This window comes from Sutcliffiella deserti (assembly GCF_020037475.1).
GTDB lineage: Bacteria > Bacillota > Bacilli > Bacillales > Bacillaceae_I > Sutcliffiella_A > Sutcliffiella_A deserti.
Genome location: NZ_JAIQDB010000001.1, coordinates 1 through 115,343, shown reverse-complemented (window position 1 = coordinate 115,343; position 115,343 = coordinate 1). Strand labels below are relative to the sequence as shown.

The following is a 115,343-nucleotide window of genomic DNA, read 5'->3' as shown; positions in this document are numbered from 1 at the left end:
TTGTACTTCTGGATCTTTACCATAAGTCACAATACCGCCTTCAAGCTGTGCGACATCCTCAAAACCTTCTTCTAATAACCAGCCGGAGAATTTTTCACAACGGACCCCGCCTGTACAATATGTTAGGATTTTTTTGCCCTCAAAGTTTTGTTTGTTTTCTTTGATCCATTGAGGCAATTCTTTAAAAGTATTGATATCAGGACGTACGGAGCCTCTAAAATGTCCAAGGTCGTATTCATAATCATTCCTTGCATCAATGACAACCGTATCTTCCTTTTTCATTGCTTCATAGAATTCTTTAGGTTTTAAGTGCTTACCCGTTGTTTTATTTGGGTCTATATCATTTTCAAGACGCAGAGTTACCAGTTCGGGTCTAAATCGGACTTTCATTTTCTTGAATGTATGATCATCGGCCACATCTATTTTATAGATCATATCCTCAAATAGTGGATTGGCTTTCATATGCTCCATGTATGCATCTGTCTGTTCCACAGTGCCTGAGACGGTTCCATTAATGCCTTCAGCTGCTATTAAGATACGCCCCTTTAAGCCTAATTCTTTACAAAATTCAAGGTGAGCCTGTGTAAATTCTTCCGGGTTTGGAATTTCAACATATTTATAATACAGTAACACTCTATATTCTTGAGTCATTTTTATCACCAATATCCTTTTATGAGTATGTGTGGTTAATGTGTATATTGTAAATAGAATATACAACATAATACTATATCAAAAAAGGTTTGTTTGTTGCAACATTAATCATGAATATTTGTCCGTTTTTTGCCGTAAAAAGGAGAGGTACGAGACCTCCCCTCCCCCTTTATACATCCGATTCAAAATCTGTAGAAGGCGCACTATTATATACTTCCTTGTCAAGATTATTCGTCACTTTACCTGTCAATACTCCTGCGGTCATACTACCACTCACATTCACTGCTGTACGTCCCATATCAATTAAAGGTTCTACCGAAATTAACAAACCTGCAAGCGCGATCGGCAGGTCCATTGCTGATAAGACCAAGATCGCTGCGAACGTTGCACCTCCACCAACACCAGCTACCCCGAAAGAGCTTATTGCAACAATTAGGATCAGCATAAATAAGAAGGACGGATCTAACGGATTTATTCCAACTGTCGGAGCAATCATAACAGCAAGCATCGCAGGATAAACACCGGCACATCCATTTTGTCCAATGGATAATCCAAATGATCCTGCAAAATTGGCAACTCCATCTGAAACTCCCAATTCCTTTGTTTGAGTTTTGATATTTAATGGTAAGGCTCCTGCACTTGTTCTAGAAGTAAATGCAAAGGATAACACCGGAAATGCTTTTTTCATGTACGTTATAGGGTTTAGCCCAGCAAACGTTAAAAGCAATAAGTGAATGCCGAATACAATGAGTAGGGCTACATAGGAAGCAGCTACAAATTCCCCCAGTTTCGCTATGGCTCCATAATCACTAGTCGCTGTAACCCTTGTCATAATGGCCAATATTCCGTATGGAGTTAATCGAAGTATTAAAGTGACGACACGCATAATGATGGTATAAAAAGTGTCTACGAGTTTTGCAAAAGATTCTGCATGCTCTGAATTTCTTCTACGAACACCAAGATAAGCTATACCAATGAATGCAGCAAATATTACAACGGCGATGGTGGATGTAGAACGTGCACCCGTAAAGTCTAAAAAGACATTGGAAGGCAGCAAGTCAAGCATTTGTTGAGGAAAGGATTTGGAGGCAAGATCACCGGCCCGTGCTTCCATTTGCTCCCCACGTGCAGTCTCGGCATCACCCTGTTCAATTTGAATCGCTTCTAAATCAAAAACAAGCGTGGTTCCGATGCCTACTGCCGCTGCAATAGCTGTGGTTCCTAATAGTATTCCGATAATTAATGCACTAATTTTGCCGATATTACTTTTTAAGGTTAAACGAGTAAATGCGGCAATAATACTAATGAAAACTAATGGCATGACAATCATTTGGAGGAACTTGATATAGCCATATCCAACAATATTAAACCATTCAATGGAACTAGCAAGAACCTCAGAGTCAGAGCCATAAGCATACTGTAAGCCGAGCCCAAAAATAATCCCAATGCCTAAACCTGCAAATACCCGTTTAGCAAATGACACTCCCTTTTTTTGTAGAATGTAAATCCCATAACAAAGTAAAAGTAATAAAATAATATTAAGGACAATGAAAAATGTGTTCATGCAGACACTCCTCCTTGTACCAAGAATTTTAAGAAGAGTTTCCTCTTCTCTACATCTTATGGAAAGGAACCATGAACATTCTAATTTCTTTATTTTATTGCTGGGGCTTATCGCTATTGTCTTGTCTTTCTCTTCAACTACTGCTGTTTGTACTCCCTTTGTTCAGCTTAAGAGTGTGTTAGGATTTAGTTCCGATACATCATTCTTCATCTATCTCGAACTTCGTGTACCTGCTATGCTACTGTTAGTACATTATACTTCGTTAACCTTGCTTTTCGTGTACTTTGTTCGATCTTGAAGGTATATCATTCTCCCTCAACCTTGCTTTTCATGTACTTTGTTCGCTCGTGAATGTACATCATTCTCTGTAAATATTGCTTTTCATGTACTTTGTTCACTCGTGAATGTACATCATTCTCTGTTAATATTGCTTTTCATGTACTTTGTTCGCTCTTGAATGTACATCATTCTCTGTTAAAATTGCTTTTCATGTACTTTGTTCGCTCCTGAAGGTACATCATTCTTCGTTAACCTTGCTTTTCATTTACTTTGTTCGCTCCAGAAGGTACATCATTCTCCGTTAACCTTGCTATTCATGTACTTTATTCGCTCCTGAAGGTCCATCATTCTCTGTTAATATTGCTTTTCCTGTACTTTGTTCGCTCTTGAATGTACATCATTCTCTGTTTAAATTGCTTTTCATGTACTTTGTTCGCTGCTGAAGGTACATCATTCTCCGTTAACCATGCTTTTCATGTACTTTATTCGCTCCTGAAGGTACATCATTCTTCGTTAACCTTGCTTTTCATGTACTTTGTTCGCTCCTGAAGGTACATCATTCTCCGTTAACCTTGCTTTTCATGTACTTTGTTCGCTTCAGCTCCAAAACAAGGACGTATACGAAGCCTGCTTTACAATTGAAGAACTAGCCAGAAGCGAGGAAAGTTTGATAGTCTTTACCACCTGCAGCTATACGTTGCTTATTTTTAATTAAGTTATCACCAACGGGAAGTTTTTATAATTTCCTGGTTTACCACAAAAAAAATACAGCAATCCCATTTAAGGAATTACCGTATCTTAATAAAAAAGAATTATTCTTGATTTTCTTCAAGTTCTCCAAAAGCAGATGAAACCTTTTCGAACTCTTCATCAGACTCAATTTCTAAGAGCCCGCCATCTTCCTCCACCTTTAAGAAGAAAATATCGATGTCCCCTGTTTCTTCCTGCTTTTCAATTTCCTCTACAAACCCTACAGCAATATAGCTCGAACCCTCTACTTCCATTGTCCCAAGGACTTCTAGTTCTTGTTCTTGATCATTTTCATCCTGAACGTAAAATACTGATCCTACTTCGAAATGTTCCATATGTAAATCTCCTTTCGATTTCATTATAGTTACTATCCTATCTTCCCGTTGAGAATAATTTATATTCCTTTTTTAAAAGAAAAATAGCCCTGTCTATCTTACCATAATGTGCTAATCTTATTAAGAGAACCTTGAAAAATCTTCAAAATACCATTGGGGGTTATAAAATATGCAGGACATACGTGATTATGATGCAGTTGGTCTGGCAGAATTGGTGAAAAATAAAGAAGTTACGCCACTTGAGCTTGTTGACACTGCCATCTCAACAATTAAAGAAATGAATCCTACTATCAACGCGGTGATTACTGAGATGTTTGAAGAAGCTAGAACAATAGCAACTTCCGGGGATATTACTGGTCCTTTCGCAGGAGTGCCATTTTTAATGAAAGATTTGGAGTCTTTCGCTGAGGCACCTTACACAGCAGGTTCCAAATTTCTAAAAGAATTTATTTGTCCAACCGATTCTGTATTATCCTCCCGTATTCGTAAGGCAGGGTTGATAACGATTGGAAAAACGAACACCTGTGAATTGGGGATCCAACCAATAACGGAGCCGGAACTCTTTGGCCCTACACGAAACCCTTGGAATACCGCTTATACAGCTGGCGGGTCTAGTGGAGGTTCTGCTGCTGCGGTTGCCTCAGGTTTTGTCCCAATGGCGCATGCTTCAGATGGAGGAGGTTCTATACGGATTCCAGCATCTTGTTGTGGTATTTTTGGAATGAAAATTAGCAGGGGAAGAAATCCTCGTAATCCTGATACATTAGGTCTAGGAGTAAGTCATTGTGTTTCACGGAGTGTAAGAGATAGTGCTGCACTACTAGACGCTACCCATGGCAAAGGTTTGGGAGACCCTTACATTGCTCCTGTTCCCGCTCGTTCTTTTCTAAGCGAAGTTACAACTAATCCTGGGAAATTACGAATTGCTTTTTTATCTTCAACGTTCGACGGGAAGCCGATTCATCCGGATTGTCAAGACGCTGTTCTTGATGCAGCTACACTCTGTGAAACCCTTGGTCACCATGTGGAAGAAGCAACACCAAAAATTGATGTTCAGCGCTTCACAGAAGCTTTTACGGTACTATGGTATCAAATGGTCTCTCAAGGTATCACTTCACTTCCTAATCTTGTTGGACGAAAAGCTAACCAGGAAGACTTTGAAAGACTCACATGGGAAATTGGACAAGTCGGAGCAAGTTATACAGGAATAGAAACCCTTTCTGCAATATCGTATATGCAACACGTAGCACAAACGTTAGCAGTGTTTTTTCAAGACTACGATATATTACTTACACCGACCCTTTCTAAGCCGCCAGTAAAAGTTGGAGAGCTTGTCTATCAGAGTGATCTTGAAGAATATTCTAAACTCGCAAATGGCTGGGTACCATTTACACCTGTAGCCAATGCAACTGGTGTTCCAGCCATGTCTGTTCCACTTTATTGGAATAAAGAGAACCTACCTATAGGTGTACAGTTTTTTGCTCCTTATGGTGACGAAGCGACTCTGTTTCGGCTAGCAGGTCAGCTTGAGCAGGCAAGGCCATGGTCAGCTAAAAGACCGGAAATGGCTCTATAGAGGTCATATTGTTTCTGCGACTTCAACGAATGTAATGGTTTGTACCAAAACTTTTAATGTAAATTTGACAACCGTTGTTTATAAAACTTAAGATTGTTCCCTCGCTAAGTTAAAAGTCTTTTCCCATGTTTCGCGAATAAATTGATGGTATGGTGTATGTGGTAAATCTGCTACAGCGAGCTTTGCTTTTTCTGCATGAACCAAAGCGGTTTTAATATCTTCCCTTTTGATAAGGCAGAGCGCCATGTATGCATCTGCTGTTGAAAGCATGGCGCGGTCAAAGGGGTGATGGGCATATTCGGGAAAGACAAATCTCTCTAATTCCTCATACGCGAGATCAATCTTTCCAAGCCCATAATATGCTCTTGCCAACTCTAAGTTCCAGTGTCCATTTTCTTCTATTGCTCCGAAATTTTTATCACATCTTATGCTTTCAATCATTTCCAGTGCTTTATCGTGATTGTTTAAGTATACATTCTCATAATGAACTTCTAGATACATACAGCTCTCTAGCCCATCTGCACGTTCAGTAAACTCGGCAAACTGACGTGATTTCATTAATGTATAGCGCCTTTTCTCATCATCACCATTCAATAAAGCACTAAAAGAAGCGATTCGGTAAATATCATCCATCAGATAATAAATATTATTTCTCTTTGAAAATGCTATCACTTGCTCAAGCATACTTGATCCTTCCTCATATCTTCCAACTGAAAAGAGCAACAAGGCCTCTAAATAATCAGACTCGATTTGCACGAGTGGATCACTCAGCAGCTCGCGTGATTTGTATTCCTGTTTAAAACTTAAAAGTTCTTCTAACGCCATTTGATAGTTGTGCGTAACAAATGTGTTCAATACAGTTCGAAGCTGCGCTTTGTACACACTATGAAATAGTGAAAGCGACTCATAGTAAGCAATCGCCTTTTCTAAATAAGTGCTTCCTATTTCATATTCTTTATCACCATAATGTATTCTTCCGGCAATTTCATAAAAGCGGCCGGTTTCATATGTTTTTGGTAGATCTTCATTGAATACGGTGATTAGTTTTTCCTTGATCAGCGAAGAGATTCTCTTATATTCCTTCATTGAACTGGAATTGTGCAGCTTTTGCAAATCATCTTCTAGCTCAATGAGGCTTCTTTTCATCGCTTCACTAGATTCTTCAGCGAGAAGCACTTGAACATTTACACCTAGCTGCTTTGCAATATGTTGAAGACTTTCCATGGAGGGATTGGACCTGCCGTTTTCAATCAGGCTCAACATCCCTTTAGACATTTCATTCCCTGCAACATCAACTAGGGTCATTTTCTTTTCTTTTCGTAATTTACGAACCCGTTCTCCCAATTTACTCATCTTCTTCATCCTTTATCGCCTATTTTGTTTAATTATATTAAACTTTTTATAGATTGCAAACAAAAAGCATGTTATGATTAGTTTAATTAAATTAAACTTTTATGAAGTGAGGGGTATTTATGAATGATCAGCAGCGTTTACTAAAAGCCACCCGCAATATGTTCTTTTTCACGGGTGGCGAGTTTATTGGTACAATCGGCGCTCACATTTATATGTTTGGTATTAGTTTTTTTGTCCTGACATTAACAGGATCTGCTTCAAGTTTTGCACTGACAATACTGTGCTCAATGGTTCCAAGAATTATTCTTTCACCTATTGCCGGTCATGTTGTTGATCGACTGCCAAGGAAACATGTGGTCATTGTTTCCCATGCCATGATGACAGTAACCATGTTGCTCGTCTTTCTCTATACGCTATCTTTTGGATTAAATTTGCCGGTTATTTATATAACGGCTGTCATCTTAGCAATCTTTTCTACCTTTGCAGGCATAGGGTTAACGGCTGCGATACCTAACTTTGTCGATGATGCACGTATTCAACGCGCAGTTTCACTTACTCAGTCCTCCACTTCTCTTGCAGGCATTTTAGGTCCTGTACTTGGTGGTGTTATGTACGGTTTTTTCTCGATTGAGGCTTTCCTTCTTATTCATGCCATCGCATACGCGACAGCATTACTATGTGAAATTAATATTGATTTTACGCTATATAAAAAAGAGGAACCTGCCACGGAAAATCATAAAGACGAGCCGCTTATCGACAGTCTAAAAGCAGGTGCTTCTTATGTTAAAGGTCATCGTGTGCTGCTCCCTATCATGCTTGTTGCCCTTTGGATTAACTTCTTTTTCATGGCTGCAATTGTTGGCCTGCCTTATATAATCATCGAGCTTCTTGAGGGCACCTCGAAACAGCTTGGTTTAATTGAAGCGATGATCGGATTAGGTACACTCGTACTGTCTGTTTATATTTCGACTCGAAAAGAATTTCAGAAACCGATTCGCATGATGCGTTATGGCATGATTAGCATCGGATTGCTTTTTGCATTCTTGGCGCTGCCACTTCTCATTCCAATGGGCTCACCAGGCTTTGTTTTCTATTATATGGCGCTTAACTTTTTATTCGGCGCTTCCATGATTATTATCAATACACCTATCATGGTTCTTATGCAGAAAACAACTCCCGAACATTTTCGGGGAAGAGTGTTTGGGTTACTTGAAATGGTAGCCTCAGGTATTTCTCCGATTGGTCTTGTATTATTCGGGTTTCTCTATGATTTCGTTTCCCCTTCAGTCATAATCCTGATTTCAGCAGGGCTTCTGATCATGGTGACAATTATTGGATTACGACCTTCAAAGGTTGATGATGAAATTGTGACGGCTGAAGTGGTTGAAGAAGAAAATGTTAGCGTAGCAAAAGCTTAATAGAAGCGCGGTTCCTTTTAAGGGACTGCCCTTGTGATATTTCATAGGCTGACTTAGGTAATCCATTTTAGCATAATCACCAGACTTATACTTTGAACAAATAATATACTAGACCATTCCAAATGCAAAAAACGGCATCCCATTAAGGGTGCCGTTTTTAAAATAATAGGTTATGTAGCAAGCCACAGTTGCCGTAACTTAATATAAGAAAGTTTTAAACCACCACTCCTTAAAGTGGGTGTTCGCAAAAACCATCCTGTCGTCCTCTATCGCGGAGGCTTGACATTCCTGTTTCTATATAAAACTCCCTATTACAGCTTAAAGGTTAAAACTTTGTTATGGTTACGCACATCGTAGCTTGTTTTCTTATAATACAAGAGAACGAGGAAAAAAGCAACTGCCAAATCTAATACTTCACATAATGGCAGTAAGAAAATGTGTTTTGTCATTCGAATTATTCGAAAAGAGCCTAATTGAATTTCCTGAAAACCAATGTAGCATTATGACCGCCAAAGCCGAGAGAGTTAGACATTGCCACTTCAACAGAAGTTTCTTTACAGCTGTTTGGAATGTAATTTAAATCCAGCTCTTCATCAGCTGTTGAGTAATTAATGGTTGGAGGAATCATACCTTCTTTAATAGCCAGTATAGCAAAAATTGCTTCAACTGCTCCTGCAGCACCTAGCATATGACCAGTCATCGATTTTGTTGAACTAACTGCGAGTCTATAGGCGTGGTCTCCGAACACTTTTTTAATTGCTTGTGTTTCATATAAATCATTGTAATACGTAGAAGTTCCATGGGCATTAATATAGTCCACTTGCTGTGTTGTGATGTTTGCATCCTGTAGAGCCAGTTTCATTGCACGTTGGCCACCTTCCCCATTAGGTGCAGGTGTTGTTATATGGTATGCATCTCCTGTTGCACCATATCCCACTATCTCGCCATAAATTCGGGCTCCACGGCTTCTGGCATGCTCTAGTTCCTCTAAAATCATAATTCCTGCACCTTCAGCTATAACGAATCCATCTCTATTTTTATCAAAAGGTCGACTTGCTTTAGTAGGATCTGGATTAGTGGAAAGCGCAGTCATATTAGTAAAACCAGCAATGGTCATTTCTGTTATGGATGCTTCTGTTCCCCCTGCTATCATGACATCTGTAATTCCATTTTGGACTACCCGAAACGCGTCACCAATTGAATTTGCTCCAGACGCACAAGCCGTAACGGAGCAGTTATTCATCCCCTTGGCACCAAGCTCAATGGATACTCTTCCAGATGCCATGTCTGGTATAAACATTGGAATGGTGAACGGGCTAACTCGTTTTGGGCCTTTTGCTAGGAAACGTTTATGCTGTTCTTCAAATTCATCCAGTCCTCCAATACCTGAACCGATCCAAACTCCTGTACGTTCGCCATCTAGATTATCACCCACTTTTAAACCAGCATCGTTCATTGCCATTTTACTTGCAGCGATTGCAAAATGGGTAAAGCGTGCCATTCTCCTTGCTTCCTTGCTATCTATGTAATCGGCAGGATTAAAATTTTTCACCTCGCCTGCAACCTTTACCTGAAAGTTTTCACTATCAATTCTAGTAAGAGGAGCTATTCCTGAATTTCCTTTCACTACATTATTCCACGTTGTTTCCATAGTGTTTCCTAAAGGAGTTACTGCCCCTATACCAGTAATCACCACTCTTTTTTTCATATAATTTCTCCCCTTCAATAATTTTATGACCTAGTATTAATATCTGATATCTACTACCAATTTTATCATAAAATTTATAAAAGGGAAGAAATTAAAAAAGCCAACAAAAGATGATTATCTTTGTTGGCTTTTTTCAAAAAATTATAAAGAAGCTAATTGCTTTGTGCAATACTCTTTTATTGCTGCAATTTCTTCATCCTCTAATTCGAAATCCATAGGAGTATTTGTATTTCCCTCAAATAGATAATATTGTGCGATTCTGGCTGAATTCTCATCAACGGCTAAAATTACCTTCAAGTATACCCCGTTCTCGTTATACAATTCATCGTCTTCCGGCAAATCTATATCCAATATGAACTCATAGCGCTCCCCTACCAAAATTCCCGTTGGATCATTTATCTTATCTACTTCATGTCTTGTAATATTCATCTATTATATTCCTTCTTTCTATCGATATTTTTTTCTTTCTTCGTTTTTGTGTCTAATTTTGGACCCACCAGCGGGTTTTCCTGCATCTCGTTTAGCTGCTGCTCTACGTGCTTTTGCTATATTTTCAGTGCGTTCCTTGTCATAGTCATCACGATCTGGAATACTGACCCCTCTAATTACTATTTTTTCTAATGATTGGTTTATACCCTTTTCAATCATTTGTAAAAAGTCGACATCACGAGGTGCGTATAAAGTATAAGCCTCACCCTCACCACTTGCTCGTCCTGTTCTTCCTATTCTATGTATATAGGTTTCTACATCCTGTGGAACATCATAGTTATAAATGTGGGTAATTCCTTCTACATCAAGCCCTCTGGCTGCAACATCTGTAGCAACTAAAAATTGCAGCTTAGCATCTCGAAAGTTTCTCATTGCTCTTTGCCTCTTGGATTGTGGAATATCTCCATGAAGTTCATCAGAATTAAATCCATTCTGCTTTAAAGTTTCTTGCAGCTTTTGAACTCTTGCTTTGGTTCGACAAAATATAATTGCTAAGTAAGGACGGTGTTCATTGAGTAAATGAAGCAGCGTCCCTTCTTTCCGGCGGTCTGTCGTTTCCACTGCAAATTGCTTTATTTTCTTAACAGTAATTTGCTTTTCTTTTATTTCAATGTTTTCTGGTTCTCTCATGTACTTTTTAGAAAGAGAATGAATTTCTTTTGGTATGGTAGCAGAAAATAGCATGGTTTGACGGGAGCTAAACATTTCTCCGATTATATTGTCTACATCAGGAAGAAATCCCATTAAAAGCATTTGGTCAGCTTCATCCAATACAAACATACTTATGGTGGAAAGATCAATGGTTCTTCTTCTGACATGATCTAATAATCGCCCAGGGGTAGCAACAATAATATGTTGAGCGCCTCTTAATTTCTTTAATTGATGCTCCACATCCTGGCCGCCAAATATAGCCAGTACATTTAACCCATCCACATTTTCTTTCACTCTTTTAATTTCTTTCGTTATTTGAAGAGCAAGTTCGCGTGTAGGTGCTAAAATAAGGGCTTGAGTCTCAGGATTGTTTATATTTATTTTCTCAAGAATTGGTAATACAAACGCTAAAGTCTTCCCGGTTCCAGTTTGTGCTTGTGCGATGATGTCTTTTCCTTCTAATATGAAAGGTATTGTTTTTTCTTGAATTGGAGTAGGAGTTACTAAACCAAGGGATTTTAACGTGTGGTTGATTTCTTTTCGTATTCCTAGTTGTAAAAAATCAGGCAAATCGATCACTTCTCTTTTCTTTGATATACATTTAGGCACTTTTCACGTATTTAACATGTCGGCTGTATGACAGTTTTACATGACTCTTTTCATGAAAGCAAAGAAAAAGAGTATGACAACAAACTATCAACACTAACGGATAAAGGTTTAGGTACTTACTTACTATAACATAACCAAGTTTAACAAAAAATAAAAAAGGACACTTTAAGACATCAACTGAATCAATCAACAACTATTACTTAAACCATCCCTTCTCTTTAGACTGTGTAATTGCTTCAATTCGGTTTTTCACTTCTAACTTATCAAGGATGGTGGAAATATAATTTCTTACGGTTCCGCTTTTTAAACTAAGTTCTTCAGCAATTTCCTGCGTGTTCTTTCCGTCTGCCACAAGCTCCAAAACCGCTTTTTCTCTTTCTGTTAAAGGATTCTCTTCGCCATAGACATCATCCATTAACTCTGGTGCGTAAACTCTTCTGCCCAACATGATGCTTCGGATGGAATTGGCAAGCTCTTCACTTGGACTATCCTTTAATAGATATCCGCTAACGCCTGCTTTTAATGCACGCTGAAAGTATCCTGAACGAGCAAACGTAGTTAAAATGATTACTTTACATCCTTTTCCTTTCAATTCTTCTGCAACCTCTAACCCTGTTTTTTCTGGCATTTCAATATCCATCACACAAGCATCCGGTTTATATTGCTCATACAGGTCTATTGCTTCTTTGCCATTCGCAGCCATTCCAACCACTTCCATATCTTCCTCTAAGTCAAGTAACGACCCTAATGCACCTAACATCATTCGCTGATCCTCAGCTATGACAATACGTATCATTTATTGCTCCTCCTTGTCGCGATGAATAACCACATTCGGGACTGTAATGACTAATGATGTACCATCGTCTTCTATTATATCTAGTCTTCCATTTACAAATTCCAATCTTTCCTTCATTCCTTCTAAACCACTTCCCTTTCCTGGGTCTTGAATTACGTCCATTCCCACTCCATTGTCCTTTACAGTAAGTCGCAACTCATCCACCAACTGCTCAATATTTATAGAACAGGTAGTTGCTTTACTATGCTTTACAATATTGGTCACAGCTTCTTTAAGACACATACTAAGCACATTTTCCATAAAAAGAGAGCTGTTTTTTAATGGGAGGTCTGTCTCGAGTGTGAAACCTATTTCTGCTGCATCTAAAATTTGTTTTACACGTACTAATTCCTCCGATACACGAATCCCCCGCATTTGCGAGACCATTTTCCTTACTTCGTTAAGTGCCGTCCGGGCTGTTTGCTGAACATCCTTCAGTTCACTTTTCGCTTGCTCTGGATTTTTATAAATCAACTTCCTTGCAAGATCGCTTTTTAACCCGATTAATGAAAGTTTTTGTCCTAGTGTATCATGAAGGTCTCGTGCAATTCTTTGTCTTTCCTCTTGCTTAACCAATTCTGATATTCGTTTATTTGCTACATCGAGCTTTTCTTCTAATATGTCCTGTTTTCCCTTATTAAAGAGATTCCAAGGTAGTAAAATAACACTTATCCAAATAATGATTACAAAAGGGAGTTGACTAATAAACATTTCATCTCTTAATGCCACATTAATATTTATTGCAATTGTTGTTGCTACTAGGTGAATAATATATATGACAATAAAGGCAATTCTATTTTTTATTTTCCCGTTATAATAAGCAATATAAAATGCAAAATATATAAATTGAAATACAATCGTCATTGATATGGAAATACCAATAAGAATACTTGACCAAAGATACACTGGCCACTTTTTCGATATAAAGGCTAATCTGTAAGAAATGAAAAATAGGACCGTTAGAGTAATTCCGATAATCACTTCAAGTGTTGAAGAAGATTGGAAAATGAAGTAGAACGGTAAAATGCTGAAAACACTCCATATATAAGGGGCTATCCCCGACCCCTTTTGGAAAATCAAAAATCTTTTTTGCATCGCTAACCCTCTTTACTTTCATTCTAGTATGCCATTCTATGAGATATATTGTATCTGAAAAAATTGAGAGAATAAAGTCTAGTCCCCCATTTTTTAAGAAGGCTCATTTCTTAACTGTTGGAGGTTTACTTTACTTAATCAACATAGGCACCAACTTTAAAGGTTGGTGCCTGGTGAGATGAAATTAGCTAGCATCGCTCAGTTAATACACAGCTCCAGCTATCCCTTTTTGCACTTGTAAACTCATTTGGTAATAGGTGCTTGCATTTTGGTAATTTTCTTTTTTTGAATGGTAATCAGCTAGAGTTTCGGCATATTGAGCTACCTTTCCTTTGTTGCCGGCGCTGGTGAAATAAGGTAAAACATAGTTAGAGATATAGGTTTCTAACTTTGGATTATTTTCTAACAGATAAATAAATACAGTAAAATGGATGATATAATCCTCTATTTTACTTCTTTTTGCTAATACTAATCCTTCGTCCGCCCAACCTCTAGCAAATTCAAATAAATCCAGTTTATAGTATTCTTTGGCAAGTGTATAATAAGTGTACAAGCATCGATCCTCTTGCTTTTTCATTTTTAATGACTCTAAAAAATAAAAAATAGCATCCTCAGAATTTCCGAGACAGGACTGATTAAATCCTAAATTATGTAAGGCCATTGATTGTAAATAGATATCTTGAAGATTGCCCCCTATTATCTTAGCACTTTTATAGTTGGCTTCTGCTAATTGGTATTGATATATTTTCTGATAATTTAGTCCTAGAATAATATGACATTCTGCAGCGCGTCGACAGGAAACCAGTTCTTCATAAATTTTGAGCGCTTTCTCTGCATAGTGGATAGAATCGTAAATTTCCGAGGTTTTATGACTTGTTAATGCTATTTGATAATACAAACCTGCGCAATCTTCCTTACATACTGGATGACTTACTACCATGGTAAGAGCTTCTTTGAGTAATTGAGTTGATTTCAAATTGTTATTTTTTCGATAATAGTAAATACCCAAGGTCCTTTTTCTAACATATTCAATTTGTGAATTTAAGCTCTTAGGGAGTCCGGAGATTTCTTCATACAAAGAATCAATCACTTTTTTATCCTGAATTAATAAAAAATAATTCAATTTAATTATTAGATAAAGCAAGAAGGTATTTACATATGTGGTTGTTAGACCTATTTGATGTTCTTCATTGAAAAGGGTCAACTTCTTCCAAGCTTCTTTTTGATTGTGGGAAATAGTACTTTTATAACAAGAAAATAACTTTTCTTCTAGTATGGGACAGGACGTTTGAGAAAAAAGGGATTTATTTAATTCCAATTTTTCAGCGATAACTTCAAGTTGATGAGTTGAGGGCTCAGTTTCATTCAATTCAAAACTGGTTAGTTGAGATGTAGTGAAACAATTCTGAGAAAGTCTTTCTCGAGAAAAGCCTTTCTTTTCTCGATAATATTTAATAATATTTCCTAGCCTCAATACCATCACCCTTTGTGTGAATTATAAGAATATTCTACCACTAATTTCTATTTTTTTATACTTTATCCTCATAATTTCAACAATAATTTTATCCTTATTAGACTTTTATCGTTTTTTGTATTGTTTTTCACTGTCACAATTTTGCCCTTAGCTCGCCACTAGATTGTCATATTAATAGCCTTAAACGGGTTTTGCTCAATCAAAAAAGGGAATATAATTATTGGAGATAAAACTTCTGAAACTTATATTGTGAATTAGTGAGCAAACTGTAGTATCATGTTGAGTAGATGTAGTTCTTACTGGAATTAAAGGAGTGAATGAAATGTTTGGGATTGAGTACGATGCTGTCTTATATAGCAGAATATTAACTGGAGTTACTCTTGCGGTACACGTAATATTTGCTACGATCGGAGTAGGTATTCCCCTAATGATTGCACTTGCTGAGTGGATGGGGATTAAAAGAAATGATGAGCATTATCGACTTCTGGCAAGGCGTTGGGCACGTGGCTTCGTTATTACGGTTGCTGTAGGTGTTGTAACCGGGACAGCCATAGGCTTACAGTTAAGTCTTTTATGGCCTAATTTTATGCAGCTTGCAGGTCATGTAATAAGTTTACCGCTGTTTTTAGAAACATTTGCTTTTTTCTTTGAAGCAATATTTCTAGGTATCTATCTTTATACATGGGATCGATTTAAAAAGAAAATCTATCATTTTTTCCTACTAATACCCGTTGCTATTGGAGCTACTGCTTCTGGTTTCTTTATATCCACTGTCAATAGCTTTATGAATACACCACGAGGTTTTGATATAGAGAATGGTGTTCTAACGAATATAAGTCCTTTGGAGGCAATGTTTAATCCTGCAACACCTACAAAGGTGGCGCATGTATTATCATCTGCATACTTAACTTCCGCTTTCATTTTGGCTGGTATTGCAGCGTTTGCGATACTTCGTGGAAAAGATCATGTTTACCATAAGAAGGCATTGAAATTAACGATGACTGCTGCGACAGTCTTTGCTATATCTACCGCTATTATCGGAGATTTATCAGGTAAATTTCTAGCAGAATATCAACCTGAAAAACTAGCTGCTGCTGAATGGCATTTTGAAACTTCAACACAAGCGCCTCTTATTCTTGGCGGATACCTGACAGATGACAATGAAGTTAAATACGCCCTTGAAATACCCTATGCACTAAGTATTCTTGCACATGGGGATCCTAATTCTGAAGTAATTGGTCTCGAAGAATTTCCAGAGGACGAGCTTCCTCCATTAATTGTTCATTACTTTTTTGATCTTATGGTTGGGATAGGAATGTTATTAGCTTTCGTTTCCATTTTGTATACAGTCTTCTCCAGGGTAAAAAAATGGAATGAATGGAATAGACCTCTTTTATGGGCCATCGTTGTTTCTGCTCCCCTATCGATGTTAGCGATTGAAATGGGCTGGTTTTTTGCAGAGCTTGGCAGGCAGCCATGGTTGCTTGTAGGACATATGACCGTATCAGAAGGAGCTACTACCTCCAATCATGTGGACCTTATGCTCATACTTTTCATTCTGTTGTATATTGTTCTTCTGACAACCTGTTTTACAGTGTTAAGGAAAATATTCAAAAACAACCCTGTGGAAAAAGAGCTTCGTGAAAAAGGACTTGAGTAAAGGAGGGGAATTTTATGATTAGTTATGAAATAATCGGTATTACCGTTTTATGGACATTTTTATATGGATATTTAATTGTGGCATCCATTGATTTTGGAGCTGGTTTTTTCAGCTACTATTCTACCATTACAAAAAAAGATCATCTTATTGATAAAGTCATTGTGCGTTACCTTTCCCCTGTATGGGAAGTTACCAATGTATTTCTAGTATTTTTCTTTATCGGTATTGTGGGTTTCTTCCCTTCTACTGCATACTATTACGGCACCGCTTTACTTATACCAGGAAGCATTGCCATCATACTTTTGGCAATACGCGGCAGTTATTACGCTTTCCACCATTACGGTGCAAAAGGGAATCTATTTTATCAGCTTTTGTATGGAGCGACCGGTCTATTAATACCAGCTTCTCTTTCAGTAGTGCTAACAATTTCTGAAGGGGGCTTTATCAGTTTAGCTGGGGATGTCGTCACTTTGGATTATAAAGCCTTGTTTTCTAGCTTCTATTCATGGTCTGTCGTCATTTTAGCATTAGTAAGCGTGCTCTATATTTCAGCTTATTTCCTTGCTTTTTATGCTAATTCTGCAAAAGATGAGAAAGCATTTGAAGTGTTGCGAAAATATGCTTTAAATTGGAGTCTTCCTACCATATTTGCTAGTGTGCTTGTATTCTTTGCTTTAAGTGATCATAACCCGACTCATTTTGATAAAATGTTAGACCTTTCGTGGATGTTTAGCTTATCGTTTCTCTTCTTTTTGGGGGCAGTTTTCCTTATGTGGAAAAAACAGCGTTTAGGTCTTGCCTTTATATTCGTTATGCTACAATTTGCAACAGCCTTTTATGGATATGGAGCATCTCACTTACCTTATCTGCTGTATCCATTTTTGACTATATATGATGGATTTACGAATGAAGCCATGGCTATTTCATTAATTATCGCATTTATAGCTGGTTTGTGTTTGCTGATTCCTTCACTTTATCTTTTGATGAGGCTATTCTTATTTGATAATCAATATGTTCAAGGTAAAAAGTAAGGAGGAAAATGAAATGGATTATTTTCTAATTATGATTGCTCCCGTGTTAGTTATCGTCTTAGCGGTATTTCTTTTATTCCTATGGGGTGCTATCGGAAAAGAAGAATATTAATTGCTTAAAAGCCTGCTTCCTTTTTTTATTAAACGGAGGCTGGCTTTATTAGTTGCATAAAGAGAACCAATGTATGTGTGTATCGCTTTTCTTCTAAATATTAGTATTATTTCTTTCTATTGCAGCAGCTATAGCCGAAATTGTTTTCTTATAAAACTGATCATCATGAGGGACAAAGTCACTTTTTGTAACTATTCTTTCAGAACTTGCCTTTAGACCGTCTTGATTAAATTGGTAACCAATCAATTTCAAGCTCTCTCTTTTGTTATTAACAAGCTCCGTAAAGTGCTTTAATTTTGCTTTGAAAATTCCAGCTACCTCTTCTTTTTGCAGACAAAACTCATCAAAATGGATGTTTTTATTTAAAAGAAAAACGTGTGCGAATTCATTATCCTTTACTTCTTTTTGCGTATTGGAATATGGGATAACCCCTAACTCCTCAAGTTCGTCCATCTTAATGTCAATTCCTATCTCTTCTTTAACTTCCCTTACCCCATCTGCAACCGATTCAGTTGCCAGTAGATGTCCCGCAGCAGTAATATCTAATAAGTTGGGGTAATCTTTTTTTATCATACTACGAAGTTGAAAATAGAGATAATATTGATCCTCTTCCTGGCTAATTAGCCAAAAATGAAAGGTCTCATGCCAATAGCCTAAGCGATGAACTTCTTCTCTTGTAGATTCTCCAATATAATTTTGTTTTTCATCAAAAATCTTGAGTATTTCCTCTTCCATCCTTGATACCCTCTTTCAAGCGAGTTTTCATTCATTGCTAGAGCTTTTGCTTTAAAGTAAATTAGGACTCCCCCCGTTACAATCGTTGCTGGCTTGCAACACCATTCGTTACGGTATGAGCAGAGTTAAAGAAAAAACACTTCGGCAGAAAAAAGTGTGTTAAACGCATAATAACTTTAAAGGATAAATATTCTAAATTCAATGAAATCTTGCTTTCTAAGGTGTTATTATAATGCGTTAAATATCAATAAAACTTCGCTCATTTAATCTATGTATCTTTAATTCGATTAAACTATCGAATTCAGCGATAAGTTGATTATATAGTCGAATCGAGTTAAAATATTAGGATATACTAAGTCGGTTACATATAACTTTGGGTTTCTGCTATTAAGTGTCAAACCTTAATAATTACCAATTGATTGCCGCTTCACATTGTTTTTCAAAGCCAACTGTTTAGAGAGGAAGAATTAACCTATGGAAAAGCCTGTATCTGTTTTTATAATGGATGTAACTAATTCAAGTAAAAACTGGAAAAAAATAACATCATATCTTGAGAAAATAGAAGAATTAATTAAAAACTGGACAGTAGGTTTACCAAACGTGCAAGTCAAACATCGTTTAGGGGATGAAATAGTTTGCATCTTTGATCATTATGCTACAGCTTATACAGTAGCCTTTTTCATCAGTCAAATTTGGAAACTAGAAGAACAACCACCCTATTTCGGGATCTCATTTGGTAATGTGGAAGAAGATCTAACCAGAATCGATATTGATAAATGGAATCATCCCCTAATGAGTCAAGCTAGAATGGCTAATGAAAAAATTAAAAGATCTACTAATCGAACACCTATCCTTTTGGTTCCTGAAACAGAAATGACAGATCAGCCTACCATGGATATGGTGAATTTGTTATTAGAATATCAAGGAAAAATGATGCAAGAACAAACAACGCTGCAACACTTAATATCAGGACTTTATACCGTGATGGAAGAACAAAAAACTATCGCAAAACTATTAGGAAAGTCCCCTTCTACCATATCTAGTCACTATAAGAAAGGTAATTGTGAGATAATACATAGAACTTTACAAACCATTCAGCGCACATTAATTTCTTTAGAAAAAAACCATGCTGCAACGTCTTCAGCTAATATAACAAAAGAAATAAATAATACAATAAAAAATAATCTAAAACAAAATTTAGACTTTATCATGTTATAGATGTTAGGAGCGTATTTATGATAGTTCTTAGCCTAATACTTGGCCATCTGATTGCTGATTTTTACCTTCAAACTGAAAAAATGGTAAATGATAAAAAGAAATATTTGAAGATCCACTTATTGCATCATGGTCTAATAGCTTTCGTTACTTTAGTGATTATTTCCTTTTACCTGGGATACTCGAATTATCTTCTGTATGTTGTTTTACCTGCTATTTTATTAACTTTATTTCACGGGTTAATAGATATGACCAAAATATATTCGCAAAAAAAGATTCAAAACCTTCAACAGAAGAATGGATGGAGCCTTGGACTGTTTTTAGCAGATCAAGTTTTACACGTTCTTACCATTTTAGTTGTTTGCTATTATTTTTACGAAGTAAACTTAGGGGAACTATTACAATCTGTATTACTCTCCCTTCATATTCTTGAGGGACCAAGTCCAACTTTAACATTGCTTAATAGTACCCTGTTCATCTTGATCGTATTTATTTTAATAACGTCTGTAACAGGTCATTTTATAAAGATCATGTTAGGTTCATTAACAAAATACCTCTCCTTATTTGAAGGTAAATATACTTTAAGGGACCATACTGTAAGTTCAACAAGTCATAAGCATTTATCGGAAGAGTACATTTACATGGTAATGAAGCATCAAGACCTCTCCCGCGGAAAAATAATAGGATACCTTGAAAGGTTGCTGGTTGTCGCTCTTATATTAATGGGATCATTTTCAGCAGTAGGTTTTATCGTAGCGGCCAAATCTTTAACTCGATTTAAGCAAATGGACGACCGGGACTGGGCTGAGTATTTCCTACTTGGCACTTTAACTTCTTTTCTTTTTGCTATAGTATATGGAATTATTCTGAAGGTTGTATTCTTTGTTTAAGGCTGTTTTCGCATTGATTGTTGCTTTTACGTATGTTGGTACAACACGTTACCACCGTTGCTTTCGTGCTCTTTTCCTTTTCACCACTAAAAGTTACTCTTAATTTGGTGAGAAAAAGGCAGTAATAAATCCAATTGCCAATTTTTTACGGGCTTACAGCAACAATCTTTACGAAAAGAGCTTTGTTTTATCACAAACAATGGAACTCTACCATCTCTACCATTTTTTAATAAATGGGTACCTTAAGCAGACAAATATCCAGTCCTCTTCTAAATATTTTCATATGATACTAGAAGAAAGGGGGGAATGAAATGCAGAGGATTCATGATCTTTTGGAAAACATCGGAGAAGATTACCAAGAAGAATTAGAAATGTACGAAGCTTTAAGAAATCGCGTAGCAGCTAGAATAATCAAAAGAATCAGAAAGGGTTTAGATTGTTTAGAAGACAAGTTATAACCATAGTGACAGAATAGCCTGACCATAACCATATTACCGATTTTGCCTTTGAGTATCCCCCTCCCTAATATATAGCACCACAAGTAGCATTGTGCATAATGGCACAATGCTATTTTAGTGTGTTCAGTAGTGGCAACTGCTTTCCAAAGTTACCAGAAAGAGATAATCCTCCATCTGTTTATTCTTTAACAAACTTTATGGTACTTCTAATTGTATCAAATTGACGAACAGATTTTTCTATTTGCTCTCTTTTTGATTCAAGGAAAGGTGGTAAAGACAATTTTTCTCCAAGTGTTTCATAAGGTTCATCTCCCATAAAACCAGGACCATCTGTTGCAAATTCGAACAAGATTTGTGGAGCAACTCTTGCATATAAGGATTCGAAAAAATAACGGTCGACGTGTCCAGAAGTTTGAAAACCAAAGCCTTGCAGCCTTCTATTCCAATCATCTATATCCGTGCGATCTTCGACTCGAAAAGCCGCATGGTGAACGGTACCGTAACCTTGAATGGCTTGAGGCAACTTTGCATTATGTTCTACAATAATCTGAGCACCATTGCCTCCTTCCCCTACTTCAAATAAATAAGTTGATTCTTCGCTAGCTATCTCTTTAAATAGAAGTACTTTTTCCAGAACTTCTTTAAAATATTCAAAATTGGCGATACGGACAAAAAGTGGTCCAAGACCCGTGATAGCAAACTCTAATGGAATAGGTCCGTTCTGCCAGGGAGTACCTGATGCCACACCGTGATTAGCTTCATCAGATATTAATTGGTATTGTTGATCATCAAAATCTACAAAAGAAAGAACTTTTTTTCCAAACTGCTCCTTAATTTCAGTATGTTTGATTTCGAGTCTTTCAAACCTGTTAGCCCAGTACTTCAAAGCTTTATCAGATGGTACTCGGAGCCCTGTTTGAAAAATTTCATTTGTCCCATGGGTACCTTTATGGATTCCCGGAAAATCAAAAAAGGTTATATCCGTCCCGGGACTTCCTACATCGTCTGCAAAAAATAAATGATAGGTTTGGATGTCGTCTTGGTTAACCGTTTTCTTAACAAGTCTCATACCTAAAACATTCGTGAAAAAATCATAGTTCTTTTCAGCACTACTCGTTATCGCTGTTACGTGGTGAACGCCTTTTAAATCTCTCATTCAAAATCCTCCTAGTTAGCTTTATACTTTATCAGCAAATTATCTCGAATTCGAGATAAATATAACACTCTCCAACGAACGTGTCAAATAATCAACTGTACCCTTTTTCAAGTTTTTAAAATTTGTTTAGGTGTTCTCTGCAATATGTGTTATGATTGTCCTAACCATTTTATTACCTGTAACATGTTTTTTCCGAGACCGGCTACTATTTCAGTAGTCGGTCTTTTTTTTTGGTTATGTTAACGCCGCTCTTGATTTCCGCAAAAGCCTACACGTTCCACTGGGGGTACTGGAGCCTCCCCCTTTAGAGTCTCCGCCTTTCGCTCCAAAGCAGGTATTCCCAAAGAACTTTAACACCGCTCACTAATACAATCACTCATATGTTGTCACTTATAAACACAAAAAAAAGGACTCTTATAAAAGAGTCCCTCCGTTATTACGCTTTGTTAACGTTAGTAGCTTGAAGTCCACGTTGACCTTGCTCAGTGTCAAATGTAACTTTTTGGCCTTCGTCTAAAGATTTAAAGCCTTCGCCTTGGATAGCTGAGAAATGTACGAATACATCTTCTCCACCTTCGATTTCGATGAAGCCAAATCCTTTTTCTGCGTTAAACCATTTTACTGTACCTTGTTGCATAATTGTTTCCTCCTGTGTGGATTTTATCCACGTTTTATTACTATAGTTGCTCATTTAGATATCCAAGGCGAAAAGTTTAAACACTTATTCATAACCTAGAGGACCGAACAAAAATAATTCTTCTTTAGAATAACAGATAAATCTTTAAAAAGCAAATGAATTTTAAAATAAATTTTAAAAAAGAATTCGCTGAACAATAATCTGTGCGAAGAATATGTAACCTAACCATTCTTTGTCCTTATAAATTATCTTTCGCCTGCAATATCCACTAAACCACTAAAGCATTACAATTTTATATTACCACAAAATTCTAGAGTTTAAACCTAAATTTCAAACTCCCATTCCTCTTTTAATATTAAATAAAGGACAAGCAAGTTATTTTCAAGTTCTCGATAGCCCTTTTCACTTATATCCCAACCCAGTTTTGGACCGATGATTTCTGCTACTTTGCGTGTTAACATAATTCTGTCATCTAGGGAAAGTTCCATAAAACGATTAATATAGGTTCGTAAAAGTTCCCAATCCTTCTGAGAAACGCGACTGATGTCCCACTCTCCTAATTGCAGTTGATCCTTTGAAAGTCCACGAATATAAATTTCCTGTTCTAACTTGGTCTGCTTTTTTTTCTTCCGCTTCTTTCTTCTTTCGTGGACAACAATGGTCCCAGCCACCAAGTCCCCTAACCGCTTATGCTTAGGGTGAAAGAATATCATAAGCATCCCTATTAGATAATTTATAGGAAGGCTATCAATGATTCGCAAAAGGTTTCTTATTAAGCTCGAAAGTAATGTAATACTGTGTCCGTTTTCTTGTATTACTCGAATTCCAACCATTTTTTTACCGATTGTGCTTCCTCCTGAAAAATATTCAAACGCAAAAAAATAACCCCACCGCACAACAAAGATTAATAATATGGCTCCAGCTACTAAATAAGAAGGCATATCCAAAAGTAGAAAATCCATCATAGATGCATTTAACATTAGTAAAAGACCGATAACAATCAGGATGTTCACAATCATAAGAATCAATTGATCAACAATAAATGCGGCTGCTCGACTTCCGAGACCAGCAGATTGGAATTGCAAGGAAACATATTCTGGCGTTTTTATGTCCACCTGTTCTGCGTTCAAAAGATAACCTCATTTCATGGATAAATTTTACTATAAGTGTTTCTATTTTTCTATAATATTACTATAATAAGAGAGATTGTTGAATAATAACAAGAGGGTGTACACTTAAATGAATGTGAAACAGTTCGTGAAATTACATCGAAACGAATGGAAAGAGTTAGAAGAAACAGTTTCCCTTTTACATAAAAAGAATAGGTTGACTGGCTTGCAGATTAGCAGGTTTCATCGGCTTTATCGTAAAGCAGCCCAACATCTTTCTTACTCACAAACCTATTTCCCCAAGGAGGAAATTACCTCCTACTTAAATGGTCTTGTTTCTAAATCTCATAATTTACTTTATAAAGATCAAATGTCCAGTTGGAAGCAGGCTAAGAATTTTTTTGGGACTAGGTTTGTTGGTTTGCTTGCTGACCAATGGAAAACTGTTCTAATCGCAATGATGCTATTTATTCTTGGTGGTTTAGGAAGCTTTGCAGCGGTTGCGAGTGACGAACTTCTTCTATACTTTGTCCTTCCAGCAGAGATGGCTAACAACTTTGATCCAGAGCGCTTGGGAGATAATGATGGTCAGGTAGATGCTCCGTTTATGTCAGCAGCAATAATGACGAACAATATCCAGGTCGCGTTTCTGGCTTTTGCTGGCGGTCTGACCTTTGGTATCCTGACTGTTTATGTACTAATTTACAATGGAATAATAGTGGGGGCTATAGCCGCTCTCTTTTGGCATTATGGCAAAACATATGAATTCTGGGCTTACATCGTTCCTCATGGGATGATTGAGTTAACTGCTATTTTTATTGCAGGTGGAGCAGGTCTCCTAATGGGTTACAAACTTTTTGTACCTGGACCGTACTCTCGAGGCTACCAACTAAAGGAACAAGGTAAACGTTCTGTACAACTATTGCTTGGTACCATTCCACTATTTATTATTGCAGGTGTAATCGAAGGTTTTATTACACCTGCTGCTATTTCCCTTGAAGCAAAATATGCTGTTGCAATTTTAACTGTATTCGGACTAATATTCTACATCGTAATTGGCAAACTACGTGTTCAAAAAAGTCAATTACAGTAAGCCTCTGTTAATCATGTCAATATAATAGGAAACCGCTGCCGTTGCGAGTTTCTCTTCACGGGCCTCCACCATTAGGAGGCCTTGCTTTTCCCATTTTGCTTTTTCGTGTCTTTTTATCATAATCTGCTGCTGTGCCATGCTTTTAACCATTGCCTGTTGATATGTCAAAGGAGCTTCCTTTCCTCTTTTTCTTAGTATTTCATCTTCTACACCAATCATAAGGAACAGATGTCTCTGTCTTAAGCGTTTTAAATACAATAGCGCACTTTCCTCATGAAGAAACGACTGAATATCACTAAATAAAAGCAAGAGGCTGCGTTTCTTTTGAACAAGCTGTAAATAATGCAATACTTCTCCATAATTAGATTCAACCGCATCTACTTCAAGATGATAGATTGCTTGCAGAATGGTTTGAAGATGCGACATCCCTTTACCAGGGGGAATATACACCTTTACTTTTTTAGAAAATGCAAGTACTGCAACATAGTCTCCTTTTTGCAATGCAGCAGCTGTTACGGTTAAAGCAGCTTCTAAGGCTTTCTCCAGCCTGTTGCCTTGTCTTAATTCCGCTCCCATCATTCTACCGCAATCAATCAGAATCGTAATATATTTCCCATGCTCTGGTTCATATTCATTTGTCATAACTTCCTGAAGTTTTGCTGTTTGTCTCCAATTAATTTTACGTGGATCATCTCCTACTACATACGAGCGAATTTTAGAAAATTCCCCTACTCCACTTTTATGCTTTCTTACCTTAATTCCTTCATAACTTAGAAATTTCTGGGCATCTTCTAAATATTGCTTGGTTTCTGTCATATCAGGGATCACTTTTATAGAATCTTCTAATGGCACTGATAATTGTTTCTCCCATAAACCAAGGGTACTCCGATAACGAACATGTAAATTCCCCACCTTGTAAAGTCCCCGAACAGGAGCATAAGTTTCATATTCCATCCTAATGCTGGAATTCGCTTGGACTCTTCCTGAGGTTGGAAACGGTCTGAAGAAAGATTGATGTAAACCATCTACAAGCCTGTATTTAATATCGTGTGAGGAGGCATTCTCCACATCAATGACTATTTTATACGAAATACCCCTCTCCATCTCATGGGGCACCAATCGTTCAAACGAGAGCTCACGCTTGCTAGGTGAGAGCACTATGTCTAACAAACTAACGAAAAAAATGACTATATTAGTTAAAATAACAAAGCTCCAAGGTATTCCAAAGATACCCAAGCAGACGAGAGCTAAAGATAAAACAATAAATATTACCAGTAAGCGGCCAGTAGGCAGGATCCCCCTATCTCGGAACAGGAATCGACCCCACAAGTTCTTCAATAATCTGGTCAACTGTCGCACCCTCCAATTCTGTGTGTGGAGATAATTGAATGCGGTGTCTTAATGCCGGTTTCGTCACTACTTTAATATCATCAGGTGTAACATAGTTACGGCCGTTCAAATATGCCCAGCTTTGCGCGGCTTTTCCAATTGAAATCCCGGCACGTGTACTTGCTCCATACCGAATCGAATCCGAGTCCCTTGTTTTCCTTACTATTTGCATTATATATTCCAGAACACTCTCACTAACGGTTACCTGCTCCAAGTCTTTTCTTATTGTTAAAAAAGTTTCGATGTCTAATACAGGTTGAACTTTGCTAGCATCGTGGCTTTTTTCAATAACCTGTTTTAACACTTCTGTTTCCTCTTTAAGCGTTGGGAAATGAATGTGTAATTTAAATAAAAAACGGTCCTGTTGCGCCTCAGGTAAAGGATAGGTTCCTTCAAATTCAATCGGATTTTGTGTTGCTACAACAAAAAAGGCATCAGATAATGGGTATGTTTCCCCTTGTATTGTTACTTGGTTCTCTTCCATTGCTTCAAGTAAAGCCGCCTGTGTTTTTGCTGGGGTTCGATTTATTTCATCGGCTAACAAAATATTAGTAAAAATAGGTCCCTTTAACGTTTGGAAGGTTCCTTCTTTCATGTTATAAATTGTACTTCCTGTGATATCACTTGGAAGCAAATCTGGAGTGAACTGTATGCGATTGTAATCGCCACCAAGCAAGCTAGCAAGAGTACGAACCATTTGTGTTTTTCCTGTACCGGGGACACCTTCTAATAAAACATGTCCCCCTGCAAGTATAGCTGAAAGTAATAGTTTTATATTGGTGTTCTGCCCTAAAATTCTTTGTTCGTATTTTTCAAGTAAAGATGCTAATTCTGGTTTCATCCTTCTTCCACCTCTTTCCTTAATTCATCTAACCGGTTTGACCACAATAAATATTCGTGTCTATTCATTTTCTCCTTTTTTAAAGCGCTAGTTAACTGTAGTAAAAATGTTTGCAATTCTTTAAGATCTCGATTGTGTAATTTTCGAGCTAACAGAGGAGCTCTGTCCACCCAATCCATACTCGAAGATATCCCCCACCGTTCCTGAAGGTCATATTTTACATAATCTGCTTGAATTGCTAGCGAATCTTGATAACGTTTACCCCGTATATGCCATGCAGCCAAAGCTCGTAAACTTTCATCGCTAAAACGAACCGATTCTGTTCTAGGTATAAGGATTGGCCCAAACCTTTTCCCACGCTTCCAAAGGAGAAGGAATGTACATAATGCTCCTTGCACCATCACTAATAGAAACCACTGCGGATAAGTGGTAAATAAAGTAGAACCGCTCTGTTCTCCATGAATGTATTCATCGAATAATACAGACTCCAAAGCAAAAGTAGACTCGTTTCCGATAAACGATAAGACAAGCGGCAGGTGACTTTCCTGTAAAATCATTTCATTAGTCAACCAGTCCGGTGTGTTAGAAACTATTAAGGAGCCCTTACCGAAAGGACGTTTTAAAGCGATTATACCGCTTGAGTCATATAACAGAACTTCATCATCCTCTTCTGCTTTCAAACGAATAGGAGAAGTAACATGAGCACGATACTCATTACTATCTTGTTGAGTCTTCACTACTGTTATCTGCCCTATAGAAGAACGATCAATAGTTTCAGTTTCCACATCAAACATTGAATTTGGATTTTGCATCATAAGCAGGATGGTGTTGCCTTTGTCCATAAATGATTCATAATCTTTCATAGTCTCGTTATTAGGTACGGAATACGGCTCTGCCATGATAAGTAAACTATGTTCTGCTTCAGGAAGTAGGCTAGGCTTTTCTTCCCACCTGTCTACTTCCTCAATTTTATCTGTTAAATATGTATAAAAGGCTTTTAACCCTGTTGGTGAAGGAGAGTGAGTATCGTAGGGAAGATAGGCATTTTGTTCTTTTGATAAAATGAAAAAACTACCAAGCAAAAACATCACTAAAAAGATAGAAAGCCATATCCAGCCACGATTTTTAATCTTGTGTATCAAATTACTCATCTTCCTCCTTCCCATCAAGCTCACTTGAGTCATTAAACCATTGCAATGCTTCCTTTCGATAAGGAATGTATTCTTCTCTTTTTATCTGTTGCTTTCCATAGGCGGCACGATCAAATAATAGTGCAAAGTTAAAAAAAGATTCCGCACGGCTCTTTTTCACCTTCCGTAGCTCTTCATAGTACTCCCAGTTCGTTTTCCATATTCTAGCTTCTAACCATTTTTTGCGATGGAAAAACAGAAGCAAAGCTAAGAACATATGACGAGTTGATTTTGTATAATCTTCTAAGCCTTCTTGTTTTTTTGCTTCTTCTAGATGCTGATGGTAAGTCCAATCTAGTTCACTTTCTGATTGGAACGGCTGTTGCTTACCAATGGAACGGTTTCGTTTAAACTGACTTGCCATAATAATAAGTATCACTACTAAGGCTACTACAACGATGCAAATAATTAAAAAAAGTATATTTCCAGCAGCACCGCCGGCATTATCCATGGCCGGAAAGAACCTTGCCAGTATATCTGCAAACCATGCTTTAATATCATCCCAGAGAATTTGGATACTGTTTCTATTATCAATATAGAAATTTTGATACTCTTTACCATTCAGTATTTCTTCCAGTTCTTTTCGTGCTTGATCTTCCTTATGCAATTACATCACCTAACTTTCACATCGAAAAAGGAATTATTTAGCATTGTATTGGTTAATCATATCTTTCAAATCGTCTGCGTCATGCCGAATTTTCAAATCAAGATACATAACGGAGTAGCCCACAGTCATAATTAACATGGTAAAGAGTGTAGTAATATTTACAATTAAGCCTAAAAGAACGCTCCCCCCTAGGATAAGCCCAAACGATAACTCCATAGCAGCACTAATTGAGCTAATAATCAAAAAGAAAATGATATATAAGCCCAATGAAAACCATGCGCGTCCTTTTGTTAAGGTCCAGCTTCTAGCAATTCCCGGTGTATCTTTTTCAATAACAACAGAGCCAAAATAAAAGCCCCATCTTGTTAAAAGGTATAACACAGTTACAGTAGCGACCAATACTAGTAAAATAGTAAAAATGATGCCTATTACCGGCTCAAACGCAATGGTAAGAAATCCTGAAAACACTACAAAAAAGGTAGCTGCTAGTATAAGGAGAATCATAATGATAACAAATAGAATATTGCAACCAAGGATAGCCCAGAAGCGACTAAAGCCTTTTCTAATGAGAGAACCTACCGTAAATTCTTCCTGTTTTCTCAAGTGATTTACACCAAATAGTATGGCAGCAATTGCGATGGGATAAGTAACAAAACTAATTAAACTTACAGCTGCAATCCCGAGATCTGCTGCAACATTCGAACTGAAAGTAGGTTCCGCACCTTCAAAGCTGGATAACATTTGTTCGAACCACCCATCGCCAGTTCCTACTTCTCTCAAAAAGCTTGTCCCAGTAGCTAATTGTATGAAAGCTTGTAGCAAATACACGGGGCCTACCAAAATCAACAAAATCGTGAAAAATTCTTTAAATCTGCTTTTACTTATTCGAAATGTTATGTCTAAAATTTCTCCAAACCCTTTTGGTTTGTTTAATTGATCATTCATCGTTCTACCCCCATATTTTTTCTATACCAAATGTTGTGTCATATCGAATATTTTACCATTAAACTCAAATTTTGAGAGTTTATTTTCTAATTTTACAGAAATTAATTAGCAACAATATACAGAATTTCATCGCATCTCTTCATCTATTCTAGTTTTAAATTTCTCCCACTAAAAAAGACAAGAAAAGGGAAGTCTTTTCTTGTCTTTGCTATATGCAACCTTTGTTATCATCTTTTCTTATATAAAAAGCCTGTTCTTGTATTGATTGATGCATTTCCGAATGGTGGTACAACCCGCTATAATCGTTGCTGTCGTATCTGTACTACTAATTATAAAGATTCATTTTCTCGCTTATAGCATCAATCTTTACGATAAGAGCCTTAGCAAAACGAAAAAATTATTTGTTTAAATGACGTAAAGCCTGTTTTAAATTAGACATGGTAGTTAGAGTGGTAATACCTGTGCAAGTATTGACTGCTTTTCGGGCAAATTCAGGTCTTAGCCCTGTATAGATGGTATTTACCCCTAATAGCTTCATAATGGAATTTATATTATACAGAAACTCAATAACAACTTCATTTACATTAAATGTTCCAGACACATCAATAATTAAGTGATGTAAATTATGTCCTTGAATTTTTTGAGGGATAATATCTAATAGGTGGCTTGCCCTTTCTTCGTCCATAGAACCGACCAATGGAAAAACAGATACTCCTTCAGAAACAGGAACGATGGTAGTCGCAACTTCATTCATAAGCGTCGCTAGTTTTCTTTCCGCTTCTTTACGACTAGATATGTCTCTTATAATAGATTGAATGGCTTTTTGATTGCCAAATTGAACAGGATGGCAGAATAATTCTACATCCACAACTGAACCGTCAAGTTTAACCACTTCAATCTCAATTAGTTCTCCGATAATATTATCTTCATATGCTTTACGAATACGTTCTATAATATATCCCTGATATTCAGTTGGAAAAATTTCAACCGGGTTACCGCCAATTATGTTTTCTTTGTCTCCTCCAAAAAAGCCTGCACCAGATTGATTGATATATAATACCTTATGATTCGCATGTATAATAGTGGTTTCATAGGAGTATTCAACAATTTGCCGATACATATCTTCTTTTTCTAGTATAGTAAGACTTGTATCATGTTTTTTTGTAGTTTGTTCCATTTTCCCATCTCCTTGTGAAAATAATGAGTGATTGCGGCGTAAAGGGTAATGAAACACCTCTCGAAGCACATTCAAACTTGCTTCATCTATAAAATTTAAATAAAATATTTAGTTTGGAAGATACAATACATTCTAAACTTATTCAATTGACCTGTCAAAAGAACACTAGATAATCTTTGTATCTAATCCTTCATTTCAATATTAAACAGCCCCTCTTTCAAAATTTCTTTTATTTCATTGATTGTTTCACAGTCTCTTTCAAGAACATTTACAACTTCACCGTAACTTGTTGTAAGCAATTCACCACCCCCTGCAATTACAGGCAAGCGATATTTAGCTGCAATTTCCACCAGCTTAGGTAGTCCATAATCTTTAAAGTTCCTCTCATCTATCACACAACAGTGAAATGTTTTGACCAACTCTTCGCTTTTTTCATCTATTAATAAATTCTTTTTCAAAGGATGTTCACAAATCATTATGAAATTTAAAGTTTTACTTATTTTATCCAACTCTAGTAAAGGGACTTTCTCACCTTCTTGCTGGTATTCCCGAAAAAAATAATTAAACGTCTTCAGGTCATATCGGCTTCCAACCATTAACACTTTTCCAATTTCATTCGTGATTACCTCGATGGCAGAAAATACTTTTATTCCTTCAATGAAATAATAATCATCAAAATACTGCTCTGTAGTATCTAAATAATCAAAGAAATTATCTATGTTTTGTGATATAAATTCTTTCGCAAGCACCAATGCAGTTAGTTGGTTTTCTTTTGCTCTTTTGACTGCTGCTATTATCTGATCTTTGTTGCTTATTGTTTCGTTTGAGATTAGCGTATAAAAATCGATTATCATGATAACACCCTTTCTTATCAGTTTTGATATAGACTTGTACTAACTATATGGACAAGTTCTTTCAAAAATGCAAAATCCTTTAATGATTCTGTCGCTGGCACTAAAAAGAAGAAGAGTTACCTCCTCTTCTTCTTAGTTAACTTATATAAAGCCTTAATAAAATCCTATCTATTCTGTCGCTTAACCCCTAAATACTGAGTCATACGGTCTAATATAATTGCCAAAATTACAATGCTTATTCCAGCCTCAAAACCTATTCCTACCTCCAGACGAGAAACTGCGCGGAATACATCTACTCCTAGTCCAGGTGCACCAACCAAAGAAGCAATAACAACCATTGATAACGCAAGCATAATGCTTTGATTGATCCCTGCAAGCATTGTTTTCGTTGCTAAGGGCAATTGTACTTTATATAATTTCTGCTTAGTTGTAGATCCAAAAGCATTCGCTGCTTCCACAAGATCTTCAGGAACCTGGCGTATGCCAAGATTAGTTAGACGGATCGTAGGCGGCATTGCAAAAATAACAGAAGAAATAACTCCTGGCACAACTCCAATTCCAAAGAAAAAGATAGCCGGTATTAAATAGACGAATGCAGGCATTGTTTGCATAAAGTCTAATATTGGCGTAATAACCCTTGAAACCTTATCACTTTGGGATGACCATATTCCAAGAGGTACGCCAATGATCACCGAAATAAAAACAGATGTTAAAACAAGTGCCAGCGTGTCTATCGTTTGATCCCAATATCCTATATTATAAATAAACAATAATCCCACAAGACTTAGTATTGCAAAAGACCATTTTCTACTTACAAGCCATGCTAAACCAGCAATTATTACGATAACTCCTAGAGGTGGAAGGATTGTTAGGAGGGTTACAATAAAATTTACAATACCGTCTATAATTAATGACATAAAATTAAATAGCCCGCCTAGGGTATCATTTAAATAAGAAACAAAGTTGTCAACCCATTCCCCTAAAGGGATTTTTGGAATGTTATTCATTTATAATCACCTCTTTTTGCTCCACACCTGCAAGAGCTTGTATTACTCTCTCCCGTTTGACAATTCCTTTTAGTCGGTTGTTTTCATCTACAACTGGTAAGGGGAAACGACTATTCGCCATTTTATCGTACAAATTCTCCAAAGTTGTTTCTGTCGTTGTCGTAGGAATACCCGTAAGAGTGATATCGGAAATAGGTTTGTCTTCTTTAATTGCTTTGGTAACATCTTCTGCTGTTATGACACCAATAAATGTTTTTTTCTTATCGACTACATAAACGCTGGAGTATCCTGCATCCTGCATAAGCTTTAATGCTACGCGAGGTCCACGATCGATCGTGATGGACTCTGCGCGTATCATAACACTTTCTGCAGTAATTACTTTTGACATATTTACATCTTCTACAAACCGTTCCACATATTCATTCGCTGGATTAGTCATAATCTCTTCAGGTGTTCCAATTTGTACAATACTTCCATCCTTCATAAGAGCGATACGGTCTCCTATTCGAAGAGCTTCGTCTAGGTCATGGGTAATAAATATAATCGTTTTTTCCATTTTCGACTGTAGTTCAAGCAATTCATCCTGCATATCTTTACGGATCAACGGATCTAAAGCACTAAATGCCTCATCCATCAAAAGAATATCAGGGTCATTTGCAAGGGCTCTCGCAAGACCTACTCGTTGCTGCATTCCACCACTTAATTCACCTGGATAACTGTTTTCGTACCCTTTTAACCCGACAAGTTCAAGAGATGTTTTTGCTTTTTTGTGTCGCTCATCCTTGCCTATATCCTGGATTTCCAACCCATATTCTGCATTTTCTTGGACTGTTCGATGTGGAAATAAAGCAAAGCGTTGAAATACCATACTCATTTTCTGCCGTCTCACGTTGCGTAATTTTTCGCTATTCATCTTCATGATGTCTTCTCCATCAAGATAAATATGGCCGCCTGATGGCTCAATAAGTCGATTTAACAGCCTGACAAGAGTGGATTTCCCACTACCGGACAACCCCATTATCACAAATATTTCACCTTGTTTTACTTCAAAACTTGCTTGGTTCACCCCGATAGTCATATTTGTTTCTTTAAGGATTTGTGACTTTGTTTTTCCTTCCCGTAAAAGATCAATAGCCTTTTGAGGGTTTTTCCCAAATACTTTTGTTACATTCTCAACCTTAATCTTCAGAGTATCCACCTAAACACCTCTCCATATAATTAAAGATTTATGTAAGCATTTTTAATTGTTGACTAGCTTCTGCATAAAGTTATTCTTCCTTAACCGGAGTACTTTAAACCATCTTTTCAAGATTAGCTTGCTTTATTTTCCTAATAAATATTTTTATATTAAATGGACAAATTAGCTTTATAAGCTTGCTCTCAAAAATATTAATTTTGGAGCTCTTACAAATGGAAGAGAGGGATGAAAATGAAAAAGAATACCATTATGATGGTAATAATATTATCTTCTGCAATTCTTTTAAGTGCTTGTGGCGGTGGCGGAAATGAAAAAGATGGGGAAGGAGAGAAAGGCACTCTGAAGTTCGGTATCAACAACTGGGCAGAAAACATCGCTGTCTCAAACATGTGGAAAGTACTGCTTGAAGAGAAAGGATACTCTGTAGAACTAAAGGAATTAGAAAAAGCGGCAGTCTGGACAGGTATTGCTCAAAATGACCTGGATGTTGCTCCCGAAATTTGGTTACCCAAAACAGACGAACCATTATATGAGCGATATAAAGATGACATTGTAAAAAGAGAAAGCTGGTATGAAGGAACTGGGCTTGGATTTGCTGTACCAACATATTTGGAGAATATAAACAGCATCGAAGATTTGAACGCCAATAATGATACACTCGGAGGACGGATCATTGGTATAGAATCCGGTACGAGCTTGATGGAACTTGCAAATGAAGCCATTAACGAATATGACATTGAGTTAGATCTTGTGCAGTCCTCTGAACCTGCTATGTTAAGTGAATTGAAAAAGGCACATGACTTAAATGAACCGATTGTTGTAACGCTTTGGAACCCCCATTGGGTGTTTGCAGAATATGAGTTAAAATATCTCGAAGACCCAAAAAAGACATTTGGGGAACAAGATGATATTTTCTACATGACAAGAAAAGATTTTGAAAAAGATCACGAAGAAGTCGTTAAATGGATGGATAAATGGAAAATGAACGATGATGAACTTGGTGATTTGATGAGCATGATTAACGAAACCTCACCAGAAGAAGGCGCTAAGAAGTGGATTGAACAAAATAGGGAACTGGTCGATAATTGGTTAAGTAAATAGCTCTGTTAAAGTTGAGTGTTGATAATAACGCTATTCTAATGATGATTGGAGTAAAAGGCGGAGACTCCAGCACCGCCCCGTGACGCGTAGCCTTTTGCGGAAATCAACAGCGGCGTTTAACACAGCCAAGTAAATAAAAAGAAATGCCGTCACATTGTGTGGCGGCATTTCTTGTATTATTATCTCTTAATTTCAATATTTATGAACGGAACCTATTTAAAAAACACCTTATCTACATTATACTTCGCTTGTAGCTTGTTGATGATATAGGTTTCATAAATTTCCCGCTCCATCGGATCTTCTATTAAACAGATATCAATACGATATACTTCATCTCTGTGATTTTTGATTGGTGAAACATTGTCTTCAAAATGCTTTTTAACTCTTTGTCTTAGTTTTCTTGCTTTTCCCACGAACAAAAGCTCATCATTGATATTGAAGAAAAGAAAAATTCCACCTTGATCCCGGGGTATTTGATGTAAATCAATGAACCCATTGATAGGGGTGATGGTTGGCTCATTCTCTCTTTTAATTTGTTGTCTCTCAGTAATAGAGATATTCGGATTTGGGATTTCAATTTTTATCATATTTAGTCACGTCCTCTTTTTCTGTAAAGGTAAATGTTATCATAAGTATCGCTGAAATGCTATTAAGATTCTGTAAAGTGTCTCTTTTCTTCTATTCTCTGATAGATAATTGACTATTTCTAACACCAGCCAATAAAAGGTTACGCGTTCCACGGTGCGGTGCTGGAGGTTCATCAATACTTGTCTTTAGAATAAGTATTCCCCAAAAAGCATTATTCTTCAATCGCTCCAGATATATTATACTCCTCTAAATTTAAATCACATGTTTCATCTAGAGCCAATTGGGCAAGCATCATACCAAGATAAGGGCCACTAGTCAAACCTGATGCACCAAGGCCGTTAGCTAAAAGCAAACCTTCAAATTCGGGTATTGGGCCTATAACAGGCAAGAATCCAGGGGTGAAAGGTCGGAAACCTACTCTTGTTTCCAAAATGGTGCTTACTGATAAACCTGGCGCAACTTCCATTGCTTTAGCAAGAATATCTGAAATGCCTCCTGCAGTAACACGGTAATCAAATCCTGATTCGTCCTCATGTGTAGCCCCTACTATCACGCGACCTTTTTCAAGGCAAAGAATGTATTGATTGTTAGGAGGCATCACAACAGGCCAGTTTGATGTATCGGTGTGGGGTAGTTCCAAATGTACGATCTGTGCTTTCTGAGGCGTAACAGAAAAACGAACTCCTAGCGGTTCTAAAAGTTTTCTTGCCCAGGCACCTCCTGTAACAGCAACTTTATCAGCGTATAGTATCTGATCTTTCAACTTCACACCAGTCACCTTTGTATCTTTATGTATCAATTCTGCATCGCCTTCTAGAAATATTGCACCATGCTTTTTAGCAGCATTAATGAGTGCTACTCGCAACGCCCTTCCATTTACGCGTGCAGCGCCACTTATGTATACAGACCCAAATTCTTCGGATAATGGCGGAAATCGCTTTTTAGTTTCCTCTGGTGATAGAATGGATATTTCCCCAATTTCAGGTGCTTCATCTTTTCGCTTTTGCGCGCGCTCTGCAATTTTCAGAAGCTTTTCAGCGTCTGTATGTAAACTTAAAGCCCCCACTTTGCTATAGCCTGTCTCTGTTTCACCATCCGCCTTTAATTGGTCTATTAAAGACGGATAGTAGCTTGCTCCCCTCTTCACTAACTGATACCATGCTTTATTACGTCTTTGGGAGATCCAAGGACAAATAATGCCTGCAGCTGCATCTGTTGCTTGTCCTGTATCGAACCGATCAATTAAGGTGACATCAGCTCCAGACTTGGCTAAATGAAACGCAGTGGAGGCTCCTAGTATACCTGCTCCTACGACAATTATCTTTTTCACATTAAACACCTATTCTGATATATATTCTTTAAAATTCTGATATATTTTTTACACTACTGTATATTATGCCTGATACTTGACGGAAATAAAAGACTGCTCTCTATATCGCAGAAAGGTAAGTAGTTAGGAAAGTTGAAAAACCCCCTTTAAGCTAACAAGAGAGTTTTTCTGGTCTGTATACAATTATTTATTTTCTTTGTGACCGAAATTTATATTCTTTCCATAAAAAATCTCGTCCATTTCGTTTGTTAGCTTTTCCGTAATTTCATACCGCTCTTCCACATCTAGGGAATCTTTTGTATGGCCAAACAAGTAATTGTTTAAGTCAAATCCCTTAAGTTTGCATTTTGTATGAAAAATATTTTCCTGATAAATATTAACGTCAATCATATCGTACATATTTTTTACATCATCAGGTATGTAGTTTTGAATAGAATTAATATCATGGTCGATAAAAAGCTTTTTCCCTTGAATATCACGGGTAAAGCCACGAACACGATAATCCATCGTCATAATATCGGTCTCAAAGGAATGAATAAGATAATTTAATGCCTTAAGTGGTGATATTTCTCCACAAGTTGATACATCTATATCTGCACGAAATGTGCTGATCCCTTCTACAGGATGATACTCAGGATAAGTATGTACAGTGATATGACTTTTATCAAGCTGGCAAACAACCGAATCAGGCAATGGACCTGGTGACTCTTCATAGGACTCAGTTGGCACCTCAACAACAGGTCCTTCCGAAACGAGCACAGTAACACTTGCTCCCTGTGGGACATAGTCTTGCTTTGCAACATTTAAAACATGTGCTCCAATCAGGTCCGCCACATTTGTAAGGATTTTCGTTAATCTGTCTGCATTATATTGCTCATCAATATAATCAATATAGGCCTCGCGTTCTTGTCTTGTCTTTGTATAACAAATATCATACATATTAAAGCTCAGCGACTTCGTTAGGTTATTAAATTCGTGCAGCGTTATGCGCCGTTCTGTGGAACGATCCATGGTATATCCCCCTTAACTTATTTAGCCCCCTATTAACGGAGCATTCTAAATTTATATATATATTACCCTTTCATTAAGGTAAAAAAACAATTAAATTTTTCTTTACTTTGTTATGAAGTCTTTTATCACTGCTTTTTGCTCCTCGTATGACTGCTTTCCCAAATGAATTAACTTATCCATTGAAGAAACTTCATCAAAAGGAACTTCTGCGTTAAGCTCTTTATTTACCCGAAGATACTGTCTACCGAGAAGGTGTTCACATTGATATGAAACGGACTCAGATGATAACTGTAGAGCTAAATCCAACAGCTTTGGTGTCACCTTCATCGATGGCAAACGAAAAGGAAGCCATTGTTTTACTCCCCAATATTTATTTTCATTAATCGTAAAGTCAATGGTTTGAAGACCTGTACCGATAGATAAGATATTAATATCACTTAAACCTATTTTAAAGTAATCTAATGCCTCCGTAATGCAAACCATTGATGGGTTATTTGCCCAAAGTCCTCCATCAATAGATAAATAGTGGTTGTCTATATTATTTGGAGGAAAATAGACAGGGGCAGAACAAGATGATAAAACAGCATCCCACAGTTTGACTGATAGGTCCTTGGTATCTTTGTTTCCATAGTTTGAACGATGTACATATGGTCTTCCTTTAGTTACATTTACCGCTGGAATTAATAAAGGACTACTAATATCACCAAGGGTTCGCTCTCCAAATGCCTGATAGAAAAACTTGCGCAGATATTTATCACTGTAGATGCTCTTGAATAGACCGAATTTTGCTTGCCGCACAAAAATTTTCTCTCCAAATTTTTTATAACTATTTAAAACTTTAGACATGTCCATTTTTATACTTATAGATGCAGCGATAATCGACCCTGTACTTGTGCCAGCTATAAGGTCGAAAAGTTCACTAATGGGTTGATTATATTCTTCTTCCATAGCTTGTAAAATGGCTACAGCATACACCCCCCGAATGCCGCCTCCATCTATACAAAGTATTTTCATTTTCATCACCAATTCTTCCTGTATTCTTATATCTTAATAAGTGCTTCGCCTCTTTTTAACCTTACTAATCCCCCTAAAGAACACACCGTTAATCGCTGCGATGAAAATATAAAATAAAAAGGAATAATACAATGCCCAACCTCTGTATTGAAATAAATTAAAAAAGAGGGAGATCCATTCTAGAAAAGTTAAGATACATGCGGTTCCAAGGATGAATACCACTAAATTCGGCTTCCATTTTTTATAAAAATGAATGATAATCACCAACGAGGCCGGGTATGTAAAGGACTGTAGGATAAGATCGAAAATCTCTGCATGAGCAAAGTCCATCGTATCGTACATATCCAGGGGATGCTCAGCAAATAAAGACTCCAATGTGGTTGCAAGAAATATATTAAACAAATAAACACTGAACAATTCGATAGTTGTCAATTTTCTATAATGCTTATGAAGTACGAATAAAACAGTTATTACTAGGACAGTTACAACGATTGTATAAATTTCGTTTTCATCAAATTTTTTCGGCAAGATTGGGTTTAAAATTTTCATGATTATTAACTTCATGCTAGGACGGGCTTCCTTTTTAGAAGTGTACGAATCTTTTTCGTTACATAGTGGGATATCAATAAAATAACGAGAGCGAAAAACACATCAATGATTGGATACTTTTTTCGTTTCAAGGATCCCAATTGCCAAGAATATTTTTTCGCAAAGTACAATAAAACTGACCCACATAATCGCGCTAATATAGAAGGAGATACTTTTCTTCGATTTAGCTAAATAAAGCACTCCAATTAATAAAACTGGTACTATAACTCCGTAAAATAATTTAACATTAATTTTTGCCCAACCACTATCTGCAATAATTAATCTTTCATAGGGTGAAAACAATTTATAGTACGTATTTTGGCACAGATAGGAAGTAGTGAAGAAAGTTAAGAGTAATTCTAATGGCACATAAGCTCTTTTAATCTTACGAAGAGAGTATAAAAGCAGAATGGAGATTGTGAAAATAAGTAAGAAGGCAAAAATCATGTCATGGTGGACTCCCTTCTCCTAGAATATATTCCTAGTATTACTAAGGAAGGAGTTTTCATTCAATGACTATATAAACTCTCTGTATTCATATACTAATATTTCTAAAAAAGTCTGGGACAAAACTAATAAAGCACAATTTAAAAACGAATAACCCCAGTGTTTTGCTCGCATTTTCGAGTAGTCATCCTCTTGCACTCCAATCAACCCCTAGTAATTAAAAAAAACAATAAAAAACCCGGACTAAAGTCAAAACAATAGCTCGGGTTTTCACAGAATAAAATACTTTAAGCTCACCGGTGTATGTGGAATTATGGAAGGTGGCTAATTGACAATAAAATTCTCCATTAACGTATTAAACTTTCCTTTTTCGTTCTTCCAAAATTCTTTCAACAGAGGAACGATTTCATAACAGATAATATGCTCAAACCATTTTTCTTCATCTAAGATTCGATCAACAGAAGGACAAAAGTAACTGTGCCCTATTCCAAAGCCGCTCTCTGCTTTATCATAAGCCTTTATCTCTTTATTTAATTTTTCCATCAAACAGACTAGTTCTACAACGAACTCCTCACTTATCCCTTTTTTGATCAAGAGATTTTGGAAATTTGGAGAGTGAAATGCCGGATTAATACTCACAAGCGCAAAACGCCTTAAAACAGCCAAATCAATATTATAAGAAGCTACTGTATTATTGAGCGTACAAATGAAGTATAAATTAGAAGGTATATAAAATGAGTCTTGTTTTTCAGATTTGGTAAGATAGATGGAATGCTCTGGGTCTCTTTTATCTGTCTCAATAATTGAAAGAAGTTCTCCAAAAACATCTTGAATCACTACCCGGTGAATGTCATCCAAAATGACATAATAATTTTTATTAGGATCCTTTTTAGCTATTTGACAAAAACGATAGAATATTCCTTCTTGGTGGGTAAAGTCCCCGTAGGTAAGAGAAGGATGTAAACTAAACCATGCAATCCGACTATTATCCATTATTTTCATATGGGAATAGGCCAATCTTTTAGCTAGGTAAGTTTTGCCTACACCTGGTGGGCCTTGTAATATTATATTTTTTTTGTAGTCAAGCGCCGTCAATAATCGAGATGCTTTATGATTACTAAGGAAAGCCTCAGAAGTAAAGTCTTCAAATGAATAGACAGAAAGAACTTTTTCATGTTCTTTTTTTTCGTTGGAAATATTGAGCGGTGAAGCATGCTCCTCCATTTTGACCAGCCTGCCTTCTTCTCCCTTTTGTGCGTTTTCTTCTTTCATCCTATTTGAGGGATCTAAATGCTCTTCCGGTGACAAATATTCTGCTGCTATAAGATCAAGTAAATAGGTGATGGTGTTCTCATGGGTTGTCAGTTTTGTTAATGTATTTGAAAAAAAGATGTTGCCTTTTATTTTCCAACTTCCAGTGGCTATCCAGGCTACCTTCCTAATAGATTGATACTTATTTTGATGTTTTTTTAATATATATTCTGATATTACTTTACCGAACGCCACGATTATATTGGGAGCTTTTTTTATAAAAACAAAATCTCCTACTTTCATCTCATGGGCAAACTGATATTTAATCGTAGCTTCATTATAAGATGAGTCATTAAATTTATGTTCTTTTTGCAAAGCTTCTGCTATTTCCTTTTTATTCCGCAATTGTTTAAGGTTTGTTAATACTTCTTTTCCGATGGATATGCAATTGTCGCGAACTGAAATTTCCAATTGGTGTTCATTTTCAATCGACAAAACCCAATAGCCTTGAGATATATTTTTCTGAACATTTTCTTGTTTCTTAACCTTATCAACATTTGTATGATGAAGATAATCAAGAAACCTGCTTATTTCATAAAATAACGGAAGTTCCGATTGTTTCCCTATCAAGTCTTCATATTTCCCCACTAAATTACTTTCCACCAAGCAATGTTGAAATTTAAGAAATCTTATCGCAAAACCATCTTCTTTTTCATAAGCAACATCTAGCTTTAACACATTCTCTAAAACAGTTACACCTTGCTCTGAAAATAGGCAAAAAGAGTTTGGAAATATTTTTGCAACCATTTCACATATTACTTTTTCTCCAAAACCAAAAAGCTTATATTTTTCCGAAAATACGAGATTTTCCATTCGTTCCGTTAAAGAGGCGTTTCCAAATATAAGATAGAGAAAGCTATTCCGATACCTCGAGATCGGTGCGAATTGTCCGCCCAGTGCTCGTTCTTTATGCTCAGTCAAAGCAAATGTATGAAGATGTTCCCCTAATTGTTGGATATCCTCCCACTCCAACGTTTCAAGAAACTCTCTTTTATTAAATTGTGCTAAGTATCGGAAGCTGCAGGCTTTTTCATCCACATCATCAAACCACTGTTTCTTCTGTTTATTAAATAAATACAAGTGAGTATCAATATGAGCGTTCTTTGTTTTTCGCTTTAGACAGTCTGGTGACACCCAAAAAGAATGAAGTATTTTATATTCTTGGACCGATATTTTATAGTTTATTTTCTCCTTCAGTTTAAAAAGTTCAAGGTTTCTAAGGTCTGGTACCTTTTGAAGGTCAGTAAGTAAGAGTGCTTGGTGTTCTTGTTTCGTTCTTTTCTCCTCTATATCTATTCTAATTCTTAGTTCTCCATTTTTTAAAAAAGGAGATGAACAAATCTTGCCGAATGCCGTTAGAGAATCTCTGCCTCCATCTTCATGTGAGCAGCTCCAAATGAAAACTGGATCTCCAATATTCAATGTATGGGTATGGTACTTCTGGGAGACAGTCCATTCAATCGTCGCCTCTTCTGTATCCAATTCTGATGGATGACCTTGAAAAATCCAGTATGCCAATGGAATGTTCCTCCTCCTTTTAGTACGCCCTTTTTATACTTTATTATAATAAAAAGAAAAAATTCGAATAAATGATTATGTTATAGTTCATCATTCTTCGTTTTATCCTCTTTTACACATAGAACCTTAACTTAATTCAGTTGTTCATTAATAAATGATTTTTCCTCCATTGCAATATTTAGCGCTTTTTACATGTTTTATTAACGTATGGTTACAATAAACCATACGGGAAGCTGTAAAAAGGAGCCGGTGATATAAGATGACGAAGGAGCAAATGGAAATTCTGAATAGGCTAAAGTCAAAACATGAACAGGTTACTTATGAATGGATTGATTACTGGTGGCAGTATTCGTCTTTTAATACATGGCAATTTTGGGTTAACGTATTGATGCTTGTTGTACCCTTAGTTATTTTATGGTTTAAACTAGATCGGTCCAAAGCGTTTCATTTAGGTTTTTATGGATTTACAGTACATATTATTTTCACTTATTTTGATAGTGGGCTCATTCGGTTTGGATTGATCAGCTACCCTTATCAAGCTATCCCTTTTATTCCTGTTAATTTCGGACTGGATGTCTCTCTAATTCCGGTTCTATTCATGTTGGTATACCAATGGACTTTAAATCAAAGGAAGAATTACTATCTTTCCTTCTTATTATTGACGGCATTTCTTGCTTTTGTTTTTAAACCAATTTTGTATTCGTTTGACCTAATACTTTGGCACAAATGGGCAAACCCTTTCTATTTGTTTCTTTTTTATATTGTTATTTTCACTCTTTCTAAATGGCTCACTAACCTCTTTCTTCACTTTGAAAGGAACAGTAAAAGAGAAAAAGTTGACTCGTAAGTTCAAGAGTCAACTTTTTCTATTATGGTCTATTTATCCTTGTACCCTTATGCTTTCGGCGTATTTTAGCAAAATGGCATGAATCACAGACCCCATACTTATAATCACTGGCTAGCTTTGTTCCACACACTCTGCATTGTTTGGACATTGTTTTTACGTCAGTTTTTAATCTTTCATGAACTTCATCACTGAAACTCTCCCGGATCTTTTCCCAATAAGAAGCCTCTGTTCTTCGATCCAGCCGATAAAGAAATAATAAATGAAGCCCGACTGCTTTATAAGAAAGCTCCACATCCTCTAAGCTCCCTTTTCGCATAAAAGGATCAGGAAGTTCTGTTTTACCGGCTATTGCAAGCATGGTTTCATACCACTGATTTACCAGCACCTGCTCCTTAGAAGAGAACGGAAGATGCAGGAATCCATAGAGGTCAATTACGGAAAGTCGAGCCTCAATGACACTATCTTGTATTATTTCGTACAGTTCCTTTTCCTCAGATAGGCTTGCTTTCTCGGTTCCTTCAGGACTTTCAAATTTGTCCCATAGTTCAAAAAATGTACCAAGTTTTCGAGAATATTTCTGAAATCGTTCAAGAACCGAGCTTGTAGGTGCGATGGCAAAGGTTTGAACTTCCAAGTCTTTTTGTTCGAGCAGCTTAGTCATGATGGAAATATCACTTATGAAAGCAACTTTGCCTATATTGTAAATCCCTTTTCTTCCAGCGCGACCTGCAATTTGCTTTACTTCTTGAGAAGTTAAACGTCGTCTTCTAGTTCCGTCAAATTTGTCTGTTTGGAGAAAAGCAATCCTTCTTATCGGCAAATTTAACCCCATCCCAATCGCATCGGTCGCAATTATGACAGTAGACTCACCATTAATAAAGCGCTGCATCTGCTTTTTTCTTGTCTCAGGTGGCATGCTTCCATAAATCATACTCACTGAGAAACCTCTATTCTGTAAAGCAGATGCTGATTCTAAAACCTTTTTTCTAGAAAAGCAAACAAGTGCATCTCCTTTTTTTGCATCTTGTAGCGTAAAGGGTCTAGATTCTACCTGTAAAGGTATTTCCCTCTTATATTCATGTACTTCTACATCTGCGTCTCCCAATAGCTGCAAAATCATGCTTTTCATGTTTAAACTGCCGATAATATGTACTTCTGTTGCATTTGCTTTTGTAATAGCTTTGTACCAAGAAAATCCTCGATCTTTGTCTGCGATCATCTGTGCCTCATCTATTACCACTACCTCATAAAAATCCTTCTCATGAAACATTTCCACTGTGCTTGAAAAGTGTTGAGCGTAAGGAAGGAGCTTTTCCTCTTCTCCGGTCTTAAGCGAACAGGGTACTCCTTCTGCGTTCATCGTATCATGCACTTCAAGCGCTAACAGTCTTAATGGCGCAAGATACAGTCCACTTTCTGCTCTTTTCATTCTATCCAACGCTTGGTATGTTTTCCCTGTATTTGTTTCTCCCACATGAAGGATATAGCGGATATCTCTATCTGCTGAAGGGATGTATTCTCTGCCAAAAATATCATCGAGCATTTTTTCTTCTTCTGCTTTTAACCTTCTTTGTTCAGCTAATTCCTCTTCTTGCTTACGCACACGATCATCTTTATCCTTTTCAAAAACTTCCTGATGTACTTTTAAATCAAAAGGTAGATGCGCCAGTTTTATTAGATCACCCACATATTCCTTCTGGATTTCATTAAAAATATCATTTATTTTTAAGTAAAAATCATTAGCCAACAGTTTTCTTATCTTCGAAGATGTTAACTGTTCTCCCATCCATTCAGCATAAATTGTAAGGAGTTCAGGGTTTAATTGGGTTAGAATGAGATCAGGTACCACTCCGAAAAAGTAATCCGTTATCCGTTTCTCATAGACGAAATAAAAAGTTTCATATTCAAAATGACGCTCACCATAGTGAAAGGTTTTATGAACAGCGCCAGTTAATTCACTAAAAAAGGTTTCTAATGTTGTATAGTCCTTAGCATCAAAAACTCCAGCTTCTATTAAGATTTCTTCTAATCGAAATGTGTCCACTTTCTCATACTTAACACGTTCTTTAAAATCAGCAGCTAGTTTTTTGGCCACAAAATGTCTGGTATACAAATAAAAATCATGATGTTTTTCATCCGTAACTTGACGTGCTTTTGCTTCTAGCTTGATGCTGATTTCATCTTTTTTAGCTTGAATACGTTTTTCTTGAACTCTTTTATGAAAAGCTAAGCGTACGTTCTTATACCTCTCTTCAAAGGAGAAAGCTTCTTCTTCTTCATCTGCTCTTTTTGCAAGCCATTGTAAAGCATTAAATGGTTTATAATCGCGCATTTCGTTACGAAATAACCGATTGATAAGTTTTCGATCAACACCTTCCACTTCAAACCCGCGTTCCTGTAAGAAAGCCTTCTTTTCTTTTCTAGCAATGTCATTTGTTACTTTATTTAACCAAACATTCGTCCAAATTTGTTGTACATAGTGCCCTCTTTCTTCCACATACTCTTTGAAAGTGGGCAGTTCTTCTTTTGTTTCTAAAAATTGATCTATATCTTCTTCAATTTTATATTTCGTTTGATCAATTGCTATGGAATATAGAATATTTAATTGATTCAATAGTGAATCTCCTTTCTCAATAAGTTAAAAGAAAAGACTATCAATTAGTCCGTTTCTAACTCTTGCATAATATACTGTATCGGTATGCCCAGCCCATGTTCATCAGTGGATGCATAAACAAGGGCAATGACCTCGCCGTTCTGATCTATTACAGGGCTTCCGCTATTCCCAGAGTGAACTGGCACATCAAGTAACAATACAGGCTTTGGAATAGTTGTATCTATCATACCTGCCGTTTTCCCCTCGTTGACGATAAATGAATGAGCAAGTGGGTTTCCAATGATATATACATGTTGTGGTTTATCCGGTAATGCTTCTTGGCTAATGGACAGAATCGGTAAGGAACTGCCGTCTATTTTAAGGATTGCTGCATCATACTCAGAACTAGAGGCAATAACCTGCGCAGAAAAAATTTTTCCGTTTGGAAAAGTGACAGCGATAGGATTCATTCCATCCACCACATGGTAATTTGTAATAATTTTACCTGAAGGATCGATGTTAAAGCCTGTTCCTTTTTTATTACTGCCTCTTATAGTAACAACCGCCTCTTTCCATTCTTGTATATCCTTATCATTTGATAGTTCTTGCGATTTTAATAAAAATTGTAAGGAGGGTAGATTGTAGAATTTTGGGAATATACCCCAGACATTTATTAGAAGAGCCAGGATGATAAGAAAGGAAATTATTTTAAATCTCTTTCTCCGTTTTTTCATATTTTGTTCTTTTTTATCTAAATCAGCGTCATCAAATAAAAAATCTTCCAACGGTGGTTCTACCGAATCTGGCTTGTTTTCTTCAAACTCGTCTTCTCGTTTCATTTCTCTCCCCTTTTCTTCTGTAAATCTGACTAAGTTAATGGAAACTTACCATATGTTTGAGTTGCTTGTCACGTCAAGTTATCTTTCAGGGTAAAATAAGGAAAAATATAGTTGACAATTTACAAAAGTCATTTTATAATTCATCTTGAAGTTAAAAATCTCGAATTAAAGATAATTTATTTTAGGGGAAAATTAGGAGGAAGAAAAAATGACAAAAACGAATTGGAATGTAGACAAGGCACATAGTACGGTGGATTTTTCTGTAAAGCATATGATGTTTGCAACAGTCAAAGGAGGATTTAATGAATATGACGCTACTATTGTGGCTGACCCTACTGACTTAACGACTGCTTCTATCGAGTTTACGGTAGATGTAGCAAGCATTGATACTCGCAGTAGTGACCGGGATGCTCACTTACGTTCTGCAGATTTCTTTGATGTAGACAATCATCCAAAGATGACATTCAAGTCAACAAATATCGAGAAAACCGATGAAAATGAATATAATGTGACTGGAGATTTAACAGTTCGAGGCACAACAAAGCCTGAAACTTTCTCCGTAACTTTTGAAGGTACCGGTTTAGATCCATGGGGAAATGAAAAAGCAGGTTTTGCTGTAGAAGGAAAAATTAAGCGCAGTGACTTTGGCTTAACTTGGAATGCTCCTCTAGAGGCAGGCGGAGTACTTGTTGGAGATCAAATTAAAATAGAATTACAGCTACAGGCTGCTAAAGGTTAATAAAGTAACAGAAGGCTGAAAGGGACTATATTTAGTTTCTTTCAGCCTTTCTTATTTAGATATTTGGCATAAACGGGTTTTTCCATTCCATTAACATTCCATAGTTCTTAGAGTCTTCATCCTCCAGGTAGTTATTAACTAGCTGCAACGGCATCCGTCCGCAGCGTAACAGGAACGTGATAATAGGGTCTTTAAGATCCCCCTTAACCACTTTTTCCACATATTGTTCTGCTGTCATCTTTTCAGAATATGTATGGTAACCTGGCATTCTTCCACCCCCTAATAATCGTTCTACACCTAACTGAACTACAACTTCATACATAGAATTCATCAGCCATTTTCCTAGACCTAACTTGCGATTGCCAGGAGTGACACTTATATCTACCACGTAAACCGTGTTTCCACGAGGGTCATGGTTTCGGATATAACCTTTGTCAGTGATCTCTTCCCAAGTATGATTTGGTTCTTTTGCATTAAATTCGACAAGCAATCCAGTCATGGAACCCACAATAATTCCATCTATCTCAATACAGAGTGCACCTTCGGGGAACAAAGTTATATGATTATGCAGCTGTTCCTTATTCCACAATAACTCCGGAGGGAAAGGTGGCGGAAAGCATTCATGTTGCACACGTATCAAATCTTCAAAGTCTTTCTCCTGATAATTCCGTATAATTGCCTTTACTGGTTTGGTCTGATCAAAAACATATATTTCTTTTCTATAAGAGTAGTTATCTTGTTCATTCAACATTCTTTCATACCTCCATACTTGGTTTTTCTGTAGTATAATGAAGTCAGTACGGTAATCATTATACCTTTTAACAGAATTAAAGAAACTTTACGGGTTGCTTCCATTTCCACAGGAGCAACAAACGATGCGAAACTGCCATTATCTAAGAACAAAAGAGGTGTTAGTTATGATGACAATAGCATTTATACTTGTTGGAGTGATTGGAGTGGCTTCAGTGATTCTCACTCTTTCATTAGCAGGCAAAAGTGATGAAAATTACACAGCATCCACTAAAGGGAATTTATCACGTTTAACATGGATATACATTGCACTTGCAGTTATTTTAGTTGGTGGTCTAGGGTTGTATTTAAAGTTTGTCTATTACTGACAACCTGGTAAATATGCAATAAAACAAGCAGGAAGAGTCTTTGCCTGCTTGTTTTTATTGGATTACAATTTATCATGAGATTAGTAGAGCGAAGTATAGTATCATTCTCTTACATCTATTTTTTCAAAAAAACTTCTAGTAAGCTCAACTACATAAGTGCTCCCCCTTGGTTTCTTTTTATCTACTCCTTCGACAAGCATGGCAGTTAAAAGGGTAGGATCCTGTTGATCATATGCAACAAATAATCCGTTTTCATCTCCAGACGGTCCTTGCTCCGTTTTCATTTCACTTGTTCCTGTTTTACCGGCCATTTCTCTTCCTTGCACATTTGCTTTTTGAGAACTTCCTTCCGTTACTATTTTCCGAAGATAATCCTTTAAAAGAATCGCCTGTTCTGACGAAACGATTTCTTCCTGCCAAACGGTCTCTTCTTCTTCCTCCAGTAAAATCGGCTGCATCATCTTTCCATTATTAACTACGCCGCCGTATATACTTGCAAGGTGAACAATATTCATTAATAATTCTCCCTGTCCATAAGCAGTATCAGCTAAAAGAACATCATCTTCAATAGTCTCTGAATTGGAGATTTGTGATTTAACTGTTGGATAGATAAATGGTAAAGCCTCCCCAACTCCAAGCCTACTTAGTCCTTCTTGAAATTTTTCAGCCCCCATGTCAAGTCCTGCTCTGGCAAAATAAATATTATCTGAGAACTTCAATCCGCTTTCCAAATTAACTATATTATCTTCCTCATAATATCTATTAACTTTGTAACCCCCCCATGAATCATCCTTCTGCCAACTTTTTTCGTTAATCTCATAGGTAGCTGCAGGGTCTATTTCTCCATTAACCAATCCAACCACAGCAGTCAAAAGTTTCATTGTTGAACCAGGTGAGTAGGTATAGGAGAAACGGTTTATCGTCGGTTTTTCCGGATTCTCTTCTAATGCTTGCCTTTGTTGTGATGATAATCCGAGTACATAATCATTAGGATCAAATGTTGGAAGGCTTACGAGACCGCGTACTTTTCCTGAAGTTGGATCCATGACAGCCGCTGTCCCTGATTCTTCTTTGAGAGTTTCGAACAGGTTTTGCTGTACCTTTCCGTTAATGGTGAGCGTTATCGTTTCACCGTTTATAGGTTCGGACGCCACTATATCTACTTGAGAACCATCTTCTTTTTCCAGATAGACCTTTTCCCCATTTTTTGCTTTAAGACGATCTTCCAGTAATTGTTCAAGCCCCCTTTTACCAACCATATCTCCGGGAGAGTACCCTTCGAGACTTTCTAGGTCCTCTGCTGTTACCTCTCCTATATAACCGATCAAATGTGCTGCTGATTGTCCTAAAGGATAGATTCGTTCTTCTACTGTCTTAACGGATATTCCTTCTATTTCCTCTGCTGCCATTACTGTTTGTTCTTCTTCTAAAAGAAATTTTTTTATTGGCATCACGTAATCCGGCTTGGCCCAGCTTAGTGTATATTGTGATTTTATATACTCCTCGTCCATATTTAAAATTTCAGAGAGACGCTGTAATGACTCTTCTTCATTAAACTTTCCCGGAACTACTCCTACTTGAAAAACTTCCCCATTTGTAGCCATTGGATTTCCCTCAGTGTCCAATATCTCTCCTCTTTCTGCATATGTAGTACTAAAGTGAACTTTATCAGTTAATTCAAGATTAGGTAAAATAAAGGATGGGTCCCATTGGATGTTCCATTTTTCTTTTTCGTCTTCTGCTATCGTCTTCTCTAATACAAAATCCTTACTATACTCTATTTTACCAACATAAGTATCAAAAGAAATCTTCCCAGGTATCGTTACGGAAGCTTCCTCTTCCCATGGTATTTCTTTATCCAGAATTTCTATAGAAAGGTTAGCCGTTTCTAGATCTTCATATAGTTTTTCGTATTTTTCTGAAAACACTTCGTTCGTATAAGCTGTTTTTGTTGTAGTAGTCAAGTAAGTATCATACATGTCGTTAAATTCAGATGCCTGCCACTTTTCAATATATTCGGCAAGAGCGGTATAGGGACTTACTTTTTCTTCTTCTTGACAGCCACTCAGTAAAACTGCAAGCAAGATCATTATTAGTAGTTTTTTCATCAATTCTTCCCCTTCCAGTCTATTCTAGGATTCTATTTGTTAAGAAATCTAGTTATTTATGGCTGTATATCCACTTAAACGAATTCCACAGTTCTGTCGGGATCGCGAAGCGGTGGCGCCTCTAACGACTAACCTGCTAGAGGTATAATTCTTCACTTAATAAGAGCCATTAGGTATAGGATACAGGATTTACCACTTTAATTAAAGTGAAAAGAGCGGGAGAAAAAAGCATATTGCTCATTTTTGTATTTGACTCATCTGAATAAGATAAGGAGGACGAACAGCTGTGTTAACAATTGGAAGTGAGCAAACTTTAGAAGGTAGGGGATTTTACTCGTCTCTGGTAGCTGAAGTTGGGCGTGGTTAAACTATTTAATAATAGTAATATTTTAGAATTGCGTTAGAACTCCGGCAAAAAAAGTTTCATTGCTCATCATGTACTTCCTTCGGTCCCTATGATACATCATCTTGTGGTATCCCACCTTTTTATGTACTTTCTTCGGCTCCAAAGGTACATCATCTCTCGTCCTCCCACCTTTTCATGTACTTTCTTCGGCTCCAAAGGTACATCATCTCATGCGAATCACCCTTTTCATGTACTTTCTTCGGCTCCAAAGGTACATCATCGAGCACCATCCATCGTTTTTATGTTCCTTCCAGCACCCTTAACCAATACATGAAAATAACCGTGCTAGCTTTAGCGAAAGAGGTGTTGGGAAATTAACAGCTATAGAACGATACTTAAGCAAAGTCCCTCCCTTCTATTAATGCAAAAAAGCCCGGAAATAATCCGAACTTCTGTTAATCTATTCTATCTAGTTCTCTATTAAATTGCCCTCTGCAGGTATTGGGTTTTCTTTGAGCATCCGGGAAAAGTGTAATAGGTTATATGCGGTAGTCTTAGCCTGCTGCATTGTAAACTCATTTCTGTGGCCTTCAGCATCTATATAAGAATCACCCGGACCTGCTTCTCCTACCCAGTAAGTATCTACATTTGGAGGAATATTAAATCCTGAGTGAGTAAGACCATAAAGTATCGATCTTGCAGCATGTTTCGCTCCGTCTTCATTTCCTGTTACGACCGTCCCAGCTACTTTGTTATAGTAGATACATTGACCTTTTTCATTCGTTAAGCTACTGGCACCATAGATGCGTTCCATAACCATGGTAGCGACACTGCTTTTTTCACCAATCCAAAGCGGTGTTCCTATTACTAGTATATCTGCTGTTTTTATTTTTTCAAAGATGATCGGCCATTCATCTCCCTCCCCTTCATCTTCGGAGATCCCGAATTTCACATGATAGTCTGCGATTCTGATTGTTTCAGACTTTACACCCTCTTTTTCGAAATGGGTAATAACTTCATTCATTAAGCTTTGAGTATTGGAAGTCTCTTCACTAGACTTCAAACTGCAGTTCAAAAATAATGCTTTAATCATCCTACTTTCCTCCATTCCATTTAATGCGTATATAGATGAATTCCCTTCTTGGTTCATAAGAAAACATTATAAAAAGACCGCTTCATGTTAGTAACCTTTAACATGAAACGGTCTTTCTATAAGGCTATTTTCTCAAATAGCCTTATAAAACTTATAATGCTTTATCATCGATTGAGTCTAAGTATAGCTCTATCTCATCTATAACCGATTTTACACAACCTTCTTCAAACGGTGAAATTAATTTCGCATCTTCCACCAACTCTGTAAAGGACTTGCTTCCTCCTTGCTTGCAAAGATGCAAATAATCTTTCCATGCTGTTTCTTGATTATCTTGGGCACGCTTCCAGAATTGAAGAGCACAAATTTGCGCTAATGTATAGTCAATATAATAGAACGGTACTTTATAGATATGACCTTGTTGCTGCCAGAAACCACCGTTTTCAAGGTAATCATTCTCGTCATAATTTAGATGTGGAAGGTATTTCTTTTCAATATTTCTCCATGCCTGTTTACGTTCCTGTGGGGTCACTTCCGGGTTTGCATAGACAAAATGTTGGAACTCATCTACCGCAACTCCATAAGGAATGAAAAGTACGGCTTCGCTTAAATGTGAGAACTTATATTTATCCGTATCATCTTCAAAGAATAGCTCCATCCATGGCCAAGCGAAGAACTCCATACTCATAGAGTGGATTTCACATGCCTCTAAAGTCGGAAAGCCATATTCAGGCACTTCAAAACCGCGACTCTCAAATACTTGGAAAGCATGACCTACTTCATGTTTTAAAACCCGGACATCGCCTTTAGTACCGTTAAAGTTAGCAAAAATGTATGGTGATTTATACTTACTGATATAGGTACAATAGCCACCGCCTGCTTTACCTGTTTTACTTAAAAGATCCATCAAATTATTTTCTACCATATAGGTGTAAAAGTCATTTGTTTCACTAGACATTTCCTTATACATTTTCTTTCCTTGCTCTACGATCCACTCTGCATCACCTTTAGGATCAGGATTTCCTGTTTTAAAGCTAAAGCTATTGTCATAATATTTTAAAGTGTCCACTCCAATACGCTCTTGTTGCTTTTGTTTTAATTTTGTTGCTAAAGGAACAATAAACTCTTTTACTTGATCACGGAATTTAGCAACCATATCAGCATCATAATCAGTGCGACCTAAGCGGGCATATGCTAATTCGGTAAACGAGGAGAATCCAAGCTTCCTTGCAATCCTTGTTCTTACCTTCACAAGCTTGTCGTATAATTCATCTAATTGATCTGCGTTATCTACGAAAAAATTGTATTTTGCCTCATTAGATTCTTTCCGTACTACTCTGTCGGTTGATTGATGATAGGGAGTAAGTTGGGAAAGATTCCTTTCTTTGCCATCATACGATATCTTTGCAGCGGCTAGTAAATTTACATAGTCGCTTACTAATTTGTTTTCTTCCTGAAGTTCTTTCATAATTTCTGGTGAAAAAGTTTTCAATTCACTGTCTGCTAATTGAAATAACTGTTTTCCCCATTTTCCTTCAAGCTGCGGACGGAATTTGGACTGTGTAAGAGCCTTGTAATAGTTGGTAATAAGCCCTTTATATGCGGGTCCTACTTCATTAAAAAAATCTTTTTCCTTCTTATAGAATTCATCCATTGTATCGATTGTATGGCGTATTTGAACAAGCTGTCTCATAGTTTCAAATTCCGAGCGGTACTCATTAATCTCTGACATCATTTTATCCTGAACTTCAAAAGTCTCGGCACACTCAAATTTCTCCAGTAATTGTGTGAATTCTGTCTCCAGTTCTTCCATACTTGGTCTGCTATATTGATAATCATCAAATCTCATCATAATTCCTCCTTTGTATACTTTTAAAAATATGTATATCCACTACTTCGACAAATGCTGCAAGGATTCCTTCCTATATTCGAAAAAAGTTTCGAAAAGCGAAATAAAAAACCTCCACTATTTTTTAGATAGTAGAGGTACACAATTACTCATTCCATAGCTTGGAAAGAATCTTAAAGGATTTTAGTCGTGCCTGGTGGTCAAAGACGCTTGTGTTTACAATAAGTTCGTCTGCTTTTGTTTCTTCAAGAATAGCTTGAAGCTTTTGTTTTACCGTTTCACTGCTTCCAGCAACAGTGTAGCGTAATTGCTGTTGGACAACTTGTTTTTCATATGGGCTCCAAATGCTATCCATATCATCAACAGGTGGTTTCATCTTACCTGGGGTTCCACGGATAAGATGAATAAATTGTTGTTGCAAGGAAGTTGCCAAGTACTCGGCTTGCTTATCGGTATCAGCAGCAATAACGTTAACTCCTATCATCGCGTAGGGCTTTTCCAGATTTTTTGAAGGTTTGAAACGGGTTCTGTAAAGCTCTAGAGCAGGCAGAGTATAATCTGGTGAAAAATGGCTTGCAAAAGCAAAAGGCAATCCAAGTTCAGCTGATAATTTTGCACTAAAGCCACTTGACCCTAGTAACCAAACCGGAATTTCCAATCCTTCTCCAGGAACGGCTCGTACTTTTGCCGTTCCATCCGCTTGAAAATACGAACGAAGCTCTTCTAGCTGCTGTGGAAAGTCTTCTCCCCCACTTCTTCTTTCCCTCCGAAGCGCAGCTGCAGTTAACTGATCGCTTCCTGGTGCTCTTCCTAATCCAAGATCAATTCTACCAGGATATAAGGTTTCCAATGTTCCAAACTGCTCAGCTATTACTAACGGCGCATGATTTGGAAGCATTATTCCACCTGAGCCAACACGGATAGTGGAAGTGGCCCCAGCAATATGGCCGATTACCAAAGACGTTGCGGAACTAGCTATTCCTTCCATGTTATGATGTTCAGCCAACCAGAATCGCTTATATCCGAGCTTTTCGGTAAGTTGAGCAAGCTCTACGCTATTTTTAAACGCCTGTCCTGGGTCGCTTCCCTCTACTACAGGGGCTAAATCCAGAACAGATAAGGGGATAGTGTTCTTTTTTTCATTAATAGTCATATTAATTGTTGTGCTCCTCTCTATTTGTATCCTTATCTATTTTGCTTTAGAAAACTCTTCTTTAATCTGCTTTAATAACTCTGCTTCTTTAAGGACTTTATAAGAGGCCAATGCCATTGCCTTAGCTCCTAAGATCATGGCATTTTTTCCTTGTTCACTAAGTGCTGCGTCCCGGAACTCTGGTGTGTGACAGGTGTACCGTTCTTCACATATTTTTATATAAGGATGAATGGAAGGAACCACCAGACTGACATTTCCCATATCTAATGAGCCAGCACCATCTCGTGATTCAGAAATTTCTTCTGCTTCTACACCTAATTCTACTAAAGAATCAGTAAAAACATTAGAAAGTGTATTATTAGTAACCATGTTATCGTAAGACAATTCGTAGTTAGACATCTTCATGGAAGCACCAGTCATTAATGCTGCTCCTTCAGCGATAGCCTTTACCTTTTGCACCACTTCATTTACATAGCTTCTTGTCTCGGCTCTTACATAAAATTGCGCCACCGCATAGTCCGGGACAACATTTGCTGCTTTCCCTCCTTCTGCAATTATTCCATGTATTCTAGCGTCAGAAGTAACATGCTGCCTTAGCGCATTGATTCCATTAAAAGTTTGCAAAACGGCATCCAAAGCATTAATCCCATCCTCTGGACTCGCGGCTGCATGTGCCGGCTTACCGAAAAATTCAAACTGTATTGCATCCATTGCAAGGGAAGAACCACTTTTCACATAAGAGTGCAGAGGATGAACCATCATCGCTACATCAAGTCCATTAAACACACCCTTTTCCGCCATGGTCACCTTTCCACCTTTTGTTTCTTCTGCAGGAGTTCCGTAAACAACAACCTTTCCACCAGTCGAAGGAAGGATTTTACTTAAGGCGATTCCTGCTGCAATTCCCATTGTACCGATAAGATTATGGCCACATGCATGTCCGATTTCCGGCAAGGCATCATATTCGCTCATTATCCCTATGACAGGTCCCGGTTTTCCACTATCAAAAATAGCCTCAAAAGCAGTAGGCAGGTCACAGATCCCCATATTGACTTGAAAATGATGCTCTTTTAATTTGCCAGCCAAGAGCTTTGAGGATTCAAATTCTTCGTGACCTAATTCCGGGTTCTCTCCGATTTTCGTACTTATTTCATAAAATTCTCCTCTTAGATCTTCTAAAGTATCTATAATTACTTGTTTCATACGATATCCCCTTCGTGTGTCATCTATGTATTTCGGTTTAGAAAATATAGTATCATGAAGTGGGAAATTAAAATAATTATTTGCCTATACATACTCTTCTAAAGAGTACTCCATTTAAATCGAATGGTAATAACAGCAACAACATTCCTTACTTTAATATTATTGAAATAAAAAAAACATGGTTAGAGGAAATCTCCAATCATGTTTTCACGTTGCAATTAGTATCTTAAAGCACCTGCTCCTGCGATAATTAAAATAATAAATAAAACAACAATTAACGCAAAACCTCCGCCGTATCCGCCACCTGACATAGAATTCCCTCCTTCATGTAGAACTACTATACACATTATGCAAGAGGCCCGTAGATGGTATAGGCTGATTCAATATTTATAGCGTGTGCCTGAAACGGAAATCAACGGGCTTTTCCTACAAGTAAGCAAAAAAAATGTAGACAACCTCGAAATACCTCGTGGTTGTCTACAGTCTAAGCAATTACCAAGATTGTAGTAGCTGTGATTTGCTATTCTTTCACCTTATGCCCAATTGCCTTTTCTAAATAGCGGAACTCTTTCTCCTTCTTTTGTAATGCCATCAATATCCATTTCACTAGTTCCTATCATGAAATCTACATGAGTAATACTTGAATTTGCTCCTGCTGCTTCCAACTCTTCGTCAGACATTTCTTTTCCACCCTCCAAGGCAAATGCGTATGCATTTCCTATTGCTAGGTGATGCGAAGCGTTTTCGTCAAATAGTGTATTATAGAAGATAAGATCTGTGTTGGAAATTGGTGAATCATGAGGTACTAGAGCTACCTCTCCAAGATAATGTGACCCTTCATCTGTTTCTACTAGCTTTTGAAGTGTTTCATATCCCTCTTCTGCTTCTACTTCAATAATCCGCCCATTTTCAAAGGTTAACGAAAAATTGTTAATCAAATTGCCTCCATAATTTAAAGGCTTAGAGCTACTAACTTTTCCATTCACTCCTGTTTTCAATGGAGTGGTGAAAACTTCCTCTGTTGGCATGTTCGCAATAAAAGCATGCCCTTTTTCATTAATGCTTTCAGGACCGATCCACACATGCTTTTCAGCAAGTTCAATGGTTAGGTCTGTTCCTTCTGCTTGGTAGTGTAATGCTTTGAATTTATGGTCATTTAAGAAATCAACCTTTTCGCTTAAGTTAGATTTATGCTCGTTCCAAGCTTTCACAGGGTCTTCCAGGTTCGCTCGAGTTGCGTGAAAAATAGCATCCCATAACTTTTCCTCTTGTTCTTTTTCCGATAATTCAGGGAAAACTTTTGCAGCCCAACCTTTAGATGGAACAGCTACAATCGACCAGCTTACCTTATCTGACATCGTATATTTTCTGGAATTTTTAGTTGCTTCACCTGTTACCTTTTGCAGGTTAGCAATTTTTTGTGGGTCGACTCCCTTTAAAAGGTCTGGGTTTAAAGAAGTGATTGCAAGCAAAGCTGATCCTTCTGCATAAGCTTTTTCCATCATTTCCGCTCTCCACAGCGGAAAATACTCAAAAGACTCATCTGGTGCGTAATCAAAGCGAGTTCTTGTAACAGTTTCGTCTGTCCACTCAATTTGTACAAGTTTAGCTCCTGCTTCATAGGCTTTTTTTGCAACAAGTCTTACATAAGGAGCAGATCCTATATCGGCATTAACAATAAGTGTCTGTCCGGGCTGTACGTTTACCCCTACTTTTACTGCAAGATCAGCGTATTTTTCCATGGTTGATTGTAACGTGCTATTCATTATGTATTCCTCCCTTTAAGTACCCATAAGTATTTATGAATGTGGTTCAGTGTATTTTAAAAAGTATCATGTTCCAGTGTTTTTGTCCAGATGGTGTAAAGATAGTAGAAACAGATGAAGAGCTATCCAGCGATTAGGATTTAAATCTAACCTCTTTTAGTGACTTCCCTTTTTACAAGCTCTGAAAATGCTTGCTGTATTTGTTTTGTCATACTTCCAGCCTTACCATCACCAACTTGTGTGCCATCAATTGATATAACTGGCACCACCTCACTGGTTGTAGAAGTAACAAATACCTCATCTGCCGCCAGCAGCTCCTGTTTAGAGAATTCTTGCTCATTGCATTTCCAGCCATTATTATCAAAAATCTCCAAAAGCTTCGATCTTGTAATTCCACTTAGTATCAAATTGTTAGCTGGGTGAGTAAATATTTCATCTCTTTTCACAATAAAAACATTCGAAGATGTCCCCTCCGTAACAATCCCATTTCTAATTAAAATCGCTTCAAACACTCCTGCTTCATTTGCCTTTTGTTTGATCATAATATTGTAAAGCAGGTTAAGGCTCTTAATGTCACAGCGAAGCCACCTAAGGTCTTCAGCTGTGATCACAGAAACACCATCATTCCGTGTATGCTTCATTTCTTTGTATGGTAATGGATATGCAATTAAAGTTGGTTCTATATCTGAAGGGTATTGATGTGCCCTTGGTGCCACTCCTCTTGAAACTTGCAGGTACAAACCGCCATTAACCATGTCATTCCTTTCTATAACACGGAGGATTTTCTGTATCAGCACTTCTGGTTCTTCCTTTATTTCTATCCCTACCTCTTTTGCACTTCGATAAAGTCTAGTTGTATGCTCCTTTAATGTGAACGGGACACCGTTATACACATTAATTACTTCATAAACTCCATCGCCAAATTGGTATCCACGATCCTCTATATCAACTCTTACTTCCTTACGCTCCACAATTTCACTATTAACTAGAACCTTCATCCTTCCACCTCCCGGAATATTCACTTTAGTTTTAATTCAATTGGACAGTGATCACTTCCAAGTATTTCAGCATGTATACCTGCACCTACAAGGCGTTCCTGAAGTGTTTCTGACACAATAAAGTAATCAATTCTCCAGCCTATATTTCGTTCACGGACTTTATTCATATAGGACCACCATGTGTATTTATCCGTATGATCAGGATAAAAGTATCGAAAAGTATCAACATAACCCGATTCCAACAAACGTGTCATCTTCCCTCGTTCTTCTTCTGTATAACCGGAATTGTTTCGATTGGATTTAGGATTCTTTAAATCAATCTCAGTGTGGGCGACGTTTAAGTCACCACAAAGAATGACCGGTTTGATTTTTTCCAAATTTTGAATATAGGCTAGAAAACGGTCCTCCCAGTCTAATCGGAAGTCAAGTCTAGCCAAATCTCTTTGTGAGTTAGGTGTATAAACATTAACCAGGATGAAGTTTTTATATTCAAGAGTGATAATTCTACCTTCGTGCTCCCTCTCTTCTTTATTCTGCATGTCTAAGCCGTAACTAACTTGTAAGGGTTTCTCTTTTGTAAAAACAGCAGTTCCTGAATAGCCCTTTTTTACGGCATAATTCCAATATTGATGATACCCGGGAAGGTCTAGCTCTATTTGCCCTTCTTGGAGTTTTGTTTCTTGAATACAGAAAATATCTGCATTCATATTATGAAAATACTCCATAAACCCTTTTTTAACACATGCCCGTATTCCATTTACATTCCAAGATATTATTTTCACGATGTTATTGTACTCCCTTAGTTTTGCCTTCTATCATTCTGGCAAACTCGTTAAGATGAGCCAATTATATCAAAAATTAGAGGCATTTCCTAAAATAAACCCCTTTCAACAGATAACTATTGATACAGGATAATTTTTATAGAACCTATACGATTCTGTTTTTCTTTTTAAACTAATTTTCTAAAAATACAAAATATTTTAAACTCTACTACATATATTAATACAACTACAATTATATATTGCAATTTTCCAGTAAGCGCTTACTAAATTCAAAAGGGAGCGATGTTTATGCGAGAAACACCTAATTTTGGAGAGTTTTACCCAAAATCTCTTGTCCCAATCAATAAAGACGATCTTTTGATTTTCCTTGAAAAAGTTACAGACATTGAATGCTGTGACAATTACAGCCATTGGTTAATAGCATTAGAGGGTAGAGAAATGAATGTGGGAGAAAATTATTATCACTGGCAGATCGTTGTCTTCCCAGCAGAAATAGATGGCGGTTTTGATTACAAGTATCCTCTTTACGTTTCCTCCTTTTTCCTATCCATTGACGAAGCTCTTGATTACATCACAGAGGTAGAAGAAATTGCTAATCAAGGTCAGTTATTTACTATTGCTGGATGACGTATAGTTTGAAAAAGCTCTTTTCGTTAAGTTTGTTGCTGTAAGTCCGTAAAAAATCGGTATTTAAATTTATTCCTTTCCTGGACACTCAAGATAAGGAGTAATTTGTTAATTTAACAGGTAGAATGTAAAGTGTTGTACTAACTTACGAAAAAGCAAGTATCTTTGCGATAACTGCTATAAAAAAGAAAAACACTCTCGTTTTTCTTTTTGCATGTGTATGTGAAAGATTATACAAAGAATACATAAGTACATTCGAGATGTAGTTGCATTAATTCAGAAAATCTTCGGCTAGGATAACCCTTTTATAACACTCCTCTTTAATAAAAACAAAATTAAAAAAGCCTATCCAAAGATAAGCTTCCTCCTACTTACGCCAATCGAAACACTATTCCGTGTCCGCCTTTTGGATATTCCCATTGAATATTTTGATGTGGACAACCTATTCTGCAGCTGCCGCACTCATGACAGCCTTCATATCCAACATGCATCCGTATTTCTTCCCATTTGTATATTTCTGCAGGACAGAAAATCGTACAAATTTTATCCGGGCATTTCGTCAAGCATATGTCTTCATCTAATACGTGGAGATGGGATTTGGTGTCGGCATTGAAACGAACGAGATACTGTTTTTCTTCGATAGACTGACCTTTCTTATGTTCACTCATTATTTCATCACCTTCCATGCTCGATATGCATCTCGAGCTAGTTTAAGTTTTTCTTTCGGTGACCCCAGGTCTTTCCATATCTTTTTCTGCTTTTCCCATTTGGACGTGCCATCAACGGTAAACATTTGACTTGCAGCGCGGTTCACCATCGGAATGTATTGATCAAAGTATTGTGGAAATTTATTAAAGTGGTGGGTAGAATCTTTATACTTTTTCATATCCTGGCCAACAAAGCTCTTCATCAGGTTGATTCGATATTGATCAAGCGTTCCTTCAGAAAAGTCCCCCTGCTCTTTTGCTGATAGGATGGTTTGTGCAGCAAGTCTTCCGGAGGTCATGGCAAGATTGGAGCCTTCACGGTGGATCGCATTGACAAGTTGGGCTGCGTCTCCTACAACAAGCACACCGTCCGCAACGATTCTTCCCATGGATTTCAGACCGCCTTCAGGTATAAGATGAGCCAAATATTCCACAGGCTCTGCGCCAGCAAGATACGGCCGAACCATTGGATGCGTTTTTACATATTCCAAAAGTTCGTATGGTTTTATTTTATGCTCAATTAATCCAGAAAGAAGTGTTCCTACCCCAATACTTAAAGTATCTTTATTCGTATAAAGAAAACCGGTCCCTAGAATCCCTTTTGTGGCGTCTCCAAAGAGCTCAATCGTACACCCTTGGTTCTTTTCAAGGTTAAAGCGCTCTTCAATCGTTTTGCTATCTAGTTTCAAAATTTCCATTGTTGCGAGGGCTACTTCATCAGGCCGGTATTCTTTATGAAAACCTAGTGATTTTCCTAAAAGAGAATTTACACCGTCTGCTAAAACTACGACATCTGCATAAACTTCTCCATTTGGACGATCTGTTCTTACTCCAACCACTTTTCCATTTTCCACGATGCATTCAAGGACAACCGTTTCATTTACTAAGAGTGCCCCTTGTTCTACCGCCTTTTTTGCAAACCATTGATCAAATTTCGCCCGCAAAACAGTGAAATTATTATAAGGCTCCTCTGCCCACTCCATCCCCTTATAACCAAAAGTCACCGCTGATTGCTTATCCATCATCATGAATCGTTGTTCAACGACTGGTCGTTCTAGCGGTGCTTCCTTGTGAAAGTCAGGAATAATATCCTCCATCATTTTTCGATACAATACCCCACCCATAACATTTTTGGAACCAGGATATTCCCCCCGTTCAAGGAGTAGCACCTTAGCCCCGCCTTTTGCTAATTCAAATGCACAGGATATTCCGGCAGGTCCTGCACCCACTACGATACAATCAAACTTCTCTGACATGATGGACCTCCTCTTTGCCCAATTCTTTCTTAATTTCTTCTACTAGTATTGGAAGAATTTCAAATGCATCGCCAACGATTCCATAATGACAGGATTGAAAAATGGCTGCATTAGGATCTTTGTTGATTGCTATAATCATGCCAGAGTTTTTCATGCCAACAATGTGCTGAATCGCCCCAGAAATTCCAATGGCAAAATAAATTTTCGGAGTCACTGTTACTCCCGTTTGTCCCACTTGATGGTGATGCTCGACCCAGCCGGCCTCCACTACATCCCTGCTGGCACCGACCACTCCACCTAATGTGTCTGCGAGCTGACCGATGAGCTTAAAACCTTCTGCACTCCCAAGCCCTTTTCCTCCAGCCACAACGATATCGGCTTCATCTATTTTTATCTTCTTCTTTGTTTCACGGACAATCTTCAATACCTTTGTTCGCATTTCTTCTTCTTTTAACTCAATGTTTTCTTGTATTAACTCGCCTGTTCTGTTCTTATCCGGACTGAGCGCTTTCATTACTTTTGGTCGAACTGTAGCCATTTGGGGACGATATTTTTTACATAAAATTGTCGCCATGATGTTTCCACCAAATGCAGGTCGGCTGGCAAGCAACAAACCGGTGTCCTCTTCTACATCAAGCTCAGTTGTATCAGCTGTCAATCCTGTCGGGAGGTCGGTTGCAACCGCGCTCGCTAAATCTTTTCCGGTGGAGGTCGCACCATAAAGAATGATTTCCGGCTTATATTTTTCACTGCAATGAAGGAGCGCTTTCATAAATGATTCGGTTCGATATAGCTTGAAAATTGGCTGATCGTAAACGTAAACCTTGTCAGCCCCATACTCAAAGAGATTGGAAGTCAATTCAGTGACATTGTGTCCAATCAGAACACCTGATAGTTCGACCCCACGTTTATCTGCAAGTGTCCTTCCTGCTCCTAAGAGTTCGAGTGAAACTGGCACAATCTCGCCTTCCTTTTCCTCTATGAAAACCCAAACTCCCCGATAATCTTCGAAGGTCATCGTAATTCCCTCTTTTCTGCAAAAAGCTCTTTTTTATCTAAAACGATGGAAAGCAGCTGTTTTACTTGTTCCTGTGGATTTCCTTCCAACAGCTTGCCACCCTCTGGCTTTGGTGGTGCCCATACTTTTGCAACGATTGTTGGTGACCCCTTCAACCCAAGTTGCTTTCGATCAATATCTTCCAGGTCATCCACAGACCAGATATGTGGTGTGTAACGTGCTGCTTTAAGCATATTTGGAAAACTTGAGTAAGGAACTTCATTGATTTCCTTTTCTACAGAAAGAAGGCAAGGTAAATTGGTTTGAACCACTTCATAGCCATCTTCTAGCTTTCGATGAACAACCATATAGGAATCTTCTTTATTGATTTCTACTATTTTATTAACAGAGGTTAATGGGGGGATATCCAAGCGTCTAGCTATGCCAGGTCCCACTTGTCCTGTATCCCCGTCAATCGTCATTTTTCCGCAAATGATAAGATCAATTGGCCTAATTTCACTTATTTTGTTTAGCGCTTTCGTAAGCGCATAGCTTGTTGCTAATGTATCGGCACCTGCAAAGGCCCTGTCCGATATCATGTATCCATCATCTGCCCCAATTTCAATACACTTTCTAATCGCTTTCACCGCTGGCGGCGGTCCCATTGTCACAACCGAAACCGTACCACCATACTTATTTTTAATCCGCACTGCTTCTTCCACTGCGTGTGCGTCATACGGATTTAAAATCGCTGGTGCACTGGCACGATCCATGGTATTCGTCTTTGGATTCATTTTGATTACTTTTGTATCCGGCACCTGCTTTATGCATGCAACAATATGAAGCAATACCTTCCCCTCCTTACCTTCATCTATTATTAGATTTGCAAAATTAAATGTAGATAATAGTCCCATTATTATTACTATATGGACAAGGAAGGAGAACATACCGGTTTTTTATGAGTTTGGTAGAGAAAGAGCGTGAAAATAAGGAGAGAAAGACTCGTTTAGTTGAATTGGTTATAAAAGTTGATAAACTTGAAGGGTCTATGGAATCTTAAACCTTCTGGAAATGTTAGATAAAATGAGAACTATTAAATAGGGGTGGATGGTGTTAGATAGATTTCGGATGATGTTAGATGAAATTCGTAAGGTGTTAGTTGAAATTCGATGGTAGTTAGTTGAATTTCGGAAGGTGTTAGATCATATCCAGTAGTTGTTAGTTGAATTTCAGAATGTGTTAGATAAAATTCAATTGTTGTTAGATGAATTTCAAAAGTTGTTAGATAAAATCCGAAAGGTGTTGGATCAAGTTCAAATTTAGTGAATTATTTTTAGAAAAACCGATAATTAGGACTCTATCAATCCAAAAAATAAGGTTTGCAAATATAACTTAATGAATTTTAAACATAATGCCAGTGAAAAGCTTCAGATTTCCTTTAAAAACGGACGTTTTGTAAGACTATACACTTAAATTCTTAAGGAAGGATGAATGAAAACTCCAAGACGTTCAATATGAATGGCTAGTCCGTCCTTGAAAACCTAAAATAGTGTGCAGCCATCAGCCATCTCCCCCTACCCCCACAACAGATATTCCAGACCCCTCGATTCCTTCACCCCTCCGCTTCTAAGCTATTGTATTAATATGAATTCTGGTTTCTTTCCGTTTGTATAAGGGTATTTTTTTAGGTATAGTATGTAGTATGTAAAGATTTGTAATAAACTGGGATAACAATGCATGGAAAGGAGCTATAAATGGATAAGTTTTATAAGATTTCCTCAGATGAAGTGTTGAAAAAACTTGATGTTACTAAAGAAGGCCTATCAGATTCAGACGTTAAAAAGAGACAGGAGCAGTACGGATTTAATGAACTAGGGGAAGAGCAGCGGAAAAGTACATTACGAGTTTTCTTGGAACAGTTTAAAGATTTTCTTGTTATTATTCTAATCGTTGCAGCGTTATTATCTGCATTTTTAGGAAAGTTCGAGAGTACGATTGTAATTCTTGTTGTTGTGCTAATCAATGCGATTCTTGGAACAGTTCAGCATGTAAAAGCTGAGCAATCATTAAGCAGCCTGAAAAGCTTATCGTCCCCTACTGCTAAAGTATTGAGAAATGGAAATAAAATAGAAATCCCCTCCAAAGAAGTGGTGGTTGGAGATATACTCTATTTGGATGCAGGCGATTATATTAGTGCAGATGGTAGAATCCTTGAAAGCCATAGCTTACAGGTAAATGAAAGTTCACTGACAGGTGAATCCATCAGTGCGCTAAAAGCACTTGATCCTATTCTAGAGGACGATGTATCTATTGGTGACAAGAAAAATATGGCGTTTTCCGGAAGTTTTGTTACATATGGAAGAGGAGTTATTGTTGTCACGGAAATTGGAAAGAAAACAGAAATCGGGAAAATCGCCAACTTAATGGAAACTGCGAAAGAAAAGAAAACACCACTCCAACTAAATCTTGATAATTTTGGAAAGAAGCTAGCCGTTGCGATCATAATCATCGCAGTACTCATCTTTGCAATAGATATTATAAGAGGGCGTACCATAATTGATTCGTTTATGTTTGCAGTTGCCCTTGCAGTTGCCGCAATTCCAGAGGCATTGAGCTCTATTGTGACAATTGTTCTAGCGTTTGGAACACAAAAGATGGCAAAGGAAAACGCTATTATTCGGAAACTGCATGCAGTGGAAAGCTTAGGAAGTATTTCTGTCATTTGTTCTGATAAAACAGGAACGCTAACTCAAAATAAAATGACAGTTCAACAAGTATTTTTAGACAATCAAATCAAAGAACATGACCAATTGCAACTAGACCAGTCCCTCCACAAGAATTTTATACTAATGCAAATTTTGTGCAATGATGCAGAAACAACGAAGCAAAAGGAAATCGGGGATCCGACAGAAATCGCGTTGGTAAACTTAGGAGAAGAAATCTACGGTTTGGATGAAATAGAAACTAGAAAAAGCTATCCTAGGTTGAATGAAGTACCCTTTGATTCCGACAGGAAGTTGATGAGTACAGTAAATACCCTTGATGGTAAGTCAATATTAATGACAAAAGGTGCCGTGGATGTACTATTAGATAGAGTGGTAAGAATTGAAACTTCTACTGGAATATCAGATTTTTCACCAGAAGATAAACAAAAAATTGAAGAAGTAAATCAAAGGTTTTCAGAAAACGGTTTGCGAGTTCTTGCGTTTGCTTATAAAGAAGTGGACGGTCATGCTAATGTCACTCCGGATGATGAAAATGATTTAATATTTATAGGATTAACCGCTATGATGGATCCCCCGAGGAAAGAGTCCCAAGAAGCGGTAGAACGTTGCATTTCTGCAGGTATAAAACCGGTGATGATTACGGGTGACCATAAAATTACTGCATCAGCCATTGCAAAACAAATTGGGATATTTAAAGATGGTGATAAAGCAATAGAAGGCCATGAACTCGAAAAGATAAATGACCAAGAACTAAAAGAAATGGTGGAACATGTTTCAGTATACGCCCGCGTGTCTCCAGAGCATAAAATCAGAATTGTTCGAGCATGGCAGGAAAAAGGAAATATTGTTGCAATGACAGGCGATGGTGTCAATGATGGACCAGCGTTAAAACAGGCGAATATAGGGATTGCAATGGGGATTACTGGAACAGAAGTTGCAAAAGATGCATCTTCAATGGTTTTAACGGATGATAATTTTTCGACAATCGTAAAAGCGATTGCTAATGGTAGAAGCATTTATGCAAACATTAAAAATGCCATTCGATTTTTATTGGCCGGTAATACTGCTGGGATTATCTCTGTTCTTTACGCTGCAATTGGTGGGTTACCTGTCCCCTTTGCTCCAGTACATTTACTATTTATTAATTTACTAACAGATAGTTTACCTGCGATTGCGATTGGGTTGGAACCTCATAACAAAAAAGTTATGGATGAAAAACCAAGAGATGTGGAGACTTCGCTATTAAATAAAGTCTTTGCAGCCCGCTTAGTTACGGAAGGCTTTCTAATTGCAGTTGCTACACTGATCGCTTTTTACATTGGATTAGCAACGAATGATACACTAACAGCAAGTACCATGGCCTTTGCCACATTGTGTCTTGCACGGTTGTTTCATGGTTTTAATGCCCGTTCTAGGCAGTCTATTTTCAAGGTAGGGATTTTCTCAAACCTTTATTTAATAGCAGCAGTCATTATAGGTATTGCCTTGTTACAACTAGTACTCCTTGTGGATCCTTTGAAAGGAGTATTCGAAGTTGCTACGCTAACTCCTGCTCAATTCGGATACGTCTATGGCCTGGCATTAATGCCATTAGTGCTTATCCAATTATATAAGCTTATATTTGTGAGAAAATAATATTAGTATGATGTAACAATTTCACCTTAGTTTATGAAGTTGATTATAAAAAAGCCTGCATTCACATTAGTTTGAATGCAGGCTTTATATATTAAGCTGTGTTGAACGCCACTGTTGATTTCCGCAAAAGGCTACGCGTTCCACAGAGCGGTGCTTGAGCTTCCTCGGCTGCCTGCTGGGTCACAAGTATTCCGCAATCACCCGTTGGATTCTCCGCCTTTTACTCCAGTCATCGCTGGAATAGTGTTATTATCAAGAAACAACTTTAAAAGATCCATCTATTATATTAACTCAACATCTCAAGCCTGAATTAATAACTCTATTTGTTTACTCACAACCATCATCTGAACAATAGGATGTGTTATCTTTGGATGTGAATTTCTGTAACTTAGGTTTTGAATTTTCTTCATCCCACACCTTATTTAGTGCATCAACGAATACCTCCACTGGTTGTGCTCCTGAAATGGCGTATTTGCTGTTCAAGACAAAGAATGGAACACCTTGTACCCCTATCTCGCGGGCTTCCAATTCATCATTGCGAACATCCTGCTCAAATTGATTTCCATTGAGGACATCTTCCACTTCCCCTCCATTTAGACCGAGGTCTGCAGCGAGTTCTATGAGATAGTTCACATCGCCAATATGTTTGGAGTCCGTGAAATAAGATTGTAGTAAGCGTTCTGTAACTTCAGGACCTTTTCCCTTCGTCTCAGCATACTTTGCTAATCGATGCGCATCAAATGTGTTGGTTGGAATATTATGATCAAAGTCGAATTTCAAGCCGACTGCAGCTGCTTGAGTAGCAACGCCTTCCCCCATTTTCTTCGCTTCTGCTACTGACATACCATATTTTTTTGCCAAAATTTCATGGATACTTAAATCCGTATTTCTTTTTGCATTAGGGTCCAATTCGAAACTCTTGAAATGGATATCTACCTTATCTTTATGGGGGAATTTTTCTAATGCTTCCTCCAGCCGTCTTTTACCTATATAACAGAATGGACAAACAAAGTCAGACCATATCTCGATTTTCATGGTTACACCTCTTTCAAAATATTGTATTTAAACATACTATCACATTGTACCGCAATCCTCTTCTATTATGCTTATCGATTAATTGCCTTATATGTGTATCCTGAAATCAATCCTGTTTCTTGTGGCTTCTGGGCAATTTCTTGTACTCTTGCCAACATAACTAAATCACTTGCAGTATTAAGATAGATTCATTTGCTTTAAAAGGTAAAAAGCAAGCACAGATGATACAACTCTAACAGAGACATGCGGAGGACGACCCCTTTTCGCACCTTCATATGGAGTACCTAACCACAGGATTTCTTCGTCAATGACGATAAAAGGAAAATTAATATCTTCTTTTCTAATGACAGTCTCAAATACTTCACCTGATTGCATAGAAGATGTAACAATTGTAAGCTTTATACGCTTGTTAAGGTTATTTAAAATATCTACCAAGTTATGGGGAAGCTTTGACAGGTCAGGAATGCCTAGAACAATAGTGGATTTTGTTTGTTCGATATCTTGGACAACTTTCTCTATTTTTAATGCGTGCATCCATTGAACTTTAGGATGCTGTTTTTTAATCCATGAACCAACATCATGGGGAAAGATTTGCTTTTGGTTATTTTCTTGATAGTCAATTAATTTACGTATCATTCTATTGTTACTGATCTTAGTTTTCATAAACTGTGTATCGCTAACATGAATGAACTTACCCTTTGCACGTGTAATTGCCACATTTAAAAGCCTTTCACTTTCTTTTCCAACCAACAGCATACCCGGCCGTTCGATCGGATAGCTGTCTACGGAGTCAAAAATAACCACATCTTTTTCGCTTCCTTGAAAACGGTGAACGGTAGCTGCAACGATGTCCGCTTTTAAATTCTCTTCCTGCAATACTTCATCAAGAAAAGATTCCATAAGCATTGCTTGAGCCCTGTAAGGAGAAATATACCCGATGGAACCCACTTCATCCACTAAGGCTTCATATAAGAGCTGAAAAGAAATTAAAAGATGCCAAAGATTCACTCTGGAACGAGTGTTCTTATCAATCATTCCGTGCTCTCCTGTATAACTTGTATGAACTAGGACTGAAGCAAAACCGGGAAAAGGCTGCTGTTTTGCAATTATATTTCTGTTTTGGAGTACACTTTCATGGTCACCGACTAGTGAATGATAAATATATTTATTTGTAAAAGCAGATATGTCTGGATGCATTCTTCGTTGCTCTTTTAATAAAAATAAATGAGGATGCAATACACTCTGTTTTACTGTTGCTGCTACTCCAGTATGATAAAAAATATCTTCTCTAAGCCACTTATCTATCAATTCATGCCTTGCCGAGGCAATAGGGGGGAGCTGTTTGAAATCACCGCAAATGATAATATGCTTACCTAAGGAAGAAGCAAAGGCTATTTGAGGAACATATGCCATACTCGCTTCATCGACAACTACTAGATCATAATTTTTTTCATATATAGCTTGATCCATCGCCGCTTTTGCTAAAGTTGCTCCGGTAATGATTGCCTCTTTTAAATAATCGACCTCTTTTTGACGTATTTTTTCTAGGACTCGGGCTATCTTTGTTTCCAACTCTAAAAGTTGATCAGAATCTCTTTTGCTGAATGAATCCGACAGATCTTGTTTTAATAAAACCCTTTCATCAAATAGGGAGCTTCTCTCTTTCGCTAGCTTCGGTTCATGGTGCTCTAAAAGCTGATTTGTTGTAAGTGGTAGTGGATTCGTCATTATATCAAAGCTTGGTGTGCCATATCTCAGGATATCCCCTTCCTGAAAACGACCTTGTTTATTTATAAAATGAGCAACCTCTTTTATTAAAACGTCTACAGATTGATTACTATGAGATAAGATTAAAACATTCTTCTTTTTAAAGTATTTATTGGCTGCGACCCTTGCTAAAGTATGGGTTTTACCTGTTCCAGGAGGTCCCCAAACAAAAGTGACAGGGTTATATTTAGACCTTAGAATTAATTCGTGAACATTACTTTTAATTTTATCTGTAGGATGTTTAGGTTCCATAATAGGTTTTAGAAGCCTTTTGACTCGTAACCGTTTTTGCTTATTTTCTTTAATATCTGTTATTCTTTCATATAGCTGATCTAATAGCTCCCAGGGGTCATGACTTACAAAGGCTTCCGATAAGGTGTCCCCTAAAGATTCCCCGAAGGAGATAATAACACTTCTCCCCTCTGAGGAGAGAATTCTTCCTTCTTTTGATAATGCTCCCCATTCTAATTGGACTAAGCTTCCGGTCGGTATGCGAACAGATTGAGTAGCTTCAAAAAAATAGACATAGCTCTTTTCTTTCGAAATCAAGTGTCCATTGGTAACCTGGTATTTATTGCTTCCATACTTTTTCAAGTGTAGTATTTCTATTTTTAGAGCTTTTTGCCACTCTCTTAAATAAACTATTGTACTTTTAATCATGATTCTCTTCCTTTTAAATGCGCTACACACGATTGGTTTTTTAGGTACTTCTATAGCCTTAACTTATATTTAGATTAAATAAAATTACTAGTCGAACCATTCAGCAACTTCCCCATCCACCATTCTTTCTAATTCGAGTAAGAAGTTCAACTGCAGCGGACCTGGCAGCTTTTCTTGAATTTCATTTACTAACTCCAATGATTCTGCCAATTCTAATTGTTCAGGTTTGGGCTTTATGTTCCTAAACCATTTTTCAAAAGCTTCAATGAAGGTATAAAAATCACGTTCGAATTTTTCTGCCCATTCGGCTCCTTCATCTCCTTCCATCTTTTGCATCATATGCCAATCTTCTAATGCGATAGATAAGCTATCCATTACTTCCTTTTCCATAGTCCTCTCCCCCGCCACTTTTTTTGTCGCCGTCCATTTATTTTGACTATAATCGTACAGAATATTTACAGTGAAAACTTCATAAAAAAATGCCAGAACCTACACGATCTGTAGGATCTGACATTTTTAATAATATGATAGCATTATTTATAAAATTTTATAACTGTTTTTTCTACTTTTTTATCTTCTTTACTTAAACTCTTAGGTTTTTTTGGGGATACAGGCTTAACTTTATCCTCCATAATTGTGGAAATCTCTAAGTAAAATGGGTTGGACTCTCGGTTTCCACCTAAGTATCCTTTTAAGATTTTCAGTTTGCTCGTGGATCCTTTAAGCAGCGCTTTGTAATCCCAATCAATTTCATTCTTATAGGTATTATCCATTCTTTCCTTTAGTGCTAAAGCCTCTGAAATCGCTTCTTTAGGTGTAGAGAAAAAAGTGTCTACTCTCTTTAGACCTCTTTTTTTCAATCCATCTCCTGCTCTTGCTTGATATAGTGTTACAGACATATTAGGTCATCCTTTCTGTATGTCGGCTTCACACCTTCAGATGGTTAATTTAAACACCAGGATACTAAAGGAATTTACCTTATACTAATAGTATACCCTTAAATGACATATAATACCACGACTTTATTCACTTATACAAGCAAAGAAATAAGTAATTGAAAAATTTTTTATGGTTTCAATGGGAAAGCTATGAAAAATATGAGATAATTGATATTGTGTGGGCAAATAGAATTGCCCCCTGCTTGTGGACCTATTGTTTATTTGGCATAGTCGAAGAAAGCACTAGACACGTAAATAATTGAATCTCACATAGAAAGAAGGAATAAATATTGAAATTAAAAAACAAATTCCAAGACAATGAAAAGGTTATTCTAAAAAGTACTGGTGAGGAAGTCACGATAAGTAAATTTAACTACGTACCAAATTTAAAGAGATATTCCTATACTTTAAAAGAATATCCTAAAAGCTTTTACTTTGAAGAAGAGATAAAGCAATTATAAAACTACCTGCGCATATAGTCTGCGCGGTCAGAAAATGATTCCTCTATATTTGTAAATAGTCCTCTATCTAATAATCATTTGGTATCCTTTAATCCAACTAAACTTACTATAAATGGTGTAGAATCAGCTAACATTAAGTTAGCTGATTTTTGTTTTTATTGGTTATTTGAGGTAGTACAATCGTTACTTTCTTCTGAAAAATTCTCAATGGCTTACAACAGTACCTTTATGTAATGTGCCTTATCTATTTCATGTTATTTCCCTTTCATTATGGGGTATACAGTAGGATAGCTAAAGGAGGCGAGAAATATGGTTTATTTACTTTATATTAGCGGTGCAATTTTACTTATCGGCATAGGATATTTAATCTACTCAACATTACAATTCCGCAAAGAAACCAAGCCGACATTTTCTTTTTTTCAAACTGTATCCAGTAGGCTGCAAGAAGAAAATGAAGCAATAAAGCAACAAACCGATCAAGTGAAGGATAAAAAGCAGATGATCAAGAATGATATTGATTGGAAAAAAGCGGTTTTTTCTCACACTATTTTTCAATTCAAGAAATTTATTAGAGTAATGTCCAAAAGTAGCTCAAAACAAAAAGTCAATGAATATTCACAGGAAATGTAAAGGAGGAAGCACAATTTGGCTTCCTCCTTTTTGTATCCTTATAGAGAAGTGAATTTCTCATTATGATATTTTTGACTAGGATCCTTATCTATCTTATGTTTCATTGCGTTAATCTCTCCTCCAATAACAAGAGCGAGTCCTGTAAGAAATAGCCAAAGCATAAGAATAATAAATCCACCAAGACTGCCATAAGTCGAAGAAAAATTACCGAAATTACTCACATAGAAAGAAAATCCTAGAGAAATTAATTGCCATATAATTGTTGCAAACAGTGCTCCAGGCATTACATCTTTAAAAGATTTGCTAATATCCGGACCTATTCTATACAAGGCAGAAAGGATTAAAAATATTACAACAAAGGCGATAACGAACCTTAGAATATTAAGTATTACCTCTGTGCCACCAGGGATATTTACAAATTCCCCAACTGTGTTTAAGATAACTCCTCCAAATATCGGAAGTAAAAAAGCTATTAGGAAAGCGAAGATTAATCCGATGGTTAAACCGATGGATAATAATCTTACTAAATAAAAAGGTCTGGTTTCCTCTGTATCAAATGCCTCATTCATTGCTCTTATAAAAGCATTAATTCCATTCGATGCTGACCATAGTGTCCCGATTATACCAAAAGTGAGCAGGCCCCCATTTGGATTGTTTATCAACCCCTGTATATTTTCTTCTAATAGCTCTGCAATCTGCGATGGAAGAACCGAATTGATAAATTCTACCGCTTTATTAGGATCAATGGATAGATAGGGCAGGATGGAAAGCGTAAGAATTAATAGTGGAAAAATAGCCAGAGTGTAATAATAGGCTTGCTCTGCTGCTAGTCCAGTTGCACGATCGTCTTTCATTTCTCCCCATAGCTTTTTTCCATATGTTAACATATTACTCAACCTTCCCACTCCTCTCATACTTAGTTATTTTGTCTTTTTACTGGCAGTGTACAACACCTGAAAGAGCCTCCTGATTTAATGATTTCAGATATATCCACTTCAATCACTTCGTATCCCCGTCTACGGAGATCATTGTTGACCTGCGCATTACAAGGCAGGCTAAATATTTTTTTATTACCAACTGAAAGGACATTTGTTCCCATAGTAAATTGTTCTTCTTTTGAAACTTCAATTAAATCATATCGACTTGCTAGTAAAGCCAATTCCTTTTGTCTAAATGCTGGAGAATGGATTAAAGCTTCATTTGGTGAAATTATATTAAAGACACAATCTAAATGAAGATACGACTTTTTAATTGGAAGTGGATACACTTGAAACTCTGGAAGTTGCTTTTCTAACGTGTGAATTACTTCACTAGATGTTCTACCACTAATTCCAACAAACAACGTATCCTGGTCGATAATTACATCTCCGCCTTCTATACTGCTATCTTGTAGTACTTCATAGGTTATCTCATGCTTCTCTAGCCACCCTTTAAATAGCTCCTCTTCCCCGTCTCGCACGCCGCTACCCATACGAGAAACAAACACCTTATCACCAAGGGTAAAACCAATATCTCTTGTAAAGACTTGTTCAGGAAATTTTTCCATAGGGTCTAAACTAATCACTTCTATTTGATGCTCTTTCATTTTTTCCACAAATTTATTATGTTGCTTTATGGCTTTATTTTCATCAATATTTTCTTCAATATAATGCTTTTGTGTTTCATTGATTACCTCACTTATGCTCATGTATGTAGGTGGACATACTAAAACCTTTTCTAACGAGGCAAATTCACTTTTACAATTCAACTGTTCTGTGCTCCGAGAAATTTCCATTTCAATCGTCACTTTCTACTCCCCCGATCTTAATTTATATTTTAAGAAATATATTCCCTGCACAACTATCATTCTAAACCTTTTTTTAGGTTTGGCTGTGTTAAATGCCGCTGTTGATTTCCGGAAAAGGCTACGCATTCCATGGGGCGGGGCTGGAGCCTCCTCGGCAAGCCTGCGGGGTCTCCCATCTCCCGCTATTTCCCGTTGTGGTCTCCCCCTTTTGCTCCAATCATTGCTGGAATAACGTTATTATCAACACTCAACTTTAAAGAGCCTTAGATTTAAAAGTAATATACTGTTAAATATGCATTTAAATTTATTCAAAAATAACTAATAAAATACCTAAAAGGGGTAAGGAATGTTTGATCATTCCTTACCCCTTTTGTCTATAAACTGAGCAAATTTATTCTTTATCTTCCAATAAACATTTGTGTCCAATAGTGTCCATCTTCTACATACCCTAATCCAATATGAGTAAAGTTCCCGTTTAAGATATTTTTACGGTGACCCTCACTGTCCATCCACGCTTGAACTACTTCTTCTGGAGTTCTTTGGCCCATTGCAATATTTTCTCCTGCCGTGTTATAAGAGATACCAAAGTCTCTCATCATGTCAAATGGTGATCCGTAAGTAGGGCTTGTATGAGAAAAATAATTTTTCGCTTTCATGTCCTTTGATTTTTCTCGAGCAACGTTACTTAAAGGAGAATCAGCTTTTAAGTCTGAAAGACCATTTTTACGACGTTCTGCATTTGTTAATTCGATTACCTTCATTTCAATTTCTGAAATACCTGCAGTAGCATCAGCTTCTGGTGCCTGTTCTTGTGCTTCTTCAGGTGCTTGTTCTGGTTGTGGTGCTTGTTCTGGTTGTGGTGCTTGCTCTTGTTGTGGTGCTTGTTCTTGTTGTGGTGCTTGTTCTTGTTGTGGTGCTTCTTCTTGTCGAGGAGTTCCCTCTGGTTGAGCTTGTCTAGGTTGTTCCCCTTGTGGTATTTCTTTTTGGAACTTATAGATAGCAAATGGTCCGTGTTGTTCAACTTTTTTACTGTGTGGAAACTTTTTACTCGGTATGGTCGTACTAAAAGAGTTTTGATCGATTGTTAAAAAACCATGGTGAACACGCTGCACCTCTGTGCCGCCTCCATTGCTTTGGTCAGCGTTCATGTTTCTTCCCATTCCTACATCTCGACCAATACCCATATTTCTATCGGTACCGATATTTCGATTGTTACCTATATATCGAAGTCCTTCCCCATCATTAGCATTACGATCATCAAAAGCTGTATTATTCGGTTGCGTAGTATCTACATTGCCTCCATTCATACCACATCCTGCTAGCATGGAAAGAGCTAATACAAAAATTAAACATGTATAAACTAATTTTTTCATTTGGACATCTCCTTTGACAAAATTATTACTCTCATAGCTTTTCTTTTTATAAGGAAAAGTATTATTGGTAATAATCGTGAAAAAAGGACATATTGTTTATGAATAAAATTAGTGATGAATGATTTTTTCCAACACTTTTTGGACCTCATAGCCTTCATTGAAGTCGACAATATAAGCATCCTCACCATTTAAGCATTTAATTAGCTCATCCACCAAATGAAACTCAGGAAGTTCCAAAGATTCCAGATCCACAATTTCCATTGATTCATTTAGCTTAGCTATTTTCACTATTCTCCAATCCTCCAATGAGATGGATTGCTCTGAACCATGGATGGTGAATGAAATATGGTCCTGTTCTGCTTGTCCGACAAGGCCATCCACTAATATTTTCACACCGCTAGATAACGTCAATACGGCTATTACCCCAACTTCACTAGCCTTCGGATCATTAGGATAATCCACTGAGCTTTCTACCTTTTTGATGTTGCCAAATAAACGTGTGATAATTTGCAGGTAATGGGGAGTAATCTCCCTAATAAAACCACCTTGCTCTCTTGAACCAATCCAGTTGGTTTGCTGCCAAGGTCTTGGCCACTGGTGGAAATGCATCTTCAGATGAATTCTTTTAATTTCACCTAATTTTCCATCCTTTAATGAATTTTGCATGTATGTAAAAGCCTTTTGATAGACCAAAGGAAAGTGCATGGCATGAACAAGACCAGAGATTTCCGCTTCTTTTACCATACTGTCAGCTTGCTGCTCCGAATTTGCTAAAGGTTTTTCGCAAAGCACATGTTTTTTGTGTGAAAATGCAGCCATTACAACTTCATAATGAACCGCAGGCGGGACTGCCACATAAATAAAATCAATATCATCCATTAATAGCAAATCTTTATAATTTTCAAAAAAGGGAATCCCCCCGAGTGCTAGTGATGTTTTTTCTGCAAGCTCTATATTGAAATCACATACTGCACCAATTTGTATTTTTGATGATTTCTGAAATTCAGAAATAAGTCGCTGTCCAATTACTCCCAAACCAACAATTCCTACCTTTTTACTTTTATTCAAAATAAACCTTCCCCCTTTTATTCTAACAGCTATGCTTTTACTTTTTTTCTGCCAATACTTTTATAAACTCTCTCATATAATCCGGCAAGTCGGGAGGGCGGCGACTTGATACAAGGTGGCCGTCCACTACAACAGGTTCATTCACCCAAATAGCACCAGCATTTGTCATGTCATCTTTTATTCCCGGTGTGCTTGTAACCTTTTTACCTTTTAGGATATTGGCGCTGATAAGCACCCATCCAGCATGGCAAATTTGACCTATCGGCTTTTGCTGATCGTTCATCACCTTAACCATCGAAAGGATATCATCATATCTTCGAAGCTTATCTGGTGACCAACCTCCTGGAACCAAAATAGCATCGTATTCATTAGGGTCAACATCATGAAAGGATATATCGGATTCTATCGGTACACCATATTTCCCAATATATTTTGTGTTTGCTACTTCTCCTGCTATTGCTACCGTCGCACCTTCTTCTCTAAGTCTTAGTACCGGATACCATAATTCAAGATCTTCAAAGTCATCACTAACAAGCTGAATAATTTTCTTGTTATGCAATTTCATTTTTTCTACCTCCTTCAATATAAGTATGGTTATATTGTGAAGGAGCTGAAAAAGATTTGCAAATATCAAACACGTTCTCCTTTAATTCCATTTTAGTCTCTTCGCTTTACGCAGTCGGTACGGGAGCCTCTTCTAGACCACTAAAAAACTTTTATACTTAGGGTTCGACTTTTGTGACCGCTGTTGATCTCCACGCCAGGCTTCGCGTCCGCGGGGCGCTTGGGAAGCCTCCTCGGCTACGCCTCCGGGGTCTTCCCTAAGCACTACCTCCCGCTGGAGTCTCCGCCTTTCGTTCCAATCAACAGCTAGGTGCATTAAAAAGCAAATGTTACTGTTGAGATATAATCCGTGCCTTCCACTCCAATAGAATGAGTTTTCTATACTTTTCGTTATACCACTTCGAACACACATTCGCCAATACCCAAGAAAGCATAGCATGCACTAGACAACCCTACTGAAAATTAAGAAATTGTCCATACAGGCTATACTATACTTATTAGGATAGAATTAAATCTAAAAGTAGTGGCTAAATGGACATAGGGAGGACCAGTGATAGTCTAAATAAAGAATCAAAGAGGTCCTATCTAACAATAAAACTCACTAAATTTACATAAGGGGATCGGAATGGTAGCGTCCCGGTCCCCTTTTTTCTATAAGAAGACTGAATTGAAAAACCTTTTAGGTTTAACCCAGTCTGTAGAATCCAACGATTTTTTAGATAATAAAAGCTAAATGTCTTAAAACTTAGCTAATTTTTCGATTGTTCTGGCAAGTAGTTCTGTTCGTTCTGTTAGAGATGGAATTTCCAAGTATTCTGTTTCACTATGTGCATTTCCTCCTATTGGTCCCATTCCATCTATAGTTGCTACTCCCATGGCTGAAGTAAAGGATGCATCAGATCCTCCACCTGTAGCTGTATCGGTAACTTCAATGCCGATTTTTTCTCCAATATCTTCAATTAAATGGAGTAACGTTTCTGTTTGTGCATTCTTTTCCATTGGCAACCGGTTCATGTTTCCCTCTAAATGGGTTTCTGTACCTGCCACGTCAGTAGACGAGCATATTCGCTCGATTTTTTCTTCCATTGGTCCAGCTTGGTTTCGCTCGGAAATTCTTATATCAACTTCCGCTACTGCTGTGTCTGAGACAGTATTAACTGAAGAGCCTCCTTCAATCAACCCTACATTTACACTGATTCCTTTAGAGTGGTCAGTGAGGTCATGTAGGCGGATAATTTTATAGGCTAATTCTTCAATCGCACTTCTCCCTTTTTCTGGTTCAATCCCTGAATGAGCAGACCTACCCTTCACGCTTATAGTGTAATGACCTTTCCCTCTTCGGGCTGTAACTAAGGAGCCGTCTTTTCTTGCTGGTTCCATAATAAGTGCATACTTTTTTCCTGCTGCATTTTTTTCAATCAGTGTTTTAGATGATGGAGAACCAATTTCCTCATCACTATTTAATACAATCAATACGTCTTGGATAGCCCTTGTTTTAGTATGAATTAAAGCTTTCATTGCAAATAATAATGCTACTTGACTTGCCTTCATATCTATTACTCCTGGGCCGTACGCCCGCTTTCCTACTATTTTGAATGGACGGTTTTCAACGGTACCTTCTGGAAAAACGGTATCCATGTGGGCAATAATAATAATTTGAGGATTTTGTGCAAGTGGATGGTGGATGATTAGGTGATTACCATGCTCTTGTTCTTTAACTTCTTGAACAGTGAACCCTAGACCTTGGTACTCTTTCATCAGGATGGCTCCTACTTTGTCAACGCCCTGTTTAATATAAGAACCACTATCTATATTTACAATCGTTTCCAGCAAAAGGAGCATTTCTTCTTGTTGTTCGTTTAAAAATTGACGCATCTTTCTTTTCTCTCCTGACATTTTTTCATGAATTTAATATAGATATAAAAAAAATTAATTCTACTTCTTATATTATACCGTTTTTTTATCTTGATTTCCTAAATATCGCTAGTATTGTTACTCTTTTCTTTATATTAACCAAAAGGGCTATTTTTTTTGTTGTAAAAGAGTAGAAAATATGCTATATTTATTTGGCGATGAGCTGAATTGTGTAAGTCGACAATCGTTGCTTTCCTTAGCAAAACATGAATGTGGTCATGTTGATTGCCGCCTCAATACGCAAAGAAGACACTTAGGTGTCTTCTTTTTTTGCGTAAATTTATTGAATTCACGTTTACTGTTATAATAACATCATTAAAACTCTACATATAAAGGAGAAGATAATGTGAGATTTGGTATTATTGGAACGAATTGGATTACTGAAAGATTTATTGAAGCAGCAGAGGAACTTGAAGATTTTAAACTAACTGCTGTTTATTCACGAACCGAAGAACGTGCAAAGGAATTCGCCAGTAAGTATAATCTTATCCATACTTTTACTGATCTAGAGCAATTTGCTGTAAGTGACCACTTTGATGCTGTATACATTGCAAGTCCAAATTCCCTGCATAAAGAACAAGCTATTTTGTGTATGAAAAATAGAAAACATGTATTGTGCGAAAAGCCGATAGCTTCAAATTCCAAAGAACTCCAAGAAATGATAAATGTGGCAGTGGAACAAAAAGTCGTTCTTATGGAAGCTGTTAAGTCTACACTCCTTCCTAATTTTAGCAGCATACGTGAAAATCTACATAAGATAGGACCTATTCGAAGATATTCTGCAAGCTATTGTCAGTATTCTTCCCGGTATGATAAATATAAAGACGGGATAATACTTAATGCTTTTAAACCAGAGTTTTCTAATGGCTCCTTGATGGATATTGGTATCTATACCATCTACCCAATGGTAGTGTTGTTTGGAGCACCTCTAAGTATAAAAGCGAATGCTGTCATGCTAGATTCTGGAATAGATGGACAAGGAAGTGTTCTCTTCAAATATCACGATATGGAAGCTGTTGTAACCCATTCGAAAATAGCAAATTCTTACACCTCTTCAGAAATACAAGGCGAAAACGGAACCATTGTTATTGATAAGATTCATACACCAGAAAAGGTGGAAATTTATTATAAAGATGGAACAATTGAAAACATTTCAAGAGAACAAAAAACACATTCCATGTTTTATGAAGCAGCAGAATTCATACACCTTATTAAAGATAAGCAAATTGAATCGTCGATAAATTCCCTTTCCACGTCAATGAAAACGCAAAATATATTGGATGAAGTCAGAAAGCAAATCGGTTTAAATTATCCAGCAGATTGAAGAAATCAAAGAGGAATGCTTCTAATGAAGCATTCCTCTTTGATATTTCTCCCCCTTATAAAGATTATTCCAACTTCTATTATTTCTTATATAAAAAATAGTCATTTGATATAGGATGTTTGTCCAATCTCTTTTTCTATTTTCACATAGTATGTGGTGAGGTAAGAAAAGGAGGTGTTTAAATGGAAGACAGCAGCAATATGCAAAAGAAAATTGCAGAACTCTCTCAAACAAGCACAAATATGTTGTTAGAAAATATTTTAAAAAAGCACAACGTAAAGCTTAGTAAAGAGAAACTTTCCAGTGAACAGAAGGCGAAACTCAAGAAGTTGGTTAAAGATCTACAAGATTCTTTTCAAAAGCTTGAAAAGATGAATAAAAAATAAGGGATAAATGGGGGATTTATAAATGAGTGAAATTAACAATTGGTTGTTTGGACACAGAGAGCATCGTCACGATGATTGTAAAGAAGATTTATTTGATGATACAAAGTTTGATTGTAAAGAAGATTGCAATAAAGGTTGGAGCGCTCTAGATCCTAGAGGATTACACCCGCTAGATGATAATGGTGTAGTTCAGCAGGCAGAGCAGGTTAATAAGACGATTCAAGAGTCTTATGAGCAAATTATCATTAAAGATTCTGCTGATGTAGAAGTAACAACAACGGATACGAAAGTTGCTTTGTCCTTACAAGCAGCCATTCAAGCAGCGATTGTACTAGTAATCAGTATTTCTATCGCGGACAGTACAAAAGCTGAGGAAGTAACACAAGAACTATTAAACAAATCTAAAACAGTTCAGGTTAACCGTCAACAAACGTATATTCACAATTCTCGTGGGGTACGAGTAACTACAACTGATACAGACATTGCAATTAACATTCAGCTTTTAATCCAAATATTATTAGCTTTAGTTGTAAATTTAGATATCCTGTAAGAATTAGCTAACAGGAATTCACTAAACATTGCAGCATCATCCTATATGAAACATCTTTAAACACCTCCTTGATTTCAGGGAGACTACCGCCATTAGTCTCCCATATAGATGAATAAATAAAAAAACCACCACCACCGACAAAAATACACGTTCCACACCAGGAATAGTCTGTTACAAGTAAGAAGAAGGAGAGTATAACTTCCTTCTTCTTTTCATGTTGGGAAGCAGTATATAATTCTATACAAATTTCTTTCATGCTATCATAATGAAGAAAGATAGAGTTTAATCATGGTTACAAGCTACTATCTTATGATGTTTTTTAATGATGATGATATAACTACATAGTTCGGAGGAGATTCTTGTGAATGCTTTTGGTAGTTTTGTGTATGAGAAACGAAAATGGGTTGTTGTCTCATGGGTTTTCTTCATTATTTTTTTCGGCTATTTTGCTTCAAAAGTTCCCTCTGTTTTAAGCGGAAATGGTTTTGAATTTGATGGAAGCTATAATAAGACTCAGAACATATTGAAAGAGGACTTTAATCAAGATCAATCTTCTATTCTTATTCTATTTGAGAAAGAAGAAAATGTTAAAAACGTGGAATTTGCCTCTTTTATTGATAAGACCTTTGATCAACTGGAAAAAGAGAGCAATGCCAGTAATTATATTTCTCCTTTTGAAAATGAAGAAAATATGGTTAATGGGAATATTGCATATGGTGTACTTTCTTATCAGGAACCGCCTGAGAATATGGGAGAAGAATTGGATAAGATTTCTTCCACATTAGATAATAAGGACGGTATCAATGTATCCATGACTGGTGGTCCTGTCATTGAAGAAGATCTAAATGTGGCAAGCCAGCAGGATTTAGCCCGGGCAGAGATGATTGCTTTACCTATCGCTCTGGTTATTTTGCTAATAGCATTTGGTAGTTTGGTATCAGCTAGTATCCCCTTAGTTATCGGAATAATATCCATCATATCTACCATGGGAATTATGTATTTCTTCAGCTACCAAATGAATTTAACAATTTTCATCCTCAATATTGTTCCAATGATTGGCTTAGCTTTAAGCATCGATTTTGCTTTATTATTTATTGACAGGTTTAAAGAAGAAGTTCAAAAGCATTCTATTAAAGAAGCAATTATAACAACCATTTCAACTGCGGGCAGATCCATCATTTTTTCAGGTTTATGCGTATTCATTGGCCTTTTAGGTTTAATGTTTATTGAAATAGATATTTTCAGAAATGTTGCATTAGGTGGAATGACCGTTGTATTTGTTTCAGTACTGTCTGCTATAACCTTTTTACCTGCCCTTCTTTCCATACTTGGAAAGAATATAAATCGATTTTCTATTCTCAAAGTTTCGAACGAACGTTCATCACTTTGGCGAAAATTTGCTTCTTTTGTTATGAAAAGACCTGTAATCATGGCTAGTGTAACACTTATACTATTAGTTGGTGCTCTGATACCTGTTAAAGATATGCAACTGTCAGTACCAGGCACAGATGCACTTCCTACCTCTTTTGAATCAAGAGTTTCCTATGACACCTATGTCGAACATTTTGTTGAGGAGGAAAAACGAGACGAGGTTAAGGCAGTCGTTATTATTGAATCCGAAGAGAATATTTTAAATGAAGATTCATTAGTAAGTGCTAAGTCCATTATCGATGATATCGAACGTTCTGAGTCTGTCTTCTCCTTGGAGTCCCCTTTTTCACTTTCCGGTATAGAAGATGGCCTAATGTTCTATCAATCACTACAACAGCCAGAAACAATGGCTACATTTGCACCTATTCTTGAGAATTATACAACCTCCAACATGATGTTGGTTCACGTTTATTTCGAGTCAGAGAATGCTGCGCAAGCTTGGGTAAAAGATTGGGAAGAAAAAGAGACGTCAATGACTATTCATCTAGGAGGAACACCAAAATTCGAACAAGAGATATTTGATGAAATTGTGGAAAAGGCCCCCTATGGTTTCGCTTTTATCGTGCTGACAACATTCTTCATTTTGTTGTTTGCTTTTAAATCAATATTGATTCCTATAAAGGCAATTTTAATGAATATCCTTAGTTTGAGTGCAACATTTGGGATTGTTGTTTGGATATTTCAAGGTGGACATTTAGGAATAGAACCAGTTTCATTGGCACTGATTCTTCCAATCTTTGTTTTCTCCATTGTCTTTTCTTTAAGTATGGATTATGAGGTTTTTCTAATATCAAGAATTCATGAAAATTATTTAAAGTCAGGAGACAATGATTCAGCAACCCTAGAAGGATTAACTACTACAAGTAAAATCATTACTTCAGCAGCAGCGATCATGATTGTGGTTACCGGAGCGTTCGCTTTTACCGGTGTAATGCCAGTAAAACAATTAGGTGTTGGAATCGCTCTCGCCATCTTTATAGATGCAACGATTGTTCGTATGATTCTTGTTCCAGCCTTCATGAAACTGCTTGGAGATTGGAACTGGTGGTTTTTCGGAAAAAAGAAAGCAGAAAAAGCAAACAGAGATTAAGAGCTAAAAGGGTAAAAATCGTTTAACGGTTTTTACTCTTTTTTTGTTCTATGACAAGCCTATTACTTACTAAACTAAACATAATCCTATCTTAATCCATCCAGGTTAGCATCTCTCCAATTTTTTCATATGATAAGGTATCCCCTCTCTTTCCGTTAAAGTTAAGGAGTGTTGTTATGAAAGATAATAATCATGATTCAAAACCAAAAATTTATTTTGATCCTGCATCAATGAATATGTCCAACCAAACGGTATTAAGAAAAAATTATCTTGCACAAATTCTCTCTCAACAACAAGAAACAAATCAGACTCTCTCTCATTCTGTTTCTGCTATAAATGCTAAACTCGAGGAAACAAGTTGTGAACAAGAGGCCAAACATAGCCAGCTAATGAACAAACTGGAAGACCAAGTAAAGGTGAACGAACATCTAAAGTTTGAAGTAAATAAAAATGACTTAACAAACCAAGAAATTATTCTCCGTCTAACCAAGTTGGAGCAAATGAACGAAGAAGTTAGCAAGGCATTGGAAGAAGAAAGAATACTAAGCCAAGCAACCATCGACCAGTTAACATACCAGGAAGATTTAACAAGAAAAATTCATAATAAGCTAGAGGGTTATGAAAAACAGTCTGCAAAGGTTCTAGTAAAAATGCAAGAGCAAGAGCCTTTATATGAACATATCCAGGAGAAATTAGAAATCCAAGATATGTATCATAAAACAGTAATGGAAAGATTGGATAAGCAAGATGTCAAACAAGAGAAAATGGCTAGTCAAATAGATAGCTTGGGTACCGTTCTAGTCAATAAAATTGATGATGCACTTCAATCTATTGAATCAAAGTATAAAGAGACGCTACATTATTTAAGGAGAATTTTTAATAAAAAAGAGAAAGACATTTATCAGTATCCTATTAGTTTGGAGACTAAAGAAAAAGAAAAAGCACATTCAGAAAAGCATTAGCTGTTATTACAACAGCTAATATTTTTTTTGAAAAGAGTGTTTTATTACATAATTGATTTTTCTGAAGATTCATACTAATATTTAACTATTAGGCTATGTTAAGCACAACCGATGATTTTCCACTACAGAAGCGCGATTATTAAACTCTTATTTGACAGAGCCACTTATAGATATTTTAGAGGAGGATTTTCATGGCACAAATGGTACATAAAACAATAGGTACACTCCTAGATGATACAGTAGCACAGTATCCAGACAAAGAGGCTGTCATTTATGTAGAGAATAATTTACGTTACACATATCGACAGTTTCAAGAAATCTGTAATAGGGTTGCAAAAGGGTTGATGAGTTTAGGAATTCAAAAAGGAGATCATATTGCCGTTTGGGCAACTAATAAGCCGGAGTGGCTTATTACCCAATATGCAAGTGCAAAGATTGGTGCTGTTTTAGTTACAATCAACACGAGCTATAAGACGCAAGAATTGGATTATTTACTTCGGCATTCTGATACAACAACACTTTTATTAATGGATGAGTTTAAAGGCGAGAGCTATCTTGAAATGATTAAAGAATTATGTCCTGAGATTGCAAAACATAATCCGGGTCAACTAAGCTCTCTTCGGTTTCCAAAATTAAAAAATATAATCTATTTTGGTGACGAAAAGCATGAAGGGATGTTTAATTGGGATAATTTAATCAGTTTGGGTTCTTCTATCACAGATACCGCACTCAATGAAAGGCAAAATAGCTTAAAAGCTGATGAAGTCATCAATATGCAATATACATCCGGTACAACGGGATTCCCTAAAGGTGTAATGTTGACACACTACAATATAATAAACAACGCTATTAATGTTGCTGAATGTCAACGACTCACAGCACAGGACAAAATTTGTATTCCAGTACCGTTTTTTCATTGCTTTGGCTGTGTGATGGGGACACTTGCAGCAGTTGCAACAGGTGCCACTATGGTACCTCTTATTACCTTTGATCCATTAATGGTTCTTAAAGCAGTGGAGCAAGAAAAGTGTACAGCTTTGTATGGAGTACCGACCATGTTTATTGCAGAACTAAATCATCCTCAATTCACCGAGTTTGATTTATCTAGCTTAAGAACAGGAATTATGGCTGGTTCCCCTTGTCCAACCGAGATTATGAAAAAAGTTGTCCATGACATGGGCGCATCTGAAATTACGATAGCTTACGGTCAGACAGAAGCTTCGCCAGTAATAACCCAAACAAGAACAGATGATAGTATAGCACGAAGAGTTTCTACAGTTGGCAAAGCACTTGAAAATGTAGAAGTGAAAATTATTGACCCTACAACAGGTCAGCAAGTTCCACATGGTGTGCAAGGTGAATTGTGTACAAGAGGTTACTTAGTTATGCGGGGCTATTATAATATGAAAGATCAAACCGATGCTGCAATAGATGAAGACAAATGGCTTCATACTGGAGATCTTGCAATGATGGATGAGGAAGGATATATACAGATTACCGGTAGATTAAAAGATATGATAATCCGTGGTGGAGAAAATATATATCCCCGCGAAATTGAAGAGTTCCTATATACCCATCCGAAAATTTCTGATGTTCAAATTGTTGGTGTACCAGATGAAAAATTCGGAGAACAGGTTGCCGCTTTTATTATAGTGAAACCCGGTGAATCCTTGACTCCAAAAGAGATAAAAGAGTTTTGTAAAGGGAAAATTTCATCATTCAAAATACCATATTATGTAGAAATCGTAGAAGAATACCCTATGACAGCGTCTGGTAAAATACAAAAATATAAGTTAAAAGAATATGCAACAAGTCAGTTGATAAAACAGGTTTAATATTATCCAATAGATATAGCCAGAGCTCCTCAAAGAGAGTTCTGGCTATTCCAATGATTTTTTGTTACCTTTAAAATGCCTCAAGCAAAGCATCTTAGCCTCGGAAATTCTCTACTTGTTTTCCTTTCCTTGCTCATTACCTAATTTTCTTGCTACCACCTCAATTGAATCAATTGCTTTCTTAATATTCTCTTTTGTTACATCATAGTGAGTGGTGAATCGGACTAGTGTAGGACCAAAGGTTACAGCCAATACACCTTCCTCTTTTAGAGCACTTACAAATTGATCTGCGGTGCATCCAAAATTCGCCACTTCCACCACCACAATATTGGTATCTACTGAGTTTACTATGGATAAACCTTTTATATCTTTTAAAGCATGAGCCAAATAAGCGGCGTTTTCATGATCCTCACTCAGTCGTTCGGTCATTTTTGTTAATGAAACAAGCCCGGGAGCTGCTATAATTCCTACTTGCCGGAGTCCGCCACCTAATCTTTTTCTCCATTTTCTTGCTTTTTTAATAAAATCCTCCGAACCAGCCAATAGTGAGCCGACTGGAGCACCAAGTCCTTTTGATAGACAAATCTGGACAGTATCACAGTATTGGGTAAAGTCTTTTACAGAACAATTCGCACTTACTGCAGCATTAAATAGTCTTGCACCGTCCACATGGACAGGTATGGAATGGGATGAGGCATGCTCAAATATCTTTTGCATATTACTTACCGGAACAACAGCCCCACCCGCGCGGTTATGGGTGTTTTCAATGCAAATCAATCCTGTTTCAGGAAAATGCTGATCTTCTCCTCTTATAGCCGCCAATACTTCATCCGGGTTCATCCTACCATTGATTCCTTTGATGGTTCTCGTTTGCACTCCTGCCAATGCGGCAACTGCTCCAGATTCATAGTAAAAGATGTGAGATTCTGACTCAAGAAGGATTTCATTACCTGGTCGGCAATGAGTCAATACAGCTATTTGATTTCCTTGAGTTCCACTTGTCACAAACAAAGCTGCTTCTTTTCCAAGAATTTCAGCTGCTTTTTCTTCAAGTTTTCTGACAGTCGGATCTTCTCCATAAACATCATCCCCCACCTCTGCTTCATAAGAGGCTCTTCTCATTTCTTCTGTTGGTTTTGTGACTGTGTCACTTCTCAAATCTATCATTTTCATCTCTCCCCCGATATTCATACTCTTAGTCTATCTTATTATTATAGGATACTTCAAACTATTTCGCATTCCGTAAAGTTTTGCTATAATTCCGTTTCCTCTCATGCTATTATAATCATAGTTCTGCATAAGGAGAGAAATTATGTTAGCTCAAAAAGTAAAGCACACCACCGAAAATCAAGAAAGTAAAACTATTTATCCGATTTTATTCATTATTGGGATTGTGCACTTGTTAAATGACGCAATCCAATCAGTGGTCCCGGCTCTTTTTCCTGTATTAGAAAATTCTATGGGATTAACATTTACTCAGCTTGGTCTGATCAGCTTCGCCTTAAATGCAACTTCTTCCCTTATTCAACCAGTCGTTGGTTTATATACGGATAAAAAACCTTCCCCCTATGCACTACCAATTGGACTGATGTTCTCTTTTATTGGAATTGTAGGCCTTGCTTTTGCTCCTACATTTTGGATCATTATCTTATCTGTTATGTTCATCGGGATTGGTTCGGCTACTTTTCACCCCGAAGGTTCGAGAGTTGCTTACATGGCTGCAGGTAGCCGCCGTGGTCTCGCACAATCCATCTATCAGGTTGGAGGAAATTCCGGTCAGGCACTGGCACCTTTAATTGCTGCTTTTTTATTAGTACCCTTTGGACAAATTGGGGCAATCTGGTTTACATTAGTGGCCGCATTAGGTATTTTTCTTCTATTCTATATCGCTAAATGGTACAAAGAAAAAGTAGAAGAAATTTCAACAAAAACCATAAGTTCTAAGAAGTTGGCTCTGCCTAGCAAAAGTCACACTACAAATAAAAAACTAGTTCTGTTTTCCATAAGTCTTTTAATCTTTTTAGTATTTGCACGGTCATGGTTTCATGCAGGGATGACGAATTTTTATCCTTTTTATCTTATTCAAAATTATGGACTTTCCATCTCCCAATCACAAATCTATATCTTTGTCTTCCTTGGAGCCGGTGCAATAGGAACGTTCTTTGGCGGCCCAATGGCAGACCGTTTTGGAAAACGGAATATGATCTTGTTAAGTATGTTAGGTTCAGCTCCGATGGCATTATTACTACCATATGCAGGACCTACCCTCTCCTATTTTTTAATGGGGTTGATCGGCTTTATTATTCTATCAAGCTTTTCCGTTACAGTGGTATATGCCCAAGAGTTGGTACCTGGTAGAATCGGCTTGGTGTCAGGTCTTATTGTTGGATTAGCCTTTGGAATGGGAGCGATAGGTTCGGTTGCTCTTGGAGTATTAGCAGACTGGATAGGATTGAACAACACCATAATGTTTGCTGTAGCACTACCTTTAATCGGCATCCTCACTTTCTTTCTGCCTACAGATCAGCGGTTAAAAGAAATCAACCAGAGCTAAGCTGCAGTTGACCCTTTTGAAGGTTGACACTATACTTGAAAAGGAAATTATAAATGATAGCTTTGAGAGAAATAAGATTACATTTCTTACTGGCAATCTTTACCGCAAGTAGCTAAGATTAACAAAGAATTAGGTGATAATACGTGGATTTTGATATTAAGTCCCTTTCTTTTTTTGTAATTGAAATCGAAGGAAGCGGTGACAATGCTAAAAAAAGATATAAGGAAATGGCTACGCTTGATGAAGACGAGTATGAAGAAAGTCCACTAAAGTCATTCTTAGATGGAGAATTGATGAAGATCTCCAAACGAAAAGTGGATCGACATCCAAAAACTGACCAAGTTCCAACAAAAGTCGGCCGGTTTAAGGTGGAAACTGGCTATGATTTAGGTTCCAACCCCAATTATAATCTTTTCTACCGAATCAAACATGCAGAAACACAGGAACTATTTTCAAAATCCTGTGAAGAAATGGCCTCCACTTATACTGATACAACTGCTGTCCGTGGTGGAGTACTTATAATCGCCCGAGCTAAACTCAATAAATACTTCGATGAACCATTTGTATTTGTTTTAAAATGTGATTTTGAGCAAAAGGTTGCATCGATCACAGATGAAAAGACTCTAATCCGTAATGTTCAAATGGCTATCACCACAAAAAATATGAAGTCCATTCAATATCCTTTCATGCCTGAAGATGGAATAGTAGAAGAAGGCGAACTAAAAATTCATCAAGCTTCTCATTCTCGCTATTTTGAAGATTTTTTGAAATATGTTGAGTATGGTGAATCGATGCCTGAAATTATTAAAAATCAGGTAATGGGGATTGTTCATCAAGAACTATCTGAGACCTATCAGGGTGAAAGTGAAGAAAAGGAAAAAGCGGAATCTGCCATGGAAGCTTGGGCAACTAGTCCAAAAAGAGAATTACAGGAGCGCTGGTCCGATGAGCAAGTGATGGAAGCTTCTTCTACGATCATTGAGCAAACTCCCGATATCGAACTGAAATTCAAGCTTGACCACCTCTCGGTTAAAGCCTTACTAGCAGATTATGGAGAGAATATTCATATCGCAAAAATAAACAATCGTTATGTCGTCCTGCTAGAGGGAGACTATCTTCAATTCGAAAAAAATGTATCACCCGTGGAAATGCTGAAACCTAGTGATTTAAAGCATATAGTTGAAAAGCTCGAACGAAAATATTAGATTTGAAGGTACCAAGTCTTTTGCATAATAAAGAAATTTTGAGGGAAAATATTTCTATATTATGTAAGAGGTGACGTTATGGATTGGTTAACATTTATAAAATATGCTTGTTCTTTGTCAGGGATGGTGTGTTTAGGATTTACCTATATTTTGATGTATAAAAGCTCAAGGAAAAAAGCAAAAAAACTAAAATTGGTGGAAAAACCTAAACAGCTATAATAAGGCTTACTGAACATAGTTAGGTTTTCTTAAGCAGGCATACTGAAGCGGTCATTCAACAGAAAGAAGGCATCCTTCTATTAGAGGAGATGCCTTCTTTTTTTAGGTTATTTGTATTTTAGTTTGAACGCAATCTCCGAATATTTTCAATAAGAAACGAAACATATTCTTCATCTTTTACCAGCCAAGCAGCATAATTTCTTTTAATATATTTTTCTGCATCCTTAAAATTTAAAAACGATTTATTTAAAGGCTTTTCTTTATTTTCAATTTCCCAAGCCCCGTTTTCCTTCGGAGTAAGGAAAAGAATTCCTTTACTCTTAGAGTCATAAAGGACGCCATTGGGAGATTCTTTAATATTAAACACATTTTTGGGGGCATCTGATTTTAATGGTTCGAGCGGGAACGACTCTGCAACAAATAGCTTGTAAGCTTTTTCTGTTAAATTACATCCAGAGGCTTTGGCGTGTCCTCCCCCTTCAAATTTGCTCGCAACTTCCGATACATCCACATCATCATGTATGGTCCGCAAACTAATTCGTCGACTTCCCATGTTAATCATTGCAATATAATCAAGATGAGGGTTTTCTTTCCCTAATTCATTTCCAAGCTCAGATAAAAAAGATTCCGCAAAAACAATTCCTACCCAATATTCACCAACTTGTTTTTGAAGGATCTCCCGTTTTTTTCGACGAAGGTATTTTTCCATCTTTTTTTCTTCTATATTTAACAGTTGATCTTCTAAGTCATCAAATGAAAAATTAGTGCCGCTTGAAAGTTTCGTAAGCATTCTTGTTTCAAATTCTTCAATTGACATCATATACAATAAGTCATTTAACCTCTTAGCACGAAAATTTTGGTTTTTATCCCATTCCCAGGTGTCATATTGCCGAATCAATTCCACAAATTCATTAAGCGCCTTATTAGCTTCAATTAAACCAATTTCTTCAAGATACTCATAATATAATGAGGTTGCACTAGTTAATCTTCCATCATCATACTCTACTTGGACCTTAGCCCACGCAAAATCATTTAAATGTAGTGCTGATTTATGATGATCAATAAATTGAACCTTGCTTCCTTGATCAAAAAGTTTATCAAGTTTTTTTGCATTTTCCTCATGAACCGATAGATCTGTTATGTAAACCTCGTCATTAGCCATCGAATGTTCCAGATAGTCAGCTACCTGATAGTTTAAGCTTCCTACCGAATTGTAACTAACTGTAACTTTTTCTTTAAAGGCAATTTTCGCTAATATTCCACAGCCAACGCCGTCTAAATCATTATGGGTAAATAAATGGATCATAAAATAGTCATTCCCTTCTGGACATTATAATAAGGGGAAGATAAATTATCTGTCCCCTTTATTTTGTATATTGTTCTCCCCAATGCTCCTTTATATGACTATCTCTTCCTGATTCAACTCTTTCTTGTTTATATTTCTCTGGATTTTTTTTATAAAAATCTTGATGATACCCTTCTGCTTCGTAAAACTCTACTGCGGGCAAGATTTGTGTGACAATAGGCTCACGAAAGCGGCCACTTGCTTTTAAAGATAACTTTGATTTTTCCGCTAGCTCTTTTTGAAATTCATTATGATAAAAAATGGCCGTGCGGTATTGACTGCCTCTATCAAAAAATTGTCCCCCATCATCAGTTGGATCAATTTGTGGCCAATACAATTCTAACAGTTTTTCATAAGAAAAAAGTTCAGGATTGTATGTAATTTGCACAGCTTCATAATGCCCCGAATCTCCCTTCTTAATATCCTCATAGGTCGGATTTTCTTTAATTCCGCCTGTATAGCCTGATACTACCTTTTCTATGCCAGGCATTTCATCAAACGGCTTCACCATACACCAAAAGCACCCTCCTGCAAAGGTTGCTAATTCTAATCTAGTTGTCTCCATGTTTCACTTCTCCCTCATTCGTAAAAGAATATGTATTTGATGGAATTTTACCTTAAAAGTGTGAAAGTTACAATTAGTTAATCTTAGTCCTATAAGTTTACATAATAATATTATGATTGATAGTAAAAAACTTAATAATTAAACATTTTAATGTTTACGTTTACAAAGATTTACTAACACTAAAGAATATTGTACGATTATTCTTTGTGAAAAACTGTTTTCGAATTGATTGTTGCTTGTACCTAAATTGGTACCACTCGTAACGATCGTTGCTGTCGTGCTCTTTTCCTGTTAATTTAAGAAATTACGCTTAATCTTGAGTGATTAGAGCAGTAAAAAATCCAAATGCCGACTTTTTACTGGCTTATAGCAACAATCTTTAAGAAAAGAGCTTTGTGAAAAATTGATCGTTTGAGAATGGAGAATACTTTATGGAAATAGTAGAACAAATAACACATTTGCAATTACTCAATCAGTTTTGGCTGATTCTCTTCTTTTTAATTCCGATGGTCCTTATTTCTAGAACCATCGTTGCAGGAACAAGGTTCTCTCCAATACTAATTATTGTTATATTCGGATTGTCTTTAGGATACCTATTAGTATCTACAGGTGTCGCAACACCCGGCTTAACTGAATTTCCTTTTGTTGATTTAATGGCAAGAACAACAATAATTGCCCTTACTGTGTCCTTTTTCGTTGGAGGACAGGAATTACGTAAGATTCTCGGAAATAAAGAGCTAGAGACGGAAGATATAATTGTTCCTTCAAATGAAGAAACTTTACTTGGAACAAGTCGAAGTCAATTTGTTTTTATTGTTCGAGCTTTCTTCTTGCTCTTAGGTCTAGAAGGAATCACTCGTTTTATCTTTTCAGATGGCACTAGTCTGTTTAGCAGCTATTACCCACTTATTGCCTATATAGGGATAGTGGGGGCAATAATTTTTATTGATAACCGGACAAAAATAAAAAACAAACAACAGTATTTCCGTAAAGGCTTAATAGAAATGGCGGCCATTGTGGTGGTATTAGTCGCATCTTACCAGATTGCAATGATGGTGCAGCCGATCATTGCCCTCCCACAGATTTTCTTTGCAATGATGATTGCGGCAGGCTTAGGAGCAATTCTCTACAATTGGACATTTGGTCCGACCATTCGCGCCTTACTTTTTGCAGGAATTCCGATCGTGTTAGCTGCGAATTTCATGGTTGGAGGTTCAAGAATTGGTGACGCCTTTTCCATAACTGGTATGAACGCAGTGTTGGCATATGGCTTTTTTGGCCAATTGTTTTGGATGTTTGGAGGAATCGCCCTTATTATGTTATTTGCAAAAACGGCTAATACGCGAAACCTTGCACCAGGTATGGCAGGATCCTTATCCCATTCAGGATTGACTGGAGCGTGCACTGCTGGAGATTTTGGACAAACTGCAGCTAAACGTGCTCCCATTATGATTAATATTCCGTTTTTCGGTCATATTTTCGTATTTTCTGTCTTGGCCATTAGTGCAGACCGGGGAAGTCTGTGGGTTTGGCCCTCTCTATTGATCGTTGCAGTTGGAGTAGGGTTGACCATACTCTCTTTAATTAATTTGCGTAAAGCCAAAGGAAACGATAAAAAGGAAGTTAAAGCTCTTATGCAATTTTCGTTTGGCTGGCAGATGTGTGCAGTATTCGGGGGCTTGGCTCTTTTAAGCTTAAGTACCATGTCGATAGAATATGCAGCGATGGCCCAATCCTCAGCCATTTCTCATTTTGGTTTGTTCGCAGCAATTCAAGGGGAAATGTTTGGATCTGAAGCAGCTACACTTATCCCCTTCATTTTCAGTATGCCATTTCTGGTTCACCCTCTAGTATTCTTTATGTTTGGTAAAGCAATGGAGAACAAAGGTGAAATGCCAATCAAACCGGTTTATGTTCTAGCAATAATTGGGGTAGTAGGAGTTACCTACGCAATTTTTGGAGTGTAAATGGATTCAAATAAAGACGTTACGCAGAGATAAAGAATATAATGTCAAAAGAGCGTCAAATCTCATGCGAATTTGACGCTCTTTTTTTGTGTTCAGTTTAATATAATATATATATGGCTATACACAGACTGTCCATATACACCATCAAATGTATATGGATATTTTATATGTGTAACTCTCTTATAATATTAGATAAGTTAAACTCCGCCGAAGGAGTCTCCTAGTTTTGTTCCTATCTTAAGCTAAGGAAGCACTTTAATAACATTAGTTTTAAAAAGCATAAATTCATTTGGAATTAACTATATATGTTAAAATATGTATATGAATAGTGAACAAATCTACAGAATTTTTTCAAATAAGGATTGGAATCTATATTTGTAGAGGAGGTGTATCAATGAAAAAATGGACTATTATTCTAGGAGCTGCATTAATATTTACCCTTATAATATATAATTATGTTTTCTCAAAAGGAGAATTTGTTATCGGGTCTACCTCATATATCGATAAGGATGCAGATATTGTAGAAGAAAAACTTCCACTTTATATGGGCTACGGTATCCACTGGAATGGTTTTGGAAAACCGACTTTAACCAACGTAACATTAGTAAAAAACGATGGCACGAAGTTAAGTGAAGATGATCTACAAATATCGGTCACTTCCATGATTGATAAAACGGGTATGACTGGTGTGATAATCGAGGAACACGCAATTAAAGAAGGGTATATCAATGAATATCTTCCTGTAGAAAGCTATAAGGTAGAGGACAACTTTCTGCTTGTCTGCCGGGTGGAACTGCACGATTCAACTTATGAAAATAACATAAGCCATCTTATCATTGAATACAAAAATTCCGGCTTCCCACAACAGCAAAAACTCAAATTCAAAGGTTTCTTCAGTGGCTATGAAAAAGATTGATTAGCACCTTATGGTTGTGTAATAAATTTTCTTAAGTTCTCTAATTCTTTGAGTTTAGGGAAGCATTATAAAAATGGCTCAGCGCTTAAATCTGAGCCATTTTTATATTAAAATTGATTTCGGAATAATTGTTGCTTCAGCATAATCATATGAAAGAGAATTTTTGTCCTGTTAGGAAATTCCCGGTCCTTTAAATACTCTTTATTAATCCTGAATTTTCTTATCGTAATATTCTACAGAATATTGAGCACCCTCACTGACCATTTTATTATCTTCAAGATCCTCTGGATGCGGGTTTCCGCCTTTCTCAATTGGAAGATCCGTATTTCTATACTTTAATGGGACAACCTTATTCTTCATTTTAGTTGTAAAGTTCATAAGTTTTTTTCTATTCGATTTAGATGCTAATAGACTAACACTTGTGATTCCTGCACCAACGATAACCGCAGATTTAAGTGGACTGGTATTCATCATAAAAACCTCCTGTATAGTGAAGTCTTAATTTCTATATATTGTTGAAATACCCTTTTCAATCAATTTTAAAACACCGAACCTCTTCAGTAGTCTATACGTTACAAGTCATGTTTCATTATTACAGCTTTGATTGCCATATATTCGATATTCGGTGGTAATATGTCCTTGATTGGTCTGAGCTTTTCACTACCCACTTGTTTAACTGCTTCTATTATTTCCGCTTCAGTATCTGCTAGGATAAAATCATTCAGATCGAACGAATCAGGTTTTTCATCGAAGCATTTAAATAAATGATTTTGGATGGTTATTAAGCTCATTTCTCTTTCTTTAGCTATTTGCTCTAAAGATAATCCGTCATGATATAGCGAAAGTGTTTGATGATGACTTGCCTCACCCGTAGTTAATCGGGTAGTGCTTGTTTTTTTTGTTCGCTTTGTTTCCATGTTCGATTCTGTATTAATCGGCTGGGTTACAGGTTGTATATCATTCTTTTCCACGAATAGCTTTATTTCTTGAACAAAAACCTCTCCGTATTTTTCATAACGATGCGTCCCTACTCCTTTGATCCCAAGCATTGAATCTTTATCTAATGGAAAGTACTTACACATTTCACGAAGGGTACTATCTGGGAAAATTACATAAGGGGGTAAACCCTCCTTCCGTGCCACCTCTTTTCTAACGCTTCTTAACTGTTCAAATAAATCATTGTTCTCTATTATTGCTTCCACTTTTTCTTTCATTTTAAGTAATACTTTTTCTTTTCCTTTTAAAACAGGAACTGCTCTTGAACCTATTTTCACTACAGGATATTGTCCTTCCGTTAATAGTAGATATCCTTCTGCAATAAGAATATTAATTAATTCTACAAGCTCTTTTTCTGTATAAGAGCTCATTAGACCATATGTAGGTAATTTATCAAAACGAAATTGCGCAATTCGTTTATCCTTCGAGCCCTTTAGAACCTTAGCTACAAGCGTTGCTCCAAATCTCTCATTCATCCTATGAATACATGAAAATATTTTTTGTGCTTCTAGAGTAATATCTTGTTCCACATATTTTTTCGAGCAATTGCTACATTTCCCACAAGCTTCTTCCCTGCTTTCACCAAAATACTGTACAATATAGGTTTGTAGACATTGCTGTGTGTAACAATAGTCCATCATAGATTGTAGCTTTTGATATTCTTGCATTTTGCGCTGCTGTGACCTTATACTTTCTTCTATCAGAAACTTTTGTACCTGAACGTCTCGTGCGTTAAACAATAGAACACATTCACTTAGCTCACCATCCCGCCCTGCCCTACCTGCTTCCTGATAGTACGACTCTACATTTTTAGGCATATTATAATGGATAACAAAGCGAACATTAGATTTATCGATGCCCATTCCAAAAGCATTGGTGGCGACCATTATTTTTATTTGGTCATAAAGAAACTCCTCTTGATATTGCTTCCGTTCCTCCTCGGAAAGTCCTGCATGATACTTTCCGACTTGATAACCTTTTCCAGTTAAGCTCGCATAAATTTGGTCTACTTCTTTTCTTGTAGAAGCATAAACTATACCGGACTCTTCTTTATTCGTTTTTAAAAATTGAGATAAGTACGACTCTTTATTCGTTCCTCGTAAAACAGAGAAAGTAAGATTATCTCGTGAAAGTCCTGTTACATGGGTATGTTCCTCCTGGATATTCAACATCATACAAATATCCTCGACTACTTCCTTAGTTGCGGTGGCAGTAAAAGCAGCAATAATAGGATTGCCTTGGATTCTACTAATAAAGCTCCCAACTTCTCTGTAGCTTGGCCTAAAATCATGACCCCATTGGGACATACAATGTGCTTCATCTACAGCAATGAGTGATATATCAAGATAAGGTAAAGCTTCTAAAAAATCATGAGATTCCAAACGCTCAGGAGCCAAATATACAAGCTTTATATCTCCTTGTTCTACCTGCCTTAACCTATCCTGAACTTCACGGTGAGTTAGTGAACTATTTATATATGTCGCCTGTATTCCCATGTTAGTTAATGTATCTACTTGATCTTTCATGAGGGAGATCAACGGCGAAATAACAATGCTAATTCCTTCGAATAGCAAGGCAGGAACTTGGTAGCAAATTGATTTTCCACCACCAGTTGGCATCACACCGAGTGTATTGTGACGTTCCAGTATGCTTGATATGATATTCTTTTGACCGGCTCTAAAGTCCTGATAGCCGAAGTATTGTTGCAATATTTTTTTACCTTGTTCGTACATAATACACCTCTTTTTAACTTATCTTGATTTGCTAACCAGTGAATTAATTAGGATCATTTCGTAAAGATTGTTGCAGAAAGGCTGTAGTTGTCCAAGCGCACACAAATAATAGTGATTTTTAAGTTTTAGTAAAAAACACTACAGCAGCGATTGTTGCCTCTGGTGCTAACATAAGTACAAGCAACAAACAACGCGAAAATAGCCATTATTTTTTTGAGGAGGGGAAAAGAAGTTTCGCTTGGGGATACTCAATTTCATCTTAGCTAAATATTATAAGAAATTCAATATATGATAGGATTTTTTCTACTTAATCAACTTTGTTAAATTAAACTTTTAACTTGCAATAATTGTTAGCTTTCCAAGGGCCATATGGGTAGGTCTAATATCAAGAAAACACTAGGTTTACTAGCTTTTCCAGATTATAAAAAATAGGTTTATTTTTCATATGCTCGTTTTCATGAAAGCTTGCAACTATACCATAATAATACCATTCTTGGTACTCTTTTTCTCTCTTAAAACGAGTCCACACTTTATCTCCTTCGATTTGTATATCCTCCCTTATCGATTGTAGATTATGAATTTTATCTGCACAAATTACATATCCTATTTCAATGTCCACCCTTTTAATATGTTCAATGGTTTGCCTTTTTCTCGCTTCCCATGTTTCCTTCTTATTAGGTTCTGAACAGCCCTCCACTATTCTAGCGATATTTTCATTAAACTCCTCTTGTATTCTTTCAAGAGTTACATCAGTGTCCTCGACAGTATCGTGTAGAATACCAGCACAAATAATATCCTCTGCGCAATCTTCTTTTTGCAGTATCATTCCTACACTATATGGATGCACAATATAAGGGATATTCGTTCCTTTTCGATATTGATCCTGATGGGCTCTTGTTGCAACTACAATTGCTTTATCAATCAAATTCAATGTAAAACCTCCTATGCATTATAAGTGTTCATGTCTCTCATTAATTGTAACACCTATCTATCGCTTCTGTGTAAGATATTATAGCGAAATACTCGTTGGTTTTCATGCTTTGGCGTTATTAAATAGTATAAAGGAATGGTGTTTTCCTCCTTTATTTTGGAGAGATCACCCATGGAACGGTGTTAGTTGGTAGATTTCGAGGTGGCGTGCATGCGGTATTCCTGTGTTGCATACCACTTCTAGGGACTTGTGCACGGAACTCGGGTTTTTCGCACCACTTCTCGGGTTGCGCACGGAACTCGGTTTTTCCGCACCACTTCTCGAGATTTGCGCACTGAACGCTTTTCTCCAAGTCAAGTCCTCATAATCTCGCTTAATTTCCCAGCATAGTAAAAGCGGATCCATATGCCAATTAATTCCCCAATTAATTTTATGAAAGGCTCCTTCTTTCCAACTCAATTTACATAAAATTTCTCGGAAAATTATAGACTTTCTTCATAAAAATAGACAACCCTATTCAAAAGTAAGCATACGTATTAATAGTAGGCTGTTTTCGCTTTAAATGTTACTTAAGGTGAGTTTGTACAAGCCGTGTTGGCATTTTTGAATAAAGCCTAATAGAAAGACACGCTTAGGAAAAGGAGTTGACCGGAAAGTGAGATTTTATATTTTAAAGAAAAGTGTAGTGAAGATCGTTTTTTTCTGTACCTTAATTGCTCTTGGAGGCTGGTATATAGTTAATGTAGGTGCTATTCCTACTACTGGAAAACCTCTCGAAGAAAATAAGCTGGTTTTTCATATGATAACCTCTGAGTTTAAGACCACCCTAACAGATGGGACGGAGATTGAAGCATACAGGTTTGATCCCGGTACTATTACGGTTCCTAAAGGAAAAGATATCACTCTAAGTATATTTGGCGTTAACGGGTCAGATCATCCATTCACGATTGAAGGTACAGACATTTCAGGTGTGGTAAAAAAGGGAGAAGTAACCTTGATTAATACACGATTTGATAAACCGGGTGTATATCAATTAATATGTACAACCCACTCCAACCACAATGGCCAACATAGTCCCCCTATGGTTGCTTATATCTATGTTTATTAATGGTTGGATGTTTCTGTACTAAGATAATTCTGATAGGAATGATAGTATATAGTCTTTTGAATCTGGTAAATATCGTGTCCCCAGCGTCTATCCCCTAGAGGGAAAGGCGCTTTTGCATTTTCCGTAGGAAGAGCACATTATTTAAAATTTGCAGTGAAATCCAACCTCCCTCTAATCCTACATTCCATACTCACAAAAAGCAGTCACTTTTTAAAATTAAAATAACATTAACAAATGAATCTTTTGCAACTGCCCGATTTAATGGTATAATTTCAACGACATTAATTTTGGAGGAAAAGTATATATGCTTACAGTTACAAATATAAGTTTGCGTTTTGGTGATCGAAAATTATTTGAAGATGTTAACATAAAATTTACACCAGGAAATTGCTACGGTCTTATTGGAGCAAATGGTGCAGGTAAATCTACGTTCCTGAAAATTCTTTCTGGAGAAGTAGAAGCTCAAACTGGTGATGTCCACATGAATCCAGGCGAGCGTATGGCTATTTTGAAGCAGAACCAGTTTGAATATGAAGAACATGAAGTAATGAAAGTCGTAATTATGGGGCATTCACGTCTTTATGAGGTGATGCAGGAAAAAGATGCAATATATATGAAGGAAGACTTCTCTGATGAAGATGGTATGCGTGCTGCCGAACTAGAAGGTGAGTTTGCCGAACTTAACGGTTGGGAAGCAGAGTCTGAAGCCGCTATTCTATTAAAAGGTTTAGGGATTTCTGTTGACCTTCATACGAAAAAGATGGCAGATTTGTCTGGTGGAGACAAAGTCAAAGTTTTACTTGCTCAAGCGCTTTTCGGGAAACCGGATGTATTGTTATTAGATGAGCCAACAAATAACTTAGACATAAAAGCTATTCAATGGTTAGAGGAATTTCTTATCAACTTCGAAAATACCGTAATTGTCGTTTCTCATGACCGTCATTTCTTAAACAAAGTTTGTACACACATTGCTGATTTGGATTATAGCAAAATTCAGGTTTATGTAGGTAACTATGATTTCTGGTATGAATCAAGTCAACTTGCTTCCCGATTATCTTCAGATGCTAACCGTAAAAAAGAAGAAAAAGTAAAAGAGCTTCAAGCATTTATTGCCAGATTTAGTGCAAATGCTTCGAAATCAAAACAGGCAACCTCTCGTAAGAAACTATTAGAAAAAATAACAATTGATGATATTAAACCATCTTCAAGAAAGTACCCTTATGTTAATTTTACACCTGAACGGGAAATCGGAAATGATTTACTACGGGTTGAAGGATTAACTAAGACAATTGATGGAGTCAAAGTATTAGATAACATCAGCTTTATCATGAATAAAGAAGACAAAATTGCTTTAGTTGGCGGAAATGAATTAGCTAACACTACGCTGCTTAAGATTTTGGCAGGTGAAATGGAGCCTGATAGCGGAACCTTTAGATGGGGTATTACAACTTCCCATTCCTACTTTCCTAGAGACAATTCCGCGTACTTTGAAGGGGTTGACGTGAACTTAGTCGACTGGCTACGTGAATATTCACCTAACGACCAGACAGAAAGCTTTTTACGTGGTTTCTTAGGAAGAATGCTATTCTCTGGTGAAGAAGTATTAAAGAAAGCAAGTGTTCTTTCAGGAGGAGAGAAAGTTCGCTGCATGCTTTCTAAAATGATGCTAAGCGGCGGTAATGTCTTGTTGCTTGATGACCCTACCAACCATTTGGATTTAGAATCTATTACCGCTTTAAATAATGGTTTAATAAACTTTAAAGGGGCCATGATATTCACTTCTCATGACCACCAGTTTATCCAAACAATAGGAAACAGAATGATCGAGATCACGCCTAATGGTATTGTTGATAAACAAATGCCTTATGATGAGTACTTGGAAGACCCTTCTGTACAAAAGCAACTTGCAGAATTATATGCCTAATAAAAAGCCTTCTTAGGAGGGCTTTTTTCTTTATTGAAGGCTATTTTCGTCAACTTCTTGAAAAAGTAGTATTTTTCGTTACTTTTCTTATTTATTAAGGTATATTAATTTTAAGATACTTATTCAATGTTACGGAAATGAGGTAGAATTATGCCGCAAACAAAGTGGTTTCGGATTGGGTACGGATTAATTGTTTTACTATTAATTATTTACTTAGCATCTTTAGTTGGTTTTATCTTTACTCCAATTACAATTGTAATAAAAACACTATTTGCACCTATTATTTTAGCAGGAGTCATCTACTACTTATTACGTCCACTCGTAAATCTGGCTGCACTGTACATGCCAAGGGCGGTTGGGATATTAATTATTTATCTGATTTTTATTGGATTGATTACACTTGTCATCTTCTTAATAGGGCCGACTTTACAACAACAGGTTAATAGCCTAGTTAAAAACACGCCAGGAATTGTAAATGAAATTCGTGATTTCACAATTGCACTACAGGAAAATGAGTATGTCTCGAGATTTCAGCAAGATGAGTTATTTTCATTAGAAGAGATTTCCAGAGATATAGCAGATAATTTAAATGCTTACTTAGCAACGTTAGGATCAAATCTAATAAATGTGATAAGTGCAATAACAGGTTTTGTTATTATCCTTGTCATTATACCTTTTGTGCTCTTCTATATGTTAAAGGATGGGGATAGACTATCAGATCAAGTCCTTAAGTTTATTCCAAGGCAACATGAACGCGAAGGAAAAAGTGTCTTAAAAGATATGGATACTGCACTTAGTTCCTATATACAGGGTCAAATTATTGTTAGTGTTTTTGTTGGGGTCATGATTTATATTGGATTCTTAATTATCGGGTTAGAATATTCGTTAGTTTTAGCTCTTATTGCGATGTTTACGAATGTGATCCCATTTATTGGGCCATTTATCGGAACCATTCCAAGTGTTATCGTAGCATTTTTTGATCGCCCTATTATGGCATTATGGGTATTACTCGTCGTAATCATTGTTCAGCAGATTGAAAGTAACATTATTTCTCCTCAGGTTATGGGAAAAAAATTGGACGTCCATCCGCTGACTATTATCCTTTTGCTACTTGTTGCAAGTAAATTTGCAGGGTTATTAGGACTTTTACTGGCAGTTCCCACTTATGCAATTTCAAAAGTAATTGTGCTGCATACTATCCGATTTATAAAACTGCGAAAAGTAAGAGTACCAGACGATACGTTGTATTAATAACTTAGCATGAAAGGATAGTAATCTCCTTTCATGCTTTTTACTATGCTTTTCATTGGCACTTTTTGCTTAATCTTGGTATGATGGAATGGTGACTTTAGTATATTAAATTAAGAAAGTGCAGGGATAAAAATGGCGCAAACACATACTTTTACAAAAGGCGAAGAAATTGCAAATTCAATTACACACGGGATTGGTATGTTAATCAGTGTTGCTGCACTAGTTCTACTAATAATATTTGCTAGCATTGACGGAACACTTCTTCACTTATTTACTTTTATTATTTATGGAATAACTATGCTGATGCTCTACACCGCATCCACCATGTTACATGCATTACCAAAAGGAAAAGCTAAAAATGTCTTTGAGATTTTGGATCATTCCTCCATTTACTTTTTCATTGCAGGTAGTTATACCCCCATTACATTAATCGTCATGGATGGTGTAATTGGTTGGACCATTTTTGGTATTGTTTGGACTTTAGCTATTGCAGGAACTATCTTCAAAGTCTTTTTTGTTCGTAAATTTCTTTTTGCTTCAACTATCCTCTATGTCTTAATGGGTTGGCTAGCTGTATTTGGCTGGAATGAAATTACGGCTAAAGTAGGGGCTGACGGCATAGTATTTCTTGTGTCAGGAGGAATCGTTTATAGTTTAGGAGCTATTTTCTATATGTGGAGAGCATTTCCTTATCATCATGCAGTTTGGCATATTTTCGTTTTAGTCGGAACGCTATTACATTTCTTTTTCTTTTTATTCTATGTATTACCGATCAGTTAGAAAAACCGGAGGAACCAATTAGTCCTCCGGTTTTCTATATTTATTGGATTTTTGTTGCAACCAATAGAATTAATAGGTTGTAAATCCAAATAGTTTTTGAAGTCGGTACATTACTTTTTTAAGGTAAGGTCTTTCGTCTGCATATGCTTCAAACGGTAAAGTGTACTCTACATCTTCATTTACCCATAATCTATGAAAATAGTCATCTACTTCTGTCATGATTTCAGAGTCATTTGGTGCCTTTATTTTAATATTAGTTTCCAAATTAAGATCATCTAAATTTCTTTTTGTAAAATTGGCAGAACCGCCAATAATAGTAGACGAGTCGTCCTTTTTCAAAAAAATCATTTTAGGATGATATTGCTCCCCTTTTGTATTAAACCACTTTATCTTTATATTCCCTCCTCCCTCTTCTATCAGTTCTGCTGCAACCGGTCTATTAGGCATTCCGATTTTCTGTTGTCCAAAGGCATGTTCATTTGGATCTAATACCATATTAATGTTTACTCCACGTTTGGCAGCCTCAATTAATTCTTCTACAATATTTCTTTCTGCTAGATAAAACATACCTAGCCAAATTTCTTCTCCTTGTTTTGTTTCTTTAATATCCCGAACAACATGCTTAAGTATTTTACCTTCTGTTAACAGTTGTACTTTGATATCTCCTTCTTCTGATTCAGAGGTGCGGGACATATCATAAGTTGGTAGCTCTCCTCCGCCTGAAAAATCGAGTATTGCCTGCTCGGTTATAAGCAGTTCTTGAATAATCGGCCCTGACACTTCAAAGGCAACATTGGAATGAAAGCCGCTAGCATCATGAGGATTGGCAGATGAAATGATTGCTGATTTATCTGTAATCACTACTTTTCTATGATTTGCTTTTATATTTAGTAGCTTTAAATAAGAACGTACTGTTGTTTCAGGGGCGTTTTCAGACATAGGGTTCTTTACCCATCCGGAACCTTCCTGACCAAACCATTGAAAGAAGACACGCCATACTCCTGAATATAAAGGATTCGAATCTCGCAGTACATTAACATTTGTCTCTACTACTCTTATACCATTATCTTTAAGTAATTCTAGTTTCTTCGTGTTATGTCCACCGTACGTAGTATTGATTTGGTCTGTAATAAAAACGATCTCCATATCTATGTTTTTATTTTTCTTATTAATAAGGGCTTCCGTCAAATTTTCACTTAATGGAGGAAAATCACGTTCCCCATCGTTGTATCCATTAAATAAAAACATGTCTAGTACTATAAAGTCTTCCGCCTCTTCTATTATTTTATATATTCTTTCGAAAATAGAATGCTCTGAAATTTCTTTATTATCTTTCTGATAGGTTAAATCGTACAGAAAATCAACATTTGATACAGTATGTTCCTCACCTTCAAATGAAACATTATCTGGCAGGGGTTTATAGCTATGGTAAATACTCGTACTTATTACAACTAAAATAATTAATGTAATAAAAACAATAAATTTACGTTTCTTTAATTGGTCCAACATGCCTTTTGCCCCTTTTACATCCAACCCTAAAAAGCTCGTAAAAACTACAAGCTTTTTTAGATAGGATCTTCAAATTATGTTTATGCAGCATATCAAATTTTTACAAGCTTATACCCTTTTTCCTTCCAGATGTATTGTATTCCCTGCTTAAAGGATTGGAAGGTTTTAACTTGCATTGTAAGACCTTTCTTTACCATTTCTTGTACAAATTGAACATTCAAGCCGACAAAGACTGCTTCAGATCCCATGAGCTTTAATGCTTCCGCTACTTGGTCAAGATGAAATACGACAGCTTCACCAAAGTCATCCACTATTCCGGTAAAGTCAAAAATAATGTATTCTGCTTTTCTCTCTGCACAAGCCATTAATATCGCGTCTTTTGTATATTGCATTCTCTCTTCCGAAAGAATGCCTGTCATGGCAACCAATAATACAGAGTCAATCGCTGTTCCGATTATAGGAGTATAAAGGCTCTTTAACTGTGTTTGCTGATATAATAATTCTTGTTCAAAATCTGTTACGTCTTTCCATGTCAGAATATACCCTGTAAGGTTTCCTGTGTTGTTATGAACCATGTCCACCACTATATTGGCTGTAAATCTATTGAATAGCTTTATTTGCGCTTTATGCGGAAAATTACCTTCCTCGATTATTTTAGTTTGCCTTGGGCCATGGAACAGAGAAAGATTAATGCCAATAAAGTCATCGGGATTATCCATTTTCACGTAGGGCCCAATGGTTGTAAGCAGCTCTCTTGCAGGTTGGTTAAACCATCTAATATCTTGATTTTTATCTGCAAAAATTAAACTTTCTCCAATACTGTCCAATAATTTAATTACGTTCATTTCTTTGAACATCTCTATATCTACTGAGTCCATATTGCTGCCCCCTTTTACTTCGTTACTGTATATTTAATCTCCTATATTAGTTTAATTAATTTTCATTTAAAGAAATAATTAGAAGTATATCATCATTTGTATCAGGGTTTCCTCTACCATCTGTATTATTCGTAATGGCATAGAGATATTCTTCCTCTATAACTATATCTCTTATTCTCCCGTATTCTCTTACCAATGGATACTCTTCTTGTGTTTCTAGATTAAAGGACCGGATTGCTTCCCCTCTTAAAGCTGCAACATACAAAATGTTATTGTGAAAAGCTATTCCAGAAGGTGCCCACGTTTTAGAGCCAGAATGAAATAATGGCGGCACCATTTTTTCTTCTTGTTCACTCCCGGTGATCACTGGCCAACCGTAATTTTGTCCTGGCTCAATTATATTTATTTCATCTCTTGCAGACGGTCCATGTTCTGATGCATACATCGTTTCACTTTCTAAGTCCCAAGCCATTCCCTGAGAGTTGCGATGGCCGTATGAATAAACATAAGAGTCGTGATAAGGATTATCGGATGGAATAGAACCGTCTAACTCCATTCGTAATATACTCCCCTGTAACGAATCTGGGTTTTGAGCACTTTCTGGATTCTGAACATCTCCTATTGTTACGTAAAGCATGGAATCAGGACCAATTTTTATCCTGCCGCCATTATGAAAAGTAGATCCTTCTATATTTTCCAAAAGGACACTTTGCTCTACCCACTTATCTTCTTCATATTTTATCACGACTAAACGGTTTTTTATGGCATCTTCTGAACCATAAGTATGGTAGAGGAATGCTAATTTATTATTTTCAAAGTCAGGATGAAGGACCATCCCTAAAAGTCCACCTTCCCCATGATGTAAAACATTTTCATGAAGCTCAACGGACTCTCTTTGTTGAACTTCATTTTCGATTTTAGTTATAGTCCCATTTCTTTCGGTAATAAAAAAAATGTCCTTATGCTTCACTATCGCCCAAGGACTTTCCAGGTTCCGCGCAATAACTTCTACAGAAGAATTTTCACTTGAACTAGAGGATTTATTATCACTTTCTTGAGTGGTATTTACACATCCGCTGCTTATTAGAACCAATAATAACGCCCATAAAAAAAGTTTTTTGCTCATAGAGACACCTCACTTATTTTATATACCCTTTTTAATGATAAATAAACATCCAAACAATGGAGCTCCACTATATACTTGAGAGTAATTAACTGCGTGTAACACTTTAAAGTTCCCAAATCAGAAAAAAACAAGACGATTGAACGCCTTGCTGCTTTAGATGGTTTCAAAATAATTTTTATAATAACCACCAATGTGTCCGCTATTATCTTCTAGAAAATAAAACTCTTCTGTTTCGTTTTTCACTTCATATGTTTTGCCTTTTGTTAACATGTTATCAACTAAGTATTTTTCAGCATTAGTATGTATGCATTTAACTACTTTTATTGCTTCTCGGTTCTTCCAGGTTTGATGAATCACTAAGATACCTCCTAAATTAACTTTTCCCCCTAATCATATCTCAACTACACTTTTTTCGCCAGTTTGGATTTTTTGAACTTAACACACTCCTTATTCATATAATTAGGGGAGGTGAAAGAAATGAGCAAACAAGCATACACAGAACTTCTTGCCTTACTTGGTATAGGCGGTGCCCATCCAGGGGGACTGGAGTTAACAAAAGACATTCTTACTGAAATGGATTTAAACAATAAAACAGTGCTAGAGGTTGGGTGTGGCACTGGTCAAACATCAGCGTATTTGTGTTCTCATGGTGCGAAACTAACTACGATAGATAACCACCCCCTTATGGTAGAAAAAGCAAACAAAAGATTTCTTGAACGTCAGTTGCCTTGTACAGCGTTGAAGATGAGTATAGAAGAAACATTACTTGTTCCTTCAACTTTTGATTATGTACTTGCTGAATCGGTCCTTACATTTACGAATATTAAAAAATCCATACCTGAAGTGTACCGCCTCTTAAAGCGAAATGGCTCTCTCATTTGTATTGAAATGACTAAAAAAGAGACCCTTCCTAAATCGCTAGAGACCAAAATGAAGCAAGTTTATGGCATTCCTAAAATTTTAACAAAAGAGGAGTGGGATAAAACTTTCAGTAGTTTTGGGTTTCGTGAAATAAACCATAATAGTATCGCTCTCTCTAATATTGAACCTTCTGAACCAGAATTGGATCCCTCCCATGATATTGGTGAAGAATACTTTTCGATACTCAGAAAGCATGAAGAATTAACATTAGAAACAGGCTCACACATTGAATTAAGTATTATTAAGGCAAAAAAATAAGGGGTTTTTCCTAAAGTGTAAGGGAACAAGATGTCCAGAACCGAGCCCTATCCATTATTATTTTGACTAAACAAAAACAGCTAAAGTCAGTAAGATTCTGACATTAGCTGTTTTTCGTCATTCCACTAGGTAAGTCTTCATATTCCTCCTGTAGAGAAACTGGAATTTGGTTGTTTTTTGCAAATAACAATAAAACATCGTACATCTCTTGAGGCTTATAATTTATAAGTCTCAACGGGAAAGGATGATTTTTGGAATAATAAAGATAAGCTCCTTTCGTGGACCAGCCTACTCGCTTAAACTCAATCTTCCTTATCTCCACTGCAGAGATGTTTTTTTTCTTTAATGTTTTTCCTAAAAGACTTACTTCGTAAAGAAGCTCATTTCCTACTACACTTAAACCATATCGAGTACATAATGCAAGCAAGGATATGCCCGAAATGGCAAAATAGATAATAGCAATCAATTTGCTAGTAGCGAGATGATTATACCCTTGAAGAAAACAAACGGCCATTAGAAAACCATGGAATGCTGAAGAATATCCTGCATAATAGTTAATGACTTTCACCACCTTAGTTCTTCTATATTTAAGTATTACCAATATTTATACATAATATTATTTGTATCAATGATATGATTGTAAAATTATACTAATTCATCCTGTAAACTTATCAAAATGGGAACATTTATACAGTGATATTTCGATAATATCTTGCTACTATGTATTCTAGAGAGTCCGAGAGTTGTTAAAATACAACACAAGGAGGAATTCTATTATATGAAAAACCTATTGATAATTTTAGCTCTAGCTGTTGTATTATTAGCAGGAACAGGTATTACTGCAAAAGCAGCAGAGTCATATAAAGTTCAAACCGATGACACATTATTGAATATAGGAAAATCTTATGGGGTGTCTGTTAAAGAAATGCAAGCTATTAACAATAAAGGGAATCACTTAATTTTTCCTGGTGAGTCATTAAAGCTTCCAAAGGCAGTGTCTGAAGAAGAAAAAGAAATTCTTGCTCGTCTTGTACACGCCGAATCAAAAGGGGAACCTTATGAAGGAAAAGTAGCAGTTGCTACCGTTGTGTTAAATCGAGTAGATAGCGACTTATTTCCGAACTCAATTAAAGAGGTAATCTTAGAAACCTCTGCAGGCGGAGTTTATCAATTTTCTCCAGTTAAAAATGGCGAAATAAATAAAAAAGCCGATAAGGAAGCTATTAAAGCAGTAGAGGAAGCAATTGCTTTTGGTGGAGATGGACAAGAATCCTTATATTTCTTTAACCCTGATAAAACCGGAGATCAATGGATTCGTACGAGACCTGTTACTAAAATAATAGGCAATCATGTTTTCGCACAATAAAAAAAGAGGTACCCGGATTGTGAACTGTACCCCTAATAATGGACACTTTAATAAAAGCGACCTATGCACCTAGTAAATGACCTCGGTATTGAACCGGGGTCATTTTCTTTAATCCCCATTGGTAACGATTATTATTATATTCTTCAATAAACGAGTTTACCTGCTGCTTCAATTGTCGTAAGGTCCCACATGCTTTATGATCTACCCAATCCTTAAAATGACCAAAGAAAGATTCCATCGGTGCGTTATCCCAGCAGTTTCCTCGTCTGGACATGGATTGCTTTATCTTTAGCTTCTTCACCTTATCCTGAAACAATGGATGGGTATAATGGAAGCCCTGATCAGAGTGCAGGATAGCTTCAGGATGGAAATATTCTGTTGTTTCTTGAAGTTTATTAAGTGTTTGATAGACAATTTTCATTTCAAGTGAAGTGGATAAGTAATGGGCTAAGATCTCTTTGGTTGCGCCATCTTTTACACAGGAGAGATAGGCTTTCTGGCCATTGCTATAATAAAGATACGTAATATCCGTTAATAATACTTTTCCTGGTTCTCCTTGATCAAACTCTCGATTAACTAAGTTCTCACAAGTACGATGTTCTTGTGTGGCTCTAAGCATTTTGCGGTATGGGTTTGCTCTTAGGAGCTTAGTTACAAGGTTGAATTTTCGCATGAGCCTTCTAATCTTTTTATGATTCATGACAACGTAATAATCTAATCATTTTCTAAGAACATTTTGATGGACAGAGCTCCTGCCTTATCGTTTTTTTGCTTAAAAATATATCGGATAAGTTCTACTTCTAATTCATCCGATTCCTCACGTAATTGCCGTTTCTCTTCACCTTGAAGCCATGCATAATACCCACTGCGGCTGACATTACATAATTCGCAAAGAGTGGATACTTGCCACCTTAGCTGGTGGAGTCCTAATGGTTATTCAATAAGTTGATATTTCTCTGATGCCTTTAACGTTTTTTCTTCAGCGCCTGCCTCTCGAGATCTTCTAGCTTTTTTAAGAAATCATTCTCTGCTTCCAAATACTTAATTCTTGCTTCTGCTTTTTTTAGCTTCTCTTCGGAAGATAGGTTCTTACTTGAAGGTCGTCCAGAACTACCTTTTCCTCTTCTTTCCGCTTCCAAGCCTACCTCTCCATACTTCGAGTATATATTCCTCCACCGATGCAGTCATTTTTGAGGCTGTTTCTTACCAATCAAATCTAAATCAAATCCATGCTCAATAAAGATTTGAGTAGGGATTTTACCCGATTGATTATCTAATACCGCTTTATGTTTAAATGCAGGGGTATAAGTGATAGAACGTTCTGACGCTCGTAAAACGTTAGGGTTTTTCTCTAATTCTTTTATTTGAAAGTCTGTAAAAAGGTTTCTACTCATGATTGATTCTCCGTTCAAATTAGTTAATTAATTATAAACGGGTTTTCTGGTTTTAGACATAGAAAAACCCGAGTAAGGGCACTTTTTATTTAGTGTCCATTATTCGGGTAGTAGTTCATTGCATTCCAGGTACCTCTTTCTTTTATACTGTTTTATAATTTTTATGGTTAATTACAGTGCGAAGAGGTTCGCCTGTACTAGGATTTTTGCCGATTTCTACAATTACTGAACTATCACGAACCACAATTACTTTTCCTTTAGTGCCTTTATTTGTCCCAGTTTTAATTTGAATGGTGTCACCAATTTGTATACCATTACCTTTTACCTCTTCCATTTTTAACCCACCTCTTTAAAATTTTTAATGTCCTTTATTATTACCCTTAATCGTCAGAAAGCAAAATTGTTTTTATTTGGTTTAACACGATTGTTTGAATAGACTGCTCTTCATTAAATAATTGATGATCTCCTCCATCAATTAAAGTGGCCCTACTTTGTGGATATTTATTAAGAATAAAAGAAATATTATATCTCCAGTCCACTGTCTTATCCCTATTCCCTTGAATAATGTAGAAGGTGACCGGCTTTATCGAATAGTCAAGAAGAGACTGATTCCATTTTGATAATGAATGAAGCCAACTTGTAGGTAAAGAAGTGAATTGAAGTGGATCTTTTTTTACAAATTCTAAATATTCCTTATTAGCAGAGTTATTCCTGAATTTTCTTCTAATAAATTTAATTCTATTCCTTATTAGTTTAACTCCTAACTCAGAAAAAGACCATAAATAAGGTCTAATAAGCGGGGCGACTAGAATAATTTTTTGAAAAGAATAAGAACTGTGATGTGTATTTTCAATTAGTATGGACGCCCCTGTACTATGTCCTATGCCAAAAAAGGGTATGTCCCTGTACTTTTCTTTTGCAGGTAACACTACTTCTTCCAACACTTTGGAATATTCACTGAAGTCTTGAATTTCTCCCCGTGGCCCATAAGAATGACCATGACCCGGTAAATCAAAAGTAATAACTCCATAGGAATGAGAAATAAGATAAGAAATGATATTTTGAAGAGCTCCTGCATGATCTAAATAGCCATGAATTAATACTACTATGCCCTTCATATGTTTAGGATAAAACGTTTGGACAAAAATTTCCCCATTTTTATAAGGCTGGAATCTGTAGTGGTGAATGTTTTCTAATTCAGTCATATTATAGAGTTTTAAATAGGTTTCTTTATTAAAGCTTGGTTGAACTGTTTCCAAGTTTTTCATTATTCATCCCTAATTTTAAGATTGTTTATTTCTTCCTATAGCATAACCTAAAAACAGACGAACAGTACATAAAGTTGTTGAATAATTAACGACTCATTGAAGAAAGATATCTATATAACTAAAAAAGAGGTGAATGAAATGAGTATTAAAGGAATTTTGGTTACAGGACTTGCTTTAACTATGCTAACTACAGGTTGTGCCAATGTAAACGACTATGGAACTGAAGAACGTGGAGCTCCCAATGACGCCTTAAATGTGAACTACGATCAGAACAATCGCAACCTCACACGGAATGTCCGGAATAATAATAATGCCAATGATGAATCAAGGCTAGTTGTGGCGGACCGTGCGGCAGATAAGGTTACTGAATTGGAAGAAATAGAATCATGTAATGTTATTGTGACGAATCGAAACGCTTACGTCGCAGCAGTATTAGATAATGATGAAGTTGGTGGAAATGATTTATCTAAACAAGTGGAAAGAAAAATAGCCGAACAGGTGCGTAAGGCTGATGGGGATATTAGAAACGTATATGTATCCGTGAATCCAGAATTTGTTGATAGAATGGGCGGCTATGCAAATGATTTAGAATCAGGTAGACCAATCGGTGGATTATTTGATGAATTTACTGAAACTATTCAACGTGTGTTCCCAACAAATGCTAATAGATAGTAATTAAGGTAGTTTCTTTATTTATGAATAATAATTAGGGGACTGTTTAAACCCCCTGACACTTTCCGTTTCGGATGTTAGCTTTAGGCGAAGTGTTGCGTCGGTACCTTCCTCGGCTGCATAAGCCGAGGAGCCCTTTATAGTGCTCCGTCAACTATAAATTCTGCTGTGGGTCCATCCCCCTGCTTTTCATGTACTTACAATGCTTTGGTTGCAACATCATTTTTCTGCTTGCCTGCTTTTCATGTACTTACTTTCCTCTTTTTGGTACATCATCCATCCGCTTGCCTGCTTTTCATGTACTT

The 115,343-nt window shown here is 36.8% G+C and carries 102 protein-coding genes, 1 other RNA gene and 2 pseudogenes (1 of these 105 running past the window's edge); 34 read left to right on the top strand and 71 right to left on the bottom strand.

From position 1 onward, the window contains the following. From trhO to K9B36_RS00510, 3 genes are all read right to left on the bottom strand, one after another. Positions 1-651, bottom strand: partial view of an oxygen-dependent tRNA uridine(34) hydroxylase TrhO gene (trhO, locus tag K9B36_RS00520; protein ID WP_223699988.1) — the 5' portion only. It extends 312 nt beyond the left edge of the window; the window shows 651 of its 963 coding nt (coding positions 1-651); the start codon lies at positions 649-651; the stop codon falls past the left edge of the window. Positions 652-820: 169 nt separating this feature from the next. After that, a complete protein-coding gene (locus K9B36_RS00515) occupies positions 821-2,215 on the bottom strand; it encodes an L-cystine transporter (protein ID WP_223699986.1) in 1,395 nt (464 codons plus the stop codon). 1,091 nt (positions 2,216-3,306) lie between these two features. Continuing rightward, complete coding sequence (locus K9B36_RS00510; RefSeq protein WP_223699985.1) at positions 3,307-3,579, bottom strand: DUF1292 domain-containing protein; 273 nt, start codon at positions 3,577-3,579, stop codon at positions 3,307-3,309. Between the two features lie 169 nt (positions 3,580-3,748). Between K9B36_RS00510 and K9B36_RS00505 the strand changes: the two genes are divergently transcribed. Then, positions 3,749-5,155: an amidase gene (locus K9B36_RS00505; RefSeq protein ID WP_223699983.1), complete on the top strand. Its 1,407-nt coding sequence runs from the start codon at positions 3,749-3,751 to the stop codon at positions 5,153-5,155. Between the two features lie 87 nt (positions 5,156-5,242). Here K9B36_RS00505 and K9B36_RS00500 read toward each other — a convergent pair whose 3' ends face one another. Next, positions 5,243-6,508, bottom strand: coding sequence for a helix-turn-helix domain-containing protein (locus K9B36_RS00500; RefSeq protein WP_223699982.1), 1,266 nt, complete (start codon positions 6,506-6,508; stop codon positions 5,243-5,245). 119 nt (positions 6,509-6,627) lie between these two features. On the opposite strand from K9B36_RS00500, the gene K9B36_RS00495 reads away from it, so the two are divergent. After that, positions 6,628-7,926 carry an MFS transporter gene (locus K9B36_RS00495; protein ID WP_223699981.1) on the top strand — a complete coding sequence of 433 codons (1,299 nt, stop codon included), beginning with the start codon at positions 6,628-6,630 and terminating at the stop codon, positions 7,924-7,926. A 175-nt stretch (positions 7,927-8,101) separates the two neighbouring features. Here K9B36_RS00495 and ssrS read toward each other — a convergent pair. The 7 genes from ssrS to K9B36_RS00460 form a co-directional block, all read right to left on the bottom strand. Continuing rightward, a non-coding RNA gene (gene ssrS / locus K9B36_RS00490) (6S RNA) lies at positions 8,102-8,289 on the bottom strand. Positions 8,290-8,395: 106 nt separating this feature from the next. Further along, entirely contained in the window at positions 8,396-9,634 is a 1,239-nt protein-coding gene (gene fabF, locus K9B36_RS00485; protein ID WP_223699980.1) for a beta-ketoacyl-ACP synthase II, read from the bottom strand. Positions 9,635-9,775: 141 nt separating this feature from the next. Then, positions 9,776-10,063: a DUF6509 family protein gene (locus K9B36_RS00480; protein WP_223699978.1), complete on the bottom strand. Its 288-nt coding sequence runs from the start codon at positions 10,061-10,063 to the stop codon at positions 9,776-9,778. An 18-nt stretch (positions 10,064-10,081) separates the two neighbouring features. Next, the gene (locus K9B36_RS00475; RefSeq protein ID WP_223699976.1) at positions 10,082-11,353 is read right to left on the bottom strand and encodes a DEAD/DEAH box helicase; all 1,272 of its coding nucleotides are present in this window, start codon (positions 11,351-11,353) and stop codon (positions 10,082-10,084) included. A 226-nt stretch (positions 11,354-11,579) separates the two neighbouring features. Then, a complete protein-coding gene (locus K9B36_RS00470; RefSeq protein ID WP_223699974.1) occupies positions 11,580-12,179 on the bottom strand; it encodes a response regulator transcription factor in 600 nt (199 codons plus the stop codon). Beyond that, entirely contained in the window at positions 12,180-13,313 is a 1,134-nt protein-coding gene (locus K9B36_RS00465; protein ID WP_223699973.1) for a sensor histidine kinase, read from the bottom strand. Positions 13,314-13,515: 202 nt separating this feature from the next. After that, a complete protein-coding gene (locus K9B36_RS00460; RefSeq protein WP_223699972.1) occupies positions 13,516-14,787 on the bottom strand; it encodes a helix-turn-helix domain-containing protein in 1,272 nt (423 codons plus the stop codon). Between the two features lie 322 nt (positions 14,788-15,109). On the opposite strand from K9B36_RS00460, the gene K9B36_RS00455 reads away from it, so the two are divergent. The 3 genes from K9B36_RS00455 to cydS are packed head-to-tail and all read left to right on the top strand — an operon-like array spanning position 15,110 to position 17,590. Then, the gene (locus K9B36_RS00455) at positions 15,110-16,447 is read left to right on the top strand and encodes a cytochrome ubiquinol oxidase subunit I (RefSeq protein ID WP_223699970.1); all 1,338 of its coding nucleotides are present in this window, start codon (positions 15,110-15,112) and stop codon (positions 16,445-16,447) included. 17 nt (positions 16,448-16,464) lie between these two features. Beyond that, entirely contained in the window at positions 16,465-17,478 is a 1,014-nt protein-coding gene (locus K9B36_RS00450) for a cytochrome d ubiquinol oxidase subunit II (RefSeq protein ID WP_223700961.1), read from the top strand. A 13-nt stretch (positions 17,479-17,491) separates the two neighbouring features. Then, the gene (cydS, locus tag K9B36_RS17015) at positions 17,492-17,590 is read left to right on the top strand and encodes a cytochrome bd oxidase small subunit CydS (RefSeq protein ID WP_399201172.1); all 99 of its coding nucleotides are present in this window, start codon (positions 17,492-17,494) and stop codon (positions 17,588-17,590) included. A gap of 93 nt (positions 17,591-17,683) precedes the next feature. Here cydS and K9B36_RS00445 read toward each other — a convergent pair whose 3' ends face one another. Next, positions 17,684-18,325, bottom strand: a complete 642-nt coding sequence (locus K9B36_RS00445) for an NUDIX hydrolase (RefSeq protein WP_223699967.1) — start codon at positions 18,323-18,325, stop codon at positions 17,684-17,686. Between the two features lie 474 nt (positions 18,326-18,799). On the opposite strand from K9B36_RS00445, the gene K9B36_RS00440 reads away from it, so the two are divergent. The 3 genes from K9B36_RS00440 (at position 18,800) to K9B36_RS00430 (ending at position 20,888) form a co-directional block, all read left to right on the top strand. Further along, on the top strand, positions 18,800-19,543 hold the full coding sequence (locus tag K9B36_RS00440; protein ID WP_223699965.1) for a hypothetical protein: 744 nt from the start codon (positions 18,800-18,802) through the stop codon (positions 19,541-19,543). 17 nt (positions 19,544-19,560) lie between these two features. Then, entirely contained in the window at positions 19,561-20,430 is an 870-nt protein-coding gene (locus K9B36_RS00435; protein ID WP_223699964.1) for a DUF3307 domain-containing protein, read from the top strand. A gap of 311 nt (positions 20,431-20,741) precedes the next feature. Further along, on the top strand, positions 20,742-20,888 hold the full coding sequence (locus K9B36_RS00430; RefSeq protein ID WP_223699963.1) for a hypothetical protein: 147 nt from the start codon (positions 20,742-20,744) through the stop codon (positions 20,886-20,888). A gap of 178 nt (positions 20,889-21,066) precedes the next feature. Here K9B36_RS00430 and K9B36_RS00425 read toward each other — a convergent pair whose 3' ends face one another. The 3 genes from K9B36_RS00425 to K9B36_RS00415 form a co-directional block, all read right to left on the bottom strand. After that, on the bottom strand, positions 21,067-22,044 hold the full coding sequence (locus K9B36_RS00425; RefSeq protein ID WP_223699962.1) for a ring-cleaving dioxygenase: 978 nt from the start codon (positions 22,042-22,044) through the stop codon (positions 21,067-21,069). Positions 22,045-22,480: 436 nt separating this feature from the next. Further along, positions 22,481-22,681: a cold-shock protein gene (locus K9B36_RS00420; protein ID WP_064094055.1), complete on the bottom strand. Its 201-nt coding sequence runs from the start codon at positions 22,679-22,681 to the stop codon at positions 22,481-22,483. A gap of 323 nt (positions 22,682-23,004) precedes the next feature. After that, positions 23,005-23,811: an RDD family protein gene (locus tag K9B36_RS00415; RefSeq protein ID WP_223699960.1), complete on the bottom strand. Its 807-nt coding sequence runs from the start codon at positions 23,809-23,811 to the stop codon at positions 23,005-23,007. Positions 23,812-23,920: 109 nt separating this feature from the next. Between K9B36_RS00415 and K9B36_RS00410 the strand changes: the two genes are divergently transcribed. Further along, on the top strand, positions 23,921-24,883 hold the full coding sequence (locus K9B36_RS00410) for a stage II sporulation protein M (protein WP_223699958.1): 963 nt from the start codon (positions 23,921-23,923) through the stop codon (positions 24,881-24,883). Here the strand turns inward: K9B36_RS00410 and K9B36_RS00405 are convergent. The 9 genes from K9B36_RS00405 to K9B36_RS00365 all read right to left on the bottom strand — a co-directional run bounded on the left by K9B36_RS00405 (position 24,875) and on the right by K9B36_RS00365 (position 34,091). Next, positions 24,875-26,176 (bottom strand): DUF58 domain-containing protein, encoded by a 1,302-nt coding sequence (locus K9B36_RS00405; RefSeq protein ID WP_223700960.1) that lies wholly within the window; start codon positions 26,174-26,176, stop codon positions 24,875-24,877. The two genes, K9B36_RS00410 and K9B36_RS00405, sit on opposite strands and share 9 nt — an antisense overlap. A 7-nt stretch (positions 26,177-26,183) precedes the next feature. Next, positions 26,184-27,113 (bottom strand): AAA family ATPase, encoded by a 930-nt coding sequence (locus tag K9B36_RS00400; protein WP_223699956.1) that lies wholly within the window; start codon positions 27,111-27,113, stop codon positions 26,184-26,186. After that, positions 27,110-28,264 carry a DUF4350 domain-containing protein gene (locus tag K9B36_RS00395; RefSeq protein WP_223699955.1) on the bottom strand — a complete coding sequence of 385 codons (1,155 nt, stop codon included), beginning with the start codon at positions 28,262-28,264 and terminating at the stop codon, positions 27,110-27,112. Before K9B36_RS00395 ends, K9B36_RS00400 begins: the two co-directional genes overlap by 4 nt. Continuing rightward, entirely contained in the window at positions 28,257-28,910 is a 654-nt protein-coding gene (locus tag K9B36_RS00390; protein WP_223699954.1) for a DUF4129 domain-containing protein, read from the bottom strand. Before K9B36_RS00390 ends, K9B36_RS00395 begins: the two co-directional genes overlap by 8 nt. Positions 28,911-28,943: 33 nt before the next feature. Then, a complete protein-coding gene (locus K9B36_RS00385; protein ID WP_223699953.1) occupies positions 28,944-29,855 on the bottom strand; it encodes a hypothetical protein in 912 nt (303 codons plus the stop codon). 397 nt (positions 29,856-30,252) lie between these two features. Further along, positions 30,253-31,032: a PAS domain S-box protein gene (locus K9B36_RS00380; RefSeq protein ID WP_223699952.1), complete on the bottom strand. Its 780-nt coding sequence runs from the start codon at positions 31,030-31,032 to the stop codon at positions 30,253-30,255. 182 nt (positions 31,033-31,214) lie between these two features. Further along, entirely contained in the window at positions 31,215-31,886 is a 672-nt protein-coding gene (locus K9B36_RS00375) for a hypothetical protein (protein WP_223699951.1), read from the bottom strand. Positions 31,887-32,050: 164 nt separating this feature from the next. Continuing rightward, the gene (locus tag K9B36_RS00370; protein WP_223699949.1) at positions 32,051-32,893 is read right to left on the bottom strand and encodes an ABC transporter permease; all 843 of its coding nucleotides are present in this window, start codon (positions 32,891-32,893) and stop codon (positions 32,051-32,053) included. Further along, positions 32,886-34,091, bottom strand: a complete 1,206-nt coding sequence (locus tag K9B36_RS00365; protein WP_223699948.1) for a quaternary amine ABC transporter ATP-binding protein — start codon at positions 34,089-34,091, stop codon at positions 32,886-32,888. The genes K9B36_RS00370 and K9B36_RS00365 overlap by 8 nt, the downstream gene beginning before the upstream one ends. A 231-nt stretch (positions 34,092-34,322) precedes the next feature. On the opposite strand from K9B36_RS00365, the gene K9B36_RS00360 reads away from it, so the two are divergent. Continuing rightward, complete coding sequence (locus tag K9B36_RS00360; protein WP_223699945.1) at positions 34,323-35,192, top strand: glycine betaine ABC transporter substrate-binding protein; 870 nt, start codon at positions 34,323-34,325, stop codon at positions 35,190-35,192. Between the two features lie 212 nt (positions 35,193-35,404). On the opposite strand, the gene K9B36_RS00355 is transcribed toward K9B36_RS00360, so the two are convergent. The 7 genes from K9B36_RS00355 to K9B36_RS00325 all read right to left on the bottom strand — a co-directional run bounded on the left by K9B36_RS00355 (position 35,405) and on the right by K9B36_RS00325 (position 42,999). Next, positions 35,405-35,779, bottom strand: coding sequence for a nucleotide excision repair endonuclease (locus tag K9B36_RS00355; RefSeq protein WP_223699944.1), 375 nt, complete (start codon positions 35,777-35,779; stop codon positions 35,405-35,407). 212 nt (positions 35,780-35,991) lie between these two features. Continuing rightward, positions 35,992-37,110, bottom strand: coding sequence for an NAD(P)/FAD-dependent oxidoreductase (locus K9B36_RS00350; RefSeq protein WP_223699943.1), 1,119 nt, complete (start codon positions 37,108-37,110; stop codon positions 35,992-35,994). A 183-nt stretch (positions 37,111-37,293) separates the two neighbouring features. After that, positions 37,294-38,121, bottom strand: a complete 828-nt coding sequence (gene speD, locus K9B36_RS00345) for an adenosylmethionine decarboxylase (protein WP_223699942.1) — start codon at positions 38,119-38,121, stop codon at positions 37,294-37,296. Positions 38,122-38,223: 102 nt separating this feature from the next. After that, the gene (locus tag K9B36_RS00340) at positions 38,224-39,141 is read right to left on the bottom strand and encodes a CBASS cGAMP-activated phospholipase (protein WP_223699941.1); all 918 of its coding nucleotides are present in this window, start codon (positions 39,139-39,141) and stop codon (positions 38,224-38,226) included. 27 nt (positions 39,142-39,168) lie between these two features. After that, positions 39,169-39,699 carry a CBO0543 family protein gene (locus tag K9B36_RS00335; protein WP_223699940.1) on the bottom strand — a complete coding sequence of 177 codons (531 nt, stop codon included), beginning with the start codon at positions 39,697-39,699 and terminating at the stop codon, positions 39,169-39,171. A gap of 87 nt (positions 39,700-39,786) precedes the next feature. Next, positions 39,787-40,170: a hypothetical protein gene (locus tag K9B36_RS00330; RefSeq protein ID WP_223699938.1), complete on the bottom strand. Its 384-nt coding sequence runs from the start codon at positions 40,168-40,170 to the stop codon at positions 39,787-39,789. 324 nt (positions 40,171-40,494) lie between these two features. Next, positions 40,495-42,999, bottom strand: a complete 2,505-nt coding sequence (locus K9B36_RS00325) for an AAA family ATPase (RefSeq protein WP_223699937.1) — start codon at positions 42,997-42,999, stop codon at positions 40,495-40,497. A gap of 259 nt (positions 43,000-43,258) precedes the next feature. On the opposite strand from K9B36_RS00325, the gene K9B36_RS00320 reads away from it, so the two are divergent. Next, positions 43,259-43,846 carry a CBO0543 family protein gene (locus K9B36_RS00320; protein ID WP_223699935.1) on the top strand — a complete coding sequence of 196 codons (588 nt, stop codon included), beginning with the start codon at positions 43,259-43,261 and terminating at the stop codon, positions 43,844-43,846. Positions 43,847-43,868: 22 nt separating this feature from the next. Here the strand turns inward: K9B36_RS00320 and K9B36_RS00315 are convergent, their stop codons facing one another. Both K9B36_RS00315 and K9B36_RS00310 read right to left on the bottom strand, forming a co-directional pair. Beyond that, positions 43,869-46,460 carry a helicase-related protein gene (locus tag K9B36_RS00315; RefSeq protein ID WP_223699933.1) on the bottom strand — a complete coding sequence of 864 codons (2,592 nt, stop codon included), beginning with the start codon at positions 46,458-46,460 and terminating at the stop codon, positions 43,869-43,871. A 44-nt stretch (positions 46,461-46,504) separates the two neighbouring features. Beyond that, on the bottom strand, positions 46,505-47,278 hold the full coding sequence (locus K9B36_RS00310) for a S1 family peptidase (RefSeq protein WP_223699932.1): 774 nt from the start codon (positions 47,276-47,278) through the stop codon (positions 46,505-46,507). Between the two features lie 208 nt (positions 47,279-47,486). On the opposite strand from K9B36_RS00310, the gene K9B36_RS00305 reads away from it, so the two are divergent. Then, positions 47,487-48,017, top strand: coding sequence for a YceI family protein (locus K9B36_RS00305; protein ID WP_223699930.1), 531 nt, complete (start codon positions 47,487-47,489; stop codon positions 48,015-48,017). A gap of 55 nt (positions 48,018-48,072) precedes the next feature. On the opposite strand, the gene K9B36_RS00300 is transcribed toward K9B36_RS00305, so the two are convergent. After that, positions 48,073-48,768 (bottom strand): GNAT family N-acetyltransferase, encoded by a 696-nt coding sequence (locus K9B36_RS00300; protein ID WP_223699929.1) that lies wholly within the window; start codon positions 48,766-48,768, stop codon positions 48,073-48,075. Between the two features lie 166 nt (positions 48,769-48,934). Between K9B36_RS00300 and K9B36_RS00295 the strand changes: the two genes are divergently transcribed. Then, a complete protein-coding gene (locus K9B36_RS00295; protein ID WP_223699928.1) occupies positions 48,935-49,135 on the top strand; it encodes a hypothetical protein in 201 nt (66 codons plus the stop codon). A gap of 101 nt (positions 49,136-49,236) precedes the next feature. Here K9B36_RS00295 and K9B36_RS00290 read toward each other — a convergent pair whose 3' ends face one another. The 9 genes from K9B36_RS00290 to xth form a co-directional block, all read right to left on the bottom strand. Further along, positions 49,237-51,243, bottom strand: a complete 2,007-nt coding sequence (locus K9B36_RS00290; protein ID WP_223699927.1) for a penicillin-binding transpeptidase domain-containing protein — start codon at positions 51,241-51,243, stop codon at positions 49,237-49,239. 815 nt (positions 51,244-52,058) lie between these two features. Continuing rightward, on the bottom strand, positions 52,059-52,682 hold the full coding sequence (locus K9B36_RS00285) for a flavodoxin family protein (RefSeq protein WP_263399237.1): 624 nt from the start codon (positions 52,680-52,682) through the stop codon (positions 52,059-52,061). A gap of 151 nt (positions 52,683-52,833) precedes the next feature. After that, a complete protein-coding gene (locus K9B36_RS00280; RefSeq protein WP_223699926.1) occupies positions 52,834-54,528 on the bottom strand; it encodes a M3 family oligoendopeptidase in 1,695 nt (564 codons plus the stop codon). Positions 54,529-54,673: 145 nt separating this feature from the next. Then, positions 54,674-55,681, bottom strand: a complete 1,008-nt coding sequence (locus tag K9B36_RS00275) for an LLM class flavin-dependent oxidoreductase (RefSeq protein WP_223699925.1) — start codon at positions 55,679-55,681, stop codon at positions 54,674-54,676. Positions 55,682-55,717: 36 nt separating this feature from the next. Continuing rightward, on the bottom strand, positions 55,718-56,884 hold the full coding sequence (locus K9B36_RS00270) for a M20 family metallopeptidase (RefSeq protein ID WP_223699924.1): 1,167 nt from the start codon (positions 56,882-56,884) through the stop codon (positions 55,718-55,720). Between the two features lie 218 nt (positions 56,885-57,102). Then, positions 57,103-57,195, bottom strand: coding sequence for a YjcZ family sporulation protein (locus tag K9B36_RS00265; RefSeq protein WP_223699923.1), 93 nt, complete (start codon positions 57,193-57,195; stop codon positions 57,103-57,105). A gap of 222 nt (positions 57,196-57,417) precedes the next feature. Continuing rightward, positions 57,418-58,650, bottom strand: a complete 1,233-nt coding sequence (locus tag K9B36_RS00260; RefSeq protein WP_223699921.1) for an aminopeptidase — start codon at positions 58,648-58,650, stop codon at positions 57,418-57,420. 146 nt (positions 58,651-58,796) lie between these two features. Next, the gene (gene dat / locus K9B36_RS00255) at positions 58,797-59,648 is read right to left on the bottom strand and encodes a D-amino-acid transaminase (protein WP_223699920.1); all 852 of its coding nucleotides are present in this window, start codon (positions 59,646-59,648) and stop codon (positions 58,797-58,799) included. Between the two features lie 20 nt (positions 59,649-59,668). Further along, positions 59,669-60,430: an exodeoxyribonuclease III gene (xth, locus tag K9B36_RS00250; RefSeq protein WP_223699919.1), complete on the bottom strand. Its 762-nt coding sequence runs from the start codon at positions 60,428-60,430 to the stop codon at positions 59,669-59,671. Between the two features lie 288 nt (positions 60,431-60,718). Between xth and K9B36_RS00245 the strand changes: the two genes are divergently transcribed. After that, complete coding sequence (locus K9B36_RS00245) at positions 60,719-61,057, top strand: hypothetical protein (RefSeq protein WP_223699918.1); 339 nt, start codon at positions 60,719-60,721, stop codon at positions 61,055-61,057. 371 nt (positions 61,058-61,428) lie between these two features. On the opposite strand, the gene K9B36_RS00240 is transcribed toward K9B36_RS00245, so the two are convergent. From K9B36_RS00240 to K9B36_RS00225, 4 genes are read right to left on the bottom strand one after another with little or no spacing between them, the layout of a single operon-like run. Further along, a complete protein-coding gene (locus tag K9B36_RS00240) occupies positions 61,429-61,725 on the bottom strand; it encodes a ferredoxin family protein (RefSeq protein WP_223699917.1) in 297 nt (98 codons plus the stop codon). Beyond that, on the bottom strand, positions 61,725-63,020 hold the full coding sequence (locus tag K9B36_RS00235) for an FAD-dependent oxidoreductase (protein ID WP_223699916.1): 1,296 nt from the start codon (positions 63,018-63,020) through the stop codon (positions 61,725-61,727). The genes K9B36_RS00240 and K9B36_RS00235 overlap by 1 nt, the downstream gene beginning before the upstream one ends. After that, positions 63,004-64,038, bottom strand: a complete 1,035-nt coding sequence (locus tag K9B36_RS00230) for an electron transfer flavoprotein subunit alpha/FixB family protein (protein WP_223699912.1) — start codon at positions 64,036-64,038, stop codon at positions 63,004-63,006. The genes K9B36_RS00235 and K9B36_RS00230 overlap by 17 nt, the downstream gene beginning before the upstream one ends. Continuing rightward, complete coding sequence (locus K9B36_RS00225; RefSeq protein ID WP_223699910.1) at positions 64,035-64,865, bottom strand: electron transfer flavoprotein subunit beta/FixA family protein; 831 nt, start codon at positions 64,863-64,865, stop codon at positions 64,035-64,037. The genes K9B36_RS00230 and K9B36_RS00225 overlap by 4 nt, the downstream gene beginning before the upstream one ends. Before the next feature lie 906 nt (positions 64,866-65,771). On the opposite strand from K9B36_RS00225, the gene K9B36_RS00220 reads away from it, so the two are divergent. Continuing rightward, positions 65,772-68,378, top strand: a complete 2,607-nt coding sequence (locus K9B36_RS00220; RefSeq protein WP_223699909.1) for a calcium-translocating P-type ATPase, PMCA-type — start codon at positions 65,772-65,774, stop codon at positions 68,376-68,378. A gap of 327 nt (positions 68,379-68,705) precedes the next feature. Here K9B36_RS00220 and K9B36_RS00215 read toward each other — a convergent pair whose 3' ends face one another. The 4 genes from K9B36_RS00215 to K9B36_RS00200 form a co-directional block, all read right to left on the bottom strand. After that, entirely contained in the window at positions 68,706-69,413 is a 708-nt protein-coding gene (locus K9B36_RS00215) for a DsbA family oxidoreductase (protein ID WP_223699908.1), read from the bottom strand. 177 nt (positions 69,414-69,590) lie between these two features. Continuing rightward, positions 69,591-71,840 (bottom strand): AAA domain-containing protein, encoded by a 2,250-nt coding sequence (locus K9B36_RS00210; RefSeq protein ID WP_223699907.1) that lies wholly within the window; start codon positions 71,838-71,840, stop codon positions 69,591-69,593. An 87-nt stretch (positions 71,841-71,927) separates the two neighbouring features. Continuing rightward, positions 71,928-72,230 (bottom strand): hypothetical protein, encoded by a 303-nt coding sequence (locus K9B36_RS00205; RefSeq protein WP_223699906.1) that lies wholly within the window; start codon positions 72,228-72,230, stop codon positions 71,928-71,930. A gap of 143 nt (positions 72,231-72,373) precedes the next feature. Next, a complete protein-coding gene (locus tag K9B36_RS00200; RefSeq protein WP_223699905.1) occupies positions 72,374-72,739 on the bottom strand; it encodes a hypothetical protein in 366 nt (121 codons plus the stop codon). 809 nt (positions 72,740-73,548) lie between these two features. Here K9B36_RS00200 and K9B36_RS00195 point away from each other — a divergent pair. Further along, on the top strand, positions 73,549-73,869 hold the full coding sequence (locus K9B36_RS00195; protein WP_223699904.1) for a hypothetical protein: 321 nt from the start codon (positions 73,549-73,551) through the stop codon (positions 73,867-73,869). A 38-nt stretch (positions 73,870-73,907) separates the two neighbouring features. Here K9B36_RS00195 and K9B36_RS00190 read toward each other — a convergent pair whose 3' ends face one another. The 6 genes and pseudogenes from K9B36_RS00190 to K9B36_RS00165 form a co-directional block, all read right to left on the bottom strand. Further along, positions 73,908-74,765 carry a YihY/virulence factor BrkB family protein gene (locus K9B36_RS00190; RefSeq protein WP_223699902.1) on the bottom strand — a complete coding sequence of 286 codons (858 nt, stop codon included), beginning with the start codon at positions 74,763-74,765 and terminating at the stop codon, positions 73,908-73,910. Between the two features lie 20 nt (positions 74,766-74,785). Then, positions 74,786-75,643, bottom strand: a complete 858-nt coding sequence (locus tag K9B36_RS00185) for a dimethylarginine dimethylaminohydrolase family protein (protein WP_263399258.1) — start codon at positions 75,641-75,643, stop codon at positions 74,786-74,788. 410 nt (positions 75,644-76,053) lie between these two features. Next, positions 76,054-76,428 (bottom strand): annotated as a pseudogene (locus tag K9B36_RS17010) (CAP domain-containing protein); the annotation flags it as partial. Between the two features lie 708 nt (positions 76,429-77,136). Then, positions 77,137-78,096: a Gfo/Idh/MocA family protein gene (locus K9B36_RS00175; RefSeq protein ID WP_223699900.1), complete on the bottom strand. Its 960-nt coding sequence runs from the start codon at positions 78,094-78,096 to the stop codon at positions 77,137-77,139. 37 nt (positions 78,097-78,133) lie between these two features. Next, positions 78,134-78,661 (bottom strand): type 1 glutamine amidotransferase domain-containing protein, encoded by a 528-nt coding sequence (locus K9B36_RS00170; RefSeq protein ID WP_223699898.1) that lies wholly within the window; start codon positions 78,659-78,661, stop codon positions 78,134-78,136. Positions 78,662-79,398: 737 nt separating this feature from the next. Then, positions 79,399-80,535 (bottom strand): M20 family metallopeptidase, encoded by a 1,137-nt coding sequence (locus tag K9B36_RS00165; protein WP_223699897.1) that lies wholly within the window; start codon positions 80,533-80,535, stop codon positions 79,399-79,401. A gap of 385 nt (positions 80,536-80,920) precedes the next feature. On the opposite strand from K9B36_RS00165, the gene K9B36_RS00160 reads away from it, so the two are divergent. The 6 genes from K9B36_RS00160 to K9B36_RS00135 all read left to right on the top strand — a co-directional run bounded on the left by K9B36_RS00160 (position 80,921) and on the right by K9B36_RS00135 (position 88,152). Next, complete coding sequence (locus K9B36_RS00160; protein WP_223699896.1) at positions 80,921-81,898, top strand: Gfo/Idh/MocA family protein; 978 nt, start codon at positions 80,921-80,923, stop codon at positions 81,896-81,898. A gap of 182 nt (positions 81,899-82,080) precedes the next feature. After that, positions 82,081-82,284, top strand: coding sequence for a hypothetical protein (locus K9B36_RS00155; RefSeq protein WP_223699895.1), 204 nt, complete (start codon positions 82,081-82,083; stop codon positions 82,282-82,284). Between the two features lie 22 nt (positions 82,285-82,306). Beyond that, on the top strand, positions 82,307-82,834 hold the full coding sequence (locus K9B36_RS00150; RefSeq protein WP_223699894.1) for a spore coat protein: 528 nt from the start codon (positions 82,307-82,309) through the stop codon (positions 82,832-82,834). A gap of 361 nt (positions 82,835-83,195) precedes the next feature. Beyond that, a complete protein-coding gene (locus K9B36_RS00145) occupies positions 83,196-85,355 on the top strand; it encodes an MMPL family transporter (RefSeq protein ID WP_223699893.1) in 2,160 nt (719 codons plus the stop codon). Between the two features lie 176 nt (positions 85,356-85,531). After that, positions 85,532-86,317: a hypothetical protein gene (locus K9B36_RS00140; protein WP_223699891.1), complete on the top strand. Its 786-nt coding sequence runs from the start codon at positions 85,532-85,534 to the stop codon at positions 86,315-86,317. Positions 86,318-86,508: 191 nt separating this feature from the next. Continuing rightward, a complete protein-coding gene (locus K9B36_RS00135; protein ID WP_223699889.1) occupies positions 86,509-88,152 on the top strand; it encodes an AMP-binding protein in 1,644 nt (547 codons plus the stop codon). A gap of 111 nt (positions 88,153-88,263) precedes the next feature. Here K9B36_RS00135 and ltaE read toward each other — a convergent pair whose 3' ends face one another. Then, positions 88,264-89,319, bottom strand: coding sequence for a low-specificity L-threonine aldolase (gene ltaE / locus K9B36_RS00130; RefSeq protein ID WP_223699888.1), 1,056 nt, complete (start codon positions 89,317-89,319; stop codon positions 88,264-88,266). A 145-nt stretch (positions 89,320-89,464) separates the two neighbouring features. Here ltaE and K9B36_RS00125 point away from each other — a divergent pair, with 145 nt between their 5' ends. The 3 genes from K9B36_RS00125 to K9B36_RS00115 all read left to right on the top strand — a co-directional run bounded on the left by K9B36_RS00125 (position 89,465) and on the right by K9B36_RS00115 (position 92,130). Then, on the top strand, positions 89,465-90,706 hold the full coding sequence (locus K9B36_RS00125) for an MFS transporter (protein WP_223699886.1): 1,242 nt from the start codon (positions 89,465-89,467) through the stop codon (positions 90,704-90,706). Positions 90,707-90,849: 143 nt separating this feature from the next. Then, the gene (locus K9B36_RS00120; protein ID WP_223699885.1) at positions 90,850-91,911 is read left to right on the top strand and encodes a DUF3900 domain-containing protein; all 1,062 of its coding nucleotides are present in this window, start codon (positions 90,850-90,852) and stop codon (positions 91,909-91,911) included. A gap of 78 nt (positions 91,912-91,989) precedes the next feature. Then, positions 91,990-92,130 (top strand): hypothetical protein, encoded by a 141-nt coding sequence (locus tag K9B36_RS00115; protein ID WP_223699882.1) that lies wholly within the window; start codon positions 91,990-91,992, stop codon positions 92,128-92,130. 118 nt (positions 92,131-92,248) lie between these two features. Here K9B36_RS00115 and K9B36_RS00110 read toward each other — a convergent pair whose 3' ends face one another. Together K9B36_RS00110 and msrA are read right to left on the bottom strand one after the other, a co-directional pair. After that, a complete protein-coding gene (locus K9B36_RS00110) occupies positions 92,249-93,436 on the bottom strand; it encodes a DHH family phosphoesterase (protein WP_223699881.1) in 1,188 nt (395 codons plus the stop codon). Positions 93,437-93,494: 58 nt separating this feature from the next. Next, the gene (gene msrA / locus K9B36_RS00105) at positions 93,495-94,040 is read right to left on the bottom strand and encodes a peptide-methionine (S)-S-oxide reductase MsrA (protein WP_223699879.1); all 546 of its coding nucleotides are present in this window, start codon (positions 94,038-94,040) and stop codon (positions 93,495-93,497) included. Between the two features lie 431 nt (positions 94,041-94,471). On the opposite strand from msrA, the gene K9B36_RS00100 reads away from it, so the two are divergent. Together K9B36_RS00100 and K9B36_RS00095 are read left to right on the top strand one after the other, a co-directional pair. Next, complete coding sequence (locus tag K9B36_RS00100) at positions 94,472-96,007, top strand: hypothetical protein (protein WP_223699877.1); 1,536 nt, start codon at positions 94,472-94,474, stop codon at positions 96,005-96,007. 394 nt (positions 96,008-96,401) lie between these two features. Beyond that, entirely contained in the window at positions 96,402-96,923 is a 522-nt protein-coding gene (locus tag K9B36_RS00095; RefSeq protein ID WP_223699875.1) for a hypothetical protein, read from the top strand. Positions 96,924-97,127: 204 nt separating this feature from the next. Here the strand turns inward: K9B36_RS00095 and K9B36_RS00090 are convergent, their stop codons facing one another. The 3 genes from K9B36_RS00090 to K9B36_RS00080 form a co-directional block, all read right to left on the bottom strand. Continuing rightward, a complete protein-coding gene (locus K9B36_RS00090; protein WP_223699873.1) occupies positions 97,128-97,397 on the bottom strand; it encodes a hypothetical protein in 270 nt (89 codons plus the stop codon). A gap of 98 nt (positions 97,398-97,495) precedes the next feature. After that, positions 97,496-99,652, bottom strand: a complete 2,157-nt coding sequence (gene recQ, locus K9B36_RS00085) for a DNA helicase RecQ (RefSeq protein ID WP_223699871.1) — start codon at positions 99,650-99,652, stop codon at positions 97,496-97,498. Between the two features lie 385 nt (positions 99,653-100,037). Then, positions 100,038-100,583 carry an HD domain-containing protein gene (locus K9B36_RS00080; RefSeq protein ID WP_223699869.1) on the bottom strand — a complete coding sequence of 182 codons (546 nt, stop codon included), beginning with the start codon at positions 100,581-100,583 and terminating at the stop codon, positions 100,038-100,040. Positions 100,584-101,238: 655 nt separating this feature from the next. Between K9B36_RS00080 and K9B36_RS00075 the strand changes: the two genes are divergently transcribed. The 4 genes from K9B36_RS00075 (at position 101,239) to trhA (ending at position 105,646) form a co-directional block, all read left to right on the top strand. After that, the gene (locus K9B36_RS00075; protein WP_223699866.1) at positions 101,239-101,691 is read left to right on the top strand and encodes a cupredoxin domain-containing protein; all 453 of its coding nucleotides are present in this window, start codon (positions 101,239-101,241) and stop codon (positions 101,689-101,691) included. A gap of 304 nt (positions 101,692-101,995) precedes the next feature. Further along, positions 101,996-103,615 (top strand): ABC-F family ATP-binding cassette domain-containing protein, encoded by a 1,620-nt coding sequence (locus K9B36_RS00070; RefSeq protein WP_223699864.1) that lies wholly within the window; start codon positions 101,996-101,998, stop codon positions 103,613-103,615. Positions 103,616-103,765: 150 nt separating this feature from the next. Beyond that, positions 103,766-104,866, top strand: coding sequence for an AI-2E family transporter (locus tag K9B36_RS00065; RefSeq protein ID WP_223699862.1), 1,101 nt, complete (start codon positions 103,766-103,768; stop codon positions 104,864-104,866). A 132-nt stretch (positions 104,867-104,998) separates the two neighbouring features. After that, entirely contained in the window at positions 104,999-105,646 is a 648-nt protein-coding gene (trhA, locus tag K9B36_RS00060) for a PAQR family membrane homeostasis protein TrhA (RefSeq protein ID WP_223699860.1), read from the top strand. Between the two features lie 69 nt (positions 105,647-105,715). On the opposite strand, the gene K9B36_RS00055 is transcribed toward trhA, so the two are convergent. From K9B36_RS00055 to K9B36_RS00040, 4 genes are all read right to left on the bottom strand, one after another. After that, positions 105,716-107,155 carry a phospholipase D family protein gene (locus K9B36_RS00055; RefSeq protein ID WP_223699855.1) on the bottom strand — a complete coding sequence of 480 codons (1,440 nt, stop codon included), beginning with the start codon at positions 107,153-107,155 and terminating at the stop codon, positions 105,716-105,718. 92 nt (positions 107,156-107,247) lie between these two features. Next, positions 107,248-108,033 carry an STAS domain-containing protein gene (locus K9B36_RS00050; protein ID WP_223699853.1) on the bottom strand — a complete coding sequence of 262 codons (786 nt, stop codon included), beginning with the start codon at positions 108,031-108,033 and terminating at the stop codon, positions 107,248-107,250. A 55-nt stretch (positions 108,034-108,088) separates the two neighbouring features. Next, positions 108,089-109,159 (bottom strand): PQQ-dependent sugar dehydrogenase, encoded by a 1,071-nt coding sequence (locus tag K9B36_RS00045; RefSeq protein WP_223699852.1) that lies wholly within the window; start codon positions 109,157-109,159, stop codon positions 108,089-108,091. Between the two features lie 153 nt (positions 109,160-109,312). Continuing rightward, positions 109,313-109,516 (bottom strand): DUF6501 family protein, encoded by a 204-nt coding sequence (locus tag K9B36_RS00040; protein WP_223699851.1) that lies wholly within the window; start codon positions 109,514-109,516, stop codon positions 109,313-109,315. Positions 109,517-109,636: 120 nt separating this feature from the next. Here K9B36_RS00040 and K9B36_RS00035 point away from each other — a divergent pair, with 120 nt between their 5' ends. Then, complete coding sequence (locus K9B36_RS00035) at positions 109,637-110,338, top strand: class I SAM-dependent methyltransferase (RefSeq protein WP_223699850.1); 702 nt, start codon at positions 109,637-109,639, stop codon at positions 110,336-110,338. Positions 110,339-110,441: 103 nt separating this feature from the next. On the opposite strand, the gene K9B36_RS00030 is transcribed toward K9B36_RS00035, so the two are convergent. Continuing rightward, on the bottom strand, positions 110,442-110,909 hold the full coding sequence (locus tag K9B36_RS00030) for a hypothetical protein (RefSeq protein ID WP_223699849.1): 468 nt from the start codon (positions 110,907-110,909) through the stop codon (positions 110,442-110,444). 207 nt (positions 110,910-111,116) lie between these two features. Here K9B36_RS00030 and K9B36_RS00025 point away from each other — a divergent pair, with 207 nt between their 5' ends. Further along, positions 111,117-111,704 carry a cell wall hydrolase gene (locus K9B36_RS00025; protein ID WP_223699848.1) on the top strand — a complete coding sequence of 196 codons (588 nt, stop codon included), beginning with the start codon at positions 111,117-111,119 and terminating at the stop codon, positions 111,702-111,704. Between the two features lie 61 nt (positions 111,705-111,765). Here K9B36_RS00025 and K9B36_RS00020 read toward each other — a convergent pair. The 3 genes and pseudogenes from K9B36_RS00020 to K9B36_RS00010 all read right to left on the bottom strand — a co-directional run bounded on the left by K9B36_RS00020 (position 111,766) and on the right by K9B36_RS00010 (position 114,366). Further along, positions 111,766-113,098 (bottom strand): annotated as a pseudogene (locus K9B36_RS00020) (IS3 family transposase). A gap of 142 nt (positions 113,099-113,240) precedes the next feature. Next, a complete protein-coding gene (locus tag K9B36_RS00015; protein ID WP_223699847.1) occupies positions 113,241-113,432 on the bottom strand; it encodes a DUF2187 family protein in 192 nt (63 codons plus the stop codon). A 46-nt stretch (positions 113,433-113,478) separates the two neighbouring features. Beyond that, the gene (locus K9B36_RS00010; RefSeq protein WP_223699846.1) at positions 113,479-114,366 is read right to left on the bottom strand and encodes an alpha/beta fold hydrolase; all 888 of its coding nucleotides are present in this window, start codon (positions 114,364-114,366) and stop codon (positions 113,479-113,481) included. Between the two features lie 138 nt (positions 114,367-114,504). Here K9B36_RS00010 and K9B36_RS00005 point away from each other — a divergent pair, with 138 nt between their 5' ends. Next, a complete protein-coding gene (locus K9B36_RS00005) occupies positions 114,505-115,038 on the top strand; it encodes a YhcN/YlaJ family sporulation lipoprotein (RefSeq protein WP_223699845.1) in 534 nt (177 codons plus the stop codon). The last annotated feature ends 305 nt before the right edge of the window (positions 115,039-115,343 follow it).

Bases quoted from the DNA above. Each gene is read 5' to 3' on its own strand.
- K9B36_RS00515 (WP_223699986.1), bottom strand. From the start codon at position 2,215: ATGAACACATTTTTCATTGTCCTTAATATTATTTTATTACTTTTACTT.
- K9B36_RS00510 (WP_223699985.1), bottom strand. From the start codon at position 3,579: ATGGAACATTTCGAAGTAGGATCAGTATTTTACGTTCAGGATGAAAAT.
- K9B36_RS00505 (WP_223699983.1), top strand. From the start codon at position 3,749: ATGCAGGACATACGTGATTATGATGCAGTTGGTCTGGCAGAATTGGTG.
- K9B36_RS00500 (WP_223699982.1), bottom strand. From the start codon at position 6,508: ATGAGTAAATTGGGAGAACGGGTTCGTAAATTACGAAAAGAAAAGAAA.
- K9B36_RS00495 (WP_223699981.1), top strand. From the start codon at position 6,628: ATGAATGATCAGCAGCGTTTACTAAAAGCCACCCGCAATATGTTCTTT.
- fabF (WP_223699980.1), bottom strand. From the start codon at position 9,634: ATGAAAAAAAGAGTGGTGATTACTGGTATAGGGGCAGTAACTCCTTTA.
- K9B36_RS00480 (WP_223699978.1), bottom strand. From the start codon at position 10,063: ATGAATATTACAAGACATGAAGTAGATAAGATAAATGATCCAACGGGA.
- K9B36_RS00470 (WP_223699974.1), bottom strand. From the start codon at position 12,179: ATGATACGTATTGTCATAGCTGAGGATCAGCGAATGATGTTAGGTGCA.
- K9B36_RS00465 (WP_223699973.1), bottom strand. From the start codon at position 13,313: ATGCAAAAAAGATTTTTGATTTTCCAAAAGGGGTCGGGGATAGCCCCT.
- K9B36_RS00455 (WP_223699970.1), top strand. From the start codon at position 15,110: ATGTTTGGGATTGAGTACGATGCTGTCTTATATAGCAGAATATTAACT.
- cydS (WP_399201172.1), top strand. From the start codon at position 17,492: ATGGATTATTTTCTAATTATGATTGCTCCCGTGTTAGTTATCGTCTTA.
- K9B36_RS00445 (WP_223699967.1), bottom strand. From the start codon at position 18,325: ATGGAAGAGGAAATACTCAAGATTTTTGATGAAAAACAAAATTATATT.
- K9B36_RS00440 (WP_223699965.1), top strand. From the start codon at position 18,800: ATGGAAAAGCCTGTATCTGTTTTTATAATGGATGTAACTAATTCAAGT.
- K9B36_RS00435 (WP_223699964.1), top strand. From the start codon at position 19,561: ATGATAGTTCTTAGCCTAATACTTGGCCATCTGATTGCTGATTTTTAC.
- K9B36_RS00430 (WP_223699963.1), top strand. From the start codon at position 20,742: ATGCAGAGGATTCATGATCTTTTGGAAAACATCGGAGAAGATTACCAA.
- K9B36_RS00425 (WP_223699962.1), bottom strand. From the start codon at position 22,044: ATGAGAGATTTAAAAGGCGTTCACCACGTAACAGCGATAACGAGTAGT.
- K9B36_RS00420 (WP_064094055.1), bottom strand. From the start codon at position 22,681: ATGCAACAAGGTACAGTAAAATGGTTTAACGCAGAAAAAGGATTTGGC.
- K9B36_RS00410 (WP_223699958.1), top strand. From the start codon at position 23,921: ATGAATGTGAAACAGTTCGTGAAATTACATCGAAACGAATGGAAAGAG.
- K9B36_RS00400 (WP_223699956.1), bottom strand. From the start codon at position 27,113: ATGAAACCAGAATTAGCATCTTTACTTGAAAAATACGAACAAAGAATT.
- K9B36_RS00395 (WP_223699955.1), bottom strand. From the start codon at position 28,264: ATGAGTAATTTGATACACAAGATTAAAAATCGTGGCTGGATATGGCTT.
- K9B36_RS00385 (WP_223699953.1), bottom strand. From the start codon at position 29,855: ATGAATGATCAATTAAACAAACCAAAAGGGTTTGGAGAAATTTTAGAC.
- K9B36_RS00380 (WP_223699952.1), bottom strand. From the start codon at position 31,032: ATGGAACAAACTACAAAAAAACATGATACAAGTCTTACTATACTAGAA.
- K9B36_RS00375 (WP_223699951.1), bottom strand. From the start codon at position 31,886: ATGATAATCGATTTTTATACGCTAATCTCAAACGAAACAATAAGCAAC.
- K9B36_RS00370 (WP_223699949.1), bottom strand. From the start codon at position 32,893: ATGAATAACATTCCAAAAATCCCTTTAGGGGAATGGGTTGACAACTTT.
- K9B36_RS00360 (WP_223699945.1), top strand. From the start codon at position 34,323: ATGAAAAAGAATACCATTATGATGGTAATAATATTATCTTCTGCAATT.
- K9B36_RS00355 (WP_223699944.1), bottom strand. From the start codon at position 35,779: ATGATAAAAATTGAAATCCCAAATCCGAATATCTCTATTACTGAGAGA.
- speD (WP_223699942.1), bottom strand. From the start codon at position 38,121: ATGGATCGTTCCACAGAACGGCGCATAACGCTGCACGAATTTAATAAC.
- K9B36_RS00340 (WP_223699941.1), bottom strand. From the start codon at position 39,141: ATGAAAATGAAAATACTTTGTATAGATGGAGGCGGCATTCGGGGGGTG.
- K9B36_RS00335 (WP_223699940.1), bottom strand. From the start codon at position 39,699: ATGAAGTTAATAATCATGAAAATTTTAAACCCAATCTTGCCGAAAAAA.
- K9B36_RS00330 (WP_223699938.1), bottom strand. From the start codon at position 40,170: ATGATTTTTGCCTTCTTACTTATTTTCACAATCTCCATTCTGCTTTTA.
- K9B36_RS00320 (WP_223699935.1), top strand. From the start codon at position 43,259: ATGACGAAGGAGCAAATGGAAATTCTGAATAGGCTAAAGTCAAAACAT.
- K9B36_RS00310 (WP_223699932.1), bottom strand. From the start codon at position 47,278: ATGAAACGAGAAGACGAGTTTGAAGAAAACAAGCCAGATTCGGTAGAA.
- K9B36_RS00305 (WP_223699930.1), top strand. From the start codon at position 47,487: ATGACAAAAACGAATTGGAATGTAGACAAGGCACATAGTACGGTGGAT.
- K9B36_RS00300 (WP_223699929.1), bottom strand. From the start codon at position 48,768: ATGTTGAATGAACAAGATAACTACTCTTATAGAAAAGAAATATATGTT.
- K9B36_RS00295 (WP_223699928.1), top strand. From the start codon at position 48,935: ATGATGACAATAGCATTTATACTTGTTGGAGTGATTGGAGTGGCTTCA.
- K9B36_RS00290 (WP_223699927.1), bottom strand. From the start codon at position 51,243: ATGAAAAAACTACTAATAATGATCTTGCTTGCAGTTTTACTGAGTGGC.
- K9B36_RS00285 (WP_263399237.1), bottom strand. From the start codon at position 52,682: ATGATTAAAGCATTATTTTTGAACTGCAGTTTGAAGTCTAGTGAAGAG.
- K9B36_RS00280 (WP_223699926.1), bottom strand. From the start codon at position 54,528: ATGAGATTTGATGATTATCAATATAGCAGACCAAGTATGGAAGAACTG.
- K9B36_RS00275 (WP_223699925.1), bottom strand. From the start codon at position 55,681: ATGACTATTAATGAAAAAAAGAACACTATCCCCTTATCTGTTCTGGAT.
- K9B36_RS00270 (WP_223699924.1), bottom strand. From the start codon at position 56,884: ATGAAACAAGTAATTATAGATACTTTAGAAGATCTAAGAGGAGAATTT.
- K9B36_RS00265 (WP_223699923.1), bottom strand. From the start codon at position 57,195: ATGTCAGGTGGCGGATACGGCGGAGGTTTTGCGTTAATTGTTGTTTTA.
- K9B36_RS00260 (WP_223699921.1), bottom strand. From the start codon at position 58,650: ATGAATAGCACGTTACAATCAACCATGGAAAAATACGCTGATCTTGCA.
- dat (WP_223699920.1), bottom strand. From the start codon at position 59,648: ATGAAGGTTCTAGTTAATAGTGAAATTGTGGAGCGTAAGGAAGTAAGA.
- K9B36_RS00245 (WP_223699918.1), top strand. From the start codon at position 60,719: ATGCGAGAAACACCTAATTTTGGAGAGTTTTACCCAAAATCTCTTGTC.
- K9B36_RS00240 (WP_223699917.1), bottom strand. From the start codon at position 61,725: ATGAGTGAACATAAGAAAGGTCAGTCTATCGAAGAAAAACAGTATCTC.
- K9B36_RS00235 (WP_223699916.1), bottom strand. From the start codon at position 63,020: ATGTCAGAGAAGTTTGATTGTATCGTAGTGGGTGCAGGACCTGCCGGA.
- K9B36_RS00230 (WP_223699912.1), bottom strand. From the start codon at position 64,038: ATGACCTTCGAAGATTATCGGGGAGTTTGGGTTTTCATAGAGGAAAAG.
- K9B36_RS00220 (WP_223699909.1), top strand. From the start codon at position 65,772: ATGGATAAGTTTTATAAGATTTCCTCAGATGAAGTGTTGAAAAAACTT.
- K9B36_RS00215 (WP_223699908.1), bottom strand. From the start codon at position 69,413: ATGAAAATCGAGATATGGTCTGACTTTGTTTGTCCATTCTGTTATATA.
- K9B36_RS00210 (WP_223699907.1), bottom strand. From the start codon at position 71,840: ATGATTAAAAGTACAATAGTTTATTTAAGAGAGTGGCAAAAAGCTCTA.
- K9B36_RS00205 (WP_223699906.1), bottom strand. From the start codon at position 72,230: ATGGAAAAGGAAGTAATGGATAGCTTATCTATCGCATTAGAAGATTGG.
- K9B36_RS00200 (WP_223699905.1), bottom strand. From the start codon at position 72,739: ATGTCTGTAACACTATATCAAGCAAGAGCAGGAGATGGATTGAAAAAA.
- K9B36_RS00195 (WP_223699904.1), top strand. From the start codon at position 73,549: ATGGTTTATTTACTTTATATTAGCGGTGCAATTTTACTTATCGGCATA.
- K9B36_RS00185 (WP_263399258.1), bottom strand. From the start codon at position 75,643: ATGGAAATTTCTCGGAGCACAGAACAGTTGAATTGTAAAAGTGAATTT.
- K9B36_RS00170 (WP_223699898.1), bottom strand. From the start codon at position 78,661: ATGAAATTGCATAACAAGAAAATTATTCAGCTTGTTAGTGATGACTTT.
- K9B36_RS00165 (WP_223699897.1), bottom strand. From the start codon at position 80,535: ATGCGTCAATTTTTAAACGAACAACAAGAAGAAATGCTCCTTTTGCTG.
- K9B36_RS00155 (WP_223699895.1), top strand. From the start codon at position 82,081: ATGGAAGACAGCAGCAATATGCAAAAGAAAATTGCAGAACTCTCTCAA.
- K9B36_RS00150 (WP_223699894.1), top strand. From the start codon at position 82,307: ATGAGTGAAATTAACAATTGGTTGTTTGGACACAGAGAGCATCGTCAC.
- K9B36_RS00140 (WP_223699891.1), top strand. From the start codon at position 85,532: ATGAAAGATAATAATCATGATTCAAAACCAAAAATTTATTTTGATCCT.
- K9B36_RS00135 (WP_223699889.1), top strand. From the start codon at position 86,509: ATGGCACAAATGGTACATAAAACAATAGGTACACTCCTAGATGATACA.
- ltaE (WP_223699888.1), bottom strand. From the start codon at position 89,319: ATGATAGATTTGAGAAGTGACACAGTCACAAAACCAACAGAAGAAATG.
- K9B36_RS00125 (WP_223699886.1), top strand. From the start codon at position 89,465: ATGTTAGCTCAAAAAGTAAAGCACACCACCGAAAATCAAGAAAGTAAA.
- K9B36_RS00115 (WP_223699882.1), top strand. From the start codon at position 91,990: ATGGATTGGTTAACATTTATAAAATATGCTTGTTCTTTGTCAGGGATG.
- K9B36_RS00110 (WP_223699881.1), bottom strand. From the start codon at position 93,436: ATGATCCATTTATTTACCCATAATGATTTAGACGGCGTTGGCTGTGGA.
- msrA (WP_223699879.1), bottom strand. From the start codon at position 94,040: ATGGAGACAACTAGATTAGAATTAGCAACCTTTGCAGGAGGGTGCTTT.
- K9B36_RS00100 (WP_223699877.1), top strand. From the start codon at position 94,472: ATGGAAATAGTAGAACAAATAACACATTTGCAATTACTCAATCAGTTT.
- K9B36_RS00095 (WP_223699875.1), top strand. From the start codon at position 96,402: ATGAAAAAATGGACTATTATTCTAGGAGCTGCATTAATATTTACCCTT.
- K9B36_RS00090 (WP_223699873.1), bottom strand. From the start codon at position 97,397: ATGATGAATACCAGTCCACTTAAATCTGCGGTTATCGTTGGTGCAGGA.
- recQ (WP_223699871.1), bottom strand. From the start codon at position 99,652: ATGTACGAACAAGGTAAAAAAATATTGCAACAATACTTCGGCTATCAG.
- K9B36_RS00070 (WP_223699864.1), top strand. From the start codon at position 101,996: ATGCTTACAGTTACAAATATAAGTTTGCGTTTTGGTGATCGAAAATTA.
- K9B36_RS00065 (WP_223699862.1), top strand. From the start codon at position 103,766: ATGCCGCAAACAAAGTGGTTTCGGATTGGGTACGGATTAATTGTTTTA.
- trhA (WP_223699860.1), top strand. From the start codon at position 104,999: ATGGCGCAAACACATACTTTTACAAAAGGCGAAGAAATTGCAAATTCA.
- K9B36_RS00055 (WP_223699855.1), bottom strand. From the start codon at position 107,155: ATGTTGGACCAATTAAAGAAACGTAAATTTATTGTTTTTATTACATTA.
- K9B36_RS00050 (WP_223699853.1), bottom strand. From the start codon at position 108,033: ATGGACTCAGTAGATATAGAGATGTTCAAAGAAATGAACGTAATTAAA.
- K9B36_RS00045 (WP_223699852.1), bottom strand. From the start codon at position 109,159: ATGAGCAAAAAACTTTTTTTATGGGCGTTATTATTGGTTCTAATAAGC.
- K9B36_RS00035 (WP_223699850.1), top strand. From the start codon at position 109,637: ATGAGCAAACAAGCATACACAGAACTTCTTGCCTTACTTGGTATAGGC.
- K9B36_RS00025 (WP_223699848.1), top strand. From the start codon at position 111,117: ATGAAAAACCTATTGATAATTTTAGCTCTAGCTGTTGTATTATTAGCA.
- K9B36_RS00015 (WP_223699847.1), bottom strand. From the start codon at position 113,432: ATGGAAGAGGTAAAAGGTAATGGTATACAAATTGGTGACACCATTCAA.
- K9B36_RS00010 (WP_223699846.1), bottom strand. From the start codon at position 114,366: ATGAAAAACTTGGAAACAGTTCAACCAAGCTTTAATAAAGAAACCTAT.
- K9B36_RS00005 (WP_223699845.1), top strand. From the start codon at position 114,505: ATGAGTATTAAAGGAATTTTGGTTACAGGACTTGCTTTAACTATGCTA.